Raw genomic sequence first — 109,968 nt, 5'->3', positions numbered from 1 at the left:
GTTCGGCGAACAGCGCGCGGTCGCTCCAGGGCAGGGCGGTTCCGCCTATCGAGGACTGGTCGCGGATGATGCCGCGTCCGGCTTCGACGGTGATCGCAAGGCCCGCCTGACGCAGGGCTTCGATCAAAGTGGTCTTGCCGGAGCCCGGGCCACCGGTCAGCACGAAGAATCGATCGGAATCGTTTTGCATTTCTGTCCAGGGAGAGAGAGACACGCGATGCGGCGGCTTCGCGGCCCACGGCCGTGCGACGTCCGGACGGCAAAAAGACCGTTGCGCATGACGTGGATCGAGGGAGGGAGAAGTGGAGGTTTCTGTTGCCAGGTACCTCCGAACCCCGCCTAGAAGTGCGAACCCCTAGGGCTTGATTTGAAGCTATCGCACTGCATTAAGCAGCGAGACGTGCTTCCGCATAGTTGTCGTTGGCAACTATAAGTTTAGCCCGATGACGGTGGTACAATGCCGGGCAAAAGTACGATCTTTACACCTTCGTCGATCCTATTTCGCCCCCAGCAAAAACCGCTCTGTCGTCACAGCGGCTTTTGGTGGAGGCGCCGGGTACCGCCCCCGGGTCCGAACGGCTTATTTCATCGCCCATTTATCGCCATAGTCGGTCAAGCCGACAAACCGAATATAGGGGGCGTTCGCCGGAAATGAAAGGCCGCAATGGTGCTTTGTCCCTGTGTCAAATTGCGACGCCGAGGGTTGACTTGGGCGCGGTCTCAACGGAAGCTTTGCGAGCGGTGAGGAGTTACCGACCTAGCGCACAAGTTGCGAAGCGCGCCACAGCCCTCATCGATCGGATCCGTGGCGCCGACGAGGGGAATATTGATGGCCGACTATCTTGCGGATGTGAAGAAATACGACGCGGGCGCCACCGCCGACGCGGTCGAAAAGATCGTCAAGCATCTGGGCATTGCGCTGAGGAACCGCGATTCCTCGCTGGTGTCCTGCACCGACCCGAAGGAGCTCGAGCGCGTCAAGGAGAGCTGGGTGGCCAAGAAGCTCGGCGTCAGCGACGGGGCGAAGGCCGACGCCTCGATCGAGAAGACCTGCAAGGCGATGCACGCCGACAACACCAAGAGCCGGGTGACCTTCTATTATCTGGTGGCCAAGGATCTGGGCAAGCTCGGCTCGCTCTGACGACCGCGCGTCAATTTGCGAAGGCTGGCGCGCCGGCGTTGCGGCCAGCCACTTTCTCCCTGTTCACGGGGAGAAATGCCCGGCAGGGCAATGAGGGGCGACGCAGACATCTAGAAGAAGAGTGGTGCGCAAGGACGACTAGCGCCGTTTTGCCGTATTCGGCCGCCGGTCTGACCGCTATAGTATCCGCACTCGAATCGAGCTGGAACCGATGCGCCAATATCTCGACCTCTTGCAGCATGTGCTGGAAAACGGCGCCGATCGCGGTGATCGCACCGGAACCGGCACGCGCTCCGTCTTCGGTTACCAGATGCGTTTCGACCTGGCGCGCGGCTTTCCGGTCACCACGACGAAGAAGCTGCATCTGAAGTCGATCATCCATGAACTCCTGTGGTTCCTGGCCGGCGACACCAACATCAAATATTTGACCGACCACGGCGTCACGATCTGGGACGAATGGGCCGACGAGAATGGCGACCTCGGTCCGGTCTACGGCAGGCAGTGGCGCTCCTGGCCGGACGGCCATGGCGGCTCGATCGACCAGATAGCGGGCCTTCTCAAGGAGATACGCCGCAATCCTCAATCGCGGCGGCTGATCGTTTCGGCGTGGAACCCAGCCGAGGTGGAAGCGATGGCGCTGCCGCCCTGCCACTGCCTGTTCCAGTTCTACGTGTCCGAGGGCCGGCTGTCCTGCCAGCTCTACCAGCGTTCGGCCGACATCTTCCTCGGCGTGCCGTTCAACATCGCGTCCTACGCGCTGCTGACGCTGATGGTGGCGCAGGTGACCGGGCTGAAGCCGGGCGATTTCGTCCACACGCTGGGTGACGCGCATCTCTATTCGAACCACTTCGAACAGGCGCGCGAGCAATTGCAGCGCACGCCAAGGGCGCTACCGACCATGTGGATCAACCCGGAGGTGAAGGACTTGTTCGCCTTCCGCTACGAGGATTTCCGGCTGGAAAATTACGTTGCCGATGCCAGTATCAAGGCGCCCATCGCGGTCTAAGCTATGCCGATATTCAGGTGATGCCGGCCGACCTGAATCTCAACATACCTTAAGCTCGGCTCCCGTCAGTCTATACCGACCATCACGTCCGAGGCCTTGACCACGGCATAGGCCTGCTTACCCTTTTCGAGCTTGAGATCGGCGACGGCTTCGTTGGTGATCGAGGCGGTGACGATGGCGCCGCCGCCAATGTCGATCCTGACGTGCGAGGTGGTGGCTCCCTTGACGATTTCGGTGATCGTTCCCTTGAGCACATTGCGGGCGCTGATCTTCATCGGGCTCTCCGTGGCTTTATGCATGTCGTTCTCCCAAAACCGAGGTCACTTTTGGGCGGCATGCATCAGGTTTCCCGCTCGTCTTACCAGAACAGTCGGCGGGGCATAGGCGTTTTCGCAAGCCATCGGCCTTCCCTTGTTATATTCATACGGATATATCGATCGGCAGGCTTAGCGCCGCACGGATTTCAAACCAGGGAGAGTTTTCGATGACGCGCAAAGGTTTCGGGTTGAGGGCGATCGCCATTGGCGGTCTTGCGGCGACGTTGATGGCGGCGGCGCCCGCCGCACATGCGGAAGGCAAGGTCGTGGTGTTTGCGGCGGCCAGTCTCAAGGACGCGCTCGATGCGGTGAACAAGGCCTGTGAGGCCGATGTCGGCGAGGCCGCGACCGTTTCCTATGCGGCAAGCTCGGCTCTGGCCAAGCAGATCGAGGGCGGGGCGCCAGCCGACGTCTTCATTTCGGCCGATCTCGACTGGATGAAATATCTTTCCGACAAGAAGTTGACCAAGCCCGACACCGAGGTGAAGCTGCTCGGCAACGAGATCGTGCTGGTGGCGCCGAAGGATTCGAAGGTCAAGACCAAGATCGAGAAGGGTTTCGACCTCGCCAAGCTGGTCGGCGACGGCAAGCTCGCCATGGGCGACTTCAAGGCGGTGCCGGCCGGCAAATACGGCAAGGCGGCACTGGAATCGCTCGGCGTCTGGTCCTCGGTCGAGGGCAAGGTGGCGCAGGCCGAGAATGTCCGCGCGGCGCTCAAGCTGGTCTCGACAGGGGAGGCCGCTCTCGGCATCGTCTATGCCACAGACGCGCATGCCGACAAGGGCGTCAAGGTGGTCGGCACCTTCCCGGAGGATTCGCATCCGCCGATCATCTATCCGGTTGCCCAGACCGTCGATTCGAAGGACAACGATACGACGGCTTTCCTGAAATGCCTGCAGTCCGCCAAGGCCGGTGCGCTCTTCAAGGAACAGGGTTTTACCGTGCTCACGCCGAGCAACTGAACAGGGCCTGATAGCACAATATGACCTGGCTGCTGGACCTCACTCCCGACGAATGGAATGCGGTCCGGCTGTCCATCAAGGTGGCGACCGTGGCGATGCTTTTCAGCCTGCCGCCGGGCACCTTGATTGCCCTGTTGCTTGCCCGTGGACAATTCTGGGGCAAGACGCTGCTTAATGGCGTCGTTCACCTGCCGCTGATCCTGCCGCCTGTCGTGACCGGCTATCTCCTGTTGCTCACCTTCGGCAAGCGCGGCCCGGCCGGCGCCTTCCTCGCCGAGCATTTCGGCATCGTCTTCTCGTTTCGCTGGACGGGTGCGGCGCTGGCCTGCGGCGTCATGGGCTTTCCCCTGATGGTGCGGGCAATCCGGCTGTCGATCGAAGCGGTCGACCGCAAGATGGAGGCGGCGGCGGGAACACTTGGCGCCAATCCTTTGTGGGTGTTCGCCACCATCACGCTGCCGCTGATCCTGCCCGGGCTGATCGCCGGCGCCATCCTGGCCTTCGCCAAGGCGATGGGCGAGTTCGGCGCGACCATCACCTTCGTCTCCAACATTCCGGGCGAAACGCAGACGCTGCCCTCGGCGATCTACACTTTCACGCAGGTGCCGGGCGGCGATGAGGGCGCATTGCGACTGACATTGATCTCGATCGTCATCTCGATGGCGGCTTTGGTCGCCTCGGAAGTTCTGGCGCGGCGGGTCGGCAGGCGGATGGACATCGAATGAGCGTCCGCGTCGATATCGGCCACCGGCTCGGCGATTTCGCGATCGAGGCGCGCTTCGAGAGCGGCGGGCGGCTGACCGTGCTGTTCGGGCCATCCGGGTCGGGCAAGACCACGCTCATCAACATGATCGCCGGGCTGATCCGGCCCGACAAGGGCCGCATCCAGGCAGAGGGCCGTGCACTGGTCGACACCGATGCCGGCATTTTCGTGCCGAAGCACAGGCGCCGCATCGGCATGGTGTTTCAGGATGCACGCCTGTTTCCACATATGAGCGTGGCCAGCAATCTGCGTTACGGCCGCTGGTTCACGCCGGCACAGGAGCGCTATGCCGACATGGATGCCGTCGTCGACCTGCTCGGCATCGGACCTCTGCTGAACAGGCGCCCGGCTAAACTCTCGGGCGGCGAGAAGCAGCGCGTGGCGATCGGACGGGCGCTGCTCGCCAGTCCGAAATTGCTGCTCATGGACGAGCCGCTGGCCTCGCTCGACGAGGCGCGCAAGGCGGAGATCCTGCCCTATATCGAACGGCTGCGCGACGAGACGAAAATCCCGATCGTCTATGTCAGCCATTCGGTCGCCGAGGTGGCGCGGCTGGCGAGCGACGTGGTGATGCTGGCGCAAGGCAAGGTCGTTGCCAGCGGGCCGACAGAGGCGGTGATGCAAAGGCTCGACCTGCTGCCGGCGGAAGAGCGCGGGGAGGGTGGCGCGGTGCTGGAGACCAAGGTACTGCGCCACGACGAGGCGTTCGGCATGACCGTGCTCGGCTCGGCCGCCGGCGAAATTCGCGTGCCGCGCCTGGCTATGAAGACAGATGCTTCGGTGCGTGTCCGCATCCGTGCCCGCGATGTGATGATCGCCACCGAGAAACCGACGGGCCTCAGCGCGCTCAACATCCTGCCCGGCACGATCGTCGCGATCAGCCCTGGCGAGGGGCCGGCGGTCGAGGTCGGCATCGACTGCAATGGCGCAACGGTGCTCGCCCGCATCACCGAACAGTCGCGGCAGGCGCTGAGGCTGCGGCTCGGCGGCAAGGTTTTCGCGGTGGTCAAGACCGTGAGTTTCGACCGGGCGAACACCGGCGCTGGCCTGCCGATCGAGGTCGATGGCTGACAGGGGCGGCGATCGCCGCTATATTGTTTTGGAATAACGGTATCGCCGAAGCAGCTTTGACATCGAGGCAACTTGACAGCTGGGCCGGGGCGACCGCGGAGGAGCAAAGATGCCATCGCTGAGCTTGCGGATAAATCTCGATCCAGACGGGCGGATCGGTCCGGGCAAGATCGAGCTTCTGGAGCAGATCGCTACCTTCGGCTCGATCTCGGCCGCCGCGCGCGGCATGGAGATGTCCTACAAGCACGCCTGGGACCTGGTCGAGGACATGAACCGGGTGTTCGGCAAGCCGCTGGTCGCCGCGCAGACCGGAGGCCGCAAGGGCGGCGGCGCGCAGCTGACGGCCATTGGCCTTGCGGTGGTCAGCCGCTTCCGCGCCATCGAGCGCGCGGCCACCGCGGCGGCGGCGACGCATATGGACGCGCTGCAGGCGGAGATCGATGCCGGGTGAGTGAGGGCAGTAGGCAGTAGGCAGTAGGCAGTAGGCAGTAGGCAGTAGGGCGGTCATTCGTGGCTTTCTTCACCTGCTGCCTACTGCCTTACTTCCTTCCTACTCACCGGGCTTGCGCAGCAGATAGGTGTCCATAATCCAGCCCTTTTGCCGGCGGGCTTCCTCCCGGACCTTTTCGATCTCGGGGCCGACATCGCCGAGGCGGCCGGCGATGATGATCTCGTCCGGCGTGCCGAGATAGGCGCCCCAATGGATGGTGACATCCGGGTGAGCCAGCGTATTGAAGGCGCATTTGCCGTCCAGCATGACGATTGTGCTGCCAGCATTTTTGGCCAGACCTTCTTCAGTCAGCCTGCGGCCGGTGGTGACCAGAATGGAGTCGCCGATGCGGTTCAGCGCCATTTTGTGGCCGGCGGCAAGCGCCTGGATGGCGGTGATGCCGGGGATGACCTCCATTTCGAAGGCGACATTGTTCCTCAGGCGCACGCGTTCGAGAATGCGCAACGCGCTGTCGTAGAGCGAGGGATCGCCCCAGATCAGGAAGGCGCCACAGCCATTTTCCGCGATCTCGTCGCGGATCAGGGCTTCGTAGATGGCGGCAATGGCTTCATGCCAGTCGTCGACGGTCGAGCGGTAGGAAGACGTTGGTTCGGCGCGCACCGGCACGTCGAATTCGACGCGGCGCGATTTCGGGTTGGTGACAAAGCGGTCGCAGATCTCGCGCCGCAATTCGGCAAGGTCGTTCTTCCTGGCGCCCTTGTCGGGGATGAACAGCACGTCGGCACGGTTCAGGCCTGATATGGCCTGGACGGTCATGTGGTCGGGATTGCCGGCGCCGATGCCGATGACGAGAAGCTTGCGCATGGCGCGAACTCCTGCCTGATCGGAAGCTGTTAGTCCAGACCGCTCGCGTGTCCAGACCGCTCGCGTGTCCAGACCGCTGCCTTGCGTGTCCAGGCCGCTTTGGAGCCTCTGCGGATGCGGAAGGGCTTTGAAACGCCACATTGAAACGGCTAGGGTCACCAGGGCATTCTTGCCGAGGGGGCTTCGATGTTGCGATATGTTCTGACCGCGTTGCTGGCGCTTTCGGCGCAAGCCGCATTGGCCAACGATTCTGTTGCCGAGCTTGGCACGGGCGGCCTGATCTTGTCGCGCAGCGATGCTGTCGCGATGCAAAGCGAGGATCTCTTCATCTCGCCCGAAAAGGTGACGGTCGACTACGTCTTCCATAACAACACCGACAAGGATGTCGACGCGATCGTCGCCTTCCCGATGCCCGACATTTCGGGCGATCCCGAAGAGATGCCGGCCATCCCCGAAAACCAGAGCGACAATTTCCTCGGCTTCGAGGTGACGATCGACGGTGTCGCGGCAAAGCCTCAGCTCGAGCAGAAGGCGTTCGCGCTCGGCATCGATATCAGCGCCGATCTCAAGGCGCAGAATGTGCCGTTCAACCCGTTCGGCGATGCCGCCAAGGCGGCACTGGCGAAGCTACCGCAAGCGGTGGCCGACGACTGGGTCAACCGGGGCATCGTCATCGGGGACACCGCCGATGACGGCAGCGGCATGAAATCCACCTATGCGCCGTTCTGGCAATTGCGCTCGACCTACTGGTGGCGCTCGACCTTTCCGGCCAACAAGGACGTTCACGTTTCCCACCGCTACAAGCCGAGCGTCGGCGGCACGTCGTCGGTCAGCTTCTTCTATGACGGCCAGTTCCAGGGGCAATATGCGACATACAAGACCCGCTACTGCATGGACGACACGTTCGAGAACGCGGTGCGCAAGGCCGCGAAGGACAATCCGGACGGCTATCCCAAATATTATGAAAGCCGCATCGCCTATATCCTGACCACCGGCGGCAATTGGGCGGCGGGCACCATCGGCAAGTTCAAGCTGACCGTCGACAAGGGCAATGCAAAGGCCCTGGTCTCGTTCTGCGGCGACAATGTCAAAAAGGTCGGGTCGACAAGTTTCGAGATGACCGCGAACGATTTTTACCCGGAGCACGACATCGATATCCTGCTGCTCCAACCGTCTGACAGCAATGGCGGAGACGCGAACTGATGCACGTCGCAATCTACGTCGCCATCGCCGAGAACGGCGTGATCGGGCGGGACGGCGGACTGCCCTGGCAGCTTTCGACCGATCTCAAGCGCTTCAAGGCCGATACGATGGGCAAGCCCATCATCATGGGCCGCAAGACCTATGAAGGCATTGGCCGGCCGCTGCCGGGCCGGCTCAACATCGTCGTCACCCGAGACAGGACCTGGCGCGCCGAGGGCGTGGAGGTGGCGCATACGCTGGAGGCTGCGATTCAGCTGGCAACGGTGCGCGCCCGCTGCATGACCGGCGTGGATGAGGCCTGCGTCATCGGCGGCGGTGAGATCTATGCCCAGGCGCTGCCGCTGGCCGACCGGCTGCACGTCACCCATGTGCTGGCCGCCGTCGACGGCGACGCGCATTTCCCGCCGATCGACGCCGAGACATGGCGCATGGTCAGTTCGCAGGAGGTTCCGGCCGGGGAAAAGGACAGCCACGCAACGCGCTATTCGGTTTACGAGCGCCGCCAGGTACTTTGATAGACAAAACGTGCATTGAAGGACGACAAAGGGTCGCTACCGGCCCAAAACGGATGATGCCGGCGGCGCATCGCGTTGAAAGCGTGCCGTGGCGTCCCTATAGAAGAACGACACTGGATTTGCGCCGTAACTCCGGCGCTTGAGGGAATTCCAAGCGAAAGGACATTCATGCCCTGGAACGACAAGAGTGGCGGAGGCGGCGGCCCGTGGGGCGGCGGCGGTAACAATCAGGGGCCCTGGGGGCAGGGGCCAAAGGGGCCCAGCGGCCCGCAAGGGTCGCCCCCCGACCTCGAAGACATTATCCGGCGCGGCCAGGACCGGCTGCGGCGCGCTCTGCCCGGCGGCGGTGGCGCCAGTCCGGCGGTGTTCGGGCTGGTCGCCGCGGTGCTGGTCGTTCTGTGGGCATTCCAGGCGGTCTATACGGTGCAGCCCGATGAGGTCGCCGTCGAACTGCGCTTCGGCAAGCCGAAGCAAGAGCTCTCGCAGCCTGGCCTGCATTTCCATTGGTGGCCGCTTGAAACCGTCGAAACGGCCAAGATTTCCGAGCAACTCGTCGACATTGGCGGCGGAAACACCAGCGGCAATGGCCTGATGCTTTCAGGCGACCAGAACATCGTCAACGTGCAGTTTTCGGTGGCTTACCAGGTCTCCGATCCCCGCGCCTATCTGTTCGACGTCTCCGATCCGGACGGCATGCTGCGGCAAGTTGCCGAAAGCGCCATGCGCGAAGCCGTCGGCCGCCGGCCGGCACAGGACATCTTCCGCGATGACCGCCAGGGCATAGCCGCCTCGGTGCGCGAAATCATCCAGTCGACGCTGGACGGCTACAAGGCCGGTCTCAACGTCAATGCCGTGTCGATCGAGGATGCGGCACCACCACGCGAAGTGGCCGATGCTTTCGACGAGGTGCAGCGCGCCGAGCAGGACGAGGACAAGTTCGTCGAGCAGGCCAACCAGTATTCCAACCAGAAGCTCGGCCAGGCGCGCGGCCAGGCGGCACAGATCCGCGAAGACGCGGCCGCCTACAAGAACCGTGTCATGCAGGAAGCCGAAGGTGAGGCCCAGCGCTTCATCTCGGTCTATGACGAATACGCCAAGGCGCCGGATGTGACCCGCAAGCGCCTCTATCTGGAAACCATGGAGAGGGTTCTGAAGGACTCGAGCAAGGTCATCGTCGAGCAGGGCAACGGACAAGGTGTCGTGCCTTATCTGCCGCTGCCGGCATTGCAGCCGAAGCCGCCGGCTCCGGCCGCGCCTGCCGTGAACACGGGAGGTACCCAGTGATGGCCAACCGTCTTCCCATTTTCGTCGTCATCGCGGCGGTCATCCTGTTCCTGATCTATTCCTCGGTGTTCGTGGTCAACGCGCGCCAGCAGGCGCTGGTGTTGAGGTTCGGCGAGATCGTCGACGTCAAGACCGAGCCCGGCATCTATTTCAAGGCGCCGTTCTCGTTCTTCGACGCCGACACGGTGCAACTGATCGAGAACAGGGTGCTGCGCTTCGACCTCGACAACATCCGCGTCCAGGTGTCGGGCGGCAAGTTCTATGAGGTCGATGCCTTCATCGCCTATCGCATCTCGGATCCGCGCGTCTTCCGTGCCGCCGTGTCCGGTCAGATCGAACTGGCCGAAGCGCGGCTGAGGACGCGTCTCGACGCTGCCTTGCGCCGCGTTTACGGTCTGCGCGATTTCGAGGCGGCGCTCTCCGAACAGCGGGCGGTGATGATGCGTGAAGTGCGCGATCAACTCCGGCCCGACGCCACTTCGCTCGGCCTGCAGATCGAGGATGTCCGCATTCGCCGCACCGACCTCACGGCCGAGGTTTCACAGCAGACCTACGACCGCATGAAGGCGGAACGTCTGGCCGAGGCCGCCCGGCTTAGGGCACGCGGCAATGAAGCGGCACAGCGCATCACGGCACGCGCCGATCGTGAAGTGGTCGAGATCGTTGCCGAAGCGCAGAAGGAGTCCGAGATCCTACGCGGCGAGGGCGAAGCCCAGCGCAGCGCCACCTTCGCGGACGCCTACAAGCGCGACCCGGCCTTCTTCGACTTCTACCGGTCGATGAATGCCTATGGCACGGCCCTGGACAATACCGGGACGACCATGGTGCTGTCGCCGAGTTCGGAGTTCTTCCGCTACTTCCGCGATCCCGACGGCAAGGAAGAGCCGGCGAAACCGGCGGCACCCGCCCCGGCGGCGCCTGCCGCGCCGGCCACACAACCCAGCACGGGCAAGCAATAGCCGGTGCAGGACTTTTTCACGGCGATAGGCCTGGTCCTTGTCATAGAGGGCCTGGTCTATGGCGGCTTTCCCGGCTTGGCTAAGAAGCTCGCCAACGAGGTGCTGTCGATGCCGGAGAACGCATTGCGGATCCCCGGGCTGGTCGCGATCGCTATTGGTGTCGGCATCGTCTGGCTGGTGCGGGGCGGATGAGAAGGCCGTTTTTCGCCCGAGGCAAAACGGAGGATTAATCCTCTGCCGATAGTCGTAGCCGCAAACGTGCCGTATTTTTTGCCAACATAGCGCAACGCGGTGTTTTCGCCGTTGTGCTTTCTCTTTCAGAAAGACCGGGAGGCTTCTCGATGACATCCACACCACTTTTGCGCGCGGCACGGCGGACGTTGATCGCCGGCACGGCAGCGCTTCTCGTCGGCACTGTCGCCACCCCGTCCTTCGTGACGCCGACCTTCGCGGCCGATGGGCCTGCTTCGGTGGCCGACCTGGCGCAGGGCGTGCTCGGCGCGGTGGTCAACATCTCGACTTCGCAGACCGTGAAGGGCACGGAAGGGCCGGGCGCGGTGCCGATGCCGCAGCTTCCCGAGGGCTCACCGTTTCAGGACTTCTTCGACGACTTCTTCAAGAACCGTGGCGGCGACAAGGACAATAGCGGGCAGAAGGTGCAGTCGCTGGGATCCGGCTTCGTCATCGACGCCGAGCAAGGCATCGTCGTCACCAACAACCACGTGATCGCCGACGCCGACGACATCGAAGTCAATTTCTCCGATGGCGTGACGCTGAAGGCGACGCTGGTCGGTACCGATACCAAGACCGACGTCGCGGTGCTGAAGGTCGATCCGAAAGGCCACAAGCTGACCGCGGTGAAGTTCGGCGATTCCACCAAGATGCGCGTCGGCGACTGGGTGATGGCGGTCGGCAATCCATTCGGCCTCGGTGGTACGGTCACGGTCGGCATCGTTTCGGCGCGCAACCGCGATATCAATTCCGGACCCTATGACGATTTCATCCAGACCGATGCCGCGATCAATCGCGGCAATTCGGGTGGGCCACTGTTCAACAGCGTCGGCGAAGTCATCGGCATCAACACGGCGATCATTTCGCCGTCCGGCGGCTCGATCGGCATCGGCTTCTCCATCCCCTCGCAACTCGCCTCTGGCGTCGTCGACCAGTTGCGCCAGTTTGGCGAGACGCGGCGTGGCTGGCTCGGTGTGCGCATCCAGCCGGTGACGGACGACATCGCCGAAAGCCTCGGCATGGCGACCGCCAAGGGCGCGCTGGTGGCCGGCGTCATCAAGGGAGGGCCGGTCGACAACGGCACCATCCAGGCCGGCGACGTCATCATCAAGTTCGACGGCAAGGACATCCATGAAATGCGCGACCTGCCGCGCGTCGTCGCCGAAAGCCCCGTCGGCAAGGCCGTCGACGTGCTGATCGTGCGCAAGGGCGTCGAGCAGACGGTGAAGGTGACGCTCGGCCGGCTCGAGGATGGCGAAAAGCTCGCCAGCGGCGAGAACGGCAACACCGACCAGGACAAGGGCAACAAGGCTCCGGCCGTTTCGACCGCCTCGGTGCTCGGCATGACCGTCGGCGAACTCAACGATGAGACGCGCAAGAAGTTCAGCATCGCCGCCGATGTTTCGGGCGTCGTCATCACCGATGTGGCCAAGGACTCGGCCGCCGCCGAGCGCGGCATCCTGCCTGGCGAAGTGATCACCGAGATCGCGCAGGAATCGGTCGCCACGCCCAAGGATGTCATGGACCGGATCGGCGCGCTGAAGGAGCAGGGCCGCAAGAACGCGCTCTTGATGCTGGCGTCGAAGACCGGCGAGTTGCGCTTCGTGACGATCCGGATGGATTGAGATTTCAATCCGGCGATCTCAAAAAAGGCGGGTAGAGCGTTTCACCGTTTCGCGGAAACGGTGAAACGCTCTACCTTTTTGTTTTGAAGCAATTCCGGACGGAAAAACCGCTTCGCACTTTTCCTGGAATTGCTCTAACCAGCCGCCCTTTTTCTTGCCTGCCAATCCTCGCGTGAAAGCCGGTAGAGCACATGCCGCCTGAGCGCGGGATGGCTGTCGGGAATGTCGGGATGATCGAAGTCGGTGGCCGGATCGGCCGTCATGCCGAGGCGTTTCATGACGGCGGTCGAGCGATGGTTTTTCGCGACCGCGAAGGAAACGATCTCGTCGACGGCCAATGTCTCGAAACCGTAGGCCAGCCAGGCTTCCGACGCCTCGGTGACATAGCCGTTGCCCCAGAATTCGGGTGCCAACCGCCAGCCGATCTCAATGGTACCGGCAGGCAGGGATGGCACGTGATCGGTATCGAAGAGGCCGACGAAGCCAATGCATTCGCCGGTCGCGGCAATCTCGGCCGCGGCGAAGCCATAGCCGTCCTCTTCGATCCAGGCGCGGAATTCATCCATCTTGGCGTCCGTGGCGGCACGGTCGCGGCGGAACGGGAAGAATTCCATGACGCGTTCATCGGAATTGATGCGGTGGAAGAGCTCGCGGTCGCGGTCCTCCCAATTGCGCAGGATGAGGCGTTCGGTGCGCATGGGTTTCATTGAACGAACTCTTCCTGGCGATAGCCCTGCAGATAGAGCAGTGCCGTGAGGTCGCCATGGTCGATGCGAACCTTGGCCTGGGCCGCCACGGTCGGCTTGGCATGCAGCGCCACGCCGGTGCCGGCGAGGCGGATCATGTCGAGGTCGTTGGCGCCATCGCCGACGGCGATGGTGTCGGCCGGCATCAGGCCGAGGCGCGTCGAGATTTCGAGCAGCGCGTCGGCCTTGGCGGCGCGGCCGAGGATCGGCTCGCCGACCAGGCCGGTGAAGTGGCCGTCCTGTTCGAGCAGGCGGTTGGCGCGGTTCTCCTGAAACCCGAGCATGGCCGCGATGCGGGTTGTGAACACTTCGAAGCCGCCGGAGACGAGCGCCGTCCAGGCGCCATTGGCGCGCATGGTCTGGACCAGCGCGCGGCCGCCCGAGGCCAATGTCAGCCGATTGGCGACGATGCGGTCGACGACGGCGGCATCGAGCCCCTTCAACAGCGCGACGCGTTCGCGCAGGGCCGGCTCGAAGGCGATCTCGCCGTTCATCGATCGCGCGGTGATCGCCGCGACGTGCTCCTTGACGCCGATCTCGTCGGCCAGTTCGTCGATGCATTCCTGGTCGATCATGGTCGAATCCATGTCGGCGATGAGGATTTTCTTGCGACGCGTTTCGGCCTGCTGGACGATCACATCGACCGATTCCCCGGCCAATGCGGCGCGGAGGGCAGCCGTGGTATTGGCGGCGTCGGCCTCTTGCGGCAGGGCTAGATCGCAGGCAATGCCTTCGGCCAACCAGACGACAGTGCTTGCACCCACCGACCGCGAGGCCATATTCGCAAGTGACGGCGACAGAGCGCGGTCGGCGGGACGGGAAACAAGCGTGGCAATGAGCGGCATCGAGAATTCCGGCACGGATGCGGGCGAAGGCCGCGTGAAGAACGCGATCCTGATAGCCGGGCCGACCGCCAGCGGCAAGTCGGCATTGGCGCTCGACCTGGCCGAGCGCGCAGGCGGCGTCATCGTTAACGCCGATTCCATGCAGGGCTATTCGGTGCTCGACGTGCTGAGCGCCCGGCCGGAGGCGTCCGACCTCGCACGCGTGCCACATTTTCTCTACGGCCACGTCCATCCCGGCACCGCCTATTCGACCGGCGCATGGCTGCGTGACGTGATGAAGCTCATCGATGACGGAATGCTGTCGCGGCGGCCGGTCTTCGTTGGTGGTACCGGGCTTTACTTTCGCGCGCTGGCCGAAGGCATTTCGGAAATGCCCGACATTCCGCCGCGCATCCGCGACCGCTGGCGCTATGAGCTGAAGGAGCAAGGCGCGGTCAAGCTGCACAGCCTGCTGCTGCGCGAGGATTCGAGAGCCGCCATGCAGCTGAAGCCAACCGACAGCCAGCGCATCGTGCGGGCGCTCGAAGTGCTCGACGCCTCCGGCCGGTCGATCCTCGAATGGCAGGCGGAGCGCGGCCGGCCGCTCATCGACAGGCAGACGGCGCGTTTCCTGGTCCTCGAGCCGGATCGGGCCGCGCTGGTCGATCGCATCGAGAGGCGCTTCGACCAGATGCTGGACAAGGGCGCGTTGGAGGAAGTCAGGCAGCTTTCGGCCCTTGGCCTTGATCCGGATCTGCCTGCTATGAAGGCGATCGGCGTTCGCGACCTGCAGGCGGCGATGGCGGGCCAGCTGAGCTTTCCCGAGGCGATCGAGCGCGCCAAGATCGCAACCCGGCAATACGCCAAGCGGCAGGCGACCTGGTTTCGCCATCAACTGGGGCCGGAATGGCAGAGGTTGCACCCCGGTGACGATCTCGAAACCACGATCCAAACGCTTGTTGCTAATGCAACTTAAAAAGTTGACCATGACGGAAAGGTTCGCGCCGAAGTTGCCGGGATTAACGCTCCGTAAGGCGGTCCGTGCCATAAGGTCGATGGGCACTTTTCCATTGGGGAGCAGATGCGTTTCCATAAGGCGGAATCCGCTTTTTTCGTCTTTATTTTCGTGATCCTGGCCGCTGGCCTGGTGACGCTGCACGCCTATGGGCTCTTGCAATCCTTCGCTACGGAACTCCATACCCAGTCTGGCCTGGACAAGGTCATCTACCTCAACAAGCTGTTGTTCGCGACCGGCGTGCTGCTTGCGACCGCGCTGTTTTTCGGCATCTTCTTCATCTATCCGCTGATCCGCAAACAGGCGACGGAAGAAGGCAAGCTGCGCGCCATGACGGTTTCGCTCAGCGCCCGCTCCGAAACGCTCGAGCATGCCGCGCTGACGGACAGCCTGACCGGCATGCAGAACCGCCGCTATTTCGACGATGCACTGAAGGAGTATCTCGAGGAGTTCCGCCGCATCGAGAAGCCGGTCGGGCTGATGATCCTCGACCTCGACCATTTCAAGCAGGTCAACGACACGCACGGCCACGATGTCGGCGACGAGGTGCTCAGGGCGGTCGCCAGCTGCCTCAAGGACATGACACGCTACCACGACGTGGTGGCGCGGCTGGGCGGTGAGGAGTTTGCCGTGGTAACGCCCAATATGGAGGCGGACCTGCTGGCCAAATTCGCCGAGCGCATCCGCAAGGCGATCGCCAACATGTCGATCCTCTCGGGCAATGTGCGGCTCAAGATCACCACCAGCGTCGGCCTTGCCGTCTGGGACCGCAAGGAAACGGCCGAAGAGTTCTATCGCCGCGCCGACCGCCAGCTCTATGAGGCGAAGAGGCTGGGCCGCAACCGCGTCTGCGCCTAAAATCCCGAAGAAGAATTCATGAGACCGGTTGCCTGACGCGGCTTTCTCGACTTCCGGTGCTCACGGACCGAATGTCCGTTCCGCTCCGGCCCCTCGAAAACCACGCCATTCAATCCGGCCTGATGAATTCCCTTTCGGGATTTACCCAAGCTGGTTCGACGATGCGGAGCGCTTGGAAGCTTCGGCTTCTTGGTCGTCAAAGAGTTGTAGGTTCAGTCGTTCTGGGGGCGCATGCCGAAGGTGGCGGGCTTCAGGCCGTATCGCATGTCGAAATCGTCGTCCGATTGCACGCGGCCGGTTGCCGGCTTGCGGTAGTCGGGATCGCCGGCCTGGCGGCTGGAATCGACCACTTCGGCGAAGGCCATCGCCTGCTGCGTCGGTTTCGGCACGTTGCGCAGCCGCTCGACGATCGCCACTAGGTCGACATCGTCGCCGGCCTTTGGCGCCTCGGTCTCTTCGCGCTTGGCCGTGCCGGGAAGCAGGTGGCTGGGCAGTCTTTCGAATTTCAGGCGCATGGTCGTCGCCACGCCTTCGCCGAAGGCGATGGCCTCGCGCTGGCCCATGGATGACAGGAAGGCAAGCGTGGAGGCGGAGGAGTCGGCGATGGCCGAACGGATGATCGCCTGGTCCTGCTCGTTGGCGAGCCGCATGGCGAAGAAGGTCGAGCACTGCGACAGGATGGTCGGGTCAAGCTCGCCGGGGCGCTGCGTGACGACGCCGAGATAGCAGCCATATTTGCGGCCCTCCTTGGCGATGCGCGACAGCGCGTGCCTGGTCGGCGCGAAGCCGAGACGCGGATCGGCCGGCATATAGCGATGCGCTTCCTCGCACAGCAACAGCAGCTGCAGCTTGCCCTCGCTCCACAGAGCGAGGTCGAAGGCCAGGCGCGCCAGCACCGAACAGACGGAGTTGACCACTTCAGAGGGCATGCCGGCCATCTCGAAGCAGGTCACCGGCCGGCCGTGATGCGGCACGCGGAAGATGTTGCCGATCGTCTCGTGGATAGTGTCCTCGATCAGGCGCGAACTGAACATGAAGCGATAGCGCGGATCGGCGGACGCCGATTCGATGCGCGTCTTCAGCGATTTGAGCGTCGGGCGCTCGTTCTTGCTTTCGAGCATGCCCATGCGCTCGTCGATCTGCTTGAGCAGATCGGCAATGCGATAAGGCACCGGCGTATCGGCGGTCAGCGCGTCGTTGCCGCGCCTGAGATAGGCGCCTGAATTCGGGTTGCGGTAGAGGCTCTTGGCCAGCGGAATGAGGTCGCGCAGGGCGTCGATCTCTTCCGGCACCGTTTCACGGCCGCGAAACAGCACCTCGGCGAATTCCTCGAGCTTGAACATCCAGAACGGCAGGTCGAGCGTCTTGGAATCGACCTTGACGCAATATTCCGGCAGTGACGCCGCGAATTCATTGTGCGGGTCCAGGATCAGGATGCGCAGATCCGGCCGCGCCGCGATCGATTTGCGCAGCAGCAGCGAGACGGCGGTGGACTTGCCGACGCCAGTGGTGCCGACGATGGCGAAATGGCGCGCCAGCGTGTCGTCGATGGCGATGTTGGCGGCGATCGCCTCGTCCTGCGACAGCGAGCCGATGGTGATGGAATGGCGGCCGGCCAGATCGTAGACGGCCTGCAGGTCGCGGCTGCGGATGCGGTGCGCCACGGCTCCGATATGCGGATAGGTGGTGATGCCGCGGTCGAAGATCGGCTTGGCGCCGGGCTCGGCGCCGTCACGCACTTCGCCGATCAGCTCGATGCTCACCTCGATGGCGTTCTGGCCTTCATTGCTCCAGGCGCGGTCCGAATTGCCGATGCCATAGACCAGGCCAACGGTTCGCGTCGTGCCTAGATTGATCGAGATCATCTTGCCGACCGTCCACAGGCCGGTCACCGCGCCGTCGACATCGTCGGCATAGGCGCTGATTGTGGCGCGCGCGCCGTCGCATTGCACGACGTTGCCCAGGATGCGCCGGTCGTTCTGCTCTGCGTTGCGGCGCTCCTGCAATGTCGGTTCTCCGACGGAAGCTTCGCGTTCGACAAACATGGACAGGCCAATCCCCATTTCCCTGGAGATCGAACCCTAGCGGAACGGGGTTAAGGTCGGATGAGGTCGGATGGTGTAGAGAGGATTAAGCGGCTGACGAAAATTGTCGCGAAGTGACTCTTCTCCGATCCTCGTCTTTCGTTATAATGGACGAATGGATGATATAGCGAACGATATTTCTTCGACCATAGGCAGACGGATCCACGCCGAGAGGCTCATCCGGGACTGGTCGCTGGCCGAGCTTGCCGAGCGGTCCGGTGTTTCCAAGGCGATGCTGAGCACGATCGAGCGCGGCATGACCAGCCCGACGGCGACCCTTCTGGTGCGCATCGCGGCGGCTTTCGGCATGACGCTGTCGACCCTCATCGCGCGCGCGGAATTGCAAGGCGGCGAGCTGCTGCGCGAGGCCGATCAACCGGTGTGGCGCGACCCCGATACAGGCTATGTCAGGCGGCATTTGTCACCGGCCACCGACATGCCGCTTGAACTGATCAAGGTGCATCTGCCAGCGGGCGCCAGGGTCAGCCTGCCGGCGGCCTCCTATGCCTTCATCAAGCAGCAGATCTGGCTGATTTCCGGACGGCTCGAATTCACCGAGGGCGATGTGGTGCACCGGCTCGAGCCTGGCGACTGCCTGGCGCTCGGCGCGCCGTCGGACTGCACCTTCCATGCCCTGGAGGCGGGCGCCGACTATCTCGTCGCGCTGGTCAGGGGCTGAGATCATGGCGAGACGGCCAAAGCGCTCCCATAATGGGGGGCCGCCTCTTGATGAGTACAAGGGGCCACCCTGGGGCAAGGGCGACCCCTACATCTTCCTGGCCTGGCAGACCGCGCACGCCAAGGCATGGAAGGCGCCGAGCCGCGAGGTGATGCTGATGCGCATGGACAAGGCCGAACGGCTGGGCCTGACCTATGACGAATACACGCTCGAGATCCTCGAGCGCGGACGGCATCTGCGGGAAGAAGACACCGAGCGCATCGCTGCCATCAAGGCCGCGCGCAAGCGACGCCGCGTGCGCCATCTCGATTGACGCCGACATGGCGGGCTGACCAGCACGCTGATCTGCTGGAAGCGTATCGGCTCCGCACCGCGCTAGACAGTGCCGGTCAGGCCTAGGCCTTTCTGGACAGGTGCCCCAGCAGCCACTGGCGGAAATCCTGTTCGGCGCTGGTCAGGCGCGCGGTCGATGCGCTGGTCAAGAAATGGCCTGAGCTGCTGGAGAGCTCGAAATCGGAAAGCGGCATCAGGCTCCTGTTCCTGAGCGCGGCGTCGACAAGCGGCCGCGACCCCAGAAGCACGCCGGCGCCGGCGCTCGCCGCTTCCATCGCCGCGACGAAACTGTCGAAGCGATGCGACCGCTGGGGGTGGCCGGCCAGTCCAGCGGCCGTGAACCATTCCGCCCACATTTCGCGAGCGCCGGCGACCAGAAGCAGCGGCAGGGCTGTCCAGTCGGCGGCACCGGCGAGCGCCGGACTTGCCACCGGCACAAGCCGCTCGGCAGTCAGCCTGTCGGCCTCGCGTGCGGGAAAGGAGCCGTTGCCGAAACGGATGTCGAGCGCGGATCCCGGCAAATCATAGTCGGTCGGCCGATGGATCGTCACCAGATCGAGCTGGATGCGCGGCAGCGCCTCGGCGAGATCGGGCAGCGCCGGGACCAGTATCAGCAAGGCGAAAGAGATCGGCACCCGGATCGATACGGTCTGGACAGCGCGCGGCTCGAACAGTTCCGTCGTGCTGCTGGAGATGGTGGCGAAGGCCGACTGTATGTGCGGCAGATAGGCGGCACCCTCCGGCGACAGCGCGACGCCGCGCGCCAGCCGCGAGAACAGGCGCGTCTTCAACCGGTCCTCGAGCAGCCGGATATGCTGGCTGACGGCCGCCTGGGTCAGGCCGAGTTCGGCCGCGGCCGCCGTGAAATTCGACAGCCTTGCCGCGGCCTCGAAACTGCGCAGCCAGTCGAGGGGAGGCAGAGCGGGAATGGGTTTTCGAGGCATTAGATATTTATGGTCTTTGGCCAAAAAATGATAATTTGAGTTATGCCTGTCTTGTCGCCAACATGCAATCGAAACCCCGCGGACCGGGCCGCGGGGCGTAGAGGACAGGAACGGATCTCCATGCTCACCCACGCGCTGATTGGCGACGAAGGCAGAACGATCGAACTTGGCTGGCAGGGTGGGAAGCGCACCCGCTTTCATGCCATGTGGCTGCGTGACAATGCGCTCGACGACAAGACGCGCAGCGCCGGCAATGGCCAGCGGCTGATCACCATCCTCGACATTCCGGCCGAGACGAGAATCGGCGCGGCCGCGATCAAGGGCGGCGCGCTGGAAGTCAGCTTCGTGCCGGAAGGAAAAACGGTCAGTTTTCCCGCTCAGTGGCTCAGCGCCAATGCCTATGATCGCGACGAGCTTCGCGAACCTGGCTGGACGGGCGATATCATCCAGCGCTGGACCAAGGCGACGATGCAGAATTCGGTGCCGCGCGCCAGCTACAAGGCGGCGTTTCACGGCCGCAGCGTCCTGCGCGAATGGCTATCGGCGGTGAGAACCTACGGCTTTGCGGTAATGGACGGCCTGCCGGCCGAATCCGGCGCCTTGTGCAAGGTCTCCGACCTGTTCGGCTATATCAGGGAGACCAATTACGGCCGTTGGTTCGAAGTGCGCGCCGAGGTCAATCCGAACAATCTCGCCTACACCAATCTCGGCCTCCAGGCGCACACCGACAATCCCTATCGCGATCCGGTGCCGACGCTGCAGATCCTGTCCTGTGTCGAGAATACGGTGGAGGGCGGTGAGTCCAGCGTCGTCGACGGTTTTGCCGTCGCGGCCGTCCTGCAGGCCGAAAACCCTGAGGGCTTCCGACTGTTGAGTTCCTGTCCGGCGCGCTTCGAATATGCCGGCTCGTCCGGCGTGAGGCTGCAGGCGAAGCGGCCGATGATCGAACTCGGGCCGGATGGTGAGCTGATCTGCATCCGCTTCAACAACCGCTCGCTGGCGCCTGTCGTCGACGTGCCGTTCGCCGATATGGACGCCTACTATGCCGCCTATCGCCGGTTCGCCCAACTGATCGAGGATCCCGCCTTCGAAGTGACGTTCAAGCTTCAACCTGGCCAGGCCTTCATCGTCGACAACACGCGTGTCATGCACGCGCGCAAGGCGTTTTCCGGCACCGGCAAGCGCTGGCTGCAGGGCTGCTACGCCGACAAGGACGGCCTGCTGTCGACGCTTGCGGCGATCGAGCACAGCTTCAAGGAGGCCGCCGAATGAGCGGCGCGGATTTGAACGCTGACACTATCGTCGAATTCATCGCCGACATTTTCGAGCGCCGGGGCGCGGAATCCTATGTCGGCGAGCCGGTGACGATGTCCGAGCACATGCTGCAAGGGGCCTGGCTGGCGGAACAGGATGGTGCGCCCGAAGTGCTGGTGGCGGCGGCGCTGCTGCACGACATCGGCCACTACACCAGCGAGTTCGGCACCTATTCGCCCGACGATGTCGAGGACAAGCATCATGACGAGGCCGGCGGCGAGGTGCTGGCGCCGTTCTTCCCGCCGGTCATCGTCGAATGCGTGAGGCTGCATGTCGCGGCCAAGCGCTACCTCTGCGCCACCGACCCGACCTATTTCTCCAGGCTGTCGCCGGCTTCGGTCCACACGCTGTCGCTGCAGGGCGGACCGATGAGCGCCGAAGAGGTGGCCGAGTTCCGCAAGAACCCCTTCCATGAGGAAGCGGTGCGGGTCCGTATCTGGGACGAGGGCGGCAAGGTCGCCAATATGAAGACGCGGGCGTTTCGCGATTACGTGCCGTTGCTGCAGCGCGTCGTGCGCGATTTCAGCGACCACGCCTGACGCGACCCACCAGGCAGGGGGCAACCCATGTGTTTCTGCTTCGACGGTGACAATGCGGTTGCTGCATTCCGGCCGGAGAGCTGCAGCGAGCGTTTGCCTGGCGCCGACGCCGAACGGCCGATCCAAGGTGAGCCAAGCCGGCTTGGCGCGGTCGCTCGGGCCGGGCCGGCCGACGCTAGCCAAGTGCGCCATATTGCTGTCGGGCTTATTCGGGAGTATTAGCCACGCCGCGACATGCGGCCCTTTTTCGTCCGCCGCACCCGTATCGACGACACTCTTGAAGGAGGCATGATGAGATCTTGTTCACGCATTTCACGCCTCCACGGCGGTCGAACGGGCTGACCCGCACCAGAGCGGATTCCATTTGCTGACAATCTGACGGCCACCAAGCTGCGATGCGTTACCGCCGTCGTTGTCCGCGACTGTATCGATGCCGCTGAAATCAATGAAACGGTGGGAGCCGACAAGCTCCCGGCCGACGATGGCGGCTGCCTGAAGGTCTGAGATGCGGCTTTGCAACACTCTCGCAGGCCCCTGTAAACGTTGGAAGAATAGCTCTTGCTCGAAAATCTCTGTGAGCCTAGAGAGCCCGCCCATTCCAACCCGTCATCCCCAGAGGAGACCTGTCAATGTCACGCCAATCCAGATCGACGCATTCCGTGCCGGCGCTGGAATTGCGTGCGGCTGACAGGGTTCCAATCGGGAAGAACGGCCATGGCCAGGTCCATGATCCAGCGCAGGCAGGACGCCGAGCGCCAACGCATTGAGGCATATCAAGCATCGCTGCGGCGGGTTTGCGCCATGCCGCGCCCCGCTCCGGATTTCGAGCGGGCGCTCGACGAGGTACGCCGAGGCCATACCGGCATGGCGATCCGCGACGGGGCTTTGTGGCGTCCAAAGCTGAAGACGCGCGACCCGGCGCGGCTGCGGCTGGCGGCTGCCCGCTATCTCTATGCGCGCTATCCGGTTTCTGCCGCGCTCGAGGCTATCTGGCTGGATCGGTCGGGGCTGGACGGCCAGGAGATCGCGCTTCGCCTTGCCTGGTACGTCGCCGTTGCAGGTGGTGGGTCGCTCTACAAGGCAGGCGCCAATGTGTGGCTGTCGCGCAAGGAAGTGCATTGCTTCCTGAACCTGTCTGGTGATTTCACGTTCGACGAGGCGTTCTGGTTCGCGATTGCTCGCTCCTACACCGAGGATTGCGGACTGGCCGCTCGCCTTGCGCGCACCAAGATCGCGCGCACGCCGCGCGCCGATCTGGCCTTCTGGCGCGAGGTGGCTCGCTTCTTCTGCGGGCAGCCAACGTCGAAGGAGGAGATCGACGACCTCAGCGACTATGTTGGCGCCATGCATCGGCGCGACAAGGCGTATAGCTTGAAGGGCCGCACGCTTGCCTCGCTGAACCGGCAGATGTCGGATTGGCATCGCGACCTTGCCGCGATCGAACGCATCGAGGCGATGCGCCGGCGTGCCGCCGCGCGGGTTCAACCCGCGATCGGCGCACCGGTACAGAACAATGCATGGTCCGGCTCGCGCCTGCAGGACTGGGAATGGCATCCGCCGCCGAAGGAAGCCAAGGCGCATGGCGAGTGGTTCTCTATCCGCCAGCTGAAGACGGCGGAGGATCTCGTTGCCGAGTCGAGGGCGATGCATCACTGTGTGTCGTCCTATGCGACCAAATGCATTGGCGGATACGCGTCGATCTGGACGCTGCGGCGCAAGGCGCTCGGCAAGGTCGAACGCCTTGCTGACGATTGAGCTCGATCCGCAGCATCGGGCGGCGCAGGTGCGCGGCTTCGGCAATCGTCTGGCTACGCCGGACGAACGCAAGATCCTCGAGCGCTGGGCCAAGGCGACGGGCGTGACGCTGTGTGACTGAAACGAAACCCCGCGCGGCGGGCATGCCGCGCGGGGTCACCCTTTTCTGATCGCCGATGCGGAATGGCAGAAGGCCTTGCGAGGTTGCCGGCTATCCCTTGTGGTGCACCGTCTGCAGCCCGTAGACAGGCGTCGCCAGGCCTGCCTGCCGGGCCTTCAATTGCAGCGACAGGAACTGCGAATAGTGGCGCGACTGGTGCAGATTGCCGCCATGGAACCACAGCGCCTCCTGCTGCGTCGGCTTCCACATGTTGCGCAATTCGCCTTCCCAGGGGCCGGGATCCTTGGTGGTGTTGGAACCGAGGCCCCAGCATTTGCCGACCTTGTCGGCAGTTTCGCGCGAGATCAGATCGGCGGCCCAGCCGTTCATCGAGCCGTAGCCGGTGGCGTAGACGATGAGGTCCGCGGGCAGTTCCGATCCGTCACTCAGCACAACCGAATGCTGCCTGATCTCTTCGACGTCGACGCCGCTCTTCAGCTTGATCGAGCCATCGATGATCAGCTGGGAAGCGCCGACGTCGATATAGTAGCCTGAGCCGCGTCTGAGGTACTTCATGAACAGGCCGGACTCGTCGTCGCCCCAGTCGAGCATGAAACCGGCCTTTTCCAGTCCCTTGTAGAACGCCGCGTCGCGTTTCTTCATCTCGGCATAGGCCGGGATCTGGAACTCGTGCAGGATCTTGTAGGGCAGGGAGGCGAAGATCAGATCGGCCTTGGCCGTGGAGATGCCGTTCTGCAGCGCCTGCTCCGAATAGAGCGAACCCAGTCCGATCTCCATCAACGTGTCGGATCTGGAGATATGGGTGCTCGAGCGTTGCACCATGGTGACGTCGGCGCCGGCTTCCCAAAGGGCCGCCGCAATGTCATGGGCGGAATTGTTGGAGCCGATGACGACGGCTCTTTTTCCGGCATAGTCATCGGGGCCGGGGTGCTTCGAGGAGTGGTGCTGGTCGCCCTTGAAACTCTCCATACCCTTGAATTTCGGCAGATTGGCCTTGCCGGATTGTCCCGTCGCCAGCACCAGATGCTTGGGCTTCAAGGTGATGTCCTTGCCGTCGCGGCGGACGATGACGGTCCATTCCTTCTTCTTGTCGTCATAGGAGGCGCTCTTGGCCTCAGTCGACGACCAGTAGTTCAGCTCCATCACCTTGGTGTACATTTCCAGCCAGTCGCCGATCTTGTCCTTGGGCGAGAAGACCGGCCAGTTCTTCGGGAAATCGATATAGGGCAGATGGTCGTACCAGACCGGATCGTGCAGGCAGAGCGACTTGTAGCGCTTGCGCCAGCTGTCGCCGGCCCGCTCGTTCTTCTCGACGATGATGGTCGGCACGCCGAGCTGCCGCAGCCGCGCGCCGAGCGCGATGCCGCCCTGGCCGCCGCCGATGATGAGCGTGTAGGGTTGCGTCTTGAAGCCGAGTTCCGCCGTCTCCTTCTCGCGCTCTTCTTTCAGTGTCGGACGGTTCTTGCCCGAGCCATGCTTGGCGCCCATCGGCCGCGCGAAGCCGGCCGGTTCCTCATGGCCTTTCAATTCGACCATGGTGGTCAGCAGCGTCCAGATCTTGCCGTCCTTCAGCCTGATGTGACCAAAGCCGCGCGCCGCTTCGGTCTCGAAACTGATCCAGCCCTCGATCAGCCCGTCGTTCTCGGTCGCGTCCTCGCCCTTGGCGAGTGCCCAATGCGACGGCTTTGTCTTCGACAGCTGGCTCTTCAGCATGTCGCGGACCTGGTCCTTGCCCTCCATGGTCTTGATGTTCCAGGTGAAGGTGACGAGGTCGCGCCAGTAGCAATCCTCCTGGAAACAACCGACGGCCTTGTCGATGTCCTGGGCGGCGAGGGCGCCGCCGAATTGGTCGAGCAGGTCGGACAGTTTCTTGCTTGGGGCCTTGTCGAGCATAAGTTTTCCTCCGTGAAATCCAGGCCGTCATGGTGGCTCCTCCCGAGCCGGACGATGAAGTATCGGCAGAGAGGACGGCCTTCGTCACGCCCCACCATAGTTTCGCGTGGCTTCAAGGACTTATCTGGAGAACGCTGCTCCCGAGCCAGTTTGAAGGGCCCCCGCAACGGGCGATGGGTGTGGTGTCGGCACGATGCGGTGACCATCGCGAAATCGTGACGGGCCATTTGTCGAATTGGGAAGCACCTTCATCGCCGTCGCGATTTTTGCCGTTGACAGGGCGCCTTGCCGGCCCGTAGTGTCCGCGACCATGAAAAAGGCACTCATTCTCGTAGGAAGGCGCGTGGGCAAGGCGGTGTAACCGCCGGGCGAAAACCTCCCATGCGCAACACACAGGCTCCCTCGGGGGCCTTTTTTATTGCCCGAAACACGACTAAACGACCGATAACACCCAAATGGCAACGCCCAAGCGGCGACAGTACGGGACCAGACCGATGAGCAACGGACAGAGTGAGCGGCGCGAGATGACGGGCGCCGAAATGGTGGTGCAGGCGCTGAAGGACAATGGCGTCAGGCATGTCTTCGGCTACCCCGGCGGCGCGGTTCTCCCGATCTATGACGAAATCTTCCAGCAGGACGATGTCGAGCACATTCTCGTTCGGCACGAGCAAGGTGCCGGCCACGCGGCCGAGGGCTATGCGCGCTCGACCGGCAAGGCCGGCGTCATGCTGGTGACATCAGGCCCCGGCGCGACCAATGCGGTGACGCCGCTGCAGGATGCGCTGATGGATTCGATCCCGCTGGTCTGCCTGACGGGCCAGGTGCCGACCTCTCTCATCGGCTCCGACGCGTTCCAGGAATGCGATACGGTCGGCATTACGCGGCCCTGCACCAAGCACAACTGGCTGGTGAAGGACGTCAACGAGCTCGCCGCGACCATCCATGAAGCCTTCCATGTCGCCACGACAGGCCGTCCGGGTCCCGTGGTGGTCGACATCCCGAAGGACGTGCAGTTCGCCAAGGGGTTTTACGTGCCGCCGCAGATCGCACCGCGCACCAGCTACCAGCCGAAGGTCCAGGGCGATCTGGAAAAGATCAAGGCCGCGGTCGAGCTGATGGCCAGCGCCAAGAAGCCGATCATCTATTCGGGCGGCGGCGTGATCAATTCCGGCCCGGAAGCGAGCCATCTGCTGCGCGAACTGGTCGACCTCACCGGTTTCCCGATCACCTCGACGCTGATGGGGCTCGGCGCCTATCCGGCGTCGGGCAAGAACTGGGTCGGCATGCTCGGCATGCACGGCACCTACGAGGCCAACATGGCCATGCATGATTGCGACGTGATGATCTGCATCGGCGCGCGTTTCGACGACCGCATCACCGGGCGGCTCAACGCGTTCTCGCCGCACTCGAAGAAGATCCACATCGACATCGACCCGTCGTCGATCAACAAGAACGTGCACACCGAGGTGCCGATCATCGGCGATGTCGGCCGGGTGCTGGAGGATATGGTGCGGCTGTGGCGGGCAACCGCCAAGGCCGACAAGAAGGCGCTTTATCCCTGGTGGGAGCAGATCGCAAAATGGCGTGGGCGCGATTCACTCGCATTCAAGATGAACCATGATGTGATCATGCCGCAATACGCCATCCAGCGGCTCTACGAACTGACCAAGGACAAGGACACCTACATCACCACCGAGGTCGGCCAGCACCAGATGTGGGCCGCGCAGCACTACCATTTCGAAAAGCCGAACCGCTGGATGACCTCGGGAGGGCTGGGCACGATGGGTTATGGCCTGCCGGCGGCGCTCGGCGTGCAGATCGCGCATCCCGATGCGCTGGTCATCGACATTGCCGGCGACGCCTCGGTGCAGATGACGATGCAGGAGATGAGCGCTGCGGTGCAGTACAAGGCGCCGATCAAGATCTTTATCCTCAACAACCAGTATATGGGCATGGTGCGGCAATGGCAGCAGCTCTTGCACGGCAACCGTCTGTCGCATTCCTACACCGAGGCGATGCCGGACTTCGTCAAGCTGGCGGAGGCCTATGGCGGCCATGGCATACGTTGCGAGAAGCCGGACGAGTTGGACGACGCCATAAAGGAGATGATCTCGGTCAGGAAGCCGGTGCTGTTCGACTGCCGCGTGGCGAACCTCGCCAATTGCTTCCCGATGATCCCGTCGGGCAAGGCGCATAACGAGATGCTGTTGCCCGACGAGGCCACCGACGAGGCCGTGGCGAACGCCATCGACGCCAAGGGCAGGGAACTGGTGTAATCGACTAGCCAAGGCAGGGCTTGTCGAAGAAAGCCGTGCGCAAACAAAGAATTAGATCAAGAATTTGAGATTCATGTCATGAACGCACAGCACCTTCAACCGACCGGCTCCGCCTACTTCATCGCCAAGGAAACGGAGCGGCCGGAGATCCACACGCTTTCCGTGCTTGTCGACAACGAGCCTGGCGTACTTGCCCGGGTCATCGGCCTGTTTTCCGGGCGCGGCTACAACATCGAGAGCCTGACCGTCTCCGAGACGGAGCATGAGAGGCACCTGTCGCGCATCACCATCGTGACGCGCGGCACGCCGCATGTGATGGAGCAGATCAAGAACCAGCTCGAGCGCATCGTGCCGGTCCATCGAGTGGTCGATTTGACTGTGCGCTCGCACGAGCTTGGGCAGGAACGGCCGCTGGAGCGGGAACTGGCGCTGGTCAAGGTGGCCGGCTCCGGCGAGGCTCGCGTCGAGGCGCTGCGGCTGGCCGACGCTTTCCGCGCCAGCGTCATCGACGCCAATACCGAGCATTTCATCTTCGAGATCACCGGCAAGGGCTCCAAGCTCGACCAGTTCATCGCCATCATGAAGCCGCTTGGCCTGGTCGAGATCTGCCGCACCGGCGTGGCGGCGATGAACCGCGGCCCGCAGGGCATGTAGGGTTTCATTCGAAATTAACGTTCAGCAATCACGGTTGGCCAAGGCAGTCCCAAATCGATCTCAGAACCAGCGGCGCATGACCCCGCGACAAGATCTTCTAATACATGTGATGATGTACGCTCTGATCGCATACTCGATCTGGGTGCTTGCCCCTGCCTGGGTAACGATGACGGTCCCTGTCGGGCGAACCTATAGCTTGGTTGCGTATGTGGACAGTCCAAACAGATTCTGGGATGGGGTCCTGTTCCACGCCGCATCCATCGTCATTTTCAGTTGGTTTCTCTGGGCACTGAAGTATCGCCGTCGGGACTGATCCGCAGAGTTGCATAGGCGGATCAATGCAGCGTGCATTGGACCAATCGAATGAAGTTGCGTCCGGCGCGCCAGGCGGATTTAAGTCAGCAATGCTGACCTTTGTGAGCCGTCATGACCCTCGACGCCTTTCTTGCCCTTTTGGCCTACGCCTTCGTGACCTCCATCACGCCGGGGCCTAACAATCTTATGCTTTTGGCGTCAGGCGTTAATTTCGGCATCGTCAGGACCATCCCGCATATGCTTGGCATCAGCATGGGGTTCCTGGTGCTGCTGCTTGCCGTCGGCCTAGGCCTTGGCGCCGTGTTGACGGCATTTCCGGCGCTGCACACTGGATTGAAGATCGCCGGGGGCGCCTATCTGCTCTACCTTGCCTGGAAGATTGCCATGTCGCGCTCACTGACCGGCAAGGGAGAGACGAAAGCGCGGCCGATGCGCTTCATCGATGCGGCTGCTTTCCAGTGGGTCAATCCGAAAGCCTGGGTGATGGCGATCACCGCCATGGCCGTCTATGCCAATGCCGAGCACCCGTTCCTGTCGGTGGCGTTGATCTCGATCGCCTTCACCATCGTCAACCTGCCGAGCGTTTCGGTTTGGGCGGGATTCGGCACGGCGCTGCGGGGTTTCCTGTCGGATCCGGTGCGGCTGAAATGGTTCAACATCGCCATGGGCGTGCTCCTGGCCGCGACACTCTGGCCGATGTTGAAATAGGGTTCTCCCACGCTTCGACGGGCCTCGGCCAGCGGCAACGACGGCACCGCCTACCGATTGTGCAGTGCACATTAAATCTTCGTAATGCCGTGTTTTGGCCCTTTTCCAACAAATGCGTGTCCTATCTATTCGGCGAAATCGCGGCAATGAGCCGTGGATTGCGCTAGAATACGACCACCTGACTACGGCGTGTCGGACAGAGAGGGCCTTTTGTCGATGCGTGGAAAAGTCATTGTTTCATTGCTTGTCGTCGCCTGCGCGGGCGCGGCCTGGCTCTATCTGTCACCGGACACGCTGGGCAAGGTTGAGCAGCTCATCGGCGCAAAGCAGGTCGCGGCGTCGGACAAGACGGCAACCGACAAGCAGGCAGCCGGGGGCAAGCAGGGCGGCAGTGGCGCCCGTTCGGCCTCGATCGTTTCGGCGGCGGCAACGACGGCTGACTTCCCGATCCGGCGCTACGCCATCGGCTTCGTCTCCTCACCCGCGGTGGTCAGCATCAACGCGCGTGTCTCCAGCCAGATCGTGTCGATCGACGTCAAGGACGGGCAGATGGTGAAGGCCGGCGACACCCTGTTCTCGCTCGACGACCGGGCGCTCAAGGCGCAACTTGCCAAGGACCAGGCCACGCTCGCCAAGGATCAGGCGCTGCTTGCCAGTTCGAATTCCGATTTTCAGCGCGCCAAGGACCTTGTCGCCAAGCAGGCCGGCACGCAGCAAACCTACGATCAGGCCGTGGCCGCGCAGAAGGCGGCGGCCGCGACTGTCGACGCCGACAAGGCGACGATCGAAGCGGACAATGTCCAGCTTGGCTTTGCCACCATCACGGCGCCGATCTCGGGCAGGCTGGGTGCGGTCAACGTTGCCGTCGGCGATCTGGTGACCACCAGCAATGGCAACAGCAGCACCTCGACGCCGCTGGTGACCATCACCCAGATGGATCCGTTGCAGGTCAACTTCAACCTGCCGGAAAGCAACCTTGCGCTCCTGCACAAGGCGCTTGCCAATCCCCAGCAAGGGGCGGTGACGCTGACCAAGGACGGCGACCCGACGCCGATCGGCAAGGGCACGCTCGATTTCGTCGATTCCAGCGTCGATACCGCCTCGGGCACGATCGCAACGCGCGCGAGCATACCGAACGCGGATCTTTCGCTGTGGCCGGGCCAGTATGTGGATGTCGTGCTCGATGCCGGCATCATGCCGCAGATGACCTCCGTTCCCACCGTCGCGGTCCAGCCCAGCCAGAAGGGGCCATTCGTCTATGTGGTGAAGCCGGACAGCACGGTCGAGATGCGGCCGGTGCAGGTGGCGCTGACCGAAGGCCAAAACAGCGCCATCAGCCAGGGCCTCAAAGCCGGTGAGAAAGTGGTCACCGAAGGCCAGACCAGGCTGAAGGATGGCGCCGCCGTGCACGAAGGCGCCGCGGCCGCCACGCCCAAGGTGGCCGAGGCAACCGATGCCGGAGAGGCGGCCCGATGATTTCCGAATTCTGCATTCGCAGGCCCGTCGCCACCCTCCTGATGTCGTTCGCTCTCGTGCTGGGCGGACTGTTCGCCTACAAATTCCTGCCGGTGGCCGCACTGCCCAGCGCCGAATTCCCGGTGGTCAACGTCTCGGCTTCGCTGCCGGGCGCCTCGCCGGAAACCATGGCGACATCGGTGGCGACGCCGCTGATCAAGCAGTTCGCGACGATCGCCGGCATTGATTCCATTTCGACCAGCAACTCGCTCGGCCAGACCTCGATCGCCATCCAGTTCGTGCTCAATCGCAACATCGACGCGGCCGCGGCGGACGTGCAGGCGGCGATCGCGCGCACGCAGAAATCGCTGCCGCCGCAGATGACGTCGCCGCCGAGCTACCGCAAAGTCAATCCGGCCGATGCGCCGATCCTCTTGATGTCACTGGTCAGCGACACGGTTCCGCTGACCGACCTCGATGCTTTCGCCGAAAACGTCATCTCGCCGTCGCTGTCGACCATCGACGGCGTGGCGCAGGTTTCGATCTTCGGCCAGCAGAAATATGCCGTGCGCATCCAGATCGATCCGACAGCGCTTGCCGCGCGCGGCATCTCGATCGATCAATTGCAGGCGGCGGTCGCATCAGCCAACAGCAATACGCCGCTCGGCGTGCTACAGAACAACAAGCAGCAGCTGACCATCACCGCCAACACCCAGCTGACCGACGCCGCCGGCTTCTCCAACTTCATCATCGCCACCAAGAACGGCCATCCGGTGCGGCTGGGCGAGGTGACCCGCGTCGTCGATTCGGTGCAGACCACGACGACCGCGAGCTGGTATGATGGTACCCGCGCCATCATCATGGCCGTGCAGCGCCAGCCCGATGCCAACACCGTCGACGTCGTCGACAAGGTCAAGGCGATGCTGCCGTCCTTCCAGGACCAGATGCCGGCCGCCGCCCAGATCAAGCTGCTCAATGACCGCTCCACCTCGATCCGCCAGGCGGTCGACGACGTGCAGTTCACGCTGCTGTTGACCATCGCACTGGTGGTGATGGTGATCTTCGTGTTCCTGCGCCGGGTGACGGCGACCATCATCCCAGCCGTGGCGGTGCCGATCTCGCTGATCGCCACGCTCGGCGCGATGTTCCTGTTCGGCTTTTCCATCGACAACATATCGCTGATGGGGCTGACGCTGGCGGTCGGCCTCGTCGTCGACGACGCCATCGTCATGCTGGAAAACATCTTCCGTCACATGGAAGAGGATGGGCTGTCGGCGTTCGACGCGTCGCTGAAGGGCGCGCGCGAAATCGGCTTCACCATCATCTCGATCTCGATCTCGCTGGTGGCGGTGTTCATCCCCGTGCTCCTGATGGGCGGTGTCATCGGGCGCATCTTCAACGAGTTCGCCGTCGTGGTCACGGTCGCCATCCTGGCATCGATGTTCGTGTCGCTGACGCTGACGCCGATGCTGTGCTCGCGGCTGTTGTCGGTCACCAAGGCCGATCGCGAAGCGCACGCCCCTGGCCACAAGCGCGACCTCGTCACACGCGGCTACGATCGGGTTCTGAGCTTCTGCCTGCGCCACACTTTCCTGGTGTTCCTCGTCTTCATCGGCACCGCCGCGGCGTCGGTGTGGCTGATCGAGGTCTCGCCGAAAGGCTTCTTCCCGCAGGAGGATATCAGCCAGATCTCGGTGACCACCATCGCGCGGCAGGACATTTCGTTCGACGCCATGGTCAAGCTGCAAGGGCAGGTGGCAAGCGTCTTTTCCCACTCGCCCTATGTTTCGCACGTGGCATGGTCGGCAGGCGGCGGCGGCAATGCACTTAACCAGGGCCAGCTCTATGTGCAGTTGAAGGACAAGAGCCAGCGACCCGACATCGGGAAGGTGCAGGCGGATCTGCGCAAGCAACTGGCTGGCGTGGCGGGTATCGAAACCTACATGCAGCCGGTGCAGAATCTGAGGTTGGGTTCGCGGTCGTCCGCCAGCGCCTATCAGTTGGTGGTTCAGGGCCTCGATACCGCCCAGACCGATATCTGGGCGCAAAAACTGAATGACGCAATGGCAGCCGACCATGCGACCTTCGCAGACGTTACCAGCGACCTGCAGAACAATGCGTTGCAGGCATCGCTGGTGGTGGATCGTGACAAGGCTGCCCAACTCGGCATCGATACCAACACGCTGCGCACCGCTCTCTATGGCGGGTTCGGCACGGGCCAGGTCTCGACGATCTTCGGCTCGGCCGACAGCTACGAGGTCATCACCGAGCTCGATCCAAAGATCGAGTGGTCGCCCGAGCGGATGCTCGCCATCCAGATGCGGACGGCGAGCGGCTCGCTGGTTCCGCTTGGCGCCTTTGCCCGGGTCGATCGCACCGCCGGCGCCCTGACGGTGAACCAGCTCGGCCAGCTTCCTGCCGTGACCATTTCCTACAATCTGCCGCAAGGCGTGGCGCTTGGCGACAGTACGGCTCGCATCAGCGCACTGAAGGAGCAGATCGGCATGCCAACGGCGATCTCGACGTCCTTCGCCGGCACCGCCAAGACCTTCCAGGATTCGCTGGCCAACCAGGGCCTGCTCATCGGCGGCGCGATCCTGACCATCTATATCGTGCTCGGCATTCTGTACGAGAGCTTCATCCACCCGCTCACCATCCTCACCGGCCTGCCGTCGGCGGTGCTGGGCGCGGTCGTTGCCTTGCGCTTCGCCGGCATGGATCTGTCGGTCATCGCGGTGATCGGCATTCTGATGCTGATCGGCATCGTCAAGAAGAACGGCATCATGATGGTCGACGTCGCGCTTGAACTGCGACGAGAGGGCATGTCGGCCAAGGACTCCATCCACAAGGCCTGCCTGATGCGCTTCAGGCCGATCATGATGACGACGCTGGCGGCACTGATGGGCACGTTCCCGATCGCGCTTGGTACCGGCGCCAGCGCCGAACTGCGCCAGCCGCTGGGCGTTGCCGTTGTCGGCGGCCTGCTGGCCTCTCAGGCGCTGACCTTGTTCGTGACGCCGGTGATCTACGTCTATATGGAGAATTTCTCGGGCTGGCTGGTCGGGCTCATGCCGAGGCGCAAGGCCGAATTGCGTGCGGTCGAGAATCCCGAACAGCCCTCGCTGTTCGGCATCAACGACGACATCCCGGCCGAGCCGCAGAAGACGGCCGCCGAATAACCGGCCAGCGGGCGCTGATTTCCGCTGGCCCAAGCCGTCATGCTTGCGGCGGCCGGGTCGGAACCGTAATTTGCGGCATGTCCCATGATCACGACCACGACAACGAACTCGATCCGTTTGCCGCCCGCGTGCGGGCGCTGGAGACCATCCTGACCCGCAAGGGGCTGATCGATCCGGCGGCGATCGACGTCATTGTCGATACCTACGAGACCAAGATCGGCCCGCGCAACGGTGCCAGGGTGGTGGCCAAGGCCTGGACCGATCCCGCCTATGCGGACTGGCTCAAGCGAGACGCGACGGCGGCGATCGAATCGCTGAGCTATACCGGCCGCCAGGGCGAGCACATGCAGGCGGTGTTCAACACCGAGGAGACGCACAACCTCGTCGTCTGCACGCTGTGCTCCTGTTATCCATGGTCGGTGCTCGGCCTGCCGCCGGTGTGGTACAAGGCGCCGCCCTACCGGTCGCGCGCGGTGATCGATCCGCGCGGCGTGCTCGAGGAATTCGGGCTGACGCTGCCGGCCACCACCAAGCTACGCGTGTGGGATTCGACGGCGGAACTGCGCTATCTCGTCGTGCCGATGCGCCCCAAGGGAACCGAAGGCTGGAGCGAGGAGCGGTTGGCCGAACTGGTGAGCCGTGACGCGATGATCGGTACGGCGCTCGCTCAGGAACCGCAACAAACGAGCCAGCCGGCATGAACGGGCCTCAGGATCTCGGCGGACAGATGGGGTTCGGGCCGGTCGCGCCCGAAAAGGACGAGCCCTATTTCCACGCCGACTGGGAGAGGCGGGCGCTCGGCGTCACGCTTTGCGCCGGCGCCATGGGCGCCTGGACCATCGACGAGAGCCGGCACGCGCGGGAATCGCTGCATCCGGCCGACTATTATTCCTCCAGCTATTATCAGATCTGGATCAAGGCGCTGGAAACCCTGCTCAAGCGCCATGGTTTCGTCAGCGAGCGCGATCTCAAGGCGGGCGAGGCGATCGATGCGGCGGCGACACCGAAACGGGTGCTGAAGGCGGAAAATGTGCCTGCCGTGCTGGCCAAGGGCGGCCCTTGCAATCGGCCGACGGCGGAGCCGGCGCGGTTCAAGGCCGGCGACGCTGTGCGGACGAAGAATTTCAACCCGACCGGCCACACAAGGCTGCCGCGCTATGCGCGTGGCAGGCAAGGCAGGATCGAGGCGGTGCGCGACGGTTTTGTCTTTCCCGACAGCAATGCGCATGGGCACGGCGAAAACCCGCAATGGGTTTACACGGTGGTTTTCGACGGCACGGAAATCTGGGGCGAGGGGGCCGATCCGACGCTTGTTGTCTCGATCGATGCCTGGGAGAGCTATCTTGAGCCGGCCTGACGCGACCGCCGCCGATTTGCCCGCTAGGCTCGATGCGCCTGTCTTCGCCGAGCCCTGGCAGGCCGAGGCGTTCGCCATGACGGTGGCGCTGCACGACAAGGGCCTGTTCTCGTGGAGCGAGTGGGCGGATGCGCTGTCGGCGGAGGTGAAAAAGCCGGGCGCGGCAGCCGACGGCCATGACTATTACGAGCATTGGCTGGCGGCACTGGAAGGGTTGCTTGCCTCAAAGGGGCTGGCCGCCAAATCCGATGTCGATGCGATGGCGCGGGCCTGGGAGCGCGCCGCGCACGCCACGCCGCACGGCAAGCCGATCCTGCTGGAGAACGATCCGCGCGCCCCCAGGTGATTGCGCGCGGCCAACCCTCGTTCCCTTTACGTTCTTATTTTTGCCTGATAGCCTGAAGCACAGGCGAGTTCACCGTCGCCAATGTCGATGGTGGTGGCGGCTGTCTTGTCTTTCCCTTGCGAATCCGGTCACACGATCAGATGGAATTTTCTCCCCAACAGGACGAGGCGCTGCAAGCGGTCGCCCGCTGGCTGCAGGCCGGCACGCCGCAGCTGTTCAGGTTGTTCGGCTATGCCGGCACCGGCAAGACGACGCTGGCGCGCTATTTCGCCGAACATGTCGACGGCCAGGTGCAGTTCGCAGCTTTCACCGGCAAGGCCGCCCAGGTGCTGCGCTCAAAGGGGGCGGTCAATGCCCGCACCATCCATTCGCTGATCTACAGGCCCAAGGGCGAGGAATCGGTGGAAGACGAGGTGACCGGCAAGACCTCGATGTCGCCGACCTTTTCGCTCAACCGGCAGAGCCCGATCTCGCGTGCGAAACTGGTCGTCATCGACGAATGTTCGATGGTCGACGAGCAGCTCGGCCGCGACCTGATGAGTTTCGGCACGCCGATCCTGGTGCTGGGCGATCCCGGCCAGCTGCCGCCGATCTCGGGCGGCGGCTTCTTCACCGACCACGAACCGGATTTCCTGCTCACCGAAATCCACCGGCAGGCGCGCGACAATCCGATCCTGCGGCTGGCGCTCGACGTGCGTGAAGGCCGCGAATTCATGCGCGGCGACTATGGCACGGCGCAGGTGATCGGCAAGGAAGACGTCACCCAGGAACTGGTGCTGAAGGCGGACCAGGTGCTGGTCGGCACCAACCGCACCCGCCGCCGCTACAATCAGCGCCTGCGCGAGCTCAAGGGCTTCAATGCCGACTATCCGCAGGCCGGCGACAAGCTGGTCTGCCTGCGCAACGATCCCGCCAAGGGGCTGCTCAACGGTTCGCTGTGGAAGGTGATGACCTCGTCGCGCGAGACGGTGAAGCCGGGCATCAATCTTCTTGTGTCGCCGGAAGAGGACGATCCGGACCGCGGCGTCGCCAAGATCAAGCTGCTCAAGGCGGCATTCGAGGATCCCGACGCCGATATCCCCTGGCAGCAGAAGAAGCGTTTTGACGATTTCGACTACGGCTATGCCTTGACCGTGCACAAGGCTCAGGGCTCGCAGTGGAACGAGATTGTGCTGTTCGATGAAAGCTGGGCCTTCAAGGAAACACGCCAGCGCTGGCTCTATACCGCGATCACGCGGGCTGCCGAGCGATTGACCATCGTCAGATAGAGTTACGACGACGGCGTTTCTCGCACGCCGACGTGCCGGACCCCAAGCCATTCCCAGGCCTCGGCTTCGTCCTCAGCGTTGAAATGGCGAAATTCGATGGGCGACGACGTGGGCAAGGCGTGTCGCGCGTTCGGTGTCCAATCCGGCATGCCGATCGCCGCGCAGCGGCCTATATGCTCCAGGGCATGGGCGGCGCCCAGTTTGAGGGTCTCGTCGGAGATGTCGGCCCAGTCGACGCCGTCATGATCGACGATGCGCACGGCCACGTCGATTCGCTGATGGAGGGCATAGGCCGCTTCCAGCAGGCCGAACAGGTTTTCCGCATCGGCCGCCGTGACATGACCGACGACATCGATGGCGAACAGGTCGTCGCGATCGGTGTCGATGCGTCGGATCGCCGGTACGGCTTGCAGGAAATTCACAGGTGAGCCTCCTTGCGCAAAACAGCGTTGGTCTTCTGGAACACCGGAAACCCCTATCTGTTCCCGTCAAAGGCGCTATAGATGCCCGATCCAGAGCGCGGCGCGGCTGAACGTGTGGCCGTGGCGCGCCGCTAACTGCCTGAATTCACGGACGCAGCCGATGCCCGCAAAGCTTTCCGTCAACCTCAACGCCATCGCCATGCTGCGCAACCGGCGCGACCTGCCATGGCCAAGCGTCACGGGCATCGGCCGCCGTGCGCTTGCCGCCGGGGCGCATGGGCTGACCGTGCATCCGCGTCCCGACGAACGTCATACGCGGTATTCCGACCTGCCTGAGATCCGAGCGCTGATCGACGATGAGTTCCCGCAGGCGGAATTCAACATCGAGGGCTACCCGAGCGAGGATTTCCTGGCGCTTGTGGAAAAGCATCAGCCCGAACAGGTGACGCTGGTTCCCGATGATCCAGCGCAGGCAACCTCCGACCATGGCTGGAACTTCGTCGCCGATGCGGCGTTGCTGACGCCGATCGTCAGGCGCCTGAAGAAGGGCGGTTTCAGGGTTTCGCTGTTTTCCGACGCCGATCCCGCCGGCATGACAGCCGCGCGAGACACCGGCGCCGACCGGATCGAGCTCTATACCGGCCCTTATGGCAGCTATCATTCCGATTCCGCAAAGGCCGCCAAGGAGCTGGAAAGATTGGGAAAAACAGCTGACGCTGCATTCACCGCCGGCCTCCAGGTCAATGCCGGGCACGATCTGACGGTGGCCAATCTGCCGGCTCTGGCCAAGCGCATTCCGGCATTGGCCGAAGTGTCAATCGGACATGGGTTGACAGCCGACGCGTTGGAGTATGGCATGGCCGGCACGGTGGGTCGGTTTCTCAGAGCCTGCGGTTGGTAGGGTAGAGTTTCGCCTTGCAGGTATGGCAGCGATGGCGTGCAATTGACGTCGCATCACAGCATGCGTGAAGCACCGCGCGCTCGTCGGGGAGTGGTCCATGGACCTTGCCAGTCGCGGTAGCGAGGCCGAAACCGTCGAGCAATCGAGCCATTCCGGGGCCGAACGGCACAGCACCAAGGTTCTGATGCTGGGTGCGCTCGGCGTTGTCTATGGCGACATCGGCACCAGCCCGATCTACGCTTTCCGTGAGGCGCTTCACGCTTCGCCCGGTATCGCTACGCGCGCTCACGTGCTTGGTGTGCTGTCGCTGATCGTCTGGGCGTTGACGATCATCGTGACCATAAAATATGTCGCCTTCGTGCTTCGCGCCGACAATAAGGGCGAAGGCGGTACGTTGTCGCTGATGTCGCTCGCGCGCAGCGCCTATCCCAAAGGTGCGCGACTCATTCTGGCGATCGGCCTTTGCGGCGCGGCTTTGTTTTTCGGCGATTCGATCATAACGCCGGCCATCTCCGTGCTGTCGGCGGTCGAAGGCCTCATGGTGGTGACGCCGACATTGGACCCCTACGTCGTGCCGATCACGCTGGTCATCCTGGCCATCCTGTTCTCGGTGCAGCGCTTCGGCACGGGAAAGGTGGCGGCGGTGTTCGGGCCGGTGACCGCACTATGGTTCCTGGCTATCGGCGTAGCAGGGCTCTATCACCTGTTGGACGATCCATCGATCCTGCTGGCCATCAATCCCTATTACGCGGTCGCCTATCTCGCCAGCACACCCACGGCCGCCTTTGTCACTGTCGGCGCGGTGTTCCTGGCGGTGACCGGGGCCGAAGCACTTTATGTCGATCTCGGCCATTTTGGACGCAAGCCTATCGTGTTGGCGTGGTTTTCCGTGGTTTTCCCATGCCTGCTCCTCAACTATTTCGGGCAAGGTGCTTTTGTGCTGGCCAATGGCGGGAGGCCGATCAATCCATTCTTCCAGATGCTGCCTGACTGGGCGCTGATGCCGATGGTAGGGCTGGCGACAGCCGCAACCGTCATCGCTAGCCAGGCAGTCATATCAGGTGCTTTTTCGCTAACCCGCCAGGCGGTGCAGCTCAACCTTCTGCCACGCATAGAAGTGCAACATACGTCCGAAATGCAACTTGGCCAGATCTACATGCCTCGCATCAATCTGCTCATCTCCCTGGGGGTGATGCTGCTGGTCGTCGGTTTCGGCAGTTCGAGTTCGCTGGCTTCCGCCTACGGCATCTCGGTGACCGGCGAAATGCTGATGACGACGATCCTTTTGTTCGTCGTAATGCGCAAGCTGTGGAAATGGAGGCTGGCGGTCGCGCTGCCGCTGACATTGCTGTTCGGCATCATCGACAGCGGCTTCTTCCTGGCAAACATCGTAAAGATATTTGAGGGCGGCTGGGTATCGATCACGGTTGCCTGTCTGATGGGGCTGATCATGTGGACCTGGATACGCGGCACGCGCTATCTGTTCGACAAGACCCGCCGCAACGAGATCCCGCTCGATTTCCTCGCCGGCAATCTGCTGAAGAAGAAGCCGCACCTGGTGCCAGGCACGGCTGTGTTCCTGACCAGCGATCCGCTCAGCGCACCGACAGCGCTGATGCACAGTCTGAAGCACTACAAGGTGCTGCATGAGCAGAACGTCATCCTTTCGGTGGTGACGGCGCCGCAGCCGGTGGTATCAGACAGCGACCGGGTCAAGATGGAGACGGTCAACGAGCTGTTCATGCGGGTGACGCTGACCTTCGGCTACATGGAACAGCCCAACATCCCGCGCGCGCTGGCGATCTGCCGCAAGCAGGGCTGGAAGTTCGATATCATGACGACATCGTTCTTCCTGTCGCGGCGTTCGCTCAAGGCCTCGCCCAATTCAGGCATGCCGGTGTGGCAGGACCGGCTGTTCATCGGCCTGGCGCGCACGGCGGCCGATGCGACCGAATATTTCCAGATCCCGACCGGACGTGTCGTGGAAATCGGCACGCAAGTCGCTATCTAAAGGCAGATACGGCAGGTCTTATGGGCGCCCGCCATGCCCCGCGCCGCGAATTCAGCCCGCGCCCATCGGATTATAGGCCATTTCCCAAGGAGCCTAGCGTTGCCAACATGGGAGCCATCACGCTACGGCACTTGATATTGCATTGCAGCAAGCGTAGAGCACCGCGCGCTTATCGGAGTGTCGTCCATGGCCCTTGCCAACACTGGTAGTGAGGCAGAACCCGTCGAACAGTCGAGCCATCCGGAGATCGAGCAGCATAGCACCAAGGTGCTGATGCTGGGCGCGCTGGGCGTGGTCTATGGGGACATCGGCACGAGCCCGATCTATGCTTTCCGCGAGGCGCTGGTGGCGTCGTCCCACGGCAGCGTTGCGCAACGCGGCGATATTCTCGGTGTGCTGTCGCTGATCATCTGGTCGCTGACGATCATCGTCACCATCAAATACATCATGTTCGTGCTGCGCGCCGACAACCGCGGCGAAGGCGGCGTGCTGTCGCTGATGGCACTGGCGCGCGGCAGTTTCCCCAAGCGCTCGGCGGTCATCCTGGGCATCGGCATCGTCGGCGCTTCGCTGTTCTTCGGCGATGCCGTCATTACACCGGCGATCTCGGTGCTGTCGGCGGTCGAGGGCATGAATGTCGTCACCCCCACCTTCCAGCCCTATGTCGTGCCGCTGACACTTGTGATTCTCGCCGTGGTGTTCGCGGTGCAACGTTTCGGCACGGGCGGTGTGGGATTGGTCTTCGGTCCGGTGACCGCCGTCTGGTTCCTGGCGATCGGTCTTTCGGGCCTCAAGCACATCATCGCCGATCCGGAAATCCTGTGGGCGATCAGCCCGCACTACATCGTCGCCTTCCTGATCCATTCGCCCGACGTCGCCTTCGTGACGATCGGCGCCATCTTCCTGGCTGTCACCGGCGCCGAGGCGCTTTATGCCGATCTCGGCCATTTCGGACGCAAGCCGATCGTGCTGGCCTGGCTGTCGATCGTGTTTCCCTGTCTGCTGCTGAACTATGCCGGGCAGGGCGCCTTCGTGCTGGCCAAGGATGGCGTCGTCGGCCACCCGTTCTTCGAGATGAACGAGGGTTGGGCTCTGATTCCCATGGTCGTGCTGGCGACCGCCGCGACGGTCATCGCCAGTCAGGCGGTGATTTCGGGTGCCTTCTCGCTGACCAGGCAGGCGGTGCAGCTCAACATGCTGCCGCGGCTCGAAATCCTGCATACCTCGGAAAAACAGTCCGGGCAGATCTACATGCCGCGTGTCAACCTTCTGCTGGCATTGGTGGTGATGATGCTGGTGGTCGGCTTCGGCGAGTCCAGCAAGCTCGCCTCGGCCTATGGCATCTCGGTGACCGGCAACATGCTGGTGACGACGGTGCTGCTCTATGTCGTGATGACCCGCATCTGGAAATGGCAGCTCTGGGTTGCGATCAGCTTGACGGTGCTGTTTGCCTTCATCGACATCGGGTTCTTCGCTTCCAACATCGTCAAGGTGTTCGAAGGCGGCTGGGCGTCACTGCTGGTGGCCTTCACCATCGTGCTGGGCATGTGGACCTGGGTGCGCGGCAGCCGCTATCTGTTCGACAAGACCCGCCGCAACGAGATCCCGCTCGATTTCCTCGCCGGCAATCTGTTGAAGAAGAAGCCGCAGCTGGTGTCCGGCACCGCGGTGTTCCTGACCAGCGATCCCTTGAGCGCGCCGACAGCGCTGATGCACAGCCTGAAGCACTACAAGGTGCTGCATGAGCAGAACGTCATCCTTTCGGTGGTGACGGCGCCGCAGCCGGTGGTGCCTGACAGCGACCGGGTCAAGATGGAGACGGTCAACGAGCTGTTCATGCGGGTGACGCTGACCTTCGGCTACATGGAACAGCCCAACATCCCGCGCGCGCTGGCGATCTGCCGCAAGCAGGGCTGGAAGTTCGACATCATGACGACATCGTTCTTCCTGTCGCGGCGTTCGCTCAAGGCCTCGCCCAATTCAGGCATGCCGGTGTGGCAGGACCGGCTGTTCATCGGCCTGGCGCGCACGGCGGCCGATGCGACCGAATATTTCCAGATCCCGACCGGGCGCGTGGTAGAGATCGGCACGCAGGTGGCGATCTGACAAGCTCGATCGCCGGAATGGTTCAGTTGTGAACCATTCCGGTTTTTCTTTTGCGCAATCCCGGACGGAAAACCGCTAAGCACATTTCCTGGAATTGCTTGGGGAGGCGGGCATGAGCGGCGAATTGGTGCTTGTCACCGGCGGATCGGGCTTCCTCGGCGCCCACTGTATTCTTGCCCTGCTGAAGGCGGGCTACCGCGTGCGCACGACGGTGCGCTCCGCCAGGCGCGAAGCCGATGTTGTGGCCATGCTCAAGGCGGTGCGTGTGCTCGGCTGGGCGCCGCGCTCGCGCGAAGACGCGCTGGCGGCCACCGGCGAGAGTCTGGTCCGGCTCGGCCTGCTCAAGAAGTAGCGCGGCGGCAGGGAAACCTCCCGCCGCGCACCTTTCAACCAGCCAGCGCAGCCTTGTTGGCTTCGAGGAACTGCTTCAGCGTCCGGGGCTTCCTGCCGGAAAGCGTTTCGACCGCGTCCGTCGCCATTGCGATGCGGCCGGACCGCGTGTTGGCGTCGAAGGACACGATGACGCGAGCGAACTCCTCGGGAACGCCGGCCGCCTTCACGCCTTCAGTCAGGGCCTCGTCGGGCAACTGGATGACTGCCAGCGGCTTGCCGGTGACTTCGCTCACCAGGGCGGCGATTTCGGCTGTCGTATAGGCCTGCGGGCCGGTTAGCGTGTAGGTCTTGCTGTCGGTCGAACCGGAGGCGAGGCCAGCTGCGATCGCCGCTGCCATGTCGTCGCGTGCACCAGGGGCGACGCGGCCGTCGCCCGCGGACGTGTACCACTGTCCCGAGGCGATGGCGTTCGGCAGGGTCATGAACAGGTTCTCCTGGTACCAGCCGTTGCGGAAGATCGTATAGGCGATGCCGCTGGCCTTGATCGCCTGCTCGGTGCCGTAGTGGTCGCCGGCAAACAGCACTGGCGAAACCGGCTCCGGATTGGGCATCGAGGTGTAGAGCAGATGCGAAACGCCTGCTTTCTTCGCAGCCGCCACTGCCGCCTCGTGCTGCTTCAGGCGTCTGCCGGTTTTGAGATCGAGATCGCTGGTCGAAATGATCAGCACCCTGTCGGCGCCCTTGAATGCGTTTTCCAGCGAGGTCGCGTCGTTGAAGTCGGCGGCCCTGACAACGACGCCTCGCGCCGTCAGATCGGCGACGTTTTCCGGGTTGCGGGTTGTGGCGATGATCCTCGCCGGCGGAACTTTGTGCGTGTCCAGGAGATGGCGGATGACGCTGCGGCCAAGCTGGCCGGCAGCACCGGTGACGAGAAGGGTTTCGGTCATGGTGAGGTCCCTGATTTTGCGCCAGCATGGCGGTGCGTACATCGGTCTCAAAAAGAGACCAGCACTAAAATAGGAATTGACCCGGTGCCGTAAAGAAGGCAGTTTTTCGGGAGGTAGGCACACGCAGGGAACCAGCCATGGACAACCGGATCGTCAATCTGAGATCCAAACTCGACGTCTACAAGGCCATGACCGGTGGCGGAAACCTTGCCGATTGTCCGGTCCGCGAGGTCATCCAGGGGCTCAATGGCAAATGGAGCTCGCTGCTGATGGCGGCGCTGGCCGAGCAGCCCTATCGCTTCGGCGAATTGCGGCGGCTGGTGCCCGACATCTCGCAGCGCATGCTGACCCAGACGCTCTACGATCTGCAGCGCGACGGCTATGTCCATCGCGAAGTGTTCCCGACCAAGCCGCCTAGCGTCGAATACAGCCTCACCGATCTCGGACGCTCGATGTTCGGCGCCCTACATCATCTGATCCAGTGGGCCGAACTCAACCACAATGCGGTGCGCGCGGCGCGTGCCGGTTTTGACGCAGCGCAGGCCTGAGCAGCGCGCGACAGCGTTCGGCGTCACGACTTGATTTCATCCGGCGGCTGAACGAATGTCCCGGCCGGTTCGGCTTGGGGGCATCGGCATTTCCTACGACATTGCAATTGCAGGCGCCGGTCCGGCGGGGCTGGCCGTGGCGCTCTATCTCAAGCGGGCAGGGCACAGGGTCACCATTTTCGAGCGCTTCGACGAGCCCAAGCCCGTCGGCTCCGGTCTGATCCTGCAGCCGACCGGCTTGACCGTTCTGGCCGATCTCGGCCTGCTCGACGATATACTGGCGCTCGGCGCCCGCATCGACCGGCTGCATGGCGCCGATGCCTCGACCGGCCGCACCGTGCTCGACGTCCGCTACGACGCCCAGCGCGGCGGCCGTTTCGGCCTGGCGGTGCACCGCGCGGCGCTGTTCGGCGTGCTCTTTCGCGCCGCCCGGCGCGAGGCCATCGCCATCGAGACCGGCGTCGAGATCGAGACGGTGGAAACGGGCGAACGGGCGGTTCTGCGTTGTGGCAATGGACAAAGGGCAGGGCCGTTCGATCTGGTCGTCGACGCCAGCGGTTCGCGCTCGAAGCTGCGGCAGGGCGTGGCCAATGCAGGCGCGCCGCGGCCACTCGCCTATGGCGCCTTCTGGGCATCGCTCGGCTGGCGTGGCGAAGGCTTTGACGAGCACGCGCTGCTGCAGCGCTACGACAAGGCCAGCGTGATGATCGGGGTGCTGCCGATCGGCCGGCCTGAACCGGGCGCCGAAAAGATGGTGGCCTTCTTCTGGAGCCTCAAGCCTGATGATGCCGATGCCGTGCGCGCTGTCGGCATCGACGCCTGGAAGGAGAGGGTGGTGCGGCTGTGGCCGCAAAGCGAGGCGTTCACCAGTCAGATCGACAGTTTCGACCAGCTGTCGCTGGCGCGCTACGGCCATCATACGATGAAACGGCCGGCCGGCCGGAGGCTTGCCGTTATCGGTGATGCCGCGCACTCGACCAGCCCGCAGCTCGGGCAAGGGGCCAATATGGCACTGCTCGACGCCGCGGCACTCAGCCACGCGCTGGCGCGCAGGCAGAACATCGAGGCAGCGCTCGAAGCCTATGCCAGGGCGCGACGCTGGCACGTGCGTGCATTCCAGGCGCTGTCGCTGGCGTTCACGCCGTTCTATCAGTCGGATTCGGTGGCGCTGCCCTTCATCCGCGACAGGCTGGTGGCGACCGTCGCAAAAATCCCGCCGGCGCCACAGTTTCTCGCCTCGATGGTCGCCGGCACGGTGATCGATCCGTTCAGGCGGGCGGGATTGACGGAAGCGCGATGGGACTTCGGACAAAATTCAGGTCATGATACGACCGCTTCATAGAGTTTTTCGCCCATGCCGGTTCGCATGCACGCCATGTTCAGAATGCGAGAATCGCAACATCTGATGCGCGTTGTTGCATCTGTCCTCGTGATGCTGGCGGTGGCGTTTCTCTTGCCGCAGGTGCAAGCCCAGACGCAAGACCAAGACAACCAGCAGGGGGCGGCTGACACTGAGGCGATGAAAGCCCGCATTGACGCGGCCTACAGGCTGATGATGGACGCAGGACGCTTCGATGAAGGCTATGCGCAATTACGCGCAACGCTGCTCGATGCCGCCAGAAGCGACCTCTACGACTTCACCGTGGAGAGCTACTCGAACGCCGGCGCGACTTTCGTCAACAACCACATCCTCGACGATGCCGAGGAGATTTTTGCCGAAGGCCTGAAAACCCGGGCGATGCAGCAGGATGTCGCCAAGCGCGGCGACTTTTATCTCGGCGGTTTGCGCGGCCTGCCGACGGCAATCGACATAGCCGGCGCAAAACGCTCGCTGTTGACGCTGTGGCCTGTGGACGACGCCGGAACCGCCGCTTTCATGGTCGGGTTCTACAGCCACCTTGCCGCCGGAGAGACCTATCCGGAAGCGCTGCGCCAGACCCGCCGCGATGCCCGCGATGGCAAGATATCAGGCGCCCAGGATCCGCGGGTCTGGGCCGCCTTTGTCATATTCGAGAACTGAGGCCGCTCGAAGCGCATGCTTGCTCGCGATCGGTGCGTTCAAGCCGATCGTGCCAACGCAAATGGTTCGGCCGGATCGTTTCGGCGAACGAGGCTCGACAGAAAAGATCCCTTCGCTTGCAGAAAAGCATGCAGGCGCTGTGGATAATCCGGCGCCACGGCGTGTCTGATCGACGGACGATCGTTCAACGCCTTCCGCCAGGCCCGGACGCGCGGCTTGCCGTCCAGAATGCCGAAATCGCCGATCCGGTCGAAAGCGTCGAGATATCTGAAGACCGGCCCATACACCGCATCGACCAGCGAGAAGCGGTGGCCGGCGAACCACGGCCCGCCCCGCAAGGCATCGTCCGCCAATTCGGATTCGAGGCGGTCAAACATGGCCGCCAGCGCACTGGACTCGGCAAGGAAGCCGGCTTCGGCCGGCGCTGAATAGAGCCGGCCGATGGCGTTGAGGATGGCCGAGCCGTATTCGATCCAGGCACGGTGCCGGGCACGGGCGTAGGGGTCGACCGGGTGGAGGGGATTGGCCTGTGTCTCCTCGAGGAATTCGAGGATGACGGCGGATTCGAAGATTGTCGTTTCATCGCCATTTCGCCGGACGCGCAGCAGCGGCACCTTGCCGAGCGGCGAGATCGCCTTGAACCAGACGGGCTTGTCGGCGAGGTCGATGTCGACGCGCTCGAACGGGACGCCTTTCTCGGTCAGCGCGATCGCGGCGCGCTGGACATAGGGGCAGAGAGGGTGGCTGACGAGGATGAGCTTGTCGGTCATCTCACTCTCCCCAGACATAATTCAACGCGCCGTTTTCGACACGCGTCGACAGGAACATCAGGCGGGAATTCCTGGGGGCCGGGCCGTCGAGGCGATCGCCCGATGCCATGTCGAAGGCGGCGCCGTGCCATTGGCAGACCAGCCTGCCATCCTTGCAGTCCAACGGTCCGCCGAAATGCAGACAGGCATTGGCGGCGGCGCGAATGCGTTCGCCGCTGCGCCAGATATGGACCTCGCGGCCGAAGAACGGGGCAATCAGGCTGCCTGTCTCGGGGACGTCGGCGACCTTGCAGATTTCGTGTTTCATGGGATTTGCCTTTCGATGTTAATGCAATTGCATCTATGTAGATGTAGTTGCATCTACCGTCAAGCTTGATGCATCTGCATCTATCGCCTAGGGTGAGCCATGACCGAGAAAGCCTCGCCTTCGCCGGAAGCCGTCACGGCCTGGGCCCGCCTGATGCGCGTTTCGCGTCAACTGGTGGAACGTGCCGAAGACGCGCTGAAGGCGAGCGGCCTGCCGCCGCTCGCCTGGTACGACGTGCTGCACGAGCTCGCCGAGGCGGGCGAGGGCGGCCTGCGGCCATTTCAATTGATCGAGCGCACCCTGTTTGCGCAGTACAACATCTCGCGGCTGCTGGCCCGGCTGGAAGTCGACGGTCTGGTCGAGAAGCTGCCGGTGGCCGATGATGGTCGCGGCCAGACCGTCCGTATCACGGCCAAGGGGCGCGAGACGCGCCGCCGGATGTGGGCCGTTTACGGACGGTCAATCGCCGAACTGGTTGGCGCCAAGCTTTCAGCGGATGAGCTGAAGATGATGTCGGTGCTGCTAGGCAGGCTGCGTGATCCGCCCGGGGATTGAGGCTGGCCGACATGGGTCTATGCGACCGCCACCTTTCGCAGGCGAAAATATCTACTTTCCCCTCTTGCGCCTGTCACCGGATTGCGCAATATGCCGAACCGTAACGTACGGTACGGCTCTGGATGATCCGGGGCCTCGACCATCGAACGGGAACAGAGCGTGTTGCAGGCAAACGCCGACATCGACAACAGCCAAACGCTGACGGAACGGCAGAAGGCCGTTCTGGATGCGGCGTTGCGGCTGTTGGTCGAGGAGGGTGACCAGCTGACCATGACCGCGGTGGCCAGACGGGCCAGCTGCTCCAAGGAAACACTCTACAAATGGTTCGGCGACCGCGACGGGCTGTTGACAGCAACCGTGCAGTGGCAGGCCTCCAAGGTGCGTGTGGCTCCAGTCGACGGCAAGGGGCTCGACCTTGGCTCGTTGACGGCAAGCCTCGAGCGTTTTGCTTCCGACTGGCTGAAGGTGATTTCCAGCGACACCTCGATCGCGCTCAACCGGGTGGCGGTCGGGCATGCCGGGTCGGGAAAGGATAATCTCGGCGCCGTCGTGCTGGAGAATGGCCGTTTCGCGCTGGCCAGGCGGCTGAAGCCGGTGCTCGAGGCCGGGCGTCAGGCCGGGCTTCTGGAATTCACGGATGCCGAGATGGCGTTCCGTACCTTTTTTGGGCTGGTCGCGCGCGACGTGCAGATCCGTCTGCTGCTCGGCGACCGGCTGGAATTGACTGAGGCGACGATCGGCGGCGATGCCGTACGGGCGACGCAGCAGTTTCTCGCTCTTTTCGGAGCAAAAACCGGGCCGCAAGGCCTCTGATCTCAAGAAACGGGAAGGAAGTAAAAATGCGCGTCTATTACGATCGTGATGCCGATCTCAACCTGATCAAGGGCAAGAAGGTCGCCATCATCGGCTATGGCAGCCAGGGCAGGGCGCATGCGCTCAACCTCAAGGATTCCGGCGCCAAGGAAATCGCCATCGGCCTCAAGGCCGGCTCGGCGACCGCCAAGAAGGTCGAGGCCGACGGGCTCAAGGTGATGAGCGTCGCGGACGCCGCCAAGTGGGCCGACCTGATGATGATGGCGACGCCCGACGAGCTGCAGGCCGACATCTACAAGAACGAGATCGCGCCGAATATCCGCGACGGCGCGGCGATCGCCTTTGCCCACGGCCTCAACGTGCATTTCGGCCTGATCGAGCCGAAGTCGACCGTCGACGTCGTCATGATCGCGCCGAAGGGCCCGGGCCACACGGTGCGCGGCGAATACCAGAAGGGCGGCGGCGTGCCGTGCCTGGTCGCCGTCAACCAGGACGCTTCGGGCAATGCGCTCGACCTGGCGCTGTCCTACGCCTGCGGCGTCGGTGGCGGCCGTTCGGGCATCATCGAGACAAATTTCCGCGAGGAATGCGAGACCGATCTGTTCGGCGAGCAGGTCGTGCTGTGCGGCGGCCTGGTCGAACTGATCCGCGCCGGTTTCGAGACGCTGGTGGAAGCCGGCTACGCGCCGGAAATGGCCTATTTCGAGTGCCTGCACGAGGTCAAGCTGATCGTCGACCTGATCTATGAAGGCGGCATCGCCAACATGAACTACTCGATCTCGAACACCGCCGAATGGGGCGAGTATGTCTCGGGTCCGCGCATCATCACCGCCGAGACCAAGGCCGAGATGAAGCGCGTGCTGAACGACATCCAGACGGGCAAGTTCACCTCGGAATGGATGCAGGAATACCGCGCCGGCCTGTCGCGCTTCAAGGGCATCCGCCGCATGAACGACAGCCATCAGATCGAAGAGGTTGGTGCGAAACTGCGCGCGATGATGCCGTGGATTTCGAAGAACAAGCTGGTCGACAAGGCCAAGAACTGAGCGATCAAGATGTGCGGGGGGCAAAAAAGTGCCCCCCGCATCTCAACGTGGGCCGAAGCGACTGCTTGCCCATGTTGACGAATCGCGAGGTCATGAGCTTGTCGACAAGGCCAAGAACCGAGCAATCCACGCTCTTTCGTTCGCGTATCTTCGGGCCTTGCCCGCGCGAGGGACGCTCGAAGACGAGCGGTTTTGAACAGCCAAAAAAACGGCGCCGCGTGGCGCCATTTTTTATTGTAGGCCCGGCTACACGCCAACTCAGCAACCAGATGCACGAGGCCATTCATGCCGCCGGCTTCACCGACTTTCAGGACGCTCACTTCGCCGTGTTCTCCTACCCCCTTCCGGATGGCGTAAGGCCGTCGGAACTGGCTCGCCAGAAGCGAATGTCGAGGCAGGCGATCAACTACCTCCTCATCCAGCTCGAAGAGCTCGGCTATGTCGAGCGGCGCTCTCCCGAGGGCAGCGACCGGCGCCTCATCTACCTAAGTGCCCGCGGTCGGCAGCTTGCCGAGACGATTTTCACCTGCCTGCGGCGGTTGCATGCGGAGTGGGCGCAGGAGATCGGTGAGGAGCGGTTCAACGACTTCCTTGACGTGTTGAAGCGGCTGTCCGCGAGGGCGCAGCAGGATCACTCTAGCTGAACGATTGTGGCCGCGTGCTGCACGTCACTGTGTTCGCGGTTCTGTTCAGCGGTCGTGCCAGTGAGCTTCGGCTCGGCCTTGCCCGCAAACAAAAGCGGCGCCGCGATGCGCGGCGCCGCTTGGGTATTCGTCAATCGGCACTGCTCAGCTATAGGGCGACCAGCATTGCTGGCGCGGGCCGCCATAGGGCTGGAACGTGTTGTCCCAGGCACGATACGACCGGTAGCGGTTATAGCACCACCGGACATGGGCATTCGAAAGCCGCCCGGCGCGGTAGTAGCGGCGCGGTGCCGGCGCATAGTAATCGTAGTTGTTGTAGTTGTTGTACATGCTGCCGAGGCCAAGCCCCAGGCCGAGGCCAAGGATCGCGGCACCCGCATCGTCACCATAGAAGCCGCGATGGTGATGGCGACGCCAACGCCAGTCATCGCCACGGTCCCAGTTTCCACGGTTCCAGTTTCCGCGGTTCCAGTTTCCGCCGCTCCAGTTTCCGCCGCCGTTCCAGTTGCCGCCACCATTCCAGCGCCGACCGCCGTTCCAGTTGCCTGAGCGGCGCCATCTCCAATTGTCGTTGGAGAATTGGCGGTCATTGCCGCCCGCCCAATCTTCGCGGACCGGCGTGACCGTCGGCGCCGCCGTGCTTGTGGGAAGCGACAGGTCCGGTTGCATGATCGGTCCGGCAGCCGATGGCGCCGTGATGCCTGATATGATGCCCAGGGCGACAAGCCCCGATTTGACCGTGGATGAAAAGAGCGAGTTCATAACACTCTCCAAGAGCTGAAGGCCCCACGCCTACCCTGGAATGGGCCTACTGTGGAGCTTTGCGTCTGAACGGCGGATGAACGGAAAGGTTCCGTCAACCATGGCGCGAATGCCGTCAGGTCCAATCGATCCTGGCTTGTGGTCTTGCGATCTTGTGTTCCGGCGCTCTTGCAGGCAAAGGTCAGGGCATGTCGCTGCGCCTTGCCACCTTCAATGTCGAGAACCTGATGAACAGGTTCGATTTTTCCGGCTTCCGCAACCAGCTCAACGAAGATCGGACGCTGGCGCTGTTCGATATACAGAGCGAAGCCGAATACAAGATGCTGGAGCAGGCCCGCGCCATCGCCCAATCCGACGATACGCGCCAGCTGACGGCGCTGGCGATCGCCGCCACCCGGGCCGACATCATCTGCATGCAGGAGGTCGACAATATCGAGGCGCTGAAGGCCTTCGAATATGGCTATCTGTTCAAGATGGTGGGGCGGGGCTACCGGCAGAAATACACCACCGCAGGCAACGATTCGCGCGGCATCGATGTCGCCGTGATGATGCGCAACGAGACCGCGCAGGGACAGCCGATCGAATTCGTGCGCATGACCAGCCATGCCTATGTCACCTACGAGCAGTTCGGGCTGCACACGCCGGAACTGGCGGCCCTCGGAACCCAGGCCAATGAACGCATCTTCCGGCGCGACTGCCTGGAAGTCGACGTCACCGTGGGCGGCGCGCCGCTGACGCTCTATCTCGTGCATTTCAAGTCGATGGGCCCGCCGCGCAATGGGCTCGACGGACGCGAGGCGACGATGCCGGTGCGCATCGCCGAGGCGCAAGCCGTGCGCCGGATCATCGAGGAGCGCTTCGGTGCGGATCATGCCGCCGACAAGCGATGGGCGATCTGTGGCGACATGAACGATTACCGCCAGCGCGTGAAGATCACCGGAGATGATGTCGACGGCTACCGTTTCGAGGTGGTCGACGAGGCTCAGTCCTGCATCAACGTGCTGACCGCCGGCGGCTTCTGCGAGAATGTCATCGAGCGTCGGCCGGAAATGAACCGCTGGACCTTCTATCACACGCGCGGACCCGAAGAGCGGCATCTCTGCCAGCTCGACTATATCCTGCTGTCCAAGGGGCTGGCGGCGAAGAACGCCACTGCCGTTCCCGACATCATCCGCAATGGCCAGCCCTGGCGCACGATCTTTCCGGCAGGCCAGGAAGTCGAGCGCTTTCCGCGTGCCGGCTGGGACCGGCCGAAAGCGTCGGACCATTGCCCGGTGGCGATCACGCTGGACATGGCTCGATAGCAAGATTTGGGTTCGATAGGCAAGATTTTGGCTAGATAGGCAGGATTGGGAGCTGATACGCATGAGTTTCGACCTGCCACGCAATGTCATCTTGCCGGTCGATGCAATCGACGTTCGCCTCGATCCCGGCCCGCATCCTTTCGCCAGGGAAAATGCGGAGGCGATCGCCGAGAACTGGCAGCGCGAGATGGTGGCCAAGCCGGCGCTGTTCGACGGCACGGTGGTGCTGCTGTCGCAACTCGCGTACCGCGACAACCGTCTCGTCGGCCGCTGCCATGCGGTCAACTACTCCACCTTCATGCTTTGGCGTAAGCGGCGCGAGAATTCAGGCGCCGAGCACGCCTATGCCCATGCCATGCTGGTGGCCGGCGACAATGCGCTGGTGGCGATCCGCATGGGTTCACACACGGTCAATGCGGGGCGCGTCTATTTCGCCGCCGGTTCGTTCGAGCCGGACGACTTTCGCGACGGTCAGGTCGATGTCGATTTCAACATGATCCGCGAGGTGCGTGAGGAAACAGGCCTCGACCTCTCGGCTGCCAGGCGCGGTGTGCGCTGGCACGCCCTGTCAACCACGCGTGGGACCGTCATCTTCCGTCGCTATCATGTCGACGAACCGGCCGATGAGATCGCGCGGCGAATCTCAGCCTTCGTCGCCAGCGAAACCGATCCGGAAATCGACGGGCCGGTGATCATCCGCCATGCCGGCGACCTGCCGGACGGGCTGGCATTGCATATGAAGCCGCTGATCGAGTGGCATTTTTCCGGCGTGGATTAGAGCATTTCACCGTTTCATGGAAACGGCGAACTGCTCTAACTCTTTGTTTTTGACGCAATTCCCTAGGGAAAACCGCTCACACTTTTCCTGGAATTGCTCTAACGACGCACCTTGTCCTGCGCCGCCTTGCGATCGTTGCGGGCCGCGACGAAGAACAAGATAAAGCCGATACCCAGCAAGCCGCCCATGGCCATTCCCATGGTCTGGCCGACGACTGCCTGGAAATCCGATGTGACGCGATCGGGATTGGCCATGCCGAAGCGGGCGAGATACCACCAGATGCCTGCGAGGACGGCCTCGATGATGACCATCGTCACGATCAGTCGTGTCTTCTTGCTCATGCGTTATTCGCCCCCGGTCACAGATATGCCTTAGCATCGTCCGCCAGCGGGCGACAATGCTGCCGATGCGGGCAAGCGTCCAAGGTTAGCAGTCGATCGTGGTCGGCCCGGCCCTTTACTCGTGCCGCAGCGCGTCGATCGGATCGAGGCGCGCGCCGCGCAGGGCCGGGAAGAAGCCGAACACCATGCCGATCAGCGCCGAGAAGCCGACGGCCAGCAGGATGACCGCCGGGCTTGGCGCGAAGGGGATTGTCAGCGTCGCCGAGGCGAGGCCGGCGAGCCCCAGGCCGATCAGGATGCCGATGATGCCGCCGAGCAGCGACAGCACCGTCGCCTCGACCAGGAACTGGATCAGGATGTGCCTTTCATGCGCGCCGATGGCGAGCCTGATGCCGATCTCGCGCGTGCGCTCGGTGACCGAGACCAGCATGATGTTCATGATGCCGATGCCGCCGACCAGAAGGCTGACACCGGCGACCGCGCCCAGCATGCCGGTCATGGTGGTGGTGGCGCTGGCCATGGCGTCGGCGATCTGGGTCATGTCGCGGATGGCGAAATCGCTCTCGCGATCCGGCGTGATGCGGCGCGCATCGCGCAAAATGTCCTCGACCCGCGGCTGCAGTTCGCTGGTCGGCGTGCGGTCGTCGGCGGCGATGTAGATGTTGTCAATGTCACGATTGCCGGCGATGCGGCGCTGATAGGCATGCAGCGGCATCAGCACGACATTGTCCTGGTCCTGGCCAAAGCCGGTATAGCCCTTGGGCTCGAGCAGGCCGATGATCTTGCAGGAGGTGCGGTTGACGCGGATGATCTCGCCTTCGGGATCGCCTGCGCCGAAGAATTGTTGGCGCACCGTCTCGCCGATCAGGCACACGCCGGTGCCCGAGCGGGTTTCTGAATCGCTGAACGGACGGCCCGACACCAGCTTCCAGTCGCGCGCATCGAGATAGGCGCTGTCGGTGCCGGTGACGCCGGAGGTCAGGCTTTCGGTGCCGAAGATGACGCGCACCTGTTTTTGCGAGGCCGGCGAGATGGCGCCCGCTCCGGTGAGATGCGCGACCAGCGCCGCGAGGTCCTTCTCGGCCAGCGGACGGACCACCTGGTCGAGCCCGCCCGGTCCGCCGGGGCCGGCCGGGCGGCCGGCGCGGACGACCAGCAGGTTGCTGCCGAGCTTGGAGATGTCGGCCTTGACCTTCTGCGTGGTGCCCGAACCGATGGTCAGCATGGCAATGACGGCGGCGACGCCGATGACGATGCCGAGCAGCGTCAGAAACGAGCGCAGCACATTGCGGCGGATCGAGCGCAGCGACAGGCGGACGGTTTCCCAGATCATGGTCAGGCCACCTCGACATTCACGGTGTCGGAGGCGACATGGCCGTCGAGGAAGCGGATGGTGCGCTCGGCATAGTCGGCGACATCGGCCTCGTGCGTGACCATGGTGACGGTCAGGCCGAGCTCCTTGTTGAGCTTTGTCAGCAACTCCATGATCTCGTGCGTGCGGGCGGTGTCGAGATTGCCGGTCGGTTCGTCGGCGACGAGCAGAGTCGGCCGGGTGACGATGGCGCGCGCGATCGCCACGCGCTGCTGCTGGCCGCCGGAAAGTTCGGCCGGCGTGTGGTGCTCGCGGCCGACCAGGCCGACCTGAGCGAGCGCCTGCATGGCAAGGTCCCGGCGCTCGCGGCTTGCCACGCCGCGATAGATCAGCGGCAGTTCGACATTTTCGGCCGCCGTGGTGCGCGCCAGCAGATTGTAGCCCTGGAAGACGAAGCCGACATAAAGATTGCGCAGCATGGCGCGGCGGTTGCGGTCGAGCCGGCCGGCGTCGATACCCATGAAGGAGTAGGTTCCGGCCGTCGGCGTGTCGAGGCAGCCGATGATGTTCATCGCCGTCGATTTGCCCGAGCCGGACGGGCCCATGATCGCGACGAATTCGCCGCGCCGGATGGCAAGGTCGACGCCGGCAAGCGCGTGCACGCGGGCCTCGCCATGGCCATAGCTCTTCCAGACCTTGTCGAAGGTGATGAGAGGCGCGCCCGCGGTCACGGCGCTTAGCTCCGCAACTGCGAGGCGGTGATGACCTGCTCGCCTTCGTCGAGGCCGGAAGTGATCTCGGTCAGTTCGCCATCGGTCGAGCCGATCTTGACGTTGACCGCATGCGGCCGGCCGTTCTCCAGGACGTAGAGCGTGCGCGAGCCATCGGTGGGGGTCGTTGCGGCCTGACGCTGCCGGTTGCCGCCCGGGCGGCCCATGCGGCCGGTGAACAGGTCGCTGATGCTCCATGCGCGGGCTGCCTGCTGCGTTGGGCGATAGCGGAAGGCGCTGGCGGGCACGGTCAGCACATCCTTGGCCTGTCTGGTGACGACCGAAACCGTGGCGGTCATGCCCGGGCGCAGCAACAGCTCGTTGTTGTCGACCTCGAGCCGCGCATTGTAGGTGACGACGCCGTCCGTCGTGACGGAGGCATAGGAGATGTCGCGGATCTCGGCATCGAACGGCCGGTCGGGGAAGGCGTCGACGGTGAAACGCGCATGCTGCCCTGGCTTGACGGCGCCGATGTCGGCCTCGTCGACCGCCGCCACCAGTTCCATGTTCCGCAAATCCGCGGCGATGACGAACAGCACCGGCGCCTGCAGCGAGGAAGCGACCGTCTGGCCGGGGTCGACCGAACGGGTCAGCACGATGCCGTCGATCGGCGCGTAGATGGTGCTGTTGGCAAAGTCGGTCTGCTGCGATTTCAAATCGGCATTGGCGATGGCGAGATTGGCTTGCGCGCTGTCCAGCGCTGCCTTCGAGCGGTCGCGCGTCGCGGTTGCCGCCTCGAGCGACTGGTCGGTCGCCATGCCGCGCTTGGTCAAGGCTGCGGCGCGCACCAGCGCGCTCTCGTTCTCGGCCAGCGTCACCGTGGCGTCTTCGACATTGGCGGCCGCGCCCTTGGCGGAAGCCTCGGCGCGTTCGATCTGGACCTGCAACTTGGCGGTGTCGAGGGCGGCCAGCACCTCGCCCTTCTTCACCTGCTGGTTCTCGTTGACCGACACCGAGCGTATGATGCCGGAGAGCTGGCTGGAAATGTCGACCTGGGTGAGCGGCTGCAGCTTGCCCGTCGCCGAGACCTGGACGGTGAGATCGGCCCTGGCGGCCGGCACAGTGGTGTAATCGATCCTGGCGGGCGTGCCGGCATACCACTGATACAGGCCAAGACCGGCGGCGAGCACGATCAGGGTCAGCAGTGCGTAGAGCCAGCCACGCCGGCGTGTCTTGCTCCGCCCGTTTTTATCGAGCCCGAGCGCCGTCTCGATGGCGGAATCCGATTCCGTCTTTGGCAGATTGACAATCTGGTCCACGTCGGACCCCTATGATGCGTAATGTCCCTATCTGTGCACAGATCAGGCTGACAGGCTCAAATATCAAATTAAATTTCGCCCATGTTGGGATTGAGGCAGGAATGCAAACCCGGAATTACTTGCTTTACGACGTGTTTACGACCGAGCGACTGGCCGGCAACCCGCTGGCCATGGTGTTGGAATGCAAAGGTCTCGACACGGCCGCGATGCAGGCCATCGCGCGCGAATTCAACCTGTCCGAGACGGTCTTCGTGCTGCCGCCGGACAACCCCAAGCATAAAAACCGCATCCGCATCTTCACGCCGGATTATGAAATGCCGTTCGCCGGCCATCCGACAGTGGGTTCGGCAATCGCGCTGGCCGAACTGGCTGGCGAAGGCGAGGCCGGCATCTTCGTATTGGAGGAAAACATCGGCCCGGTGCGCTGCGCCGTCAGCAGGCATGACGGCGCCGCTTTCGCCGAGTTCGACCTGGCGAAATTGCCGGAGCCGTTGAAGCTCGAGGCCGACCCGCAGGCGATCGGCGCCGCCCTTGGCCTGGCGCCGCATGAGATCGGCTTCGAGAATCACCGCGTCGCCTTCTGGTCGGCGGGCGTGCCCTATGTGACCATCCCGGTCGCCAATCTCGAAGCGGCGGGCCGCATCCGGCTCGACAATCAGGCCTGGTCGGAACTGGCGCCGCGCAAGAGCGAGTGGGCCTTCGCCAGCCCCTATGTCTATTGCCGCGAGACGGTGAACCATGAAAGCGCCTTCCATGTGCGCATGATCGTGCCGGGCACGCCTTCCTATGAAGATCCGGCGACCGGCTCGGCTGCGGCGGCCTTTGCCGGCGCCATCATGCATTTCGACGCCCCGACGGATGGTGTTTCGCAGCTGTGGATCGAGCAGGGGCTGGAGATGGGCCGGCCGTCACGCATCCGCCTGGAACTGACCGTGCAGGGCGGAAAACTGACCTCGGCGCGCATTGGCGGCCACGCGGTCAAGGTGGCGGAAGGCAAGCTCTTCATCTGATCGCCGGGAAGGCTGGAGCCTGTTCCATCCCGATGGAATCGGGATGGGGCTCCGTCTTTTTGTATGAGCATGATCTCTTCCGAAAACCGGATTCCACTTTTCGGGATCATGCTCGAGTCGATTTGTCGGGAAATGATTCCGGCAGGGCTAGACATGGCCGATGGTGGCGGCTATATGCCCGCCAACGCCGGTTTTTGCCGGCCGAGTGGGTGCGTAGCTCAGTTGGTAGAGCAGCTGACTCTTAATCAGCGGGTCCACAGTTCAATCCTGTGCGCACCCACCAAATTCCTAGAAGACTTGGTGGAAAGACCCTGAAAGCGAGACGCGTTTGGCGTGTCTCGGGCGCGTGATCGCGACGACCGCGCCAATGCCGCTACCGTCCTGGATGCTACGGGATTCGTGGCGCTGCTGCATGCCGAGATCGAGCAGGCGTCGAACGGCTTGTTTCCTTTAGTTGTTGCGGAAATATCACGTCTAACGCGAACGGGCTGTAGTATTATCGTCGTCAGGGCAATGCTTCGTTCGAGGGATCAAAGGCATGCGGGCTTCCATTTTTATAGGTTCTGTATTCTTCGCGACTCTGATGGCTGGCACAGCACTTGCCGCCGACCCGACGGTCGAGTTGCCGGTCGCATCGAGTTACAACTGGACGGGCGGCTACATTGGCGCGCAGATCGGCGGCGGGTGGAGCAAGGTCGATCAGCCATGGGGTTTTACCGAGGCTAGCCCGAACATCTTTGACCAGGACAATGCGGATGGAAGCGGTGTCGTCGGCGGCTTGCATGCCGGCTATAACTGGCAATCCGGCTCCTTCGTGTTCGGTGGCGAGGCGGACATCAACGCAACCGGCATAGATGGCGACGACGGCGGAAGCGGAGGCGACATCAATGGCTTCAAGGCGAGATGGGTTGCTACCGTCCGCGCCAGGGCTGGTATCGCACTTGATCGGGTGCTGATCTACGGTACGGGCGGTTACGCCTACCTCAATGGAAAAGCCGACACTCGAGATGTCGGTCGACAGGAAAGTCACTCGGCTTCATTCAACGGATGGACGATAGGTGCAGGCGCTGAATACGCTCTCACCGACAACATCACGGTGCGTGGCGAATATCGCTACGCGGATTTCGGCTCAAAGACCGTCGTCTTCAACAACTATGTCGAAGACATTAGCCCGGCCCTGCACACTGTCACGATAGGTGTGTCGTATAAGTTTTGACGGTCTTCGGCGCGGGAGACCGCCCCGCGTCGAGCAGATTCAGCGAAGTCCCTGACCAGCGCGGTTCACCGTTTCACGCAAACGGGAACCGCTCCATTTCTTGTTTCGACGCAATTCCCAAGGGGAAGCGCTGCGCGCTTTTCCCGCGAAAACCGCTACACGCTTCGCGGAATTGCCCTACTTTTCCGACACCCCGGCCTCGGCAAAGCTCGCCATCCTCGCATGGCATTCCAGCGCCGAGCGGACGATGTTGACGGCGAGGCAGGCGCCTGAGCCTTCGCCGAGCCGCATGCCGAGATCGAGCAGGGGCGGCAAGCCGAGCGCTTCGAGCAGGCGGCGATGGCCCGATTCGGCCGAAACATGGGCCGCGATGGTATGGGAGAGGCCGCTGGGGTGCAGCCTGGCCAGCGGGGCAGCGGCAGCGGTGCAGACGAAGCCGTCGAGCAGCACGGGTATGCCGAGATGACGGGCGGCCAGCGTGGCGCCGAAGATGGCGGCGAGTTCGCGCCCGCCGAGCGCGGCGGCGATACCCAGCGGGTCGGCGAGGGCTGCGGCGTGGCGCTTCAGCCCGGCTTCGATGGCGACCACCTTGCGCTTCAGCCCGGCGTCGTCGACGCCGGTGCCGCGCCCGGTCCATTTTTCGGCACCGCCGCCGAATAGCGCCGCCGAAATGGCGGCCGCCGGCGTGGTGTTGCCGATGCCCATTTCGCCGAAGCAGACCAGGTCCAGGTCCTTCGTCACGGCGTCATAGCCAGCCGACACGGCGGCGAGGAAGGCTTTCTCATCCATCGCCGGCACTTGCGTGAAGTCGCCGGTGGGATGGTCGAGATCGAGCGGGATGACATCGAGTTCGGCGCCGGCGATGCGGGCAAGCTGGTTGATGGCGGCGCCGCCGCCGGCGAAGTTCGCCACCATCTGCACGGTGACTTCGGAGGGGTAGGCCGACACGCCTTGCGCGGTGACGCCGTGATTGCCGGCGAAGACGAAGACTTTCACCCGGTCGAGCCTGGGCATGTCGCGGCCCTGCCAGCGCGCCAGCCATGCGGCGATGGTTTCCAGCCGCCCGAGGCTGCCTTGCGGCTTGGTCAGCGTGTCCTGGCGGCTGGCAACGGCCTTTGCCGCGGCATCGCTGCCGGCGGGCAGATCGAGGCAGGCGGCGCGCAATTCATCGAGGGATTTGAAGGGCATGGGGGCAATGTCTCCGGAAGGGAATCAAGTCGAAGGGAATCAGGAAAGCGCGACGGAAGCGACGAGAAGCACGGATATTTCGCTCACCTGCTGCAAGGCGCCGATCGTGTCGCCGGTCTGGCCACCGATCTGGTTGAGGCAAAGGGCGTGGAAGGCGGCAAAGAACAGGCCGAGCAGGATGAGCGCGGCGATGGCGCCGCCCGTCCCAAGCAGGAGCAGCGGGATCGCGCCGAGCACCGCGCCGGCGATCGCGGTTTCCAGCGAGACCGTACCGGCGCCGGCCGAGAGGCCGTCGGATCGTGCCGGGGGCAAGAGGTGCATGAAGGCGCCCAGCACGCCGCGCGAGGCCGCATGCGCGGCAACAAGGGCAAAGAGCGCTTGAGTGGGATCCACCAGTTCCGAAAGCACGTTCCAGCGGATCAGCAGCGACAGCGCCAGCGCCATGGCGCCATAAGCGCCGATGCGGCTGTCGCGCATGATGTCGAGTTTGCGGCCGCGCGACTTGCCGCCGCCAAAACCGTCCGCGACGTCGGACAGCCCATCCTCGTGCAGGCAGCCGGTGGTGATCACGGTTGCCACGAGGGCAAGTGCCGCCGCCGGCCCCATGGCAAGGCCGAACCGCTCCGCCGTGGCAAAGACGATGGCGCCGATCAGCCCCACGAGAAGGCCGGCGACCGGCGCTGCCCAGATCGCGGCGGCGAGGCTACGGCCGCGAAAGTCGAGGTCGGGCAAGGGCAGGCGAGTGAAAAAGACCAGGCAAAGCGCGACGTCGTCGAGGATCTGCCGGGGCGAAAGGGTCAAATTCGGGAACTTCATGCGCCGGCCCTCGCTATCGCATGGAAGAAAGTACCGCTGATATGACCACGCCGGTAGCCGGAAGCGCCAATCGGATTGCCCAGGCCATCGGCGAGGTCGGCCAGCGTTTCGTCATTGCCGGTGGCCGTCATCTGCGCATAGTGGAATTCATGGCCCCGGATCAGGGCGCCCTGTGTGCCCAGCGGGCAATCGGCGCGCAGCCGCGCCTCGCGATAGCCGAGGTTCATTTTTCTCTTGGCGAAGCTGGTGGCATGGCCGAGCAGGCCGAGCATACGATGCGTTTCGCCTGATGCATCCTCCAGTGCTTCGCCAAGCACCATGAAGCCGCCGCACTCGCCATGGATGGGCCTGGTCGCAGCGAAACGCGCCATTCCGGCATGGAAATTCGCAGCAGCGGCGAGCTTGCCAGCGTGAAGCTCGGGGTAGCCGCCGGGCAGCCAGCAGACATCGCAGCTGTCGTCGGGCGCTTCATCGGCGAGCGGTGAGAACACAACGATCTCCGCGCCGGCCTTGCGCCAACAGGCGGCGACATGCGGGTAAAGGAAAGTGAAGGCGGCATCCTCGGCGAGCGCGATGCGTTGACCGGGCGGCTGCAGCGCGTCGGCGAATCCGCCAGCAGCCGGAGTGAGGGGCGTCGCCAGCCTCATCACGGCATCGAGGTCGAGCGATTTCTCGACCATGTCGGCCAGCCGGTCGAGATGCGCCATCAGATCATCATACTCGCCGGCCTGGACAAGGCCGAGATGCCGCTCGGGCAGATTGAGCGTGGGATCGCGCAGAATGGCGCCGACGACGGGCAGGCCGATCGCCTCGATGGCGTCGCCGGATAGGCGGCGATGGCGCTCGCTGCCCAGCCGGTTGAGCACGATTCCGGCCATGCGCACATCGGGATCGTAGGTGGTAAAGCCCTTGGCGACAGCGGCCGCCGTGGTCGACTGGCCTGACACGTCGAGCACCAGCAGCACCGGCAGGCCGTAGAGCCGGGCAAGGTCGGCGGCAGAGCCGGTTCGCCCAGGTGTTGCTGGAATGCCGTCGAACAGGCCCATGGCGCTTTCGAGGATGACGAAATCGGTGTCGTCGGCCTGTTGCGCGGCCAGCGCATTGAGCAGCGACGGCGGCATCGCCCAGCTGTCGAGATTGACGCCGGAGAGGCCGGTGGCGGCGGTGTGGAAACCGGGGTCGATATAGTCGGGGCCGGATTTGGCGCCGCGCACTTTCAGGCCGCGCCGGGTGAGCGCGCGCAAGATGCCGATGGTGACGCTGGTCTTGCCCGAGCCGGAGCGCGGCGCGCCGATGATGATGGCGCGGGCCGTCATGCCTGCCCCGTCAATGCCGCGCGCATGGCGACGATGCCGCCGACGACGATCAGCGCCGGCGAGGTCAGCCCTGCTGCGGCCGCTTCCTCCGCGATTGTGGCGAGCGTGGCGACGACGGTCCGCTCCTGCGGCGTGGTGGCGGCGACGATCACCGCCGCCGGCGTCGAGGGCACCAGCCCGCCGTCGAGCAGGGCTGCCGCGATCAAAGGCAAATTGGCCATGCCCATATAGACCACGACTGGCTGGCCGGTGCGGGCGATCGCCGCCCAGTCGATGTCATCATCGGTGCCGGCGGCGTGGCCGGTCGCCAGGATCACCGCCTTGTTGATGCCGCGCATGGTGGCCGGGATGCCGGTGGCGGCCAGTGCGCTGAGACCGGATGTCAGGCCCGGCAGCACGCGGAACGGAATGTTTTCGCGTGCCAGCGCCAAGGCTTCTTCGCCGCCGCGGCCGAAAATGTAGGGGTCGCCGCCCTTGAGCCTGATAACGCGGCGGCCTTGGCGCGCCAGCCGGACCAGCAGAGCGGTGATGTCGTCCTGCTTCATCGATGGCTGGCCGCCGCGCTTGCCGGCAAAGAACAGCTCGGCGTTTGCGGCAACGGCGACGACATCAGGCGAGACCAGTGCGTCGTAGACCAACGCGTCCGCTTCCGCCAAAGCCGCCAGCACTTCCAGCGTCAGGCAGCCGGGGTCGCCGGGACCGGCGCCGGCCAGCCAGACATGGCCCGGCTCCAGCGGGCGCGGCTTGAAGTTCAGCCGGGCGAGCGCCTGTTCGAGCGCGGCGTTGCCGCCGTTGTTTTTGCTGTTGCCGCTCACAATCCGTCCCGTCCGCGAAAACGCCGCTGATAGTGGGCGTCGTACAAAGAACTTTCGCCAAAACCTTCCGCCGCCAGCGAGCGGCCGACGAAGATGATCGCGGTGCGCTCCATCGGATCGGCGGCCAGCTGCGCCTCGATCGTTTCCAGCGTACCGGTCAGCACCCGCTCATCCGGCCAGGAGGCGCGGAAGACGATCGCCACCGGACAATCGCCGCCATAATGCGGCGTCAATTCGGCGACGACGCGGTCGATGGCGTGGATGGCAAGATGAATGGCGAGCGTGGCGCCGGTGCGGCCGAAGCCGGCCAGCGTTTCGCCGGGCGGCATTTTTGAAGCACGTCCGGAAACGCGGGTCAGCACCAGGCTTTGCGCGACTTCCGGAATGGTCAGTTCGCGGCGAAGTGCTGCGGCGGCAGCGGCGAAGGAGGGGACGCCCGGCGTCAGCGTGTAGGGTATGCCGTGCTTTTCCAGCCGGCGGATCTGTTCGGCAACGGCGCTCCACACCGACAGGTCGCCGGAATGCAGGCGGGCGACGTCATAGCCTGATTTGTGAGCATCGACACAGGCCGCCTCGATTTCGTCGAGGGACATCGGCGCGGTGTCGATTAGTTTCGTCCCCGGCGCGCAATGCTGCAGCAATTCAGGCGCGACGATCGAGCCGGCATGCAGGCAGACCGGGCAGCTTGCCAAGAGCCTGGCGCCGCGCAGCGTGATGAGGTCGGCGGCACCCGGACCGGCGCCGATGAAATGAACGGTCATGGCGCGTCTCCGCTGATGGCGATGGCGCAGGTGACCGGGCCAAGCACGGTGCGAGGGCCAAGCAGTTTTGCGCCGGCGCCGGCCACGGCAAGGGCGGATGCCTCGGAAACCGAGGGCGTGCCGGCAACTTCTTGCGACAGGTCGGAGTGGCTCAGCGTTTCCCCGGCGACGCCCCGAAGGGCCGCGTCATCGACGATGATGACCGGAAGGTTCAACGCGCGGCCGGCGGCGGCAATCGCTGCTTCATCCTTCTTCAGGGCAGCAGTTGCGAGTGCGGAAAGCGCCGTCATGGCCAGCCCATGCGCTTCCAGAGCGGTTTCAATCGCGGCAAGCACGTCTTCAACGCTCACGCCTTTTCGGCTGCCGATGCCCGCGACGATCATGGCTTCACCCAGCTCCATTGGGTGACCGGCATTGCCGGCCGCCATGCCTGCATCGAGCCGACCGGCGACGCGCGAGAGATGGCGATGCGGGTAAGATCGCCCCCCAGTTTTGTGTGCTGCGCGAGAAGCAAGGCTTCCATCTCCAGCGTCACAGCGTTGGCGACGAGCCGGCCGCCGGGGCGCAGCGCCTTGATGGCAGCGTTCAACACGCCGGTATCGCTGCCGCCGCCGCCGATGAAGATCGCATCCGGCGTGTCCAGTCTGGCCAGCGCCTTAGGTGCGCTGCCTTCCACCACCACAAGGCCGGGAACGCCACAGGCTGTGGCGTTGCGGTGGATGCGGGCGGCTCGGGTCGGATCGGCTTCGATGGCGATGGCGCGCATCAAGGGGTGGGCGAGCATCCATTCGATGCCGATGGAACCCGAGCCGGCGCCGATGTCCCACAGCAATTCGCCGCGCCTCGGCGCCAGCGAGGAAAGGGTGATGGCGCGGATTTCGCGTTTGGTGATCTGGCCGTCATGGTCGAACAGATGGTCGGCGAGACCGACCGTGAGCGGCAGGACGCGGGCTTGCGGGCTCGAATCAATTTCGATGGCCAGCACGTTGAGCGGATTGATGTTTTCGAGGTCGAAGGCATCCGCGCGGGCGGTGCGCTGGTTCTCCGTTGGCCCACCCAGTGCCTCAAGGACCGTCAGGCGCGAGGCGCCGAAATCGAGTTCGGTGAGCAGGCGCGCAATTGCATCGGGCGCTTCGGCATCCGACGTCAGCGCCAGGATGCGCGCATTGGGCTGCAGCAGCGGCCGGATCAGGTCGAGCGGCCGGCCATGCAGGGAGACGATCTCGATCTCCTGCAGCGCCCAGCCAAGGCGGGCGGCCGCCAGCGAAACGGCCGATGGCGCGGGGATGACATGCATCTCGCGCGGCTTGACCTTGCGGGCGAGGGTAGCGCCCACCCCGTGGAAAAAGGGATCGCCGGAGGCGAGCACGCAGACGTTCCTGCCGGCAAGGGCCAGCACATCGGCCATCCCGGCATCGAAAGGCACCGGCCAGCGCCGTGGCTCGCCCTTGGCGAAGGACGCGACCAGCGCCAGGTGCCGCTTGCCGCCGAAGATGATCTCGGCCTTGGCAATCCGCTGCTTGGCCTCGTCGCCGAGACCCGCTAAACCGTCCTCGCCGATGCCGATCACCGTCAGCCATTTCGGTCCGGCGCCGCGCGAACTTTCAGCAGGCATGATGACCCACCGCATTCTGATTCTCGGCGGCACCACGGAAGCCCGGCAACTGGCCGGAAAACTGGCGGCACGCGCCTCGGTCACCCTGTCTTTGGCCGGCCGCACCGATAGCCCGGTCTCGCAAGGCGTGCCCGTGCGAAGCGGAGGCTTTGGCGGCGCCGAGGGGCTGGCCGCCTATCTCAGGGAGACCGGCACCGGTCTGCTGATCGACGCCACGCATCCTTATGCGGCGCGAATCTCCGCCAACGCCGCGCACGCGGCGCGGCTGACCGGCGTGCCGATCCTTGCTTTGCGCCGTCCCGGCTGGCAGCCGGTCGAAGGCGACCGCTGGACGCTCGTCGATGCGACAAGCGACGCCGCGCAAGCGCTTGGCCCGGCGCCGCGGCGCGTCTTCCTGGCGCTTGGCCGGCAAGAGGTTGCCGCTTTCGAAGCAGCCCCGCAGCATCACTACCTCATTCGCAGCGTCGATCCCGTCGAGCCGGGGCTGGCCGTGCCGGATGCGAGCTATCTGCTGGCTCGCGGACCGTTTGGCGAGGCGGAAGAACGCGCGCTGCTCGAAGAGCACCGCATCGAACTCGTCGTGTCCAAGAACAGCGGCGGCGCCGCCACCTACGGCAAGATTGCCGCCGCGCGGGCGCTTGGCATCGAGGTGGTCATGGTTCGCAGACCTGATCTGCCGGAGGTGCCTTCGGCTGAAACCGTCGATGAACTCGCCGCGATGGTCGATCATCTTGTCGAGCCCGCTGCCGAGCGCGGCGTATAGACAAGCGCCGGCTTGTCACTGCGCTTGATGATGCGGGTTTCCGGCGAGCCGATGATGATGCAGGTCGCCATGTCGGCCTTTTGCGCGTCGACGTCAGCCAGCAGATAAACCTCGATGCGCTCGTCCGGACGGCCTGCGGCGCGGCCAAAAATCACAGGCGTGGTGCCGGGCAGGATCGCGGTCAGGCATTCGAAGGCGCGGCCAAGCTGCCAAGGGCGCGCCTTGCTGATCGGGTTGTAGAGCGCGATGACGAAGCCGGCGCCGGCCGCCGCCAGGAGGCGCAGTTCGATCAGTTCCCACGGTTTCAGATTGTCGGACAGCGAGATGGCGCAGAAATCATGGCCGAGCGGCGCGCCGATGCGGGCGGCGACCGCGAGCATCGCGGTAATGCCGGGCACGACCGCGACATCGACCGCGCGCCATTCGGCCGGGCCGGCCTCGATCGCCTCGCAGACGGCGGCCGCCATGGCAAAGACGCCGGGATCGCCGCCGGAAACCACGGCGACGTCATGGCCCTCGGCGGCCTTGATCAAGGCATCCTTGGAGCGGGCGAGTTCCTCACGGTTGTCGGAAGCGACGCGGGTCTGGTCCGGGCGCAGTTCCAGCCGGTCGAGATAAGGCTTGTAGCCATAGAAGAATTTTGCCTCGGCCACGGCGCGGCTGGCTTCCGGTGTGACCTGGTCGGCATTGCCAGGCCCGAGGCCAATGACGGTGAGACGGCCGCTCATGCCTGTGCTCCCAGCGCGCCGGGCCGGCCGGACCAGCCGGCGACCAATATGATGGCGAAGTAGGGCGCCTTGTCGTCCTGTTTGTCGGCGAGCTTCATCGAGACGCTGCCGGCCATGGTGCCGCGCTCGACATAGACGGCGCGCGTCAGCTTGCCGGTGGCTTCCAGCGCCCGCCTGATCTTGGGCAGGTTGCGGCCGACCTTCATGATGACAGCGGCATCGGTGTCGGCCAGCCGACGGGTCAGATCGAATTCGCTCATCGTGCCGGGCAGCACGGTCAGCACATCGTCGCCCTGCACGATCGGCACACCGGTCTGCGACCAGCAGCCGGACATTGCGGTGACGCCGGGAATGACCTCGGTCGGGAAACGATGGGCGAGGCGCACATGCAGATGCATATAGGAGCCGTAGAACAGCGGGTCGCCTTCGGACAGGACGGCAACCATTTTGCCGGCTTCGAGGTGTTCGGCGACCTTCTCGGCCGACTCCTCGTAGAAACCCGTGATCTGCGAGCGGTAGTCGTCGTGATCCTTGTCGATCTCCGTGGTGACGGGATAGAGCAGCGGCAATTCCAGCATGTCCGGCCGGAAGCGCGCCTCGACGATGGCACGCGCGTTGCTGTTGTTGCCGCGCTTGGCGAAATAGGCGACGACATCGGCCTCGGCCAGGGCCCGCGCGGCCTTCAGCGTCAACAGTTCGGGATCGCCGGGACCGGTGCCGACGCCGACGAGCTTGCCCCGTGAATTGGCATTGGGAAGCGCGTTCACAGGCCAGGCCTCGCCAGCGAATTGAGCGCGGCGGCGGTCATCGCGCTGCCGCCAAGCCGGCCGCGCACGATGGCATAGGGCACGCCATAGGAATTCTCGGCCAGCGCATCCTTCGATTCGGCGGCACCGACAAAGCCGACCGGCATGCCGATGATGGCCGCCGGCTTCGGCGCGCCATCACGCAATTTTTCCAGGAGATAGAAGAGTGCGGTCGGCGCATTGCCGATGGCGACGACCGAACCCCCCATGCGCTCGCCCCACAGGTCGATGGCGGCGGCGGAGCGGGTGTTGCCGATCTCCCTGGCAATGTCGTGCGTGCGCAGGTCGCGCAGCGTGCAGATCACCTCATTGCCGGCCGGCAGCCGGGCACGGGTGACGCCGTGCGAGACCATTTCAGCGTCGCAGAAGATTGGTGCGCCGGCGGCGAGAGCCTTGCGTGCTGCGGCGACAAAGTCAGGTGAGAAAACGAAATGGCTTGAGGCTTCGACCTGGCCGCAGGCATGGATCATGCGGATCGCCACATCGGCCTCGGCTTCCGAGAAGCGCGACAGGTCCGCCTCGGCGCGGATGATAGCGAAGGAACGCTCGTAGATCGCCGTGCCGTCGTGGATGTAGTCGTAGGCGGCCATGCTCATTTCCGTTTTGTAGTTTGGGCCTGTCGGTAAGCCTCGGCGATTGCCGCCGGCCCCAGCCTTGTCAGGCAGGCGGCGGCGGTCTCGCCCTGAACTCGTGCGCTGCGGATCACCGCCGCGACGCGACCGATGCCGCGCGCGGCGTCATAGCCCGGCCTGTAGCCCGCAGGAAGACCCTTTGCCGTCGCGTTCACGACAAGTCCGGCTCCATTTTCGCCGCCGACGATTGTGAGCGCCGCCGGACCGGGATACGCGCAGCCCTTAGCGCAGCCGGAAATGTGCAGGGTGAAGTCGAGGATGTCGGCGTTTTCGGCGGCGATTGTCCCGGCGATGTCGCGGGTGGTGATGCGGCCGGAAGCGCAGGCCGGCGTGCCGGGGCAGGCGGCGATGCGCGTGCGCGGGTCGGCTGCGGAGGTGACGAAGCCGAGGGTGGCGGCGATGGTTTGGAGAGATTGGTTAGCGGCTGCCGGTTGGCCGAGGAAGAGCATCGCGCGGCCTGGGGCGAGGCGGATTTCGGTGGTGCCGAGGGTGAGGGCGATTTGCGCAAGGTCGATGATCTTATCTGCCGGCATGCTGCCGTAGGGGAGGCCGACGCCGAGGGCTAGGCCGGCGTTGAGGTTGAAAAGGCCGATTGGCGAGCGAGGGTGCTCTACGGCGCCCCCCTCTGTCCTGCCGGACATCTCCCCCACAAGGGGGGAGATTGGCAGTTTGGGCGCCGGCTCTGCCTCTTCAGCCGCGGAAATTGGCGAAGGCGAGCGTGAATGAGCGATCTCCCCCCTTGTGGGGGAGATGTCCGGCAGGACAGAGGGGGGCGCCTCGCGCAAACCTGTCAGGCATAGCCAACCCGCAAGAGACACCAACTGCCTTTCCGACAAGTCTCTCGCGTGAGCCTCGCGGCCTTTCTCTGCGACCATCCTCAGCACTGCAATGGCAATGTCGCACGCCGCGTCGTCTCTCTCGGTGGCAAGCTGCGTCGCATTCTGTCCATCGCCCGCGACAGACACCTGCCACCGGATTCCAGCACCCATGCGCACCGCCTTCAGTCGCACGTCGGCCGTCACCTCATCCATCGTCAGTTGTCCGCCGCCATCCACCACGACAGACACCTTCGGCCCCAGCCGTTGTGTCAGTCCGGCCTCTTCAACCGCTACCCTGATCCGCTCAGCCTGCGGCCGCGGGTCAGCGACCTCCCGCGGGTCGATGCCCGCCAGCGGCGCTGTCTCCACCGGCACGCCAGTCCGCACCGCGATCCCCAGCGCGTCGACCTCCGCCGCCAGCAGTGCTGCACTGTCCGGCGTCAGCCCGCGAATCTGCAGGCTGCCACGCGCTGTCACTTCCATGACGCCATTGCCATGCCGCAGCGCGGATTCGCCAAGTGCAATCAACAGCTTTGGCGACAATCCTTCGGAAGATGGGCCTCCGGCAACCGGGTTGAGCCGCACCAGCAGCCCATCGCCGGTCTGCATCGGCGCCGACAGGGCCGGACAGGCACCGCGACGCGAGAAGGCGTTCATGCCGCCACTCCCAGCGCCTCGGCCTCGGCAATCAGCGCGGCGAGATCGTCGTCGATCGAATTGCGCAAGGGATGCCAGAGACCGCGCCGGCGCGCCGAGAGAAAACGCTCGGCAATGACTTTCGCCGCCGCCGGGTTTTCCCGAAGGATAAAGGCGCGAACATCTGCGTCGCCGACATAGGCGTCGTGCACGGCCTCGATCAGCGCGCCTGAAATAGCATGGGTGGTCTCGGCGAAGCCGACCAGCCGGTCGACCGTCTCGGCGAATTCGGAGGCGCCGCGCGGGCCGTGGCGCATCTGTCCTGATATGAAGCGCGGGTTGACGGCGCGGGCGCGCACCACCCGCGATACGGCCTCGCTGACCGAGCGCGGCCTCGGTTTTTGCGGGTCCGTCGTGTCGAGCACGATGACGTCGGCATTCCGGCCAAGCGCCGCAAGGGCCGCGGAAAACCCGCCGATGAACGCGACGTCGGCCGAGCCTTCGAGAATATCGCGGCCGGGGTCGTCGCCGGTGTGGACCAGAAGATCGGCTTCGGCGATGCGGGTTTCGAAGGCGCCGGGCGCGGCGATGCCTTCGCCGCCGGCGCCGCCATAGGCATGCGAGGTGGCGTCGAGATAGGCGCGGCCGATCTCTTCGCGCGCGCCCCAGTCGCCGCTGGACAACAGATCCTCGACGCCGGCGCCATAGGTGCCGGGTGAGGTGCCGAAAATGCGCGGGCTGATCTTGCCGTCGGCGCGAGTCCGGGCCGCGAGCGGGTTTTCCGAATCCTCTTCGTCGCGGGCGGCAACGGCGTTGGCGGCGGCATCGATCAGCGCGATCTGGGTCGGGAACATGTCGCGGAACAGGCCCGATATGCGCCAGGTGACATCGACGCGCGGACGGCCGAGCGAGGCCGGCGGCAGCACTTCGATGCCGGTGATGCGGCCGGTGGCGGCATCCCATTGCGGCCGGCAACCCATCAGCGCCAGGCCTTGCGCGATCTCCTCGCCGCCGGTGCGCAGCGAGGCCGAGCCCCACAGGTCGATGACCAGCGAACGCGGCCAGTCGCCGTGCGATTGCAGATAGCCGCGCACCACCTCTTCCGCCGCCGCCTTGCCCAGATCATAGGCGGTCGGCGTCGGCATGGTGCGTGGATCCGATGTGAACAAATTGCGACCGGTGGGCAGCACGTCGGACCGGCCGCGCGCCGGCGCGCCGGCCGGGCCTGCCTTGACGTGACGGCCATCGAGCGCGGCGAGCAGCGCTGACCTTTCAGCCTCGGCACTTTGGCGGCGCATGGCGTCGAACTCATCGTTGGCCGCGCGGCCGTAGATATGCAGCCCGTCCTTGATGGCGAAGTCCTTGAGGTCGCAGAGCCAGGCATCGATGCGGCGCAGCGCCTCGTCGGGCGCGTCGGTCCTGGCGATGCCGGCTTCGGCGGCGAGGCCGGTCTTTTGCGCCATATCGACGATCAGTTTTGCCAGGCGGTCGCGGCGGCGGCGGTCGAGGCCGTCGGCCTGGGCGTATTCATCGACCAGGCGCTCCAGTTTGTGCTGGTCTTCGTCCAGCCCGGCGCCGGCCAGCGGCGGCGGCAGATGGCCAAGGGTGACGGCGGCGATGCGCCGCTTGGCCTGCGCCGCCTCGCCGGGGTTGGAGACGATGAAGGGATAGATGACGGGCAGGGAGCCGGTGACGATCTCGGGAAAACAACTTTGCGACAGCGCAACGGTCTTGCCCGGCAGCCATTCCAGCGTACCGTGGGCGCCGACATGGACCAGCGCATGGATGCCGAGCGACTTGCGCAGCCACAGGCCGAAGGCGATCAACGCATGGCGCGGCGGGAGGGTCGGGTCGTGATAATCGGCGCGGCGATCCGCTGACCGACCGCGATCGGGGGCGAGGGCGACCGTGACGTTGCCGAAGGTGGCGGCGCGGAAGGGGAAGTGTTTCTTGTTCGATAGCGAAGGCTTGTGCAAGCCTATCGCTTCTGCCTTGCCCCAAGCGGCTTCTACTGCGGCAATTGCCGCTGTCGGCAACTCGTTAGAAAAGTCGAGATACTCATCCACCCCCAACGCCTGGTCGCCCCGCTCCAGCAAATACAGCAATTCCCGCGGCGTTTGCGGAATCCCCTCAATGCCATAGCCCTGCTCCTTCAGGTCATGCAGCATGGCCAGCACGCTCGACGGCACATCGAGGCCGACGGCATATCCCGTGCGGCCGGGAGCGCTTGGATAGTCCGGGATCAAGATAGCCAGCTTGCGCTCGGGGTGGGGCGTCTCCTGCAGGCGAACGAAGGCCACCACGCGATCAGCCACCTGCGCCACGCGATCCGGTTCCGGCCGATTGGCGAAGGCGCGGTGGCCGAGTGCGGGATCGACATCGCTTTCGCCCTTGAAGGAAATCGCGCCGGCGAGGATGCGGCCGTCCAGTTCTGGCAGCACGACATGCATGGCGAGATCGGCGGGCGCCAGGCCGCGCTGGTTGTTTTCCCAGACGTCGCGGCGGGTGGTGGCGACGATGACCTGGAAGACCGGCACGCCGGCGCGGTCGAACAGGGTTTCGACGCCCGGTTCGGCGCCGGAGGCGAAGGCGGTCGCTGTGATGATGGCGGCGGGTTTCCGGGAGGCGATCGCGGTTTCCGCGAACGCCAGGGATGTCGGGTCTTTGAGGCTAGAGACGAAGATGGGGACAGGCGTGATGCCGCGCTGCCGCAGCGCGTCGAAAAGAGCGTCGATGGGCGCGACGTCGGCGGCCAGCAGCATCGAGCGGTAGAAGAGAATGGGCACGACCCTTCCCTCTCCCTCAAGGGGGAGGGGGACGACGCCGCGGCCTGGCTCGTAGTAGCCGGCTTTTGGCACCGTCACCGGCTCAACAACGGCCGCGTCCTGCCCAACCAACCTGGCCAGCCTCTGCACCAGAGCGCCCATATTGGCCGGGCCGCCCTCGCGGAAATAGCCGAGCAGGGCTTCCAATTCCCGGCGCGGCAGCGTCGAGGCTTCGATCAGCCTGATATCCTCGTCGTGGCTTTCACCGGGCAGCAGCGCCAGTTTTATGCCGCGTTCCCGAGCGGTCGAGGCCAGCTGGTCGCAGCCATAGCGCCACCAGTCGTAGCCGCCCAGGATGCGCACCAGGATGATCTTGGCGTGGCGGGCGACGCTGTCGACCCAGAGGTCGACGGACATGGGGTGGCGCAGGTCGCGCAGCGCCGCCAGCCGCATTGAGGGCAAACGGCCGGCATCCGCCTTCCAGGCGGCCGCCAGTCCGGCGAGGTCGCTGTCGGTGAACGACAGGGCCACGATATCCGCCGGCGTCTGCCGCAGATCGACCGGCTCGGCGAGATCGTCGAGCGAAGCGGAGGTCGTGGTGAGGATATGCATCGCGGCCCGTGTCTGAAATCAGCCGGCGAGTATACGCTCGATTGCCGGGCGGTTCAGCCCCTTGAGGCCGATGACGACCAGGCGCGAACGGCGGTCGTCCTCGGCGGTCCAGGCGCGGTCATAGTAATGATTGACGCGCTGGCCGACGGCCTGCAGCAAAAGCCGCATCGGCTTGCCGCCGACCTCGACGAAGCCTTTCACGCGCAGCACGTTTTCCTGTTCAGCGGCGGCGGCGACGCGTTTTGCCAACTCGTCCGGATTGGCGATCGACGGGATGTCGACGATGAAGGTGTCGAAGTCGTCATGCTCGTGGTCGAACGCGCCGTCATGATGGGATTTGCGGTTCTCGATGTCGTCCTCGACGGCAAGACCGAGCCCGAGCAGCACGGAAGGATCGACCTTGCCATACGAGGTCGGCACGATCTTGACGGCGCGGGCGGAATGTTCGTTGACGATGGCGTTGGCGCGGGCCGAACCGGCGGCGTCCATCAGGTCGCTCTTCGAAAGGATGATCAGGTCGGCGCAGGCGATCTGGTCTTCGAACACCTCCTCGACCGGGTCGTCATGGTCGAGGCTGTCGTCTTGCGCGCGCTGCGCCTGCAGGGCGTCCATGTCGTTGGCGACGCGGCCTTCGGCAAGCGCCGGCCCATCGACCACGGCGATGACGCCATCGACGGTGACGCGGCTCTTCACCGTCGGCCACTGGAAGGCCTGGACCAGAGGCTTGGGCAGGGCCAGGCCCGAGGTTTCGATCAGGATGTGGTCGACCTTCGGGTTGAGCGACAGGATCTGGTCGAGCGCCGGTACGAAATCGTCGGCCACAGTGCAGCAAATGCAGCCATTGGCCAGTTCGACGATGTTTTCCTCCGGGCAGGTGTCGATACCGCAGCCCTTCAAGATCTCGCCGTCAATGCCGATGTCGCCGAACTCGTTGACGATAATAGCAATGCGCTTGCCGCCGGCGTTTTCGAGGAGATGGCGGACCAGCGTCGTCTTGCCGGCGCCGAGGAAGCCGGTGACGACGGTGCAGGGGACGCGGGTGACGGAAGCGCTCATGATCAGTCCTTCAGCAGGTCGAGGGGAGGAATGCGGGCAACGAGGCCGCGCTTGAGGGAATCGGGCCGGCCGCGCCAGGGGATGAGGCCGTCGGTCGAGGTGGCGAAGAGCTTTGCGCCGGTGACGAGGTCGGCGCCGCTGGTCGCGGTCAGGTCGCCGAACACATAGCTCCAGCAGCCGTCGCGCAGGATCGCGGCGCTGAGCCGGCGCTTGCAATTGCCGAGACATTCGACCGTGCGGATGCGGATGTTTTCATCAGATGCGGCGCGGCGCGTGTCTTCGGCTAGCAGTTCGCCGGCGCGGGGATGGGCGTCCGAGCCGGTCTCGTCGCGACAGGAGGCGCAGACGATGACGGTGACGCCGGCCAAGGCGTCGCTGTCGGCGGACGAATTGTCCGCTGTGCCAGCCGAAAAACTGCCGTTCTGGTCCAAAAGCCGGGCTCCTTGCCCGGAAACCCGCCGGGCGATCGGATTCTTTGTCGCAGACGGCAGGTCTCCTGGCTCGCGGGTCATCGCCTTGGGTGCCGCCTTCCCGGGAACGTCCCAGTGGCTTTCGGCCTTGGCTCTTCGCTTACAGTTGCGGGGACAGCCGCGGATTTGAGTTTTTTGCACCTCGCACCGCATTCCCTCTTAGCCCCTGCCGTTGCGGGCAAGGGACCGTCTGGAGCGGATTTAGGCTGTTGCGGGCAGCGGTGTCAACGCGCGGCTACGACATGGCGATGTCGGCCAGCGCCTGACCCAGATCGCCGGCGGGCGTCACTTCCATGCGTTCAAGGCCGAGCCAGCCCTGCATCTGCTTCAGTTCCTCGACGAGCTGAGCCGCGGTTTCCGGCGGCGCGCCGGGCTCGGCGTAGGCGGCGTGGACGCGCAGGACGCCGGCGGGCCGGTCGGCCTTGAGGTCGACGCGCGCGACAATCCGGTCGCCGAGCAGGAAGGGCAGGACGTAGTAGCCGTATTGGCGCTTTTCGGCCGGCGTGTAGATTTCGATGCGGTAGTGGAAATCGAACAGCCGCTCGGAGCGCGAGCGCTCGAAAACGACCGGGTCGAACGGTGCCAACAGGGCGCGGGCCTCGATTTTCCGGGGCAGGCGGGCGTCCTTGTGGAGGTAAGCCGGCTTGTCCCAGCCTTCGACACGCACCGGCACGAGTTCGCCCAGCTCGACCAGTTCCTCCAGCCGGCCTTTCATCTCGGCCGGCGACAGCCGAAAGTAGTCGCGCAAATCGCCCGATGTCGCCACGCCATGGGCGCGGGCGGAAATGCGCAGCAATTCGCGGTGCGCGTCCTCGGCCGGCGGCACCGGCAGATCGAGGATAGCCTGCGGCAGCACGCGCTCCGGCAAATCATAGAAGCGCTCGAAGCCGCGGCGGTGCGCCGTGGTGATGCGCCCGGCCCAGAACAGCCATTCGAACGCGTGCTTGGCATGGCTCCAGCCCCACCAGCCGCCCGAACCTTTCTGGCCTTCCAGCGCCGAAGCGGCGATCGGGCCGCGCGCGACGACCTCGCGGTAGATCTCTTCTATATAGGCGGCATGCTCGCGGCCCCATTTGGCCAGGCCCAGATACATCTCGTCGCCCTGTTCGGCGCGCTGCATGCGCCAGCGCATCAGCGGGTAGGTCTCGACCGGCAGGAAGGATGCCTCATGCGCCCAGTATTCGAAGACCGTGCGCTTGCGCGTCACGGCGGCATTGTCGAGCAGCGCGAGCGGGTAGGGGCCGAGCCGCGAATAGAGCGGCATATAATGCGCGCGCACCACCGCGCTGACGGAATCGATCTGCAGCAGGCCGGTGCGGGAGAGCACGCGGGCGAAGTGGCGGCGGTCGGGTGTGCCATTTGGGCGGGGATCGAGAAATCCTTGAGCGGCAAGTGCAATGCGCCGGGCGGTGGCAAGCGAGATTTTTTCCTTCATGCAGGTATCACTCTGGGGTGCTTCGGCTATGGGTCTGACGGGTGATTCCAGCCCATGCTAGCAGGGTTTTGGCGGTAACCTTGTCAGGAGAGAAAAGTGGAGTAAAAAGCGAAGGAAATCAAACAAGAGCGGATCGGACCAGTTTCTTCGGATCTGCCATCCAGGTCGGCGTTTTGAACAAGGTTTGACTTGCTTCGCTGGAAGTGCTGCGCTAACCCTCGCCGCGTTGCAGCATAGGCCCCTTAAAACGGTTCAGCGGTTAATCTGTCACGCTTCCGCATTAAGGTCCGGTGCTGTAATCAAAGTGGATTGGCGCCAACGGAAAGCCGCTGCATGAACGCACTTCTCAGTTCGTACCTGCCCATCGTCCTGTTCATCGGCGTGGCGCTGGTCGTCGGCCTGGCGCTGCTGGCCGCACCGTTCCTTGTGGCCTACCGCAATCCCGATCCCGAAAAGCTTTCCGCCTACGAGTGCGGTTTCAACTCGTTCGACGATGCCCGCATGAAATTCGACATCCGCTTCTACCTGGTGTCGATCCTCTTCATCATCTTCGATCTGGAAGTGGCCTTCCTGTTTCCCTGGGCCGTCTCCTTCTCGAAGATAGGCATGCTGGGCTTCTGGTCGATGATGGTGTTTTTGGCAGTGCTGACCATCGGCTTTGCCTATGAATGGAAAAAAGGAGCGCTGGAATGGGATTGAACGACAGTTCAGGCACCCTCGTCGCGCCGAAGCCGAAGGGCATTATCGATCCCAACACCGGCAGGCCGGTGGGGCAGGACGATCCCTTCTTCCTCGAAATCAACAATGAGCTTGCCGACAAGGGTTTTCTGGTCACCTCGACCGAGGCGCTGATCACCTGGGCGCGCTCGGGCTCGCTGATGTTCATGACCTTCGGTCTGGCGTGCTGCGCCGTCGAGATGATCCACACCTCGATGCCGCGCTACGATTCGGAGCGCTTCGGTGTTGCGCCGCGCGCCTCGCCGCGCCAGTCGGACATCATGATCGTTGCCGGCACGCTGACCAACAAGATGGCGCCGGCGTTGCGCAAGGTTTACGACCAGATGCCGGAGCCGCGCTACGTCATCTCGATGGGCTCCTGCGCCAATGGCGGCGGCTACTACCATTATTCCTATTCGGTGGTGCGCGGCTGCGACCGCGTCGTGCCGGTCGACATCTATGTGCCCGGCTGCCCGCCGAGCGCCGAAGCTTTGCTCTACGGCATTCTTCTCCTGCAGAAGAAAATCCGCCGCACCGGCACGATCGAACGGTAAATCCATGGCCGCATCCCTTAGCGAACTGTCGACCTATCTCGGCGAAAAGCTGATTGGTCGCGTCAATGACGCTGATATCGCCTATGGCGAGCTGACCATCCGTGTTGAACCGCGCGACCTCATCGAAGTCGTGACCTTCCTGCGCGACGATGCGCGCTGCCAGTTCATCTCGATCATCGATGTCTGCGGCGCCGACTATCCGTCGCGGGCCAAGCGCTTCGACGTCGTCTATCACCTGCTGTCGCCGAAACAGAATGTGCGCATCCGCGTCAAGGTGCAGGCCGATGAGGAGACGATGGTGCCGTCGATCACCGGTGTCTATCCCGGCGCCGACTGGTTCGAGCGCGAGACCTACGACCTTTATGGTGTGCTGTTCTCGGGCCATCCCGATCTGCGCCGCCTTTTGACCGACTACGGTTTCGAAGGCCATCCGCTGCGCAAGGATTTCCCGCTGACCGGCTTCGTCGAGGTGCGCTACGACGACGAAGCCAAGCGCGTCATCTATGAGCCGGTCGAGCTCAAGCAGGAATTCCGCAATTTCGATTTTCTCTCGCCGTGGGAAGGGACGGATTACGTCCTGCCGGGCGATGAAAAAGCCAAGACGAATTGAGGCGCCACAATGGCTGAGACCTCCGTCCGCAATTTCAACATCAACTTTGGACCTCAACACCCTGCGGCGCATGGTGTTTTGAGGTTGGTCCTCGAGCTCGACGGCGAGGTCGTGGACCGTGTCGATCCGCATATCGGGCTGCTGCATCGCGGCACGGAGAAGCTGATCGAGGCAAAAACCTATCTGCAGGCCGTGCCTTATCTCGACCGGCTCGACTACTGCGCGCCGATGAACCAGGAGCACGCCTTCGCACTGGCCGCCGAGCGCCTGCTCGGCATCGAAGTGCCGAAGCGCGGCCAGCTGATCCGCGTGCTCTATTGCGAGATCGGCCGCATCATGTCGCACATCCTCAATGTGACGACGCAGGCCATGGACGTCGGCGCGCTGACGCCGCCGCTGTGGGGCTTCGTCGAGCGCGAAAAGCTGATGGTGTTTTATGAGCGCGCCTCCGGCTCGCGCATGCATGCCGCCTATTTCCGCCCTGGCGGCGTCCACCAGGACCTGCCGCGCCAGCTGGTCGAGGACATCGGCAAGTGGATCGACCCGTTCCTGAAGTCGATCGACGACCTCGACAAGCTGCTGACCGGCAACCGCATCTTCAAGCAGCGCAACGTCGATATCGGCATTGTCTCGCTGGCCGATGCCTGGGCCTGGGGTTTTTCCGGCGTCATGGTGCGTGGTTCGGGCGCGGCCTGGGACCTGCGCAAGTCGCAGCCCTATGAGTGCTATTCGGAAATGGATTTCGACATTCCGATCGGCAAGAACGGCGACTGCTACGACCGTTACCTCGTGCGCATGGAAGAAATGCGCCAGTCGGCCAGGATCATGCGCCAGTGCGTCGATCTCTTGCTCGGCAAGGAAAGCACCGGTCCGGTGTCGAACCTCGACGGCAAGGTGGTGCCGCCCAAGCGCTCGGCGATGAAGCGTTCGATGGAAGCGCTGATCCACCACTTCAAGCTCTACACCGAGGGTTATCGCGTGCCGGCCGGCGAGGTCTACGCGGCCGTCGAGGCGCCGAAGGGCGAATTCGGCGTCTACCTCGTCTCCGACGGCACCAACAAGCCCTACCGCTGCAAGCTGCGCGCGCCCGGCTTCGCGCATCTGCAAGCCATGGATTTCCTCTGCCGCGGCCACTTGCTGGCCGACGTCACCGCCGTCCTCGGCTCCCTCGACATCGTGTTTGGTGAGGTCGATCGCTAAATGTCAGTCCGCCGTCTCGCAGAAGCCAGCGTCCAGCCAGCATCCTTCGCCTTCAACCGGGCGAACGCTGCAGCGGCGAAGCAATGGATCAAGAAGTACCCGAAGGGCCGCGAGCAGTCGGCGATCATTCCCTTGCTGATGATCGCGCAGGAGCAGGAAGGCTGGGTCACCAAGGCGGCGATCGAGACGATCTCGGACATGCTCGGCATGCCGCGTATCCGCGGGCTCGAGGTCGCGACCTTCTATACGCAGTACCAGCTCAATCCCGTCGGAACCCGCGCGCACATCCAGGTCTGCGGCACCACGCCCTGCATGCTGCGCGGTTCGGAAGCGCTGATGGATGTCTGCCGCTCGAAAATCCACCACGACCAGTTCCACACCAACGACAAGGGCACCTTGTCGTGGGAAGAGGTCGAATGCCTCGGCGCCTGCGTCAACGCGCCGATGGTGATGATTTTCAAGGACACGTTCGAGGACCTGACGCCGGAACGGCTGGCTGAAATCATCGACCTCTATGATGCGGGCAAGGGCGCTTCGGTGGCGCCGGGGCCGCAGAACGGCCGCACCGGCTCGGAGCCGGCCTCTGGTCTCACGACGCTGAAAAGCGAAAAGGCGATCCTCAAGTCGACCCGCGACCGGGAAGCCAGGGAGGCCGCAAAGGCCGCCAAGGCGGCACCCGACGCGATCATCGCCGCGCCCGTTCCGGCACCCGCTCCCGTCGCGCCGTCCAACGCCAGCAAGCCGAAGACCGACGCGCCTGAAACCAGTCCGGCGTTGAAGACACCCTCGAAGACCAAGGTGGCGCCGGCGGCGGAGAAGGCGGCGAGCGTTTCGGCGCCGCTGCATTCGGCGGCCAATGCCAACAAGGCGGCGCCGGAAGTCGAGAAGGTCTCCAAGCAGCGCAATGGGCCGAAGGCCAAGGCCGAACCGGCTTCCGCTTTCAAGGCGCCGGAAGCCAAGGCGCCGGAGGCAAAGCCGGCAAAACCGTCGCTGGAGGACAAGAATCGCCCGGCCGGTATCGACAGGCCGGCAGCGGTCGACGATCTCAAGCTGATCTCCGGCGTCGGCCCGAAGATCGAGGGCGTCCTGCATACACTGGGCATCTTCACCTTCACGCAGGTCGCTTCCTGGAATAAGGCCGAGCGCGAGTGGGTGGACGGCTATCTCTCCTTCCACGGCCGCATCGAGCGCGACGACTGGGTCAAGCAGGCCAAGGCGCTCGCCAAGGGCGGCGTCGCCGAATACATCCGCGTCTTCGGCAAGAAGCCGGTCTGAGGGACGAAAAATGCTTCAGGATAAAGACCGCATCTTCACCAACATCTACGGCCTCTTCGACAAGTCGCTGGCCGGCGCCATGGCGCGTGGCGCCTGGGACAACACGCCCGGCATCGTCGCCAAGGGGCGCGAGTGGATCGTCAACGAGATGAAGGCGTCCGGCCTGCGCGGCCGTGGCGGCGCCGGCTTCCCGACTGGCCTCAAATGGTCGTTCATGCCCAAGCAGAGCGATGGCCGGCCGAGCTACCTCGTCATCAACGCCGACGAATCCGAGCCTGGCACCTGCAAGGACCGCGACATCCTGCGCAACGACCCGCACACGCTGGTCGAAGGGGCGCTGCTCGCCGGCTTCGCCATGGGCGCGGTTGCCGCCTACATCTATGTGCGCGGCGAGTTCATCCGTGAGCGCGAGGCGTTGCAGCGCGCCATCGACGAGGCCTACGAAGCCAAGCTGATCGGCAAGGGCAACACGTCAGGCTATGATTTCGACGTCTACATGCATCACGGCGCTGGCGCCTATATCTGCGGCGAAGAGACGGCGCTGCTGGAAAGCCTGGAGGGCAAGAAGGGCCAGCCCAGACTGAAGCCGCCATTCCCGGCCAATGTCGGCCTCTATGGCTGCCCGACGACGGTCAACAATGTCGAGTCGATCGCGGTGGCGCCAACCATCCTGCGCCGCGGCGCGGCCTGGTTCTCGTCCTTCGGCCGGCCCAACAATGTCGGCACCAAGCTGTTCTGCGTGTCCGGCCACGTCAACAATCCGTGCACCGTCGAAGAGGCGATGTCGATCCCGTTCCGCGAACTGATCGAGACGCATTGCGGCGGCATCCGCGGCGGCTGGGACAATCTCTTGGCGGTCATTCCGGGCGGCGCCTCTGTGCCGCTGGTGCCGGCCGAGCAGATCATCGACACGCCGATGGATTTCGACGCGCTGCGCGACCTCAAATCCGGCCTCGGCACCGCGGCCGTCATCGTCATGGACAAGTCGACCGATGTCGTGAAGGCGATCGCGCGGCTGTCGTATTTCTACAAGCATGAGAGCTGCGGCCAGTGCACGCCGTGCCGCGAAGGCACCGGCTGGATGTGGCGGGTGATGGAGCGGCTGGTGCGCGGCGAGGCGCAGAAGCGCGAGATCGATATGCTGCTCGACGTCACCAAGCAGGTCGAGGGCCACACGATCTGCGCGCTGGGCGATGCGGCGGCATGGCCGATCCAGGGCCTGATGCGGCATTTTCGCGGCGAGGTGGAACGGCGCATCGACGAGTTTTCGCGCAACGCGCATCGGGCCGAACCGGTGATGGTGGCGGCGGAATAGACGAATTGAGTGCGGGCGAAAGCCCGAAACGAAAACAACGGGGCGGGGCGAACGAAGAAACGACCAGGAGAACCCTATGGCGGCGTATTCGACACCCTACCCATTGATGCCCAATTTGGACCAGATCGAGAAGATGAACCAGGACCTGACCAGGATGATGCCGAAGGAGATGGCCAGCGCCGTCAACCTTTTCGTGCACCCTGTTGCAGGTGCGGTGGCGATGTCGGCGCTCGGCATCGGGCTCGCCAATCACGCCTTCGGCGTTTGGCTGGGGGCACTCACAGGAGCCGCCGAGGCATCACAGCGGCTGATGCAGCCGCTGATCGAGGATTTCGAGACACGCGTCGAGCAGTTCGAGGACGCGAACTCGTCGTCCACCAAGGCGCGGGCGACGGCCAAGACCCTGATTGCCGAGGCGCAGTCCTTCGCGCAAGAGGTCACCGACATCGCCGCCAAGGAAGCCGCAACCACGGCGCCGGCGGTGAATGCGGCTCCGGCGGCCGGCGAGGCCGCCGATGTGCTACTGCCCGAGGATTTCAGGCAGCCCAGGGCGATCGACAAGCCGGCGAAACCGTCCGACCTCAAGGCGATATCAGGCATCGGACCGAAGCTGGAAAAGGTGCTGAACGGGCTTGGCATCTGGACCTATGCCCAGATCGCCGCCTGGTCGCCGCAGGAGATCGCCTGGGTCGACGATTATCTGTCGTTCAACGGCCGTATCGGCCGCGACGACTGGACTGCGCAGGCGGCTGCGCTGGCCGCGAAGAAATGAATGAAATGCCGGGTGCCGCGTCTGTCGCGCCCGGGAAATGAGATTGCGGGAAATCCGCAGGGGTTTGAAGCGAATGGCAAAGCTCAAGGTCGACGGGAAAGAGATCACTGTACCCGACCATTACACGCTGCTGCAGGCGGCGGAAGACGCGGGCGCGGAAGTGCCGCGCTTCTGCTTCCATGAGCGGTTGTCGATCGCCGGCAATTGCCGCATGTGCCTGATCGAGGTGAAGGGCGGGCCGCCCAAGCCGCAGGCATCCTGCGCCATGGGCGTGCGCGATTTGCGCCCCGGCCCCAATGGCGAGCCGCCGGAAATCTTCACCAACACGCCGATGGTCAAGAAGGCCAGGGAAGGCGTGATGGAGTTCCTGCTGATCAACCATCCGCTGGATTGCCCGATCTGCGACCAGGGCGGCGAGTGCGACCTGCAGGACCAGGCGATGGCCTTCGGCGTCGATTCCTCGCGCTACCACGAAAACAAGCGCGCGGTCGAAGACAAGTATATCGGCCCGCTGGTCAAGACGGTGATGAACCGCTGCATCCACTGCACGCGCTGCGTCCGCTTCACCACGGAAGTCGCCGGCATTTCCGAACTCGGCCTGATCGGCCGTGGCGAGGACGCAGAGATCACCACCTATCTCGAACAGGCGATGACCTCGGAACTGCAGGGCAATGTCATCGATCTGTGCCCGGTCGGCGCGCTGACCTCCAAGCCCTTCGCCTTCCAGGCGCGGCCGTGGGAATTGACCAAGACCGAATCCGTCGACGTGATGGACGCTGTCGGCTCGGCGATCCGCATCGACAGCCGCGGCCGCGAAGTGATGCGCATCCTGCCGCGCGTCAACGAGCAGGTGAACGAGGAGTGGATTTCCGACAAGACCCGCTTCATCTGGGACGGATTGCGCACGCAGCGCCTCGACCGTCCCTATGTGCGCAAGGACGGCAGGCTGGTTGCGGCAAGCTGGGCCGAAGCGTTCGCGACAATCAAGGAAGCGGTGTCGAAGACGACGCCCGAGAAGATCGGCGCCATCGCTGGCGATCTTGCGGCGGTCGAGGAAATCTATGCGCTGAAGCTGCTGATGGCTTCGCTCGGCTCCAGGAATGTCGATTGCCGCCAGGATGGCGCCGCACTCGATCCGGCGCTCGGCCGCGCCAGCTACATCTTCAACCCGACGATCGAAGGCATCGAGCAGGCCGACGCGGTGCTGATCATTGGCGCCAATCCGCGATTCGAAGCCTCGGTGCTCAATGCCCGCATCCGCAAGCGCTGGCGGGTCGGCAATCTGCCGGTCGGCGTCATCGGCGATGTCGGCGACACGCGCTACGAGTATGAATTGCTCGGCGCCGGGCCGGATTCGCTCAAGGATCTGGCCGACGGCAATGGCAAGTTCTTCCAGACGCTGAAGAAGGCGACGCATCCGCTGATCATCGTCGGCCAGGGCGCGCTGGCGCGCGCCGACGGCGCGGCCGTGCTCGGCCAGGCGGCGAAGCTCGCCACTGCCGTCAATGCCGCTCGCGCCGACTGGAACGGCTTTGCCGTGCTGCACAATGCGGCGGCGAGAGTCGGCGGCCTCGATCTCGGCTTCGTGCCGGGCAAGGGCGGCAAGGATGTCGCCGGCATGCTGGGCGAAACGGACGTGCTGTTCCTGCTCGGCGCCGACGAAATCGACATGGGCAAGACGGGCGGCTCCTTCGTCGTCTATATCGGCACGCATGGCGACCACGGCGCGCACCGCGCCAATGTCATCCTGCCGGCGGCCGCCTACACGGAAAAGTCGGGCACCTACGTCAACACCGAAGGGCGCGTGCAGCAGACCAACCGCGCCGGCTTCGCCCCGGGCGACGCGCGCGAGGACTGGGCGATTCTGCGGGCCCTGTCTGACGTGCTGGGCAAGAAACTGCCGTTCGATTCGCTGCCGCAACTGCGCGCCAAACTCTATGGCGAGTACCCGCATCTGGCTCGCATCGATCAGGTCGCAGCCGGCAGTGCCGAGGACATCGCCGGCGTGGCGAAGCTCGGCGGACGGCTGAACAAGGGCACCTTCACCTCGCCGGTCAAGGATTTCTACCTGACCAACCCGATCGCGCGGGCGTCGGCCGTGATGGCGGAATGCTCGGCACTGGCCAAGAGCGGCTTCAAGCAGGCGGCGGAATAAGCATGGACACCTTCTTCTCCTTCTACGTGCTGCCTGCGCTGCTGATCCTTCTGAAGTCAGTCGTGCTGATCGTGGTGCTGCTGATCTTCGTGGCCTACATCCTCTACGCCGATCGCAAGATCTGGGCGGCGGTGCAGTTGCGCCGCGGTCCGAACGTCGTCGGCCCCTGGGGGACGCTGCAGGCCTTCGCCGACCTGTTGAAATTCGTCTTCAAGGAACCGGTCATCCCGTCCGGCGCCAACAAGGGCGTGTTCCTTCTGGCGCCGCTGGTGTCGGCGGTGCTGGCGATTTCGGCCTGGGCGGTCATTCCGGTCAACCAGGGCTGGGCGATCGCCAACGTCAATGTCGGCATCCTCTATGTTTTCGCCATCTCCTCGCTCGAGGTCTATGGCGTGATCATGGGCGGCTGGGCGTCCAACTCGAAATACCCGTTCCTCGGCGCGCTGCGTTCGGCCGCGCAGATGGTGTCCTACGAAGTCTCGATCGGCTTCGTCATCGTCACCGTGCTGCTCACCGCCGGCTCGCTCAATTTGTCCGACATTGTGCTGTCGCAGCATGATGGAATCGGCACGCGGCTTGGCCTGCCCAACACCTTCCTCGACTGGAACTGGCTGGCGCTGTTCCCGATGTTCATCATCTTCTTCATCTCGGCGCTGGCCGAGACGAACCGGCCGCCTTTCGACCTGGTCGAGGCCGAATCGGAACTGGTCGCCGGCCATATGGTCGAATATTCGTCGACGCCGTTCCTGCTGTTCTTCCTCGGAGAGTATGTCGCCATCGTCCTGATGTGCGCGCTGGCCACCATCCTGTTCCTTGGCGGCTGGCTGCCGCCCTTCGACTTCGCGCCCTTCACCTGGGTGCCCGGCGTCATCTGGTTCGTGCTGAAGGTCTGCTTCGTGTTCTTCGGCATCTCCATGGTGAAGGCCTTCGTGCCGCGCTACCGCTACGACCAGCTGATGCGGTTGGGCTGGAAAGTGTTCCTGCCGATCTCGCTGTTCATGGTGGTCGCCACCGCAGCCTTCCTCAAGATCACGGGGTTTGCGTGATGTCCGTTTTGTCCCAGGCCGCAAAATCGCTGCTGCTGCAGGATTTCGTCAGCGCCTTCTTCCTGTCGATGCGCCAGTTCTTCGCGCCGAAGGAGACGATCAACTACCCGCACGAGAAGGGGCCGGTCAGCCCGCGCTTCCGGGGCGAGCACGCGCTGCGCCGCTATCCCAATGGCGAGGAACGCTGCATCGCCTGCAAATTGTGCGAGGCCATCTGCCCGGCGCAGGCCATCACCATCGAGGCCGGCCCACGCCGCAATGACGGCACGCGCCGCACGGTGCGTTACGACATCGACATGGTGAAGTGCATCTATTGCGGCTTCTGCCAGGAAGCCTGCCCGGTCGACGCCATCGTCGAGGGGCCGAATTTCGAGTTCGCGACGGAAACGCGCGAGGAGCTCTACTACGACAAGGACAAGCTGCTGGCGAATGGCGACCGGTGGGAGCGCGAGCTGGCGCGCAACATCTCGTTGGATGCGCCGTACCGCTGATATTTGACGCATGGACGAGGCGAGGGGCCTCGTCCAGAGGATGATCCCGAAAAGTTGCAGACTTTTCGGACCAGATCATCCTCCGGAATGAAAAGAGTGGCCCATGTTTCTTTCGATCGGGTCTTTTAACCCGATCGGAACATGGGCTAGGAACACGCAACTTGACGGCCGGAGGCGGTCGCAGAAATCAAACAGGACGAGCGTCCTGTTCGGACAGGAACCCGGGGGAACCCCAATGCTGAGTGGACTAGAGGCGGCCTTTTTCTACCTCTTCGCCTTTGTCGCCGTGGCGTCGGCGTTCATGGTCATTTCATCGCGCAACCCCGTGCATTCGGTGCTGTTCCTGATCCTGACCTTCTTCAACGCCGCCGGCCTGTTCATGCTGACCGGCGCCGAATTCCTGGCGATGATCCTGCTCGTCGTCTATGTCGGCGCGGTGATGGTGCTGTTCCTGTTCGTCGTCATGATGCTCGACGTCGACTTCGCCGAAATGAAAGAGGGCGCGCTGCAATACGCGCCGATCGGCGCGCTGGTCGGGCTGATCCTGGCGGCGGAGCTGATCGTCGTGCTGGGCGGCTACACATTCGCGCCGAAGCTGGCCTCGACGGTGGCGAAGCCCATTCCCGATCTCGCGGCGCGTTCGAACACGGCCGCGCTCGGCGACATCCTCTATACCGACTACCTCTACTACTTCCAGATTTCGGGCCTCATCCTGCTGGTTGCCATGATCGGCGCCATCGTGCTGACGCTGCGCCACAAGGAAGGGGTCAAGCGGCAGTCGATCGCAGCCCAGGTCGGCCGAACGCCGGCCACCGGCATGGAAATCCGCAAGGTCAAGTCGGGCGAAGGAGTCTGAGATGGTCGTCGGCATCGCACACTATCTGACCGTATCGGCTGTTCTGTTCACGCTCGGCGTGTTCGGCATCTTCCTGAACCGCAAGAACGTCATCGTCATCCTGATGTCGGTCGAGCTGATCCTGCTTGCGGTCAACATCAACTTCGTCGCCTTTTCGGCGGCGCTCGGCGATCTGGTCGGCCAGGTGTTCGCGCTGTTCGTGCTGACGGTCGCGGCGGCTGAAGCCGCAATCGGACTTGCCATTCTCGTCGTCTTCTTCCGCAACCGCGGCTCGATCGCGGTCGAAGACGTGAACATGATGAAGGGTTGACGGAACCACCATGTATCAGGCCATCGTCTTCCTTCCCCTGCTCGGCTTCCTGATCGTCGGCCTGTTCGGCACGTCGCTCGGCGCCAAGGCATCCGAATACATCACCTCCGGTTTCCTGGTGATTTCGGCTGTTCTGTCGTGGGTAGCCTTCTTCAGCGTCGGCTTCGGCCATGGCGAGGTGTTCACCGTGCCGGTGCTGCACTGGATCCAGTCCGGCGGGCTGGACGCATCCTGGGCGCTGCGCATCGACACGCTGACGGTGGTGATGCTGGTGGTGGTCAACACCGTGTCGGCGCTGGTCCATATCTATTCGATCGGCTACATGCACCACGATCCGAACCGGCCGCGCTTCTTCGCCTATCTGTCGCTGTTCACCTTCGCCATGCTGATGCTGGTGACCGCCGACAACCTCGTGCAGATGTTCTTCGGCTGGGAAGGCGTGGGTCTCGCCTCCTACCTGCTGATCGGCTTCTGGTACAAGAAGCCGTCGGCCAATGCCGCGGCCATCAAGGCCTTCGTCGTCAACCGCGTCGGCGATTTCGGTTTCGCGCTCGGCATTTTCGGCGTGTTCGTACTGTTCGGCTCGGTCAATCTCGGCACCATTTTCGCCAATGCGGCGACGTTCATTCCGGCCGAAGGCGCGCCGCAAGGTGCTGCCGTGCTGACCTTCCTCGGCCATGCGCTGGACAAGCAGGCCGCTATGACCGTCGTCTGCCTGCTGCTGTTCATGGGTGCGATGGGCAAGTCGGCGCAGGTACCGCTGCACACCTGGCTGCCGGACGCCATGGAAGGCCCGACGCCGGTCTCGGCTCTCATCCATGCCGCCACCATGGTGACGGCGGGCGTGTTCATGCTGGCGCGGCTGTCGCCGCTGTTCGAACTGTCGCATTCGGCGCTGACCGTGGTGACCTTCATCGGCGCCTTCACTGCCTTCTTCGCGGCGACCGTCGGTCTGGTCCAGAACGACATCAAGCGCGTCATCGCCTATTCGACCTGTTCGCAGCTCGGCTACATGTTCGTGGCGCTCGGCGTCGGCGCCTATGGCGCGGCGATCTTCCACCTGTTCACGCATGCCTTCTTCAAAGCGCTGCTGTTCCTCGGTTCGGGCTCGGTCATCCATGCCGTCTCCGACGAGCAGGACATGCGCAAGATGGGTGGCCTGAGGTCGCTGATCCCGACCACCTACTGGATGATGGTGATCGGCACGCTGGCGCTGACCGGCGTCGGCATTCCGGTGACCGTCATCGGCACCGCCGGCTTCTTCTCCAAGGACGCCATCATCGAAAGCGCCTTTGCCAGCCACAATTCGGTTGCCGGCCTCGCCTTCGTGCTTTTGGTCATCGCCGCCTGCTTCACCTCCTTCTACTCCTGGCGCCTGATCTTCATGACCTTCCACGGCAAGCCGCGGGCAAGCCATGAGGTGATGCACCATGTCCATGAATCGCCGCCGGTGATGCTGGTGCCGCTGTTCGTGCTGGCCGCCGGCGCGTTGTTTGCCGGCATCATCTTCCACAATTCCTTCATCGGCGAAGGCTATGCCGAGTTCTGGAAGGCGTCGCTGTTCACGCTGCCGGACAATCACATCCTGCACGAAATCCACGAACTGCCGCTGTGGGTGGAACTGTCGCCCTTCATCGCCATGCTGATCGGCTTCGCGGTGGCCTGGAAGTTCTACATCCGCTCACCGGAACTGCCCCGCAGCGTCGCCGCCAACCATCGCTTGCTCTACGCCTTCCTGCTCAACAAGTGGTATTTCGACGAGCTCTACGACTTCCTGTTCGTGCGGCCCGCCAAGCGGCTTGGCCATTTCCTGTGGAAGACCGGTGACGGCACCGTCATCGACGGGCTCGGGCCGGATGGCATTTCGGCGCGCGTCGTCGATGTCACCAACCGCGTCGTCAAGCTGCAGACCGGCTACCTCTACCACTACGCCTTCGCCATGCTGATCGGCGTTGCCGCACTCGTCACCTGGATGATGCTCTGATGACCGCCTGGCCAATCCTCTCGCTGGTCACCTTCCTGCCGCTGGTTGGTGTGCTGCTGATCCTGTTCATCAGGGATGACAGCGAAAACGCGCGCCGCAACATCCGCGCTATCGCGCTGTTGACGACGACGTTCACCTTCATCGTCTCGCTGTTCATCTGGACCGGTTTCGACAATTCGCAGGCCGGCTTCCAGTTTGTCGAAAAGGCAGCCTGGCTCGACTCCGGCATTTCCTACCATATGGGCGTCGATGGCATTTCCATGCTGTTCGTCATCCTCACGACGTTCCTGATGCCGCTCTGCATCCTGGCGTCGTGGGAAGCGATCGACAAGCGCGTCAAGGCCTACATGATCGCCTTCCTGCTGCTCGAGACGCTGATGATCGGCGTGTTCTGCGCGCTGGATATCGTGCTGTTCTACGTCTTCTTCGAAGCCGGCCTGATCCCGATGTTCATCATCATCGGCGTGTGGGGCGGCAAGCGGCGCGTCTACGCCTCGTTCAAGTTCTTTCTCTATACGCTCGCCGGTTCGGTGCTGATGCTGCTTGCCATCATGGCGATGTTCTACCAGTCCGGCACCACCGACATCCCGACGCTGTTGACGCACAGCTTCCCGGCCAGCATGCAGACCTGGCTATGGCTTGCCTTCTTCGCCTCCTTCGCGGTGAAGATGCCGATGTGGCCGGTGCACACCTGGCTGCCGGACGCACACGTCGAGGCGCCGACGGCGGGTTCGGTGATCCTGGCCGCCATCCTCCTGAAGATGGGCGGATACGGCTTCCTGCGCTTCTCCTTGCCGATGTTCCCGCTGGCGTCCGAAATGTTCGCGCCGCTGGTGTTCACGCTGTCGGTCGTCGCCATCATCTACACCTCACTGGTGGCGCTGATGCAGGAGGATATGAAGAAGCTGATCGCCTATTCGTCGGTCGCCCATATGGGCTTCGTCACCATGGGCATCTTCGCCATGAACCAGGAAGGCGTGCAGGGCGCCATCTTCCAGATGCTCAGCCATGGCCTCGTCTCGGGCGCCCTGTTCCTGTGCGTCGGCGTGATCTACGACCGCATGCATACGCGTGAGATCGCCGCCTATGGCGGCTTGGTCAACAACATGCCGAAATACGCCACCGTGTTCATGGTCTTCACCATGGCCAATGTCGGCCTGCCCGGCACCAGTGGCTTCGTCGGCGAGTTCCTGACCATGCTCGGCGTGTTCCGGGTCAACACCTGGGTGGCGTTCTTCGCCGCCACCGGCGTCATCCTGTCGGCGGCCTACGCGCTCTGGCTCTACCGCCGGGTGATCTTCGGCGCGCTGACCAAGGACAGCCTGAAGGGGCTGCTCGACCTTTCGCCGCGCGAGAAGGTGATCATCTACCCGCTGGTCGTGCTGGTCATCTTCTTCGGCGTCTATCCCGCTCCCGTCTTCGATGCGACGGCCCAGTCGGTCAAGTCGCTCGTCACCAATGTCACCGCATCCATCGGCGCCGCGCAGACCGCGGCGGCGAACTGACCCAGGGGTTTTGCGAACCATGACGCCGGACCTTCTCTCCAGCCTGTCGCTCTCGACGCCCGAGCTGATCCTTGCCATCGGCGCGCTCGCGCTGCTGATGGTCGGTGCCTATTCGCGCGCCAACACCGCCAATACGGTCACCGGCCTTGCCGTCGCCGTGCTGGTGGTCGCCGGCGTCTGGCTGATCTTTTCCACGGGGCAGGGCAGCGCCTATGGCAACGCCTTCATCCAGGATCCCTTCTCCCGCTTCATGAAGGTGCTTGCGCTGGTCGGCTCGGCGGTGACGCTGGTCATGTCGATGCGCTTTGCCAAGACGGAGCGTTTCGACAAGTTCGAATATCCGGTGCTGATCCTGCTGTGCACGCTAGGCATGATGCTGATGATCTCGGCCAACGGCATGATCGGGCTCTATCTCGGCCTCGAACTGCAGTCGCTGGCCATCTACGTGCTGGCGGCGATCAACCGCGACAATCTGCGTTCGACCGAGGCCGGCCTGAAATACTTCGTCCTCGGCGCGCTGTCGTCGGGCATGCTGCTCTACGGCATCAGCCTGGTCTATGGCTACACCGGCAACACCGGCTTCCAGGAAATCGCCTCGGCGCTTGGCAGTGGCCAGCGCCAGCTCGGTCTCGTTTTCGGCCTGGTCTTCGTGCTTGCCGGCCTTGCCTTCAAGATCTCGGCGGTGCCGTTCCATATGTGGACGCCCGACGTCTATGAAGGCGCGCCGACGCCGGTGACGGCCTTCCTGGCGGCGGCACCCAAGATGGCGGCGATGGCATTGATCGTGCGCGTCACCATGGGCGCGTTCAAGCCGATCGCCGCCGACTGGCAGCAGATCATCGTCTTCATCTCGATCGCCTCGATGGCGCTCGGCGCCTTCGCCGCGATCGGCCAGACCAACATCAAGCGGCTGATGGCCTATTCCTCGATCGGCCATATGGGCTACGCGCTGGTCGGCCTTGCCGCCAACAGCCAGGCCGGCGTGCGTGGCGTCGCCATCTATATGCTGATCTATCTGGTGATGACGCTCGGCACCTTTGCCTTCATCCTCGCCATGCGGCGCAAGGAAGGCAATGTCGAACAGATCAGCGACCTGGCCGGGCTGTCCTCGACAAATCCGATCATGGCCACGATCCTCACCATCCTGATGTTCTCGCTGGCCGGCATTCCGCCGCTCGCCGGCTTCTGGGGGAAGTGGTACGTCTTCCTCGCCGCCATCAACGCAAACCTCTACGCGCTGGCGATCATTGGCGTGCTGGCCTCGGTGGTGGGCGCCTACTACTACCTGCGCATCATCAAGATCATGTGGTTCGACGAACCGGTCGGCGGCTTCGTGCCGATGGCCAGTGAACTGCGTGTCGTGCTCGGCGTCTGCGGCGCCTTCGTGCTGTTCTATGTGCTGATCGGCGGACCGATCGGCACCTATGCCGAAGCCGCCGCCAAAACATTTTTCTGACGGGATGGCATTTCGGCTGGCTCCAACCTCGGCGTCGGAAGGGTTCCGGCTGGAGGCCCACGACAGCGTCGGCTCCACCAACACGGTGGCGCTGGACCACGCAAGGGCAGGCGACCCGGGCAGGCTGTGGGTCGTTTCCAAAAAGCAGGAAAGCGGGCGTGGCCGGCGCGGCCGCGCCTGGGTGTCGCCTGAAGGCAATCTCGCAGCGACCCTGCTCGTCATCACCGGCGGTGAACTTCGCCTGGCCGCGACGCTGGGTTTCGTCGCCGGACTGTCGCTCGCCGATGCACTCGACGCCGTGGTGCCGAAGGGCCGCATCGCCGTCGGGCTCGATGGCGCGAGCCAGGGACAAAACCGTTTCGAGCTGAAATGGCCGAACGATGTGCTTGCTTCGGGCGCGAAGCTCGCCGGCATCCTGCTGGAATCGGCGATACTGGAGGGCGGCCGCTTCGCGGTGGCGGTCGGCATCGGCGTCAATGTGGTGGCGCACCCCAGGGATTTGCCTTATCCCGCGACATCGCTGCAGGCTCTAGGCGCGACATGCGATGCGGAGACCTTGTTCCTGGCGTTGTCGGATGCCTGGAGCGAGAATGCCCGCCTGTGGGATGAAGGCCGCGGCCTAGCCGCCGTCAGGCGGCGCTGGCTGGCGCGCGCGGCGGGGCTTGGCGGAGAGGTTGCCGTCAGAATTGACGGTAATGTGGTGCGTGGGGTGTTCGAGACCATTGACGAGGACTGCCGTTTCGTGATCCGCGACGATGAGGGGACCGTCCTGACGATCGCGGCCGGCGACGTGCATTTCGGCGCAGTGGCGTCCGCTCGGGTATAATGGGCTGGCCTGAGGGCCAGGGAGGGAAAAATCATGGCGAAAGCGGAAAACGCCGAACTCGTCTTCGTACCGCTCGGCGGCGTCGGCGAGATCGGCATGAACTTCGCCCTCTACGGCTATGGCCCGCCGAGCGCGCGCGAATGGATCGTTATTGATGTCGGCGTCACCTTTCCCGACGCGGCGCATCCGGGCGTCGACCTGATCCTGCCCGACACGCGCTTCATCGAGGAAAACCTCGCCAATCTGCGCGGCATCATCATTACCCACGCGCATGAGGACCACTATGGCGCGCTGCTAGACACCTGGCCGAAGCTGAAGGCGCCGGTATGGATGACGCCGTTCAGCGCCGGGCTGTTGGAAGCCAAACGGCAGGGCGAGCAGGGGGCGCCGAAGATTCCGCTGACGATCTACCGGGCGGGCGAGAAATTCACCGTCGGTCCGTTCGAGATCGAAGCCATTCCGGTGGCGCACTCGATCCCCGAGCCGATGTCGCTGGCCATTACCACGCCGGCCGGCACCGTCATCCACACCGGCGACTGGAAGATCGATCCGGAACCGACGATTGGGCCGAAGACCGACGAGGCGCGGTTCCGTGCCTATGGCGACAAGGGCGTGCTGGCGCTGATCTGCGATTCGACCAATGCGCTGCGCGAAGGGGAATCGCCGTCGGAAGTGGCGGTTGGCGAGGGGCTCAAGGGCGTCATCCAGAGTGCCGTCGGCCGGGTCGCCGTCACCACCTTCTCCTCCAACGTCGGGCGTATCGTCTCCATCGCCAAGGCGGCGCGCGATGCCGGCCGCCAGTGCCTGGTGCTCGGCCGCTCGCTGAAGCGCGTCATCGATGTCGCCGACGAGCTTGGCTATATGGACGGCCTGCCGGAGTTCATCGCCGAGGAAGATTTCGGCTTCATTCCGCGCGAAAACCTGGTCATCATCTGCACCGGCAGCCAGGGCGAGCCGCTGGCGGCGCTGGCGAAACTGTCGCGCGACGAGATGAAATCGGTGTCGCTGACGGCGGGCGACACGGTGGTGTTTTCCTCGCGCACCATTCCCGGCAATGAGAAGGCGATCCTCGAGATCAAGAACCGCCTCATCGATCTCGGCATCAAGATCATCGAGGATGGCGACGCGCTGGTGCATGTCTCCGGCCATCCCCGGCGCAGCGAGTTGCGCAAGATGTATGAGTGGGTGCGCCCACGGATCGGCGTTCCCGTGCATGGCGAGGCGGCGCATCTGGTGGCGCAGGGCTCGCTGATGTCGACATCCGGCATCGGCCAGGTGGCGCAGGTGCGCGACGGCGACATGCTGCGGCTCGCTCCCGGCCCCGCCACCATCATCGACCAGGTGCCGTTCGGCCGCATCTACAAAGATGGCAATCTGATCGGCACCGATCAGGCGATGGGCATTCGCGACCGGCGCAAACTGTCCTTTGCCGGCCATGTCGCGGTCAATGTCGTGCTCGACGACAAATACGAGCTCGCCGGCGATCCCGATCTGGTCGCCATCGGCGTCGCCGAGGCCGACGCCAGCGGCGAAGCGCTGGAGGATTTGATGATCGATGCGGCTGTCGGCGCGGTGGACTCGATTCCCCGCCAGCGGCGAAAGGACCTCGACCTGGTTCAGGAAGCGGTGCGGCGCGCGGTGCGCGGCGCCGCCAACGAAGCCTGGGGCAAGAAACCGCTGGTGACGGTGTTTGTCACGAGGTGAGGATGACGTCGGTTCGCTGCTCTAGACGTTCAGCTGATAGCTGACCGGAAGCCAGCGAAAAGAGCCGTTCACCGATTCGATGTAGCCGAGGCCCGGAAACGGCATGTGATGGCCGGCGACCAGCAGGCGCTGGTCCGCCGCCATCTTCAGCAAACGCTTGCGGGTCTCGATCGCCCGTTCCTTGTCATCATCGAAATCCGCATGCCACTCCGGATGCTGGATGGACACGACATAGTGCAGGAACGCATCCGACCAGATCAGCAATCGCTGGCCGCCGTTTTCGACGAGAAATGCCAGCAAGCCGGGGGAATGGCCTGACGCGTCGATGGCGGTAATGCCCGGCAGCGCCTCATCTCCAGGCGCTATGAACGTTGCCCGGTCGGCCAGCCCGGTGCAAATCTGCCGGAACAGATCACGGTTGGCCAACCTGGCCGCGCGCACCGCTGTTGCCGCGGTCCAGAAAGCGAATTCAGCCGCGCCGAACACATAGCGAGCCCGGCTGAAAACGGGTTTGCCGTTGCTGACAAGCCCACCGATGTGGTCCGGGTGGCCGTGGGTGATGACCACCACATCGATATCGTCAGGCCCGAGCCCAAGGTCCTGCAAGCAATCCAGGAGTGAACTGCCCGCATCGCCGCATCCGGTGTCGAACAGGATCCTTTCGGATCCGGTGTCGATCAGCGTCGGGATGAAGCAATGTTCGAAACGATCCCGGTCGATGAAGTTCGAGACCGCGAGTTGATGCACCGCGGCCGGCGGCTGTCCGGCCGCGTAGGCTGCCGCGAGGTTGTCTCTGATATCGACAGCGTCGAGCAGAGCGGCAATCTTGAATGAGCCGAGATCGAAGGTGAAAACGCGGGCGCGGGCAGGGCGGATGTATGACATTGCCGTTTGTACTTTGCTGTTGCCGGCCGGAATAGCCTCGTTCGCGATTCGGGGGAATGTTCACCAAAGTGCGACAGTGCGCGCCTCGGGATTGGCTGTTGATCTCAGCCGATTTGACGTATGACGCCAGCCACTGGACAGAAGAGAGATAGCTCGCACATGCTTGGACGCCTCAACCATGTCGCGCTTGCGGTGCCGGATCTGGCTGCTGCCGTTGCCGCCTACCGCAACACGCTTGGCGCCGAAGTGACGGAGCCGCAGGCTTTGCCGGAGCATGGCGTCACGGTGGTGTTCGTCAATGTCGGCAACACCAAGATCGAATTGCTGGAACCGCTGGGCGAGGGCTCGCCGATCACCGCTTTCCTGGCGAAGAACCCGTCAGGCGGCATGCATCATCTCTGCTACGAGGTCGACGACATCCTGGCCGCGCGCGACCGGCTCAAGGCCGCCGGCGCGCGCGTGCTGGGCGACGGCAATCCGAAAACCGGCGCGCATGGCAAGCCGGTGCTGTTCCTGCATCCGAAGGATTTCTTCGGCACGCTGATCGAACTGGAGCAATCATGAGCTGGGTTTCGTTCACCGCCCTGTTTTTCGCGACCTGGTGGGTGGTGCTGTTCGCCGTGCTGCCGTTCAGCGTCCGCACGCAGGACGACGATCATGACGTGACGCTGGGCACGGTTCCAAGCGCGCCACGAGGGCCGCACATGCTGCGCGCGGTGATACGCACCACCATCGCCACGGCGATCCTCATGGGCATTTTCTACGGGCTGACGCACGGGCTCGGCTACAGCCTCAACGACATCCCGCATATCGTGCCGGATTTCGGCCAGACCCCGGCGAAATAGATCGCCCGGCAAGGGCGATGCGACGACGCCGATGCGCCGCGGATGCGGGATCGAGACCCTGCCATGCTTCACGACTGACCGTTTGCTGACGCGTCATGTGACCTGACGGCACGCCACGCTAACCAGATGATTGCACAAAAAAAATGCAAGGCACGAGGCCTTGCAATTAAACGCGTCCGATCTGTTTCCGGTTTCCGGCGGCCGCGAGTAACCGCGCCTAGATCGCATCCTCCCAAGACTTTGACCGCGTAGGAGAGCAGATTTTTCTCCGCCCTCTCGGTTATCGCGGCACACTAGCCTAAGCCGAATGAAAATGTCACGAAGAATTTTGCCTCGAAACAGGCATTCTCGTGCTGCACTGCACAATAGTATGGCATGCTTTGCTTGGGAAACGACCAGCAAGGCTCGGCGGAGCCTTTGCGGCATGTTCTGGATTGACGCGCGCAAAGAATTGGCGGCCAAATCCGATGAGGTTCGTCATGCTCGAAGCCGGTGCGGCCTGGTCCGGAAACCGGAGGATTCCGGGCCGTAGCGCGCTGATGTGCCGCCATGCCCGGGTTTCCATTCCGTCATGAAATGGCTATGAAGCCGGGGCAAGCAAGCCTGCGTCGCGCCGATTCTGGCGTGGCCGTTCTCATTCACGGACCAGTCCATGCGTTTGTCGCGCTATTTCCTGCCTATCCTCAAAGAAAATCCGCGCGAGGCCGAGATCGTCTCGCACCGGCTGATGCTGCGTGCCGGCATGATCCGCCAGCAGGGGCAGGGCAGTTTTTCCTGGTTGCCACTCGGCAAGCGGGTGCTGGACAAGGTCTGCCAGATCATCCGCGAGGAGCAGAACCGCGCCGGCGCGCTGGAGATCCTGATGCCGACCATCCAGTCGGCCGATCTGTGGCGCGAAAGCGGCCGCTACAATGACTATGGCAAGGAGATGCTGCGCATCAAGGACCGCCAGGACCGCGACATGCTCTACGGCCCGACCAATGAGGAAATGGTCACCGAGATTTTCCGCGCCTATGTGAAGTCCTACAAGGATTTGCCGCTCAACCTCTACCACATCCAGTGGAAGTTCCGCGACGAGGTGCGACCGCGCTTCGGCGTGATGCGCTCGCGCGAGTTCCTGATGAAGGATGCCTATTCCTTCGACCTCGACTTCGAAGGTGCCAGGGCTGCCTACAACAGGATGTTCGTCTCCTACCTCAGGACGTTCACGCGCATGGGCCTGCAGGCGATTCCCATGCGCGCCGACACAGGGCCGATCGGCGGCGACCTCAGCCACGAATTCATCATCCTGGCCGATACCGGCGAAAGCCAGGTTTTCTGCCATCGTGACTATCTTTCGCTTGCCGTGCCGGGTGCCAATACCGACTTCGCCAATGACGGCGAGATCGCGGATATCGTCAAGACGTGGACGACGCCCTACGCCGCCACCGACGAGATGCATGACGAAGCCGCCTGGGAAAAGGTGCCCGAGAGCGACAAGGTTTCGGCACGCGGCATCGAGGTTGGCCACATCTTTCATTTCGGCGAGAAGTATTCCAAGCCGATGGGCGCCAAGGTGACCGGACCGGACGGTAAGGACCATTTCGCCTCCGGCGGTTCCTATGGCATCGGCCCGTCGCGCCTGGTCGCGGCGATCATCGAAGCCAGCCATGACGAGAACGGCATCATCTGGCCCGACGCCGTGGCGCCGTTCGACATCGGCCTGATCAACATGAAAGTGGGCGACGCCGACTGCGACCGTGTCAGCGATGAGCTCAATGCCGCCTTCACCGCCGCCGGCAAGGATGTGCTCTACGACGACACCGACCAGCGGCCGGGCGGCAAGTTCGCTACCGCCGACCTGATCGGTCTGCCCTGGCAGGTGATCGTCGGACCGCGCGGCGTGGCCGCCGGCGAGGTCGAGATCAAGAATCGCAGGACCGGCGAGCGCGAAACGCTGCCGATCGCCGACGCGAAAAAACGCTTCGGTGTCGCCGCATGAGCGAGGCGGCGACGGCAAGATCGGCGGGCGCCGGCCCGTTCTCCTTCTTCGAGCGCACGGTTGCCTGGCGCTATTTGCGCTCGCGGCGCAAGGAGACGGTGATCTCGGTCATCGCCTCGATCTCCTTCCTTGGCATCATGCTGGGTGTGGCGACGCTGATCGTCGTCATGGCCGTGATGAACGGGTTCCGCGCCGAGCTGTTGACGCGCATCCTTGGCGTCAATGGCCATCTGATCGTGCAGCCGCTCGATTCGCCGCTTGAGGACTACGCCCAGGTCGCCGGCCGCATCAACGGTGTGCCCGGCGTCAAATACGCCATTCCGCTGATCGACGGCCAGGTGCTGGCGCAAGGCAATGTCGGCGGCGGCACCGGCGCACTTGTGCGCGGTATCAGGTGCGAAGATCTCGGCAAGATCGCCATCGTCGCCAACAACATAAAGCAGGGTTCGCTCGCCGGTTTCAATTCAGGCGAGGGCGTCGCCATCGGCAAGCGCATGGCCGAGAATCTCGGCCTGACGCTGGGCGACACCATTACGCTCATCTCGCCAGATGGCGACGTGACGCCGATCGGCACGACGCCGCGCATGAAAGGCTACAAGATCGCGGCGATCTTCGAAGTCGGCATGTCGGAGTATGACACGTCCATCGTCTACATGCCGTTCTCCGAGGCGCAGCTCTATTTCAACATGGATGGCCGCGCCCAGACGATCGAGATCTATGTCGACAATCCCGACAATGTCGACGCGCTGAAACCGAAGGTGGAGGAGGCAGCGCAGCGGCCGATCGAGATGGTAGACTGGCGCCAGCGCAACGAGACCTTCTTTTCCGCCCTGCAGGTCGAGCGCAACGTCATGTTCATGATCCTGACGCTGATCGTGCTGGTGGCGGCGCTCAACATCATTTCGGGCCTGATCATGCTGGTGAAGGACAAGGGGCACGACATCGCCATCCTGCGCACCATGGGCGCCTCGCGCGGCGCCATCCTGCGCATCTTCCTGATGACGGGGGCGGCGATCGGCGTCACCGGCACACTCGCCGGCGTGCTGCTCGGCGTCGTCATCTGCACCAACATCGAATCGATCCGGCAATTCTTCTCCTGGATGACCGGCAAGGTGCTGTTCAACCCGGAACTCTATTTCCTCAGCCAGCTGCCGGCGAAGATGGATCCGCGCGAGACGACCTATGTCATCATCATGGCGCTTGGGCTGTCCTTCCTGGCAACGGTGTTTCCGGCATGGCGGGCGGCTCGCCTCGATCCGGTCGAAGCCTTGAGGTACGAATAGTGGCCGAGGTCATTATCGAGCTGAAGAGCGTCGAGCGGCACTATGTCCAGGGGCCGCGCAAGCTCACCATTTTGAACGGCGCCGATTTCTCGCTGAAGCGCGGCGAGATGGTGGCGCTGGTGGCGCCGTCGGGCACCGGCAAGTCGACGCTGTTGCACACGGCCGGCCTGCTGGAACGCCCCGACGCCGGCGACGTGATCCTGGCCGGCCGGGCCTGCGGGCGGCTCTCCGACGACGAACGCACGGCGATCCGCCGCAACGATGTCGGCTTCGTCTACCAGTTCCACCATCTGCTGCCGGAGTTTTCCGCGCTGGAAAACATCATGATGCCGCAGCTGATCAAGGGCCTGCCGCGCAAGGAAGCGGCCGAGCGCGCCGCGCAACTGCTCGACTATATGCAGATCGGCAAGCGCGCCTCGCACCGGCCGTCCGAACTCTCCGGCGGCGAGCAGCAGCGCGTCGCCATTGCCCGCGCCGTCGCCAACGCTCCGCTGGTGCTGCTGGCGGACGAGCCGACAGGCAATCTCGACCCGGTCACCGCCTCCTATGTCTTCGAGGCGCTTGGCGCGCTGGTCAAGCAATCGGGCCTCGCGGCGCTGATCGCCACCCACAATCACGAGCTGGCATCGCGCATGGACCGGCGCGTCACGCTCGCCGACGGCAAGGTTGTTCCATTGTAGGCCGCCCAACGGTGCGCGATGGCGTGTCCGGCCGCCTGTGGTTCACGCACCTGGCTCGTGCTATCGTAGAGCCGGGAGACGGCGGACGCGCCGTGAGTGCCCGCCCGCTCCCCATTGTGGGAGGAACGAATGGCCTACTACGTATTGCTGTCGAATTTCACAGATCAAGGCATCAAGAGCATCAAGGATACTCAAAAGCGTGCCGAGGCCTTCAAGGCCATGGCCAGCAAGAGCGGTATCAAGGTTCACACCCTGTTGTGGACGCTTGGCAAACATGATGTCGTGGCGATCGCCGAAGCGGACGACGACATTGCCGCGACCGCACTAGCCCTGTCAATCGCCTCGCAAGGTAACATCAGAACCCAGACGCTGAGGGCGTTCGACGCGGCGGATATGGCCAAGATAATGGCAAAGATGGCCTGACTGATGCCGCCGTGCGTGGGCGATCGAGGCCGGCGCCATGGGTTGGAGATAGAAGATTTTGCACGGTGGCTGGCAGTAGCCTGTCGCTCAAATGGTGCGGCGTCGGCCAGCCATTTCAAATGGCATAAGCCTTGATGGCGTCCCGGCTGGAGCCGGGGCCCACATCAAGGCTTTGAAGGCTTCCTATTTGCGTCGGGCCTGATGGCAGCAATCGCAGTCGCGACTTCCGGATCATCGGGAACTGACCGGCTGTAGGCGAGAAGATCGCTTGCGGCAGCGTTGAGATCACCAAGGGCGAGGTGCGCCATGCCGCGCTGCTTCAGCGCGGCCAAATTGCCGGGGGCCCGGGCAAGGACGCGAGAAAGGTCCTCGATAGCCTCGTTTGCATGACCGGCTTCCGTTTTGATTCTCGCCCGTTCAACCACGAACCCCGCATTGTCGGGGGCGAGGGAAATTGCCTGATCGAAATCATTCAAAGCAGCAGCAAACTGCTGCAGGTCTTCAAAAACAAGGCCACGGCTGCGATAGACAAAGGCTTTGTGCGGCGCCAGGTCTACCGCGTGATTGGCGTCAACGAGAGCCTCTTGGAAAAGGCCGAGGGATCGTAGGGCGGTTAGGCGACTGTCGACATAGCCAGCCTCGGTCGGATGCGCCACGACGAGGCGCGAGAAATCCTTGACGGCTTCGGAGAATATTCCGAGTTGCATCAGCGCATTGCCCCTTCGAAGAAGAAGGCGATCGGTCATCTTTCCACCAGGTCTGCCTCTCAGTGCAATTGAGCAATAATGGAGCGTGTCGTTCGGTGTCTTCGAATGGATGCAGCGCTCCACTTCAGCGTTGGCGGCGTTTGCCTCCGAACTAAGGGAAGCGACCGGGATCAGGCCTATCGCCAAAATTCCGAAAACCCGCCAAACCATTACCGCACTCCCACCGCCACTGGCGAGATATCACGAGAAATTCGGCAATGACGAGGGGCCTTTGATGAGAACGATGCCTCGTCCTCCGCGAAAAGTCGCGTGGGAAATGAACTGGCGACCGAGGTAAAGGCCGGCGCCCTCGTCGGGCGTGCGGCGTTGGGTTTGATGCCGGTCATGCGGTGAGCAAGTCTACTGCACCAAACCCTGGCAACCGGCCAGGCGATCGCGAAATGGCGTGATCGTGGACCGCTTGGGTGTGATATGTTCCTGGGCCTCGCTGGTCGGAGGCCACCTTGAAAAAGATCATTCTCGGGGTTGCTGCGTTGCTGTTCTTGGTAGCCATCCTGGCGACCGCCTATTCATTGATCTTTGGTTGCCCGCATGGCGGTTCATACCGGTGCGTGCAGGGCTTCAACCGGGAAGTCTGTGGCTGCCCGCAATCGTGACTTTCGCGGCGCTCCTGTAGGGAACGACCCGGAACTCTCGTGCAGGCAATAGCAGCTTCACTCGCACCTCCCAGCGAGGGTTAACCTTTTACTAACCGTTCCAAATTCTCGTCCTATCTCCTTACCATACGTCGTTGACATTGAAACAAAATTAGAACAAATTGCGAACATATCAACAACAGGAGAGAGTTATGACCGATCTGGTTCAGGATGTCATCTCACTGGTTTGCATGAGCACATTCCTCATTTCCATGGCGATCTGGATCGGCGCCATGTGATCTGGCGGCTCTCGCCGCCGCAGTTCGTGGCGGGTGAAGCCGCTTCCCCGTTAAGCCTTTCTTGCCGCCGCGGCGCTAGGGTGCGCCTCTCAGGCAGGAGCAATGTCCAGGTGTCGCCCATCGTCACGGCCATTCTGGTGGCCAGCAATCTCGGGTTGATCTTTCTCTTGATGACCGTGCCGCTTGGTTTGCGCACGGTCAGGGTCAGCCGCGTGATTGCGATGGACCGCCAGCGTCTCTGGCAGGCGCTGTGGCCGCTTGGCAGCGATGCCGGCTGGTCCGGCGAGATCCTGTCGGCCGAGCCGCTGGACGGGCAGGACGTGTCCCGCATCATGCTGTCGTGGGAAGGCCGCGACGGCAAGCCGATCGAGCGCAAGGCGCGGTTTGACGATGTCGTCGAGGGCAGCCGCTTCTCGATGCGCGTGCTCGAGGATACCGCGCTCGATGCCTCGTTCTGGAAAGACTATCGCGAAACCGCAGAGCTGGTTTCCGAAGGCGGCGCCACGCGGGTGACGCTCGGCCGGTCGGATCGTTATCGCGGCGTTGCCTTTCTGGTGTTCCGTTACTTCGCCATGCGCCGCGAGCTGTCCAAGCTGCAGCGTTGGGCGACGACCGGACAGTACCGCAAGGGCGGTTGGTTCGAGCATCCGCTGAGCCAGGTCGGCTTTGCCGTGCTGTCGGCACTGATCCTGTGGCCGTTCTTCGGCCTCCATCTCGGCGGGCTGGCGCTGGCCGCGATCCTGACGTCGGTCGTTGCCTTGCATGAACTCGGCCATATGGCGGCATTCCGGCTGATGGGCCACCGCAAGGCGCGGATGATCTTCATTCCGCTGCTCGGCGGCATCGCCATTGGCGGCCGGCCCTACAACAGCCGTTTCGAAGTGGCCTTCGTGGCGCTGATGGGGGCGGGCTTTTCCGCCTTCCTGGTGCCGATCGTGATTGCCGCGAGCGCATTTGCGGGCAGCGAGGGGCACAAGGCCGCGGCCGCGCTGCTGGCGGCGCTGGCGGGCTGCGCGGCCCTGTTCAACATCGCCAATCTGGTGCCGGTGTGGAAATTCGACGGCGGCCAGGTGCTGCGCCAGATCTGTCCGGGTCCGGTCGCGCTGGCGCTGGCCTCGTTCTTCCTGCTCTCGGCTTTCCTGGCGGTGGGCTGGGAGGCCGGCTTCTCCTCCGGCTTTCTGCTGGCGACGGGAGCGGTCTTTTCAATCCTCAGCCTGCTGACGATGGGCAGCGGGGTGAAGCCGCGCTACGAACTGAAGCCGATCCGAACCGCCGACCGCTTCGCCATCGCCGGGGCGCTGCTGGCGGTGTTCGTCATCCATGGCTGCGGCGTTCTGTGGGCGTCGGCGCAGTTGCTTTGAGCTGGTTAGGCCCGAAAGGGTCAACCCGTCTTGCGGGCGGCCTCGGCAGGCATAGCCGCCGCGGGGCCGAATACATCCTCGAAGGCTGACTTCAGCGCCAGATCCAGGTCGGCCATGCCAACGGGCAGGCCAAGGTCGACGAGGCTGGTGACTCCATGGTCCTGCACGCCGCAGGGAACGATGCCGCCGAAATGCTCGAGCTCCGGTTCGACATTGATGGCGATGCCGTGAAAGCTCACCCAGCGCCGCAGCCTAATGCCGATTGCAGCGATCTTGTCCTCCGCCGGCGAGCCGCCCGGCAGGGCAGGGCGATCGGGTCGCACCACCCACACACCTACCCGATCCTCGCGGCGTTCGCCGCGCACGTTGAAGGCGGCGAGCGTGCCGATGATCCACTGTTCGAGCGCGGCGACGAAAGCGCGCACATCCTCACGCCGCCGTTTCAGGTCGAGCATGACATAGGCGACCCGCTGACCGGGGCCATGATAGGTGTATTCGCCGCCACGTCCGGCGGCAAAGACGGGAAAGCGATCGGGCTCGATCAGGTCCTCGATGCGGGCGCTGGTGCCGGCGGTGTAGAGCGGGGGATGCTCGACCAGCCAGACCATTTCTCCGGCGGCCCCGCTGCGGATCGCCTCGGCCCGCTCTTCCATGAAGGCCAGCGCTTCGGGGTAGGCGGTAAGGCCGGGCTCGACGCGCCACTCGACCGGGGCCGAACCGGGGAGCGGCAGGAACGACGTGGCGATCTGGCTGCGTTCTGTCATGGGTCTTCGTTTTTGTTCATGCACGCCGCGATCCCAAAACCGCCTCGCACTTTTTTTGGGCAACATGCATCCGCCTTCCATATGGCGATATCGGGTGCAAACGTCCAGTTCCGCATGCTCATTCCGATCCTGTGGACCGATATGCCAATTGGTTGAGATTATTGCTCATCGCGCACTTGTTTCGCCGGAAACGATTTGCTACACGCCGCGAGCCGGTCGGTTCCGGCTCCTACCACGTGCGGTCGTGGCGGAATTGGTAGACGCGCAGCGTTGAGGTCGCTGTGGGGCAACCCGTGGAAGTTCGAGTCTTCTCGACCGCACCAATGGCCTCTCTCTGAGGCCGAAACAGCGAATATTTTCAAGCACTTCCGTCTCGGGGTGTCCCACGTCAACCCCAGGCATGGGACACATTGGCTCGCTCAAGAGCGGCCTTCGCCAGCTTCCAGCGCTCGACGCGACGGGTGTAAACCTCGCTCGTCTTGGCTTCCGAATGGCCGAGAATCGCCATAATGTCGTACTGACTGCAGCCCTGTTCGGCCAAAAGCTCGGCTAGGCCCTTGCGGACGCCGTGGGCCGACAGATCGTCCAGCTTGGCATCCTGGCACCAGCGCTTGAACATCGCAGACATGCTATCGCCGCTCGAATAGGGTTTGCCGGCGCGTCCCAGCACATAGGTGCCGCCCTGCACCGTCGGCGCCCGTGTGGCGGTCTTGAGCGGCAGGAGCAGGGGAATGATGACTTCCGATGATCCCTTCTTCAGCGGCGTCCAGCGCAGCGCCTCTACGCCATCAATGACGCATTCGTAGCCGCGCCCGAGCAGCGTCAGATCCTCGATCCGGCATCCTGTCCAGAGCAGCACCGACATGGCGACATGCGCCTTTGAACCCAGCTTATGCTTCTCCAAGAATTTCTTGACGTCGGCGGCTTTCCACGGTGTGGCGCCGTCACCCTTGACATAGATTGATTTGATGCCTCGCGCCGGGTTGCTGTGCAGGTATTTCCGCTCGATGGCCCAGTCGTACATCACGCCAACCGCTTCAATGAAGGCGTCAGCCTGGGCGGGTGTCGAGCCCATGCCGTCCTGCATTTCCAGCAGTCTTTCCTGCGGGATCAGCATCACCTTGTCTGGCTTCACCAGCAGGCGGTTGAGCAGGTTGCGCTTCTTCTTCAGCGTCTTGTGGCTGGTGGTCTTGGCCTTCACGCGCGCTTCCAGGTATTCGAAATAGGTGTTGACCAGCCAGCCGATCGATTTCGGCTTGGCATAGTCTGAAGCGACCTTCAGCGGCTCCGGTTTTTCCCCGCGACGAGCTGCCAGATATTGCCGCTGGAAGTCCTCATGGCCGGGACCGCAATGGATGCGGATGCGCTTGCTCTTGTGGCCTTCCGGGCGCACGCGGTAGCGGGAATTGCCTGACGGCATAGGCTCCTCTAGGAGCCCCGGATATTCAACCTTCATGGGCCTCACCATTGTTCGAGGCCTTGATCCTTTTCTGGTGTTGCCGCGCCTTCAACCTGGCCACAGTGAATTTCAACCTGGCCGCCGATTACGCACACCTTGTCCACAGGCAGGCCTGACGACTTCAGCGCCTGCAAAGCCGCGCGAATTGCTGCCTCACTTGCACGCAGCCGCTTCGGCTCGGGTGTGATGCGTTGGGCCTGCCAGGCGCTCATACCTTTGTCCTTGTTGCCTTGGTCGGCGCGCCCTCCCGCGTTGGCGCGAAGCCGCGCGACCGGATCGGGGCTTTCGATTTGGGATAGACGCCCAAATGCTTGGCGCGGACGCGATCAGCCTTTTCGCGCAATGCGTTTTCGTCGGCCGACTTCGCCTTGTGAGGTTCGACCAATGCGGGGCGCAAATTGCTCTCGCGGTTCTCGCCGCCCAGTGCGAGCGGCTTGACGTGCTCGAGCTCCCATTTCTCGCCGGCGCCGATCGGCCGCTGGCTGATATGGCACATGCCGTTGGCGCGAAGGAAGATGCGGGCTCGGACGGTCGGCGGTGGCACGGAATCCGGCGTCTTGCCGATCCATTCCTTGACGCTGCGGCCGCCGTTCGGGTCATCGATCTTTCCCGTGCTGGCGATCATGCGGCCTCGCTTTTCGCTGTCGCGCCGCGCTCGACGCCAAGAAGGTCATCGAGAAAATCGAGAACGGCTTGCTTGCTCTCCTGGAATGCCTTGGCGCCCATGGCTGGAACGGACTGGCTTTTGGCCGTCCAGATGCGGACCACGTTTTGGCGCGCCTCGATGATGGCATAGTCGTCCAGCGGACGAATGGTGCGAACCAATTCCAGCGCGGCCGATTTCGTCGCGCAGACATATTCGCGCTCTTCACGGTAGCCTTTGCGTATCAGGGCCTTTTTGCGGAGGTGTTCGGCAGTCGGATAGATTTCGACTAGCTCGTCGGGAAGGTTTTGCCAGGCCGCATGGACGCAGGCGAAGAAATGCCGATGCGAATTGGCGGAACGGTCGTGATGCTCGACGATTCGGTAGACCTCGCCGACGACGAAAGCCTTATCGGCGCGGGCGGCCCAAAATTGCGAGAGAGGCACCATAGCCTCGCCGTCCCATCGCATTGTTATTGGTGTTTCGGTCATCGGATCGTTCCTTTGAAAAATGGCCGGCGCGGTACAGGGACACAGCCGCGCCGGATCGCTGGAGGTCAGCCAGCGGAAACGGGGTGTTGTGCGAGCTCACGGCGTGCGGCAGCGTCAGCTATGTGGTCGATATCGACTGGCGCGCGGCTGGCCTTTTCGATGGCCTTCTTCAGTTCGAGCGCATCGCCGGGGTGCTTCGCCCAAAAAAGCTGGAGGCCGGCGCGGTTGGCGCTGTTCCACTTGATGACGGTCTGATGGTCGCTGTCCCGGATGAAAGCTAAGCAACGGTCCATGAATTCGCCGGCTGGCACATTCTCCAAAGCCCACCCGTCGCCCCATGACATCGTGATGGCGTCATTGCCGGCAACAAGGCGCAAGCGGTTTTCTTCCTGCTCATGCGCGACAATTTCGGACGCGGCCATTTCCAGCACCTTGGCGCGGTCCATTTCTGCTTCGTCGTAAAGGCCGGTGAACTGCTCGGGCCAGCCGGCGCGAAGCGCTTGCATCTCGGCGCACTTGGCAATCATCAGGCGCGGCATGCGGCACCAGTTGCCGGAATCGTCCAGAACCTCATGAACCTCGCCGCGCGGTATTTTCTTCTTCTTGGGCTTGCCGGTGTCAGACCAGGTTTCGCCGGTTTCGACCCAATCGAACCCGCCTTCGGCATCGGTCTTGACCGGCGCGAATTCCTCCCAGAAGGATTGACCGGCAACCTCAAACCATGCCGCCGTCTTCGGGTCTTGTTTCCACAGAAACACCGTCGCCGACACGATACCCAGCGGATTGATAGGGCCTTTAATCGCTGCGTCGTATTCGTAGATCGGCGTCTTGCTGGCAGGGCGGTAATCGCCGCACCGCTGCGCGATCACGCGCTGGCCGTCGCGCGAAATGATGATCGTCATCTTGCGCTTGTTGGCATCGCCCTTGGAGAAGATCATGGGGATGATCTGGCCAAGGAAAGGGTCCAGGCCTTTCGCGCGGGCAACCTCGACGAACAGGTTGAATTCGTCGTTGTTGCAGTCCTTGGGGACGGTCTTCTGGATCAGAGCCAACTGGCGCGGCGAATGGGTGTATGTCGTGATTGCGTTCATCATTTCCTCCGGATGGATAGTGAAACTGTGCCGTTGTCGAGCGCGGCGCCTGGAACCTTGCGACCGTCTGCCAGGGCTGCCGCGAGCGCGCGTTTGTCGAGCTTGGGAGCTGGCCGCTCCTGCTCCACGAAGAATTCAGATGGAATGTCCGCCTCATTCTCGACGATCAGTGCAGGCTTGCGCTTCGATATGAAGACGGTCGCCGTCGGGAGCGGGATATTGATCTGCTCGGCCGCGATCATCGCCTGCTCGATCGCCGCGCGAAGATTTTCGGCACGCGCTTCGATGGCTTTCCGTCGATCGGCGAACGCCTCTTCCTTGGCTTTCAAGCCAATGACCATGACTTCCAACCCGTCGATTTGATCTATGGCGGCCGCGACAGTCTCATGCAGCGAAGTCTCGCGCTCGATGACATCGGAGGCGAGTTCGGCATCCTCGCCATGGCCTCGATCCTGAAGCTGTGATAGCAACCGCTTGGCCGCCTCGGCTTCGATCTTGAGTTGCCGGGAAACGTCGATGGTCATGCGACTTTCCTCTCCTGTTCGATTTCATCAGCGATGTGGGCGCACCGAGCGGCTTCGGCCAGCAAGCGCTTGGCCTCTTCGATCTCGCCGGCATCCAGGCAGACGTGCATCCACCGGCGGGCGGTGAGCATGTTGTGGCGGTACTCGCCCGGCGTGGTCGGTAACGGGATCATGGCAGCACCACATCGAGGCGGCCGGCGAGGACGCAGATCGCGCACAGGATCGCGCAAACGGTCCGGCGATGTCCCACAAGCCAGTTGCAGGCGTTTGTCAGTGCAGCGTCCATCAAAACGTCTCCCCTGAACGGTCTTCAAAGTCGAAGAAGGCAAGACGGGGCGGCGAAGGCAGGCTTTGACCGGGCTCGCGTCGCGCCTCGATCAGGCCGACCAGCTTGTCGAGCCTGTCGCTCGGCAGCTTGAGGACGAAGGTCCCGATATCGTTGTTGAAGCGGCGCCAGTCCGACCCGCCGTCGGTGCCGGGGTTGATGACGCCTGCCTGTTCGAGATCGGACAGGTCGAGATTGTGGATGATGGAAAAGACTTCACGGAAGCTGAGCGCGCTCATCACAGCGCCTCATCCGTCTCGGGATCGACTTCAAGCAGGTCGAGATCGGTGGCAGGAATGCCGCGCTTCAACTGGTCAAGAGTAAGCTGGCCGAC

General features: G+C 63.7%; 115 protein-coding genes, 2 tRNA genes, 1 other RNA gene, 1 pseudogene and 1 riboswitch (2 of these 120 cut by a window edge). Of the genes and pseudogenes, 73 read left to right on the top strand and 46 right to left on the bottom strand.

All coding sequences use genetic code 11. The annotated features are described in order from the left end of the window. Window positions 1–190, bottom strand: the start of a protein-coding gene (locus ACWGS8_RS08630; RefSeq protein ID WP_454580520.1) for an AAA family ATPase. The gene continues 362 nt to the left of window position 1, outside the view; the window shows 190 of its 552 coding nt (coding positions 1–190); its start codon is at window positions 188–190; the stop codon falls past the left edge of the window. A gap of 111 nt (window positions 191–301) precedes the next feature. Continuing rightward, window positions 302–661: a transfer-messenger RNA gene (ssrA, locus tag ACWGS8_RS08625) on the bottom strand. A 168-nt stretch (window positions 662–829) separates the two neighbouring features. Here ssrA and ACWGS8_RS08620 point away from each other — a divergent pair. Both ACWGS8_RS08620 and ACWGS8_RS08615 read left to right on the top strand, forming a co-directional pair. Next, window positions 830–1,141: a DUF2853 family protein gene (locus tag ACWGS8_RS08620; RefSeq protein WP_454580519.1), complete on the top strand. Its 312-nt coding sequence runs from the start codon at window positions 830–832 to the stop codon at window positions 1,139–1,141. A 211-nt stretch (window positions 1,142–1,352) separates the two neighbouring features. Then, on the top strand, window positions 1,353–2,147 hold the full coding sequence (locus ACWGS8_RS08615; RefSeq protein ID WP_454580518.1) for a thymidylate synthase: 795 nt from the start codon (window positions 1,353–1,355) through the stop codon (window positions 2,145–2,147). 65 nt (window positions 2,148–2,212) lie between these two features. Here ACWGS8_RS08615 and ACWGS8_RS08610 read toward each other — a convergent pair whose 3' ends face one another. Further along, a complete protein-coding gene (locus tag ACWGS8_RS08610; RefSeq protein WP_063172453.1) occupies window positions 2,213–2,422 on the bottom strand; it encodes a TOBE domain-containing protein in 210 nt (69 codons plus the stop codon). A 209-nt stretch (window positions 2,423–2,631) separates the two neighbouring features. Here ACWGS8_RS08610 and modA point away from each other — a divergent pair, with 209 nt between their 5' ends. The 4 genes from modA to ACWGS8_RS08590 all read left to right on the top strand — a co-directional run bounded on the left by modA (window position 2,632) and on the right by ACWGS8_RS08590 (window position 5,711). After that, window positions 2,632–3,426: a molybdate ABC transporter substrate-binding protein gene (gene modA / locus ACWGS8_RS08605; RefSeq protein ID WP_454580517.1), complete on the top strand. Its 795-nt coding sequence runs from the start codon at window positions 2,632–2,634 to the stop codon at window positions 3,424–3,426. 20 nt (window positions 3,427–3,446) lie between these two features. Next, entirely contained in the window at window positions 3,447–4,151 is a 705-nt protein-coding gene (gene modB / locus ACWGS8_RS08600; RefSeq protein WP_454580516.1) for a molybdate ABC transporter permease subunit, read from the top strand. After that, complete coding sequence (gene modC, locus ACWGS8_RS08595) at window positions 4,148–5,260, top strand: molybdenum ABC transporter ATP-binding protein (protein ID WP_454580515.1); 1,113 nt, start codon at window positions 4,148–4,150, stop codon at window positions 5,258–5,260. Before modB ends, modC begins: the two co-directional genes overlap by 4 nt. Window positions 5,261–5,369: 109 nt before the next feature. Next, a complete protein-coding gene (locus ACWGS8_RS08590) occupies window positions 5,370–5,711 on the top strand; it encodes a winged helix-turn-helix domain-containing protein (protein WP_010910183.1) in 342 nt (113 codons plus the stop codon). Window positions 5,712–5,810: 99 nt separating this feature from the next. Here ACWGS8_RS08590 and cobF read toward each other — a convergent pair whose 3' ends face one another. Further along, window positions 5,811–6,575, bottom strand: a complete 765-nt coding sequence (gene cobF, locus ACWGS8_RS08585; protein WP_454580514.1) for a precorrin-6A synthase (deacetylating) — start codon at window positions 6,573–6,575, stop codon at window positions 5,811–5,813. Between the two features lie 186 nt (window positions 6,576–6,761). Here cobF and ACWGS8_RS08580 point away from each other — a divergent pair, with 186 nt between their 5' ends. From ACWGS8_RS08580 to ACWGS8_RS08555, 6 genes are all read left to right on the top strand, one after another. Continuing rightward, window positions 6,762–7,778: a DUF4424 domain-containing protein gene (locus tag ACWGS8_RS08580; protein WP_454580513.1), complete on the top strand. Its 1,017-nt coding sequence runs from the start codon at window positions 6,762–6,764 to the stop codon at window positions 7,776–7,778. Next, complete coding sequence (locus ACWGS8_RS08575) at window positions 7,778–8,293, top strand: dihydrofolate reductase (protein WP_454580512.1); 516 nt, start codon at window positions 7,778–7,780, stop codon at window positions 8,291–8,293. The genes ACWGS8_RS08580 and ACWGS8_RS08575 overlap by 1 nt, the downstream gene beginning before the upstream one ends. A 168-nt stretch (window positions 8,294–8,461) precedes the next feature. Beyond that, window positions 8,462–9,577, top strand: a complete 1,116-nt coding sequence (gene hflK / locus ACWGS8_RS08570) for an FtsH protease activity modulator HflK (RefSeq protein ID WP_454580511.1) — start codon at window positions 8,462–8,464, stop codon at window positions 9,575–9,577. Then, entirely contained in the window at window positions 9,577–10,536 is a 960-nt protein-coding gene (gene hflC / locus ACWGS8_RS08565; protein ID WP_454580510.1) for a protease modulator HflC, read from the top strand. The genes hflK and hflC overlap by 1 nt, the downstream gene beginning before the upstream one ends. 3 nt (window positions 10,537–10,539) lie before the next feature. Beyond that, window positions 10,540–10,728 carry a DUF2065 domain-containing protein gene (locus ACWGS8_RS08560; protein ID WP_454580509.1) on the top strand — a complete coding sequence of 63 codons (189 nt, stop codon included), beginning with the start codon at window positions 10,540–10,542 and terminating at the stop codon, window positions 10,726–10,728. A 149-nt stretch (window positions 10,729–10,877) separates the two neighbouring features. After that, window positions 10,878–12,392 carry a DegQ family serine endoprotease gene (locus tag ACWGS8_RS08555; RefSeq protein WP_454580508.1) on the top strand — a complete coding sequence of 505 codons (1,515 nt, stop codon included), beginning with the start codon at window positions 10,878–10,880 and terminating at the stop codon, window positions 12,390–12,392. Between the two features lie 134 nt (window positions 12,393–12,526). Here ACWGS8_RS08555 and ACWGS8_RS08550 read toward each other — a convergent pair whose 3' ends face one another. Both ACWGS8_RS08550 and serB read right to left on the bottom strand, forming a co-directional pair. Next, window positions 12,527–13,099 carry a GNAT family N-acetyltransferase gene (locus ACWGS8_RS08550; RefSeq protein ID WP_454580507.1) on the bottom strand — a complete coding sequence of 191 codons (573 nt, stop codon included), beginning with the start codon at window positions 13,097–13,099 and terminating at the stop codon, window positions 12,527–12,529. Next, entirely contained in the window at window positions 13,096–13,983 is an 888-nt protein-coding gene (gene serB / locus ACWGS8_RS08545) for a phosphoserine phosphatase SerB (RefSeq protein WP_454580506.1), read from the bottom strand. Before serB ends, ACWGS8_RS08550 begins: the two co-directional genes overlap by 4 nt. Here serB and miaA point away from each other — a divergent pair. Together miaA and ACWGS8_RS08535 are read left to right on the top strand one after the other, a co-directional pair. Continuing rightward, complete coding sequence (gene miaA / locus ACWGS8_RS08540; protein ID WP_454581250.1) at window positions 13,973–14,938, top strand: tRNA (adenosine(37)-N6)-dimethylallyltransferase MiaA; 966 nt, start codon at window positions 13,973–13,975, stop codon at window positions 14,936–14,938. The two genes, serB and miaA, sit on opposite strands and share 11 nt — an antisense overlap. A 105-nt stretch (window positions 14,939–15,043) precedes the next feature. Continuing rightward, window positions 15,044–15,835: a GGDEF domain-containing protein gene (locus ACWGS8_RS08535; RefSeq protein WP_010910172.1), complete on the top strand. Its 792-nt coding sequence runs from the start codon at window positions 15,044–15,046 to the stop codon at window positions 15,833–15,835. Window positions 15,836–16,047: 212 nt separating this feature from the next. Here the strand turns inward: ACWGS8_RS08535 and ACWGS8_RS08530 are convergent, their stop codons facing one another. Beyond that, window positions 16,048–17,880 carry an ATP-binding protein gene (locus ACWGS8_RS08530; RefSeq protein WP_454580505.1) on the bottom strand — a complete coding sequence of 611 codons (1,833 nt, stop codon included), beginning with the start codon at window positions 17,878–17,880 and terminating at the stop codon, window positions 16,048–16,050. A 154-nt stretch (window positions 17,881–18,034) separates the two neighbouring features. Here ACWGS8_RS08530 and ACWGS8_RS08525 point away from each other — a divergent pair, with 154 nt between their 5' ends. Together ACWGS8_RS08525 and ACWGS8_RS08520 are read left to right on the top strand one after the other, a co-directional pair. Beyond that, the gene (locus tag ACWGS8_RS08525) at window positions 18,035–18,598 is read left to right on the top strand and encodes a helix-turn-helix domain-containing protein (RefSeq protein ID WP_454580504.1); all 564 of its coding nucleotides are present in this window, start codon (window positions 18,035–18,037) and stop codon (window positions 18,596–18,598) included. 4 nt (window positions 18,599–18,602) lie between these two features. Further along, entirely contained in the window at window positions 18,603–18,911 is a 309-nt protein-coding gene (locus ACWGS8_RS08520) for a hypothetical protein (RefSeq protein WP_454580503.1), read from the top strand. An 82-nt stretch (window positions 18,912–18,993) separates the two neighbouring features. Here ACWGS8_RS08520 and ACWGS8_RS08515 read toward each other — a convergent pair whose 3' ends face one another. Then, a complete protein-coding gene (locus ACWGS8_RS08515) occupies window positions 18,994–19,875 on the bottom strand; it encodes a LysR family transcriptional regulator (RefSeq protein WP_454580502.1) in 882 nt (293 codons plus the stop codon). Window positions 19,876–19,995: 120 nt separating this feature from the next. On the opposite strand from ACWGS8_RS08515, the gene tmpA reads away from it, so the two are divergent. Further along, window positions 19,996–21,147: a 2-trimethylaminoethylphosphonate dioxygenase gene (tmpA, locus tag ACWGS8_RS08510; protein ID WP_454580501.1), complete on the top strand. Its 1,152-nt coding sequence runs from the start codon at window positions 19,996–19,998 to the stop codon at window positions 21,145–21,147. Further along, window positions 21,144–21,728 (top strand): (R)-1-hydroxy-2-trimethylaminoethylphosphonate oxygenase, encoded by a 585-nt coding sequence (gene tmpB / locus ACWGS8_RS08505; protein ID WP_454580500.1) that lies wholly within the window; start codon window positions 21,144–21,146, stop codon window positions 21,726–21,728. The genes tmpA and tmpB overlap by 4 nt, the downstream gene beginning before the upstream one ends. Before the next feature lie 312 nt (window positions 21,729–22,040). Here tmpB and ACWGS8_RS08500 read toward each other — a convergent pair whose 3' ends face one another. Further along, the gene (locus ACWGS8_RS08500) at window positions 22,041–22,325 is read right to left on the bottom strand and encodes a hypothetical protein (protein WP_454580499.1); all 285 of its coding nucleotides are present in this window, start codon (window positions 22,323–22,325) and stop codon (window positions 22,041–22,043) included. Between the two features lie 117 nt (window positions 22,326–22,442). Here ACWGS8_RS08500 and ACWGS8_RS08495 point away from each other — a divergent pair, with 117 nt between their 5' ends. Together ACWGS8_RS08495 and ACWGS8_RS08490 are read left to right on the top strand one after the other, a co-directional pair. Further along, window positions 22,443–23,483 carry a PcfJ domain-containing protein gene (locus tag ACWGS8_RS08495; RefSeq protein ID WP_454580498.1) on the top strand — a complete coding sequence of 347 codons (1,041 nt, stop codon included), beginning with the start codon at window positions 22,443–22,445 and terminating at the stop codon, window positions 23,481–23,483. Next, window positions 23,470–23,604, top strand: a complete 135-nt coding sequence (locus tag ACWGS8_RS08490) for a hypothetical protein (RefSeq protein WP_454580497.1) — start codon at window positions 23,470–23,472, stop codon at window positions 23,602–23,604. Before ACWGS8_RS08495 ends, ACWGS8_RS08490 begins: the two co-directional genes overlap by 14 nt. A 90-nt stretch (window positions 23,605–23,694) precedes the next feature. Here ACWGS8_RS08490 and ACWGS8_RS08485 read toward each other — a convergent pair whose 3' ends face one another. Further along, entirely contained in the window at window positions 23,695–25,497 is a 1,803-nt protein-coding gene (locus ACWGS8_RS08485; protein ID WP_454580496.1) for an NAD(P)-binding domain-containing protein, read from the bottom strand. A 494-nt stretch (window positions 25,498–25,991) separates the two neighbouring features. Here ACWGS8_RS08485 and ACWGS8_RS08480 point away from each other — a divergent pair, with 494 nt between their 5' ends. From ACWGS8_RS08480 to ACWGS8_RS08440, 9 genes are all read left to right on the top strand, one after another. Then, a complete protein-coding gene (locus ACWGS8_RS08480) occupies window positions 25,992–27,773 on the top strand; it encodes an acetolactate synthase 3 large subunit (RefSeq protein WP_454580495.1) in 1,782 nt (593 codons plus the stop codon). A gap of 78 nt (window positions 27,774–27,851) precedes the next feature. Next, window positions 27,852–28,427 (top strand): acetolactate synthase small subunit, encoded by a 576-nt coding sequence (ilvN, locus tag ACWGS8_RS08475; RefSeq protein ID WP_454580494.1) that lies wholly within the window; start codon window positions 27,852–27,854, stop codon window positions 28,425–28,427. Window positions 28,428–28,853: 426 nt separating this feature from the next. Then, the gene (locus tag ACWGS8_RS08470; protein WP_454580493.1) at window positions 28,854–29,450 is read left to right on the top strand and encodes a LysE family translocator; all 597 of its coding nucleotides are present in this window, start codon (window positions 28,854–28,856) and stop codon (window positions 29,448–29,450) included. Between the two features lie 216 nt (window positions 29,451–29,666). After that, entirely contained in the window at window positions 29,667–30,926 is a 1,260-nt protein-coding gene (locus tag ACWGS8_RS08465) for an efflux RND transporter periplasmic adaptor subunit (protein ID WP_454580492.1), read from the top strand. Continuing rightward, window positions 30,923–34,084, top strand: coding sequence for an efflux RND transporter permease subunit (locus ACWGS8_RS08460; protein WP_454580491.1), 3,162 nt, complete (start codon window positions 30,923–30,925; stop codon window positions 34,082–34,084). Before ACWGS8_RS08465 ends, ACWGS8_RS08460 begins: the two co-directional genes overlap by 4 nt. Before the next feature lie 77 nt (window positions 34,085–34,161). Then, on the top strand, window positions 34,162–34,785 hold the full coding sequence (gene nthA, locus ACWGS8_RS08455; protein WP_454580490.1) for a nitrile hydratase subunit alpha: 624 nt from the start codon (window positions 34,162–34,164) through the stop codon (window positions 34,783–34,785). Further along, window positions 34,782–35,441 carry a nitrile hydratase subunit beta gene (gene nthB / locus ACWGS8_RS08450; protein ID WP_454580489.1) on the top strand — a complete coding sequence of 220 codons (660 nt, stop codon included), beginning with the start codon at window positions 34,782–34,784 and terminating at the stop codon, window positions 35,439–35,441. The genes nthA and nthB overlap by 4 nt, the downstream gene beginning before the upstream one ends. Beyond that, window positions 35,428–35,787, top strand: coding sequence for a nitrile hydratase accessory protein (locus tag ACWGS8_RS08445; RefSeq protein WP_454580488.1), 360 nt, complete (start codon window positions 35,428–35,430; stop codon window positions 35,785–35,787). The genes nthB and ACWGS8_RS08445 overlap by 14 nt, the downstream gene beginning before the upstream one ends. 140 nt (window positions 35,788–35,927) lie before the next feature. Then, on the top strand, window positions 35,928–37,055 hold the full coding sequence (locus ACWGS8_RS08440) for an ATP-dependent DNA helicase (protein ID WP_454580487.1): 1,128 nt from the start codon (window positions 35,928–35,930) through the stop codon (window positions 37,053–37,055). 2 nt (window positions 37,056–37,057) lie between these two features. On the opposite strand, the gene ACWGS8_RS08435 is transcribed toward ACWGS8_RS08440, so the two are convergent. After that, a complete protein-coding gene (locus ACWGS8_RS08435; RefSeq protein ID WP_454580486.1) occupies window positions 37,058–37,477 on the bottom strand; it encodes an STAS/SEC14 domain-containing protein in 420 nt (139 codons plus the stop codon). Between the two features lie 160 nt (window positions 37,478–37,637). Between ACWGS8_RS08435 and ACWGS8_RS08430 the strand changes: the two genes are divergently transcribed. From ACWGS8_RS08430 to ACWGS8_RS08415, 4 genes and pseudogenes are all read left to right on the top strand, one after another. Then, entirely contained in the window at window positions 37,638–38,378 is a 741-nt protein-coding gene (locus ACWGS8_RS08430) for a pyridoxine 5'-phosphate synthase (protein ID WP_454580485.1), read from the top strand. Window positions 38,379–38,475: 97 nt separating this feature from the next. Then, window positions 38,476–40,389 carry a potassium transporter Kup gene (locus ACWGS8_RS08425; protein ID WP_454580484.1) on the top strand — a complete coding sequence of 638 codons (1,914 nt, stop codon included), beginning with the start codon at window positions 38,476–38,478 and terminating at the stop codon, window positions 40,387–40,389. A gap of 186 nt (window positions 40,390–40,575) precedes the next feature. Continuing rightward, entirely contained in the window at window positions 40,576–42,495 is a 1,920-nt protein-coding gene (locus ACWGS8_RS08420) for a potassium transporter Kup (RefSeq protein WP_454580483.1), read from the top strand. 112 nt (window positions 42,496–42,607) lie between these two features. After that, window positions 42,608–42,754 (top strand): annotated as a pseudogene (locus tag ACWGS8_RS08415) (NAD-dependent epimerase/dehydratase family protein); the annotation flags it as partial. Window positions 42,755–42,881: 127 nt separating this feature from the next. Here the strand turns inward: ACWGS8_RS08415 and ACWGS8_RS08410 are convergent. Further along, window positions 42,882–43,775 (bottom strand): SDR family oxidoreductase, encoded by an 894-nt coding sequence (locus ACWGS8_RS08410; RefSeq protein WP_454580482.1) that lies wholly within the window; start codon window positions 43,773–43,775, stop codon window positions 42,882–42,884. A gap of 137 nt (window positions 43,776–43,912) precedes the next feature. On the opposite strand from ACWGS8_RS08410, the gene ACWGS8_RS08405 reads away from it, so the two are divergent. The 3 genes from ACWGS8_RS08405 (at window position 43,913) to ACWGS8_RS08395 (ending at window position 46,343) form a co-directional block, all read left to right on the top strand. Continuing rightward, window positions 43,913–44,323, top strand: coding sequence for a winged helix-turn-helix transcriptional regulator (locus ACWGS8_RS08405; protein ID WP_454580481.1), 411 nt, complete (start codon window positions 43,913–43,915; stop codon window positions 44,321–44,323). A 55-nt stretch (window positions 44,324–44,378) separates the two neighbouring features. Then, window positions 44,379–45,665, top strand: coding sequence for an FAD-dependent oxidoreductase (locus ACWGS8_RS08400; RefSeq protein WP_454580480.1), 1,287 nt, complete (start codon window positions 44,379–44,381; stop codon window positions 45,663–45,665). Between the two features lie 63 nt (window positions 45,666–45,728). Next, entirely contained in the window at window positions 45,729–46,343 is a 615-nt protein-coding gene (locus ACWGS8_RS08395; RefSeq protein WP_454580479.1) for a CHAT domain-containing protein, read from the top strand. A 38-nt stretch (window positions 46,344–46,381) separates the two neighbouring features. Here ACWGS8_RS08395 and ACWGS8_RS08390 read toward each other — a convergent pair whose 3' ends face one another. After that, window positions 46,382–47,113 (bottom strand): glutathione S-transferase family protein, encoded by a 732-nt coding sequence (locus ACWGS8_RS08390; RefSeq protein WP_454580478.1) that lies wholly within the window; start codon window positions 47,111–47,113, stop codon window positions 46,382–46,384. A 1-nt stretch (window position 47,114) separates the two neighbouring features. Next, window positions 47,115–47,420 carry a Rieske (2Fe-2S) protein gene (locus ACWGS8_RS08385; protein ID WP_454580477.1) on the bottom strand — a complete coding sequence of 102 codons (306 nt, stop codon included), beginning with the start codon at window positions 47,418–47,420 and terminating at the stop codon, window positions 47,115–47,117. Window positions 47,421–47,519: 99 nt separating this feature from the next. Here ACWGS8_RS08385 and ACWGS8_RS08380 point away from each other — a divergent pair, with 99 nt between their 5' ends. The 4 genes from ACWGS8_RS08380 (at window position 47,520) to ACWGS8_RS08365 (ending at window position 50,478) form a co-directional block, all read left to right on the top strand. Beyond that, on the top strand, window positions 47,520–47,975 hold the full coding sequence (locus ACWGS8_RS08380) for a MarR family winged helix-turn-helix transcriptional regulator (RefSeq protein ID WP_454580476.1): 456 nt from the start codon (window positions 47,520–47,522) through the stop codon (window positions 47,973–47,975). A 159-nt stretch (window positions 47,976–48,134) separates the two neighbouring features. Beyond that, on the top strand, window positions 48,135–48,788 hold the full coding sequence (locus tag ACWGS8_RS08375) for a TetR/AcrR family transcriptional regulator (protein WP_454580475.1): 654 nt from the start codon (window positions 48,135–48,137) through the stop codon (window positions 48,786–48,788). 26 nt (window positions 48,789–48,814) lie between these two features. Beyond that, on the top strand, window positions 48,815–49,834 hold the full coding sequence (gene ilvC, locus ACWGS8_RS08370; RefSeq protein WP_454580474.1) for a ketol-acid reductoisomerase: 1,020 nt from the start codon (window positions 48,815–48,817) through the stop codon (window positions 49,832–49,834). Between the two features lie 92 nt (window positions 49,835–49,926). Continuing rightward, the gene (locus tag ACWGS8_RS08365; protein WP_454580473.1) at window positions 49,927–50,478 is read left to right on the top strand and encodes a MarR family winged helix-turn-helix transcriptional regulator; all 552 of its coding nucleotides are present in this window, start codon (window positions 49,927–49,929) and stop codon (window positions 50,476–50,478) included. Between the two features lie 144 nt (window positions 50,479–50,622). Here ACWGS8_RS08365 and ACWGS8_RS08360 read toward each other — a convergent pair whose 3' ends face one another. Next, window positions 50,623–51,240, bottom strand: coding sequence for a BA14K family protein (locus ACWGS8_RS08360; RefSeq protein ID WP_454580472.1), 618 nt, complete (start codon window positions 51,238–51,240; stop codon window positions 50,623–50,625). A 188-nt stretch (window positions 51,241–51,428) separates the two neighbouring features. On the opposite strand from ACWGS8_RS08360, the gene ACWGS8_RS08355 reads away from it, so the two are divergent. Both ACWGS8_RS08355 and ACWGS8_RS08350 read left to right on the top strand, forming a co-directional pair. Continuing rightward, the gene (locus ACWGS8_RS08355; protein ID WP_454580471.1) at window positions 51,429–52,544 is read left to right on the top strand and encodes an endonuclease/exonuclease/phosphatase family protein; all 1,116 of its coding nucleotides are present in this window, start codon (window positions 51,429–51,431) and stop codon (window positions 52,542–52,544) included. Window positions 52,545–52,605: 61 nt separating this feature from the next. Further along, complete coding sequence (locus ACWGS8_RS08350; RefSeq protein WP_454580470.1) at window positions 52,606–53,322, top strand: hypothetical protein; 717 nt, start codon at window positions 52,606–52,608, stop codon at window positions 53,320–53,322. Window positions 53,323–53,420: 98 nt separating this feature from the next. Here the strand turns inward: ACWGS8_RS08350 and ACWGS8_RS08345 are convergent, their stop codons facing one another. From ACWGS8_RS08345 to ACWGS8_RS08330, 4 genes are all read right to left on the bottom strand, one after another. Continuing rightward, entirely contained in the window at window positions 53,421–53,663 is a 243-nt protein-coding gene (locus ACWGS8_RS08345; protein ID WP_454580469.1) for a hypothetical protein, read from the bottom strand. Between the two features lie 115 nt (window positions 53,664–53,778). Further along, entirely contained in the window at window positions 53,779–54,996 is a 1,218-nt protein-coding gene (locus tag ACWGS8_RS08340) for an ABC transporter permease (protein WP_454580468.1), read from the bottom strand. A 2-nt stretch (window positions 54,997–54,998) separates the two neighbouring features. After that, window positions 54,999–55,706: an ABC transporter ATP-binding protein gene (locus ACWGS8_RS08335; protein WP_454580467.1), complete on the bottom strand. Its 708-nt coding sequence runs from the start codon at window positions 55,704–55,706 to the stop codon at window positions 54,999–55,001. A gap of 5 nt (window positions 55,707–55,711) precedes the next feature. Further along, complete coding sequence (locus ACWGS8_RS08330) at window positions 55,712–57,004, bottom strand: efflux RND transporter periplasmic adaptor subunit (protein WP_454580466.1); 1,293 nt, start codon at window positions 57,002–57,004, stop codon at window positions 55,712–55,714. Window positions 57,005–57,105: 101 nt separating this feature from the next. On the opposite strand from ACWGS8_RS08330, the gene ACWGS8_RS08325 reads away from it, so the two are divergent. The 3 genes from ACWGS8_RS08325 (at window position 57,106) to ACWGS8_RS08315 (ending at window position 59,230) form a co-directional block, all read left to right on the top strand. Further along, on the top strand, window positions 57,106–58,014 hold the full coding sequence (locus ACWGS8_RS08325) for a PhzF family phenazine biosynthesis protein (RefSeq protein WP_454580465.1): 909 nt from the start codon (window positions 57,106–57,108) through the stop codon (window positions 58,012–58,014). Window positions 58,015–58,221: 207 nt separating this feature from the next. Further along, window positions 58,222–58,297 (top strand) — tRNA-Lys (locus ACWGS8_RS08320). Window positions 58,298–58,552: 255 nt separating this feature from the next. Further along, window positions 58,553–59,230, top strand: coding sequence for an outer membrane protein (locus ACWGS8_RS08315; protein WP_454580464.1), 678 nt, complete (start codon window positions 58,553–58,555; stop codon window positions 59,228–59,230). A gap of 177 nt (window positions 59,231–59,407) precedes the next feature. Here the strand turns inward: ACWGS8_RS08315 and cobT are convergent, their stop codons facing one another. The 7 genes from cobT to cbiE are packed head-to-tail and all read right to left on the bottom strand — an operon-like array spanning window position 59,408 to window position 65,741. Next, complete coding sequence (gene cobT, locus ACWGS8_RS08310; protein WP_454580463.1) at window positions 59,408–60,418, bottom strand: nicotinate-nucleotide--dimethylbenzimidazole phosphoribosyltransferase; 1,011 nt, start codon at window positions 60,416–60,418, stop codon at window positions 59,408–59,410. 39 nt (window positions 60,419–60,457) lie between these two features. Continuing rightward, window positions 60,458–61,234, bottom strand: a complete 777-nt coding sequence (cobS, locus tag ACWGS8_RS08305; RefSeq protein WP_454580462.1) for an adenosylcobinamide-GDP ribazoletransferase — start codon at window positions 61,232–61,234, stop codon at window positions 60,458–60,460. Then, the gene (locus ACWGS8_RS08300) at window positions 61,231–62,550 is read right to left on the bottom strand and encodes a cobyrinate a,c-diamide synthase (protein WP_454580461.1); all 1,320 of its coding nucleotides are present in this window, start codon (window positions 62,548–62,550) and stop codon (window positions 61,231–61,233) included. The genes cobS and ACWGS8_RS08300 overlap by 4 nt, the downstream gene beginning before the upstream one ends. Next, window positions 62,547–63,365 carry a uroporphyrinogen-III C-methyltransferase gene (gene cobA, locus ACWGS8_RS08295; RefSeq protein WP_454580460.1) on the bottom strand — a complete coding sequence of 273 codons (819 nt, stop codon included), beginning with the start codon at window positions 63,363–63,365 and terminating at the stop codon, window positions 62,547–62,549. Before cobA ends, ACWGS8_RS08300 begins: the two co-directional genes overlap by 4 nt. Continuing rightward, on the bottom strand, window positions 63,362–64,126 hold the full coding sequence (cobM, locus tag ACWGS8_RS08290; RefSeq protein WP_454580459.1) for a precorrin-4 C(11)-methyltransferase: 765 nt from the start codon (window positions 64,124–64,126) through the stop codon (window positions 63,362–63,364). The genes cobA and cobM overlap by 4 nt, the downstream gene beginning before the upstream one ends. Next, entirely contained in the window at window positions 64,123–64,509 is a 387-nt protein-coding gene (locus tag ACWGS8_RS08285; protein WP_454580458.1) for a cobalamin biosynthesis protein, read from the bottom strand. Before ACWGS8_RS08285 ends, cobM begins: the two co-directional genes overlap by 4 nt. Beyond that, on the bottom strand, window positions 64,506–65,741 hold the full coding sequence (gene cbiE / locus ACWGS8_RS08280) for a precorrin-6y C5,15-methyltransferase (decarboxylating) subunit CbiE (RefSeq protein ID WP_454580457.1): 1,236 nt from the start codon (window positions 65,739–65,741) through the stop codon (window positions 64,506–64,508). Before cbiE ends, ACWGS8_RS08285 begins: the two co-directional genes overlap by 4 nt. A gap of 1 nt (window position 65,742) precedes the next feature. On the opposite strand from cbiE, the gene ACWGS8_RS08275 reads away from it, so the two are divergent. After that, the gene (locus tag ACWGS8_RS08275) at window positions 65,743–66,504 is read left to right on the top strand and encodes a cobalt-precorrin-6A reductase (RefSeq protein WP_454580456.1); all 762 of its coding nucleotides are present in this window, start codon (window positions 65,743–65,745) and stop codon (window positions 66,502–66,504) included. Here the strand turns inward: ACWGS8_RS08275 and ACWGS8_RS08270 are convergent. The 8 genes from ACWGS8_RS08270 to ACWGS8_RS08235 form a co-directional block, all read right to left on the bottom strand. Further along, on the bottom strand, window positions 66,468–67,232 hold the full coding sequence (locus ACWGS8_RS08270; RefSeq protein WP_454580455.1) for a precorrin-3B C(17)-methyltransferase: 765 nt from the start codon (window positions 67,230–67,232) through the stop codon (window positions 66,468–66,470). The genes ACWGS8_RS08275 and ACWGS8_RS08270 overlap by 37 nt on opposite strands. Then, a complete protein-coding gene (locus ACWGS8_RS08265) occupies window positions 67,229–67,999 on the bottom strand; it encodes a precorrin-2 C(20)-methyltransferase (protein ID WP_454580454.1) in 771 nt (256 codons plus the stop codon). The genes ACWGS8_RS08270 and ACWGS8_RS08265 overlap by 4 nt, the downstream gene beginning before the upstream one ends. Continuing rightward, entirely contained in the window at window positions 67,996–68,628 is a 633-nt protein-coding gene (locus ACWGS8_RS08260) for a precorrin-8X methylmutase (protein WP_454580453.1), read from the bottom strand. Before ACWGS8_RS08260 ends, ACWGS8_RS08265 begins: the two co-directional genes overlap by 4 nt. A 2-nt stretch (window positions 68,629–68,630) precedes the next feature. Next, window positions 68,631–70,145, bottom strand: a complete 1,515-nt coding sequence (gene cobG, locus ACWGS8_RS08255) for a precorrin-3B synthase (protein ID WP_454580452.1) — start codon at window positions 70,143–70,145, stop codon at window positions 68,631–68,633. After that, a complete protein-coding gene (cobN, locus tag ACWGS8_RS08250; protein WP_454580451.1) occupies window positions 70,142–73,501 on the bottom strand; it encodes a cobaltochelatase subunit CobN in 3,360 nt (1,119 codons plus the stop codon). Before cobN ends, cobG begins: the two co-directional genes overlap by 4 nt. Before the next feature lie 18 nt (window positions 73,502–73,519). Then, on the bottom strand, window positions 73,520–74,557 hold the full coding sequence (gene cobW / locus ACWGS8_RS08245) for a cobalamin biosynthesis protein CobW (protein WP_454580450.1): 1,038 nt from the start codon (window positions 74,555–74,557) through the stop codon (window positions 73,520–73,522). 2 nt (window positions 74,558–74,559) lie between these two features. Continuing rightward, window positions 74,560–74,988 carry a DUF1636 family protein gene (locus ACWGS8_RS08240; protein WP_454580449.1) on the bottom strand — a complete coding sequence of 143 codons (429 nt, stop codon included), beginning with the start codon at window positions 74,986–74,988 and terminating at the stop codon, window positions 74,560–74,562. 38 nt (window positions 74,989–75,026) lie between these two features. Next, a riboswitch (cobalamin riboswitch) is annotated at window positions 75,027–75,233 on the bottom strand. Between the two features lie 29 nt (window positions 75,234–75,262). Continuing rightward, a complete protein-coding gene (locus ACWGS8_RS08235) occupies window positions 75,263–76,462 on the bottom strand; it encodes a winged helix-turn-helix domain-containing protein (protein WP_454580448.1) in 1,200 nt (399 codons plus the stop codon). A gap of 333 nt (window positions 76,463–76,795) precedes the next feature. Here ACWGS8_RS08235 and ACWGS8_RS08230 point away from each other — a divergent pair, with 333 nt between their 5' ends. The 17 genes from ACWGS8_RS08230 to ACWGS8_RS08150 all read left to right on the top strand — a co-directional run bounded on the left by ACWGS8_RS08230 (window position 76,796) and on the right by ACWGS8_RS08150 (window position 95,238). Next, complete coding sequence (locus ACWGS8_RS08230; protein WP_010910112.1) at window positions 76,796–77,161, top strand: NADH-quinone oxidoreductase subunit A; 366 nt, start codon at window positions 76,796–76,798, stop codon at window positions 77,159–77,161. Further along, complete coding sequence (locus ACWGS8_RS08225) at window positions 77,152–77,733, top strand: NuoB/complex I 20 kDa subunit family protein (RefSeq protein ID WP_126054018.1); 582 nt, start codon at window positions 77,152–77,154, stop codon at window positions 77,731–77,733. Before ACWGS8_RS08230 ends, ACWGS8_RS08225 begins: the two co-directional genes overlap by 10 nt. 4 nt (window positions 77,734–77,737) lie before the next feature. Beyond that, window positions 77,738–78,343: an NADH-quinone oxidoreductase subunit C gene (locus tag ACWGS8_RS08220; protein ID WP_454580447.1), complete on the top strand. Its 606-nt coding sequence runs from the start codon at window positions 77,738–77,740 to the stop codon at window positions 78,341–78,343. A gap of 9 nt (window positions 78,344–78,352) precedes the next feature. Further along, window positions 78,353–79,543: an NADH-quinone oxidoreductase subunit D gene (locus tag ACWGS8_RS08215; protein WP_454580446.1), complete on the top strand. Its 1,191-nt coding sequence runs from the start codon at window positions 78,353–78,355 to the stop codon at window positions 79,541–79,543. Then, on the top strand, window positions 79,544–80,818 hold the full coding sequence (locus ACWGS8_RS08210) for an NADH-quinone oxidoreductase subunit E (RefSeq protein ID WP_454580445.1): 1,275 nt from the start codon (window positions 79,544–79,546) through the stop codon (window positions 80,816–80,818). It begins immediately after the preceding gene. A 10-nt stretch (window positions 80,819–80,828) separates the two neighbouring features. Then, on the top strand, window positions 80,829–82,133 hold the full coding sequence (nuoF, locus tag ACWGS8_RS08205) for an NADH-quinone oxidoreductase subunit NuoF (protein WP_454580444.1): 1,305 nt from the start codon (window positions 80,829–80,831) through the stop codon (window positions 82,131–82,133). 76 nt (window positions 82,134–82,209) lie between these two features. Beyond that, window positions 82,210–82,905: an NADH-ubiquinone dehydrogenase gene (locus tag ACWGS8_RS08200; protein WP_454580443.1), complete on the top strand. Its 696-nt coding sequence runs from the start codon at window positions 82,210–82,212 to the stop codon at window positions 82,903–82,905. Window positions 82,906–82,978: 73 nt separating this feature from the next. Then, on the top strand, window positions 82,979–85,060 hold the full coding sequence (nuoG, locus tag ACWGS8_RS08195) for an NADH-quinone oxidoreductase subunit NuoG (protein ID WP_454580442.1): 2,082 nt from the start codon (window positions 82,979–82,981) through the stop codon (window positions 85,058–85,060). Between the two features lie 2 nt (window positions 85,061–85,062). Beyond that, window positions 85,063–86,106 carry an NADH-quinone oxidoreductase subunit NuoH gene (gene nuoH, locus ACWGS8_RS08190; protein ID WP_032930718.1) on the top strand — a complete coding sequence of 348 codons (1,044 nt, stop codon included), beginning with the start codon at window positions 85,063–85,065 and terminating at the stop codon, window positions 86,104–86,106. Then, the gene (gene nuoI, locus ACWGS8_RS08185; protein WP_135901350.1) at window positions 86,106–86,597 is read left to right on the top strand and encodes an NADH-quinone oxidoreductase subunit NuoI; all 492 of its coding nucleotides are present in this window, start codon (window positions 86,106–86,108) and stop codon (window positions 86,595–86,597) included. Before nuoH ends, nuoI begins: the two co-directional genes overlap by 1 nt. Before the next feature lie 235 nt (window positions 86,598–86,832). Then, a complete protein-coding gene (locus ACWGS8_RS08180; RefSeq protein WP_454580441.1) occupies window positions 86,833–87,453 on the top strand; it encodes an NADH-quinone oxidoreductase subunit J in 621 nt (206 codons plus the stop codon). A 1-nt stretch (window position 87,454) separates the two neighbouring features. Beyond that, window positions 87,455–87,763, top strand: coding sequence for an NADH-quinone oxidoreductase subunit NuoK (gene nuoK / locus ACWGS8_RS08175; RefSeq protein WP_010910101.1), 309 nt, complete (start codon window positions 87,455–87,457; stop codon window positions 87,761–87,763). Between the two features lie 10 nt (window positions 87,764–87,773). Further along, window positions 87,774–89,747, top strand: a complete 1,974-nt coding sequence (nuoL, locus tag ACWGS8_RS08170) for an NADH-quinone oxidoreductase subunit L (RefSeq protein ID WP_454580440.1) — start codon at window positions 87,774–87,776, stop codon at window positions 89,745–89,747. Continuing rightward, window positions 89,747–91,252: an NADH-quinone oxidoreductase subunit M gene (locus ACWGS8_RS08165; RefSeq protein ID WP_454580439.1), complete on the top strand. Its 1,506-nt coding sequence runs from the start codon at window positions 89,747–89,749 to the stop codon at window positions 91,250–91,252. Before nuoL ends, ACWGS8_RS08165 begins: the two co-directional genes overlap by 1 nt. 19 nt (window positions 91,253–91,271) lie before the next feature. Beyond that, on the top strand, window positions 91,272–92,708 hold the full coding sequence (gene nuoN, locus ACWGS8_RS08160; protein ID WP_454580438.1) for an NADH-quinone oxidoreductase subunit NuoN: 1,437 nt from the start codon (window positions 91,272–91,274) through the stop codon (window positions 92,706–92,708). A 4-nt stretch (window positions 92,709–92,712) separates the two neighbouring features. Then, the gene (locus tag ACWGS8_RS08155) at window positions 92,713–93,534 is read left to right on the top strand and encodes a biotin--[acetyl-CoA-carboxylase] ligase (RefSeq protein WP_454580437.1); all 822 of its coding nucleotides are present in this window, start codon (window positions 92,713–92,715) and stop codon (window positions 93,532–93,534) included. A gap of 33 nt (window positions 93,535–93,567) precedes the next feature. Beyond that, window positions 93,568–95,238 carry a ribonuclease J gene (locus ACWGS8_RS08150; protein ID WP_454580436.1) on the top strand — a complete coding sequence of 557 codons (1,671 nt, stop codon included), beginning with the start codon at window positions 93,568–93,570 and terminating at the stop codon, window positions 95,236–95,238. A gap of 21 nt (window positions 95,239–95,259) precedes the next feature. On the opposite strand, the gene ACWGS8_RS08145 is transcribed toward ACWGS8_RS08150, so the two are convergent. Further along, complete coding sequence (locus ACWGS8_RS08145) at window positions 95,260–95,985, bottom strand: MBL fold metallo-hydrolase (protein ID WP_454581249.1); 726 nt, start codon at window positions 95,983–95,985, stop codon at window positions 95,260–95,262. Between ACWGS8_RS08145 and ACWGS8_RS08140 the strand changes: the two genes are divergently transcribed. The 7 genes from ACWGS8_RS08140 to ACWGS8_RS08110 all read left to right on the top strand — a co-directional run bounded on the left by ACWGS8_RS08140 (window position 95,935) and on the right by ACWGS8_RS08110 (window position 101,335). Then, window positions 95,935–96,072, top strand: coding sequence for a hypothetical protein (locus ACWGS8_RS08140; RefSeq protein WP_454581283.1), 138 nt, complete (start codon window positions 95,935–95,937; stop codon window positions 96,070–96,072). The two genes, ACWGS8_RS08145 and ACWGS8_RS08140, sit on opposite strands and share 51 nt — an antisense overlap. A 210-nt stretch (window positions 96,073–96,282) precedes the next feature. Next, window positions 96,283–96,687: a methylmalonyl-CoA epimerase gene (gene mce / locus ACWGS8_RS08135; protein ID WP_454580435.1), complete on the top strand. Its 405-nt coding sequence runs from the start codon at window positions 96,283–96,285 to the stop codon at window positions 96,685–96,687. After that, window positions 96,684–96,968, top strand: a complete 285-nt coding sequence (locus ACWGS8_RS08130) for a DUF1467 family protein (RefSeq protein WP_010910093.1) — start codon at window positions 96,684–96,686, stop codon at window positions 96,966–96,968. The genes mce and ACWGS8_RS08130 overlap by 4 nt, the downstream gene beginning before the upstream one ends. A gap of 652 nt (window positions 96,969–97,620) precedes the next feature. Next, entirely contained in the window at window positions 97,621–98,949 is a 1,329-nt protein-coding gene (gene proS, locus ACWGS8_RS08125) for a proline--tRNA ligase (protein ID WP_454580434.1), read from the top strand. After that, window positions 98,946–100,232 (top strand): lipoprotein-releasing ABC transporter permease subunit, encoded by a 1,287-nt coding sequence (locus ACWGS8_RS08120; protein ID WP_454580433.1) that lies wholly within the window; start codon window positions 98,946–98,948, stop codon window positions 100,230–100,232. Before proS ends, ACWGS8_RS08120 begins: the two co-directional genes overlap by 4 nt. Further along, window positions 100,229–100,912: an ABC transporter ATP-binding protein gene (locus tag ACWGS8_RS08115; protein ID WP_454581248.1), complete on the top strand. Its 684-nt coding sequence runs from the start codon at window positions 100,229–100,231 to the stop codon at window positions 100,910–100,912. The genes ACWGS8_RS08120 and ACWGS8_RS08115 overlap by 4 nt, the downstream gene beginning before the upstream one ends. A 129-nt stretch (window positions 100,913–101,041) precedes the next feature. Further along, complete coding sequence (locus tag ACWGS8_RS08110) at window positions 101,042–101,335, top strand: GYD domain-containing protein (protein WP_454580432.1); 294 nt, start codon at window positions 101,042–101,044, stop codon at window positions 101,333–101,335. Window positions 101,336–101,499: 164 nt separating this feature from the next. Here the strand turns inward: ACWGS8_RS08110 and ACWGS8_RS08105 are convergent, their stop codons facing one another. Then, a complete protein-coding gene (locus tag ACWGS8_RS08105) occupies window positions 101,500–102,252 on the bottom strand; it encodes a tetratricopeptide repeat protein (RefSeq protein WP_454580431.1) in 753 nt (250 codons plus the stop codon). Window positions 102,253–102,545: 293 nt separating this feature from the next. Between ACWGS8_RS08105 and ACWGS8_RS08100 the strand changes: the two genes are divergently transcribed. Together ACWGS8_RS08100 and ACWGS8_RS08095 are read left to right on the top strand one after the other, a co-directional pair. Continuing rightward, window positions 102,546–102,698: a hypothetical protein gene (locus ACWGS8_RS08100; RefSeq protein WP_454580430.1), complete on the top strand. Its 153-nt coding sequence runs from the start codon at window positions 102,546–102,548 to the stop codon at window positions 102,696–102,698. 388 nt (window positions 102,699–103,086) lie between these two features. Next, window positions 103,087–104,337, top strand: coding sequence for a site-2 protease family protein (locus ACWGS8_RS08095; protein ID WP_454580429.1), 1,251 nt, complete (start codon window positions 103,087–103,089; stop codon window positions 104,335–104,337). 20 nt (window positions 104,338–104,357) lie between these two features. Here ACWGS8_RS08095 and lipB read toward each other — a convergent pair whose 3' ends face one another. After that, entirely contained in the window at window positions 104,358–105,101 is a 744-nt protein-coding gene (lipB, locus tag ACWGS8_RS08090; RefSeq protein ID WP_454580428.1) for a lipoyl(octanoyl) transferase LipB, read from the bottom strand. Window positions 105,102–105,339: 238 nt separating this feature from the next. On the opposite strand from lipB, the gene ACWGS8_RS08085 reads away from it, so the two are divergent. Then, a tRNA-Leu gene (locus tag ACWGS8_RS08085) sits at window positions 105,340–105,424 on the top strand. A 65-nt stretch (window positions 105,425–105,489) separates the two neighbouring features. Here ACWGS8_RS08085 and ACWGS8_RS08080 read toward each other — a convergent pair. The 9 genes from ACWGS8_RS08080 to ACWGS8_RS08040 all read right to left on the bottom strand — a co-directional run. Further along, window positions 105,490–106,557 (bottom strand): tyrosine-type recombinase/integrase, encoded by a 1,068-nt coding sequence (locus tag ACWGS8_RS08080; RefSeq protein ID WP_454580427.1) that lies wholly within the window; start codon window positions 106,555–106,557, stop codon window positions 105,490–105,492. A gap of 5 nt (window positions 106,558–106,562) precedes the next feature. After that, window positions 106,563–106,772, bottom strand: coding sequence for a hypothetical protein (locus tag ACWGS8_RS08075; protein WP_454580426.1), 210 nt, complete (start codon window positions 106,770–106,772; stop codon window positions 106,563–106,565). Next, window positions 106,769–107,185 (bottom strand): HNH endonuclease, encoded by a 417-nt coding sequence (locus ACWGS8_RS08070; protein WP_454580425.1) that lies wholly within the window; start codon window positions 107,183–107,185, stop codon window positions 106,769–106,771. The genes ACWGS8_RS08075 and ACWGS8_RS08070 overlap by 4 nt, the downstream gene beginning before the upstream one ends. After that, complete coding sequence (locus ACWGS8_RS08065) at window positions 107,182–107,694, bottom strand: hypothetical protein (RefSeq protein ID WP_454580424.1); 513 nt, start codon at window positions 107,692–107,694, stop codon at window positions 107,182–107,184. The genes ACWGS8_RS08070 and ACWGS8_RS08065 overlap by 4 nt, the downstream gene beginning before the upstream one ends. A gap of 65 nt (window positions 107,695–107,759) precedes the next feature. Continuing rightward, window positions 107,760–108,785: a phage recombination protein Bet gene (gene bet, locus ACWGS8_RS08060; protein WP_454580423.1), complete on the bottom strand. Its 1,026-nt coding sequence runs from the start codon at window positions 108,783–108,785 to the stop codon at window positions 107,760–107,762. Next, the gene (locus ACWGS8_RS08055; RefSeq protein WP_454580422.1) at window positions 108,785–109,309 is read right to left on the bottom strand and encodes a siphovirus Gp157 family protein; all 525 of its coding nucleotides are present in this window, start codon (window positions 109,307–109,309) and stop codon (window positions 108,785–108,787) included. The genes bet and ACWGS8_RS08055 overlap by 1 nt, the downstream gene beginning before the upstream one ends. Next, window positions 109,306–109,482, bottom strand: a complete 177-nt coding sequence (locus ACWGS8_RS08050; RefSeq protein WP_454580421.1) for a hypothetical protein — start codon at window positions 109,480–109,482, stop codon at window positions 109,306–109,308. The genes ACWGS8_RS08055 and ACWGS8_RS08050 overlap by 4 nt, the downstream gene beginning before the upstream one ends. 112 nt (window positions 109,483–109,594) lie before the next feature. Continuing rightward, window positions 109,595–109,873 (bottom strand): hypothetical protein, encoded by a 279-nt coding sequence (locus tag ACWGS8_RS08045; protein WP_454580420.1) that lies wholly within the window; start codon window positions 109,871–109,873, stop codon window positions 109,595–109,597. Continuing rightward, window positions 109,873–109,968 carry the 3' portion of a hypothetical protein gene (locus ACWGS8_RS08040; protein ID WP_454580419.1) on the bottom strand. Its footprint extends 120 nt past the window's final position, so only the last 96 of its 216 coding nucleotides appear in the window; the start codon falls outside the window, past its right edge; it ends in the stop codon at window positions 109,873–109,875. The genes ACWGS8_RS08045 and ACWGS8_RS08040 overlap by 1 nt, the downstream gene beginning before the upstream one ends.

Source organism: Mesorhizobium sp. 43Arga (assembly GCF_053714255.1).
The sequence above is the reverse complement of the archived record's forward strand: the minus strand, read 5'-3'. Positions and strand labels throughout refer to the sequence as shown.

Bases quoted from the DNA above. Each gene is read 5' to 3' on its own strand.
- nuoF (WP_454580444.1), top strand. From the start codon at position 80,829: ATGCTTCAGGATAAAGACCGCATCTTCACCAACATCTACGGCCTCTTC.
- ACWGS8_RS08460 (WP_454580491.1), top strand. From the start codon at position 30,923: ATGATTTCCGAATTCTGCATTCGCAGGCCCGTCGCCACCCTCCTGATG.
- ACWGS8_RS08525 (WP_454580504.1), top strand. From the start codon at position 18,035: ATGGATGATATAGCGAACGATATTTCTTCGACCATAGGCAGACGGATC.
- nuoH (WP_032930718.1), top strand. From the start codon at position 85,063: ATGGACACCTTCTTCTCCTTCTACGTGCTGCCTGCGCTGCTGATCCTT.
- ACWGS8_RS08105 (WP_454580431.1), bottom strand. From the start codon at position 102,252: ATGGTTTGGCGGGTTTTCGGAATTTTGGCGATAGGCCTGATCCCGGTC.
- nthB (WP_454580489.1), top strand. From the start codon at position 34,782: ATGAACGGGCCTCAGGATCTCGGCGGACAGATGGGGTTCGGGCCGGTC.
- ACWGS8_RS08395 (WP_454580479.1), top strand. From the start codon at position 45,729: ATGCGCGTTGTTGCATCTGTCCTCGTGATGCTGGCGGTGGCGTTTCTC.
- miaA (WP_454581250.1), top strand. From the start codon at position 13,973: ATGAGCGGCATCGAGAATTCCGGCACGGATGCGGGCGAAGGCCGCGTG.
- ACWGS8_RS08360 (WP_454580472.1), bottom strand. From the start codon at position 51,240: ATGAACTCGCTCTTTTCATCCACGGTCAAATCGGGGCTTGTCGCCCTG.
- ACWGS8_RS08110 (WP_454580432.1), top strand. From the start codon at position 101,042: ATGGCCTACTACGTATTGCTGTCGAATTTCACAGATCAAGGCATCAAG.
- ACWGS8_RS08550 (WP_454580507.1), bottom strand. From the start codon at position 13,099: ATGAAACCCATGCGCACCGAACGCCTCATCCTGCGCAATTGGGAGGAC.
- cbiE (WP_454580457.1), bottom strand. From the start codon at position 65,741: ATGCCTGCTGAAAGTTCGCGCGGCGCCGGACCGAAATGGCTGACGGTG.
- ACWGS8_RS08215 (WP_454580446.1), top strand. From the start codon at position 78,353: ATGGCTGAGACCTCCGTCCGCAATTTCAACATCAACTTTGGACCTCAA.
- cobS (WP_454580462.1), bottom strand. From the start codon at position 61,234: ATGAAGTTCCCGAATTTGACCCTTTCGCCCCGGCAGATCCTCGACGAC.
- cobM (WP_454580459.1), bottom strand. From the start codon at position 64,126: ATGACCGTTCATTTCATCGGCGCCGGTCCGGGTGCCGCCGACCTCATC.
- tmpA (WP_454580501.1), top strand. From the start codon at position 19,996: ATGCTCACCCACGCGCTGATTGGCGACGAAGGCAGAACGATCGAACTT.
- cobT (WP_454580463.1), bottom strand. From the start codon at position 60,418: ATGCCCTTCAAATCCCTCGATGAATTGCGCGCCGCCTGCCTCGATCTG.
- ilvC (WP_454580474.1), top strand. From the start codon at position 48,815: ATGCGCGTCTATTACGATCGTGATGCCGATCTCAACCTGATCAAGGGC.
- ACWGS8_RS08230 (WP_010910112.1), top strand. From the start codon at position 76,796: ATGAACGCACTTCTCAGTTCGTACCTGCCCATCGTCCTGTTCATCGGC.
- ACWGS8_RS08210 (WP_454580445.1), top strand. From the start codon at position 79,544: ATGTCAGTCCGCCGTCTCGCAGAAGCCAGCGTCCAGCCAGCATCCTTC.
- ACWGS8_RS08430 (WP_454580485.1), top strand. From the start codon at position 37,638: ATGCCCGCAAAGCTTTCCGTCAACCTCAACGCCATCGCCATGCTGCGC.
- ACWGS8_RS08620 (WP_454580519.1), top strand. From the start codon at position 830: ATGGCCGACTATCTTGCGGATGTGAAGAAATACGACGCGGGCGCCACC.
- nuoG (WP_454580442.1), top strand. From the start codon at position 82,979: ATGGCAAAGCTCAAGGTCGACGGGAAAGAGATCACTGTACCCGACCAT.
- ACWGS8_RS08470 (WP_454580493.1), top strand. From the start codon at position 28,854: ATGACCCTCGACGCCTTTCTTGCCCTTTTGGCCTACGCCTTCGTGACC.
- ACWGS8_RS08515 (WP_454580502.1), bottom strand. From the start codon at position 19,875: ATGCCTCGAAAACCCATTCCCGCTCTGCCTCCCCTCGACTGGCTGCGC.
- ACWGS8_RS08045 (WP_454580420.1), bottom strand. From the start codon at position 109,873: ATGAGCGCGCTCAGCTTCCGTGAAGTCTTTTCCATCATCCACAATCTC.
- ACWGS8_RS08220 (WP_454580447.1), top strand. From the start codon at position 77,738: ATGGCCGCATCCCTTAGCGAACTGTCGACCTATCTCGGCGAAAAGCTG.
- ACWGS8_RS08315 (WP_454580464.1), top strand. From the start codon at position 58,553: ATGCGGGCTTCCATTTTTATAGGTTCTGTATTCTTCGCGACTCTGATG.
- ACWGS8_RS08390 (WP_454580478.1), bottom strand. From the start codon at position 47,113: ATGACCGACAAGCTCATCCTCGTCAGCCACCCTCTCTGCCCCTATGTC.
- ACWGS8_RS08055 (WP_454580422.1), bottom strand. From the start codon at position 109,309: ATGACCATCGACGTTTCCCGGCAACTCAAGATCGAAGCCGAGGCGGCC.
- ACWGS8_RS08050 (WP_454580421.1), bottom strand. From the start codon at position 109,482: ATGATCCCGTTACCGACCACGCCGGGCGAGTACCGCCACAACATGCTC.
- proS (WP_454580434.1), top strand. From the start codon at position 97,621: ATGCGTTTGTCGCGCTATTTCCTGCCTATCCTCAAAGAAAATCCGCGC.
- ACWGS8_RS08400 (WP_454580480.1), top strand. From the start codon at position 44,379: ATGTCCCGGCCGGTTCGGCTTGGGGGCATCGGCATTTCCTACGACATT.
- nthA (WP_454580490.1), top strand. From the start codon at position 34,162: ATGTCCCATGATCACGACCACGACAACGAACTCGATCCGTTTGCCGCC.
- cobN (WP_454580451.1), bottom strand. From the start codon at position 73,501: ATGCATATCCTCACCACGACCTCCGCTTCGCTCGACGATCTCGCCGAG.
- nuoK (WP_010910101.1), top strand. From the start codon at position 87,455: ATGGTCGTCGGCATCGCACACTATCTGACCGTATCGGCTGTTCTGTTC.
- ACWGS8_RS08520 (WP_454580503.1), top strand. From the start codon at position 18,603: ATGGCGAGACGGCCAAAGCGCTCCCATAATGGGGGGCCGCCTCTTGAT.
- ACWGS8_RS08300 (WP_454580461.1), bottom strand. From the start codon at position 62,550: ATGACGGCCCGCGCCATCATCATCGGCGCGCCGCGCTCCGGCTCGGGC.
- ACWGS8_RS08590 (WP_010910183.1), top strand. From the start codon at position 5,370: ATGCCATCGCTGAGCTTGCGGATAAATCTCGATCCAGACGGGCGGATC.
- ACWGS8_RS08440 (WP_454580487.1), top strand. From the start codon at position 35,928: ATGGAATTTTCTCCCCAACAGGACGAGGCGCTGCAAGCGGTCGCCCGC.
- ACWGS8_RS08480 (WP_454580495.1), top strand. From the start codon at position 25,992: ATGAGCAACGGACAGAGTGAGCGGCGCGAGATGACGGGCGCCGAAATG.
- ACWGS8_RS08155 (WP_454580437.1), top strand. From the start codon at position 92,713: ATGGCATTTCGGCTGGCTCCAACCTCGGCGTCGGAAGGGTTCCGGCTG.
- ACWGS8_RS08610 (WP_063172453.1), bottom strand. From the start codon at position 2,422: ATGAAGATCAGCGCCCGCAATGTGCTCAAGGGAACGATCACCGAAATC.
- ACWGS8_RS08495 (WP_454580498.1), top strand. From the start codon at position 22,443: ATGGCCAGGTCCATGATCCAGCGCAGGCAGGACGCCGAGCGCCAACGC.
- modB (WP_454580516.1), top strand. From the start codon at position 3,447: ATGACCTGGCTGCTGGACCTCACTCCCGACGAATGGAATGCGGTCCGG.
- ACWGS8_RS08420 (WP_454580483.1), top strand. From the start codon at position 40,576: ATGGCCCTTGCCAACACTGGTAGTGAGGCAGAACCCGTCGAACAGTCG.
- cobF (WP_454580514.1), bottom strand. From the start codon at position 6,575: ATGCGCAAGCTTCTCGTCATCGGCATCGGCGCCGGCAATCCCGACCAC.
- ACWGS8_RS08080 (WP_454580427.1), bottom strand. From the start codon at position 106,557: ATGAAGGTTGAATATCCGGGGCTCCTAGAGGAGCCTATGCCGTCAGGC.
- ACWGS8_RS08385 (WP_454580477.1), bottom strand. From the start codon at position 47,420: ATGAAACACGAAATCTGCAAGGTCGCCGACGTCCCCGAGACAGGCAGC.
- ACWGS8_RS08285 (WP_454580458.1), bottom strand. From the start codon at position 64,509: ATGATCGTCGCGGGCATCGGCAGCCGAAAAGGCGTGAGCGTTGAAGAC.
- cobW (WP_454580450.1), bottom strand. From the start codon at position 74,557: ATGAGCGCTTCCGTCACCCGCGTCCCCTGCACCGTCGTCACCGGCTTC.
- nuoI (WP_135901350.1), top strand. From the start codon at position 86,106: ATGTCCGTTTTGTCCCAGGCCGCAAAATCGCTGCTGCTGCAGGATTTC.
- ACWGS8_RS08075 (WP_454580426.1), bottom strand. From the start codon at position 106,772: ATGAGCGCCTGGCAGGCCCAACGCATCACACCCGAGCCGAAGCGGCTG.
- nuoN (WP_454580438.1), top strand. From the start codon at position 91,272: ATGACGCCGGACCTTCTCTCCAGCCTGTCGCTCTCGACGCCCGAGCTG.
- ACWGS8_RS08200 (WP_454580443.1), top strand. From the start codon at position 82,210: ATGGCGGCGTATTCGACACCCTACCCATTGATGCCCAATTTGGACCAG.
- ACWGS8_RS08180 (WP_454580441.1), top strand. From the start codon at position 86,833: ATGCTGAGTGGACTAGAGGCGGCCTTTTTCTACCTCTTCGCCTTTGTC.
- ACWGS8_RS08140 (WP_454581283.1), top strand. From the start codon at position 95,935: ATGTTCGAAACGATCCCGGTCGATGAAGTTCGAGACCGCGAGTTGATG.
- modC (WP_454580515.1), top strand. From the start codon at position 4,148: ATGAGCGTCCGCGTCGATATCGGCCACCGGCTCGGCGATTTCGCGATC.
- ACWGS8_RS08070 (WP_454580425.1), bottom strand. From the start codon at position 107,185: ATGATCGCCAGCACGGGAAAGATCGATGACCCGAACGGCGGCCGCAGC.
- ACWGS8_RS08165 (WP_454580439.1), top strand. From the start codon at position 89,747: ATGACCGCCTGGCCAATCCTCTCGCTGGTCACCTTCCTGCCGCTGGTT.
- ACWGS8_RS08535 (WP_010910172.1), top strand. From the start codon at position 15,044: ATGCGTTTCCATAAGGCGGAATCCGCTTTTTTCGTCTTTATTTTCGTG.
- modA (WP_454580517.1), top strand. From the start codon at position 2,632: ATGACGCGCAAAGGTTTCGGGTTGAGGGCGATCGCCATTGGCGGTCTT.
- ACWGS8_RS08575 (WP_454580512.1), top strand. From the start codon at position 7,778: ATGCACGTCGCAATCTACGTCGCCATCGCCGAGAACGGCGTGATCGGG.
- ilvN (WP_454580494.1), top strand. From the start codon at position 27,852: ATGAACGCACAGCACCTTCAACCGACCGGCTCCGCCTACTTCATCGCC.
- ACWGS8_RS08275 (WP_454580456.1), top strand. From the start codon at position 65,743: ATGACCCACCGCATTCTGATTCTCGGCGGCACCACGGAAGCCCGGCAA.
- nuoL (WP_454580440.1), top strand. From the start codon at position 87,774: ATGTATCAGGCCATCGTCTTCCTTCCCCTGCTCGGCTTCCTGATCGTC.
- ACWGS8_RS08260 (WP_454580453.1), bottom strand. From the start codon at position 68,628: ATGGCCGCCTACGACTACATCCACGACGGCACGGCGATCTACGAGCGT.
- mce (WP_454580435.1), top strand. From the start codon at position 96,283: ATGCTTGGACGCCTCAACCATGTCGCGCTTGCGGTGCCGGATCTGGCT.
- ACWGS8_RS08355 (WP_454580471.1), top strand. From the start codon at position 51,429: ATGTCGCTGCGCCTTGCCACCTTCAATGTCGAGAACCTGATGAACAGG.
- ACWGS8_RS08270 (WP_454580455.1), bottom strand. From the start codon at position 67,232: ATGAGCGGCCGTCTCACCGTCATTGGCCTCGGGCCTGGCAATGCCGAC.
- bet (WP_454580423.1), bottom strand. From the start codon at position 108,785: ATGAACGCAATCACGACATACACCCATTCGCCGCGCCAGTTGGCTCTG.
- ACWGS8_RS08485 (WP_454580496.1), bottom strand. From the start codon at position 25,497: ATGCTCGACAAGGCCCCAAGCAAGAAACTGTCCGACCTGCTCGACCAA.
- ACWGS8_RS08120 (WP_454580433.1), top strand. From the start codon at position 98,946: ATGAGCGAGGCGGCGACGGCAAGATCGGCGGGCGCCGGCCCGTTCTCC.
- serB (WP_454580506.1), bottom strand. From the start codon at position 13,983: ATGCCGCTCATTGCCACGCTTGTTTCCCGTCCCGCCGACCGCGCTCTG.
- ACWGS8_RS08425 (WP_454580484.1), top strand. From the start codon at position 38,476: ATGGACCTTGCCAGTCGCGGTAGCGAGGCCGAAACCGTCGAGCAATCG.
- lipB (WP_454580428.1), bottom strand. From the start codon at position 105,101: ATGACAGAACGCAGCCAGATCGCCACGTCGTTCCTGCCGCTCCCCGGT.
- ACWGS8_RS08380 (WP_454580476.1), top strand. From the start codon at position 47,520: ATGACCGAGAAAGCCTCGCCTTCGCCGGAAGCCGTCACGGCCTGGGCC.
- cobG (WP_454580452.1), bottom strand. From the start codon at position 70,145: ATGAACGCCTTCTCGCGTCGCGGTGCCTGTCCGGCCCTGTCGGCGCCG.
- ACWGS8_RS08150 (WP_454580436.1), top strand. From the start codon at position 93,568: ATGGCGAAAGCGGAAAACGCCGAACTCGTCTTCGTACCGCTCGGCGGC.
- hflC (WP_454580510.1), top strand. From the start codon at position 9,577: ATGGCCAACCGTCTTCCCATTTTCGTCGTCATCGCGGCGGTCATCCTG.
- ACWGS8_RS08530 (WP_454580505.1), bottom strand. From the start codon at position 17,880: ATGTTTGTCGAACGCGAAGCTTCCGTCGGAGAACCGACATTGCAGGAG.
- hflK (WP_454580511.1), top strand. From the start codon at position 8,462: ATGCCCTGGAACGACAAGAGTGGCGGAGGCGGCGGCCCGTGGGGCGGC.
- ACWGS8_RS08555 (WP_454580508.1), top strand. From the start codon at position 10,878: ATGACATCCACACCACTTTTGCGCGCGGCACGGCGGACGTTGATCGCC.
- ACWGS8_RS08065 (WP_454580424.1), bottom strand. From the start codon at position 107,694: ATGACCGAAACACCAATAACAATGCGATGGGACGGCGAGGCTATGGTG.
- ACWGS8_RS08345 (WP_454580469.1), bottom strand. From the start codon at position 53,663: ATGAGCAAGAAGACACGACTGATCGTGACGATGGTCATCATCGAGGCC.
- ACWGS8_RS08365 (WP_454580473.1), top strand. From the start codon at position 49,927: ATGAGCTTGTCGACAAGGCCAAGAACCGAGCAATCCACGCTCTTTCGT.
- ACWGS8_RS08615 (WP_454580518.1), top strand. From the start codon at position 1,353: ATGCGCCAATATCTCGACCTCTTGCAGCATGTGCTGGAAAACGGCGCC.
- ACWGS8_RS08350 (WP_454580470.1), top strand. From the start codon at position 52,606: ATGAGTTTCGACCTGCCACGCAATGTCATCTTGCCGGTCGATGCAATC.
- ACWGS8_RS08130 (WP_010910093.1), top strand. From the start codon at position 96,684: ATGAGCTGGGTTTCGTTCACCGCCCTGTTTTTCGCGACCTGGTGGGTG.
- ACWGS8_RS08500 (WP_454580499.1), bottom strand. From the start codon at position 22,325: ATGGGCGGGCTCTCTAGGCTCACAGAGATTTTCGAGCAAGAGCTATTC.
- tmpB (WP_454580500.1), top strand. From the start codon at position 21,144: ATGAGCGGCGCGGATTTGAACGCTGACACTATCGTCGAATTCATCGCC.
- ACWGS8_RS08235 (WP_454580448.1), bottom strand. From the start codon at position 76,462: ATGAAGGAAAAAATCTCGCTTGCCACCGCCCGGCGCATTGCACTTGCC.
- ACWGS8_RS08225 (WP_126054018.1), top strand. From the start codon at position 77,152: ATGGGATTGAACGACAGTTCAGGCACCCTCGTCGCGCCGAAGCCGAAG.
- ACWGS8_RS08580 (WP_454580513.1), top strand. From the start codon at position 6,762: ATGTTGCGATATGTTCTGACCGCGTTGCTGGCGCTTTCGGCGCAAGCC.
- ACWGS8_RS08340 (WP_454580468.1), bottom strand. From the start codon at position 54,996: ATGATCTGGGAAACCGTCCGCCTGTCGCTGCGCTCGATCCGCCGCAAT.
- ACWGS8_RS08410 (WP_454580482.1), bottom strand. From the start codon at position 43,775: ATGACCGAAACCCTTCTCGTCACCGGTGCTGCCGGCCAGCTTGGCCGC.
- ACWGS8_RS08405 (WP_454580481.1), top strand. From the start codon at position 43,913: ATGGACAACCGGATCGTCAATCTGAGATCCAAACTCGACGTCTACAAG.
- ACWGS8_RS08465 (WP_454580492.1), top strand. From the start codon at position 29,667: ATGCGTGGAAAAGTCATTGTTTCATTGCTTGTCGTCGCCTGCGCGGGC.
- ACWGS8_RS08325 (WP_454580465.1), top strand. From the start codon at position 57,106: ATGCAAACCCGGAATTACTTGCTTTACGACGTGTTTACGACCGAGCGA.